This is a genomic window from Herminiimonas sp. KBW02 (assembly GCF_003852535.1).
GTDB lineage: Bacteria > Pseudomonadota > Gammaproteobacteria > Burkholderiales > Burkholderiaceae_D > Oxalicibacterium.
In genome coordinates, this window is record NZ_QAJP01000004.1 from 115343 (window position 1) to 230685 (window position 115343).

The following is a 115343-nucleotide window of genomic DNA, read 5'->3' on the forward strand; positions in this document are numbered from 1 at the left end:
ACGCTGGCGGCACAGATACGTCAGTTGCGCCTGGCCGGTGCACGCGGTGTCGGTTACTACCCTGATGATTTCCACGCTAACCAGCCGGAAGAAGCCATCATTAAGCCTGAAATCTCCGTAGAAACGCATCCGGCGCGGAGATAGTCATGACATTTGAAAACGTCCTCTTCGGTTTTACTTTTTACTATCCTTTGTTCATGGCCTATGTCTGGATCATCGGTGGTATTACGTATTACCTGCGGTATGAGCGGACCAGTCTGCATGACCTGAATCCACTGACGGAACTGAAGTCGACGCCGCCGGTTTCAGTGGTCGTGCCTTGCTTTAACGAGGGCGACAATATACGCAGCGTGGTGGATGCCTTGTCGCGCCTGAATTATCCGGACTATGAAATCATTTGCGTCAATGATGGCAGCAAGGACAACACCGGCGCCATTCTCGACGAATTGATCGCGACCTATCCCAAGCTGCGCGTCGTGCACCAGGCGCGCAATCAGGGCAAGGCAGTGGCCCTGAATACGGCGGCTCTGATTGCCAAGAGTGAATTCCTGATGTGTATCGATGGTGATGCCATCCTTGATCCGGATTCGATACCGTGGCTGCTCAAGCATTTTGAAACCGGCCCGCGCCTCGGCGCAGTGACCGGCAATCCGCGTATCCGTACGCGTTCGACTTTGCTGGGACGTTTGCAGGTCGGTGAGTTTTCTTCGATTGTCGGTCTCATCAAACGTACACAACGTATTTATGGTCGCTTGTTCACCGTCTCCGGCGTGGTCGTGATGTTCCGTCGCCGCGCCTTGCTGGACGTCGGCTTCTGGAGCCCGGAAATGCTGACCGAAGATATCGATATCAGCTGGAAGCTGCAGGCCAATCACTGGGATGTCCGTTTCGAGCCGCGTGCACTGTGCTGGATCCTGATGCCGGAAACCGTCAAGGGTTTGTGGAAGCAGCGCCTGCGCTGGGCGATGGGCGGGGTGCAGGCGATTTTCAAATACGCTTACATCTTCCGTCACTGGCATCTGCGTCGCTTGTGGCTGGTGTACATCGAGTACAACCTTTCGGTACTGTGGGCTTACACCATGGTCACAGTACTGGTGCTGTACGTCCTTAGTTTGTTTATCTACATACCGCCGCTGTGGCGTGTAGAGATTTTCCCGAGCTGGCACGGCGTGTTGATCGGCACCACCTGCCTGTTGCAGGTATTGGTCGGCATGATCCTGGATCGGCACTACGACAAAAAAGTTTATCGCCATTACTTCTGGATGATCTGGTATCCGGTTTTTTACTGGATGCTGAATATGTGCACCACCGTCTGGTCGGTACCCAAAGTGCTGTTTCGCAAGAGCGGACGCCGTGCCGTCTGGGTCAGCCCGGATCGCGGCGTCGGTTCGGCTGATGGCGTGCACGTAAAAGCATTACAGCCGGTCCCGAATGAAGCTGTATCACAGCCGCATCGAGGTAATCATGACTAGTGATCTGCAAGAGGAAACCAATCCACTCATCCTCAACAAACCGCATCTGGTCGCGCCGCTGACCAAGGTCGTCAGTGCATTGGTCACCATCGTGTTCTGGGGTTTTTTCGTGTATCTGTGGTGGCCTTTGCTTACTCTGGTGGCGGGGATGCTGGGTTATCACTCGATTAATGAACTGACCTACGCGGCAGATATGCTCAATGTGCGCCATCTGACGGTTTCCTACGCGCTGATCGTGATGGCCTTATCGGGTTCCTTGCTGCTGTGGGCTACAGTTGAGTATTTCCGTTTCCGTAACCTGAACCGTCGGCGCTGGCCCAATGCGGTCGAAGTGGCCGATCTCGCTTCCTATTCCAGCTTGCCGGAATCTGATTTGAAGCAATTGCAAACCGAGCGTCGCATGGTCGCCCATCATGATGATCATGGCGGCGTGATGGAGTTTGAAAGTACGCAGCACGAGGAGCCTGTGGCGGGCGATAAAACCGCGGACTTTGCACTTCACTCGCGGTTGTTGGGTTATCCGACCTGATCCTGACAGCCATCCTGGCAACCCAACTGAGAGAGCCTGCAACGCGGTTCTTCATCCGGTTTTTACGGTTTTCCCTCACATTTACCCGCATATCTGCACAGGTAATGTACGCAAAGTGCGTCTGGATAAGCTTTTAGTACTTATCAAAAATCAATAAAAATTCACATACATGCACTTAATTTCTGTTAATGATAATCATTATCGATTAAAATAGTCGCGTCTTGGTAGGTGCCCATAAGATGCCGTGATTGCGGATTCCAACAATACGGTCGCCTGCTACAAACAGATGAGCGTCAATGAAGTCGCGCCGTGTCGGCTGCGCATTCAATTCAAATGATTTCAAGCAGATGAAACTGAACCAGGAATTGCAATACCGCTTAGGCGTTGCCTCACGTGCCATAGCTGCCATCCTCGGCGGCTATGTCGTGACGGCGCTCGCGACCGCCTTGCTGGCGCTGATCCTGCCTATGGTAAGGATAGACGCCGTGCTGACGGCAACCTTGTTATCTTTTACCGTCTATACCTGCGCGGTGTTGTGGGTGTTTGCCGCACGTAGTGCCTTCCGTGCCTGGATAGGCATTGTATTACCTGCCGCTATCCTGGGATTGGGTTTGCTGGCACAACGGAGTTTCGCATGAAAGAAGGATTCCGCCAGTCGATGGCGTGGCTGCATACCTGGTCAGGTTTGCTGGTTTGCTGGATTTTGTTCCTGGTGTTTTTCGCCGGGACGGCTTCGTATTTCCGTGATGAGATCAGCCTGTGGATGAAGCCCGAGCTGCATGCTTCTGCAGCGGCACCGGTACCGGCGGCGCAAGCGATAGACAAGGCCGTGCACATGCTGGAAAAAGACGGTGCAGGTGCGTCACGCTGGTTTATTACCTTGCCGGATGAACGTAATCAGGCAGTAGGCGTAACGTGGATCGCGCAACCTGAACCTGGTAAAAAGGGCAGGGGCAAACTCGAGCGCGCGCAATTGAATCCTGCGACAGGTGAGCGTCTGGCGGAAGTACGCGAGACGCGCGGCGGCGATTTCATTTATCGCCTGCACTACGATTTGCATTACATGCCGGCGATCTGGGCGCGCTGGATTATCGGTTTCTGCGCCATGTTCATGCTGGTTGCCATCGTCAGCGGTGTGATCACGCACAAGCGTATCTTCAAGGACTTCTTTACCTTTCGCCCGAAAAAAGGCCAGCGTTCCTGGCTGGATGCACATAACGCGGTGGCAGTACTCGCCTTGCCGTATCACCTGATGATTACCTACACGGGTCTGGTGACGCTGATGTTTATGTACATGCCGTTCGGCATACAGGCCGCCTACAAGGGTGATGACAAAGCATTTACTGCCGAAGCCTTCCGTCAGGCGGAGAACAAAAAACCTGCCCACATTGCCGCACCGCTGGCGCCGCTTGCGCCTATGCTGGCGCAAGCCGAGAAGCATTGGAACGGCGGCGCTATCGGTCGGGTGACGATCAATAATCCGGGGGATGCAAACGCCACCATCCAGATCACACGCGAGCAGGAAAAGAAGCTGTCGAATTCACGTCAGTCCATGCAGTTTGACGGCGTTAGCGGTGCTTATATTTCATCTATCGGTGACGAAACCAGTACTGCAGTCGAAGCACGCGGTGTGCTGTACGGTTTGCATATAGCGAACTTCGCCAATCCTCTATTGCGCACCTTGTTTTTCCTGTGCGGCCTCGCGGGGTGTGCGATGGTCGCGACCGGTGCCTTGCTGTGGGCGGTCAAGAAACGACAGGGTTATGCCAAGGAGCTGGCCAAGGGTGGCCGCATCGGTTTTGGTTTGCGCCTGGTTGACGGCCTGAACATAGGCGCGATTGCAGGCTTGCCAATTGCACTGGCTGCATATTTCTGGGCGAATCGCTTGCTGGCGGTTGGTATCGAAAAACGGATAGAAACTGAAATCAGCTGGTTCTTCATTGCATGGGGTACGGCTGCCGTGCTGGCGCATATCCGCCCGAATCGCCGCATGTGGCAGTGGCAACTGGCGGCAGGCGGCTTGTTGTTTGCGTTGATACCGGTGCTGAATGTATTCACTACCAATTCGCATTTGGGTGTGACCCTGCTGCAGGGCAAAGGTCCGTGGGCAGTGGCTGGTTTTGATCTGGTCGCGCTCGCCTTTGGCTTAAGCCTGCTCTATGCAGCGAAGCGACTGGGACAAAAGAAAGCAGTGGCCAAGGCAAAAGCAGTCGACAAGCCGGCAGAGCAAAACAGGGGCGACATTGAGCGCCCTATGCAGGAGGCAGTATGAGCGCGTTCGGATTCATAGCAGCGCTGGCGTGGGCGTATGGTGGCTGGACCGCACTTAGCCTGGGCATGGATCGGCATTACGCCGACATCCACGGGCGCGGCAAGGAACCGCAGCAGAGCGAGCGCAATCTGTATCGCATGCTGGGAACGCTGGCCTTGCTGGCGACATATGCCATCAGCGTCAAGCTGCAAGGCTGGACCGTTGGTTCGGTGTTGTGCCTGGGCACCATGACGGCAGGTGCTTTGCTACTGGTTCTGTTGCTGACCTATGCGCCGCAACGTACCGTATTCGCAGGCAAGCTCGCTGTCGGCCTCGCTATTCTGCTGGGCGCGGTGTGGTTGTTTAACTAGTATTAGTTTGTTGCTTTATTTTGAATACGGCCGCATATGCGGCCGTATTCATTGCTGTTGGTGTGTCGTTAGGATGGGTTGTTTCAGACGGCGCCCTCTATCTTCCACCAGGCAGCACAGCCATCCACATAGGAATGCGACACCGGTCGCAATTCCGGCAAATCACCGTCATCAAAACTTCCCGTCACCAGGGCCACCGTCGGTTCATCATCGATAGCCCCCAGCGTACTGCCGCAATGTGGGCAAAAGGAACGGCTGGAATAATCCGATGAGCGATACACCGCAGGAGTACCACCAGTACCCGTCCACTCTACAGCGTCGCGTGGAAACTCGACCCAGCATAAGCTGGGCGCGCCTGAATGCTTCTGACAATTGGAGCAGGAGCAGCTATGAGGATTAGCTGCTACGCCATGTGCAGTAAAACGGATATGGCCGCAGAGGCAGCCGCCTGAGTACTGTTTGCCTTTCATACCAATTTCCTTGTTTGCTGTGAGCATCAGCAGATATCAAAGCCGTGAGAAGAATTCGCCTTGTATTGTAGTGTGTTCGATCCTGGCACCAGGAACGATGTACACATTCACCCGGCTAAAAGGTTGAGTAAGCTCTAGTTGGTCGGGACTTTCGCCTGGAAATGTCAGCAAGATCCACATGTCATGTTTGGGGAACATGGCCGTACGAAATTCGACGCTGTTGCCTGGAGCCATGCTGAACTTGCTCGTATCGTGATTATCATTAAAAAAACGCGGATACTATCGGTAGCGTCTTTTGAGTAATGAAGCGATACAACCGGGGAGAACGTACCCCATAGTGCGATGCCGGTCCACAGTACGGCAGGCACGAAAAATACGATGCCGCAGAATTTCAGCAGGCCACGCATTGCATCTCTCCGTTTAGTCACTGGTGCAGGAAAATTCGATGCATGTGATTATATTTGCCTGCAACACTTAATTTATGCATGTGGATCTGAGCTTGTTCCCAAATATCGTTGAATATGGCAAACGCCGGATCGTCAGTCCAGGGCATGTTATTGCTCAGGGTTGGGATGGCATAATGTGATCATCAGTCGCCAGTAATCAGGTGGCTGGACTACCTTTATTGATTTACCTTTATCCAATTAACCAGGTCGGAAGAAGCACTGCATGATCAATCTTGAACAGATGGACTTAATTCTGGAGGCTCTGCCGGACCCGGCCTTCATCCTGTCCCGCAGTGGTAAATACGTCGCGGTGTTTGGTGGGCGTGATACGCGCTATTACCACGACGGTACCGGCCTGATCGGCTTGTATATTGCCGACGTGATCAAGCCAGAAAAGGCCAACTGGTTTCTCGAACAGATAGCCAGGGCGCTGGAATCGCGCAAGCTGGTGGTCGAAGAATACGAACTGAGCAACCGGGACGTAAAAGGCCTGGACGATGACGGCCCCAAGGATCCGATCTGGTTTGAAGGGCGCATCCAGGCGCTGAGTTTCCTGGTGGACGAAGAAGAAGTGGTGCTTTGGGTCGCGAGTAATATTTCAGAGCGCCATATGCTGGAGGGCAAGCTGAGGGAGCTCAGCGATACCGATCAGCTCACTGGCCTGTTCAACCGCAGGAAACTCGAGCACGACCTGGCGCTGCACTACGAATCATGGCTGCGGTATGCGGTGCCGACTTCGATCTTTATCTTTGATCTGGATAACCTCAAGAAAATCAATGACACCAACGGACATCACGCTGGTGATGAAATCATCCAGGCGGTAGCCAACATCTGCCGTACAACGATACGGAAAGCGGATACTGCAAGCCGTTACGGTGGCGATGAATTTGTTGTTGCCTTACCCAATACCGGACATGAGCAAGCCATGCAGTTCGCCCGGCGTTTACATGAACGCATCCGGGAAGAACTAAGCCATTTTTCAGTGGAAGGTACTTTCGTCACGGCGAGCATAGGTGTGACCACCATGCTGGCGGAAGATCGATCGTATGAGGACACACTGAAGCGGGCGGATCGTGCGTTGTATGACGCTAAAAGCTTGGGTAAGGACAGGATAGTTTTGGTTTGATTGCCTAGACTATGAGAGTGTTTTTTCTACTTAAAGCGAACATTCAATGGATACATATATCCGGTTTTTTACAAGCAGTTTCTGCTATTGATATCAGAGACTTAGTGGCCCGTTGCTGCGTATATAAGTAACCGAATGGATGTAGATCAACCCCATATCGAAGTAGTACTGGCATCGAAGAAGTCAACATGTTTTCCTGCTGCACCTAAGAACGCCAATGCATTTGCTTTTAGTCGTCGATTTTCGTCGCTGTTCTCATCCCCGAAAACACTAACGAAGATTTGGCGCGTGTCCGATTTTCGAATAGCCTCAAAGATATGAGCATCGTTCTCATCCATTGAGTGCCCGAGGATGAAGACGGACGCTGTATTCGTTTCAAGTTTTCGTAGGCAAAAGGTCAGGTACGGGCTCCGACTGATTCGCTGTTTCTTCTGTTGATGAGTGGGTTCGGCAACAAACAATGGAAATCGCGGAGGAGTCATGTCTAGATTAGCGCGTACTTGATCAACGATTCCTCCACCGACTTCTCCCGTGTATGCATGTTTGAGTGCTCCAGACGATCCTTCGTAAAGATGGAGTCCACCGTGCAGAAAATGAACCATTTGTTCGGTTCCATATCCCTCCCACCGTCGTTGTGCTCGAAATCCGTCATCAGTGCGCCACACGGGCTCAAGATTCTGATTTCGAGCCCAATACATAAGAAGGTCGTAGTTAACGGTGAATATCTGACTAAAACGTCTTAAGAACGCACGTACGGATTGATACTGAGCAGTTGCGAGATCACTCGGAAGCCGAGGATGATTATCTGAAATGGCAGTTAAAAGGGCTTGCTTCAGAATCTCTTGGTCCCTCTTGATATTGTCAATGATCGGTTGTTCAACCGCGTGAACCTCTGCGACAGTTTGTGCCGCAAGGAGCGCCCGCATGACGGCCTCAAAGTCCCAGGTATTCAGCCGTTTAAATAGTTCTCGTATCTGATTTTCACGGTCCTCAAAGTTTGCGACTTCAAGTAGACTTGCGTAATCGAAGATGACCGGATTCCAGGCTTGGGAAAAACCATTTCCGAGCAAAATTACTGGTTCAATATCTGCAGCAAGGGCTGCGAAGGCTTCATCGAGGGTGAGCATGCAAGAACTGTTAGATTGATGAATTGAAACCGCTTTTATTAGCCCTGTAGCCGTATGGCGGGACTAGTTCTTAGGTATTTTCTACAATTTCATACTGACATAAGTTTACACCCGAGGATCGTAAATTTTTTCTTCTTTACCTGCCCCTGATTTCTTAGACTTAACAAGAAAAGCCAGATCAACTGAATGTCAGATTCTGGTCATTGGCAGACATACCCATAGGTTACATCAGCAGCTAAGCACACTCATCAAAACCGCACCATCTCCCCATGCTCCAGCGCGACAAAATCCGCCGCCGGTATATGCGCCTTTTTCAATTCCTCCGCCAAAGCCTTGGGCGGTTCATCCAGCGCTTCATCAGTCAGTTCAAACGTGCCCCAGTGGATACCGATAGAACGTTTGGCTTGCACGTTCTGATGAATTTTCACCGCTTCGCCCGGATCAACGTGCTGTGCTTTCATGAACCAGCGCGGTGCGTAGGCGCCTATTGGTAACAGCGCCAGGTCGAACGGTGCAAAGCGTTTTCCTATGTCTTCAAAATCTTTGGAGTAACCGGTATCTCCGGCAAAGAAGAATGATTGCGCCTGCTTTACATCAGCCGCTGTCGTGACTGCCCAGCCACCCCACAAGGTCTGGAAGCGGTCATTCAGTGTGCGTGCCGACCAATGCTGGACTGGCACGAAGTTGAAGGCGAGGCCGCCTACATCTGTTTTATCCCACCAGCCCAGTTCCTGCACATTGGTAATGCCGATGTCTGCCATCCATTGTTTGATGCCCAGCGGTACCAGGAATAATGGCGCGCCACCTGTTTGCTGGTTCAGCTTGAGTACAGTGTCTTTATCCAGGTGGTCGTAGTGATTGTGCGAGATCAGCACGACGTCTATGTGCGGCAGTTGTGCATAGTCGAGTGCGGGTGGCACTTTGCGTTGCGGGCCCATGAAGGTGAACGGCGACGCACGTTCCGACCAGATCGGGTCGGTGAGTATGTTGAGGCCGCGCATTTGTACCAGCACGGTGGCGTGGCCTATCCAGGTCGCGGTCGAGACTGTTTTATTCGCTTGCAACCAGGCTGCATCTGCCTTGACGATCGGGAAGTGATAGCCGTTGGCTGGTGGTTTGGGCAAGCCTTGTGTCAGACGTTCCCATTGCCATTTCAGGAAGGAGCCGCCGATGTCGCCTTGCAGGTAGTTGTTTTTGTAGAGCGGTGGCGCGGGACTGACGTAGGCGCGGTAGCAACCGTAGCTCGCCATGAGCAGAGTGGCCAGTAAAGCCCATCGAAGACGACGCCGCGTCTTCGATGGTGGTGTCTGGGCAGATGAAACTGTCGGGGATGGTTCCGTACTGCTCATGACTTTGCTTTATCTATTTTTTCGGGCTGAGCGTGGTCGCTTTGATTTTCGATTCCAGCGCCTTGCCTTTGCGTGCACGTTTGCCGATGTGGATGCCGAGGCCGGCTGCAGACAACTCTACTTCCTGTGCCTTGCCGCCGCGTCCGGCACCAGCGACGATGACGCCGCGCTGGCTGATCGGTTGTGCTGCCAGCAGTTTTTCGTTCTTTTCCAGATCCATCAGGATCACGCCGCGACCACCTGCGGTGAGTGTCTTGATTTCATCAATGCCGAATACCAGCAGGCGTCCTTTTTCCGACAGGCAGGCAATTGCACTGGCACCTTCGATCACAGGGCGTGGTGGCAATGGTTCATCGCCGTCGTCCAGTGTGATGAAGGCTTTGCCGCCACGTGTACGGCTGACCATGTCGCCGGATTTGGCGGTGAAGCCGTAACCAGCGGTTGACGCCAGCAGCAGCGTGACATCAGCCGGGCCTGCGTAGTAATGCAGGATGCGGGTGCCGCTCGCCAGTTCAACCAGCGTGGTGATAGGTACGCCATCGCCACGTGCGCCGGGCAGGGCAGAGACCGGCACCGAGTAGATGCGGCCGTTCGAACCGAATACCAGCAGCGAATCGACGGTGCGGCATTCGAAGGTGTTGTACAGCGTGTCGCCTGCCTTGAAGGTGAACTGTGCTGCATCGTGGCCGTGGCCGGTACGTGCACGGACCCAGCCTTTTTGCGAGATGACGACTGTCACAGGCTCATCGATGACTTTGGTTTCGACCGAGGCTTTTTCTGCCACTTCGATCAGGGTGCGACGTGCGTCACCAAACTGTTTCTCATCTGCTTCGATTTCCTTGATGACCAGGCGCTTCATCGACGATGGATTGTCGAGCAGGTCTTGCAGGGTGGTTTTTTCGTTGCGCAGTTCGGCCAGTTCTTGCTGGATCTTGATGGTTTCCAGTCGCGCCAATTGTCGCAAGCGGATTTCCAGGATGTCGTCAGCCTGACGTTCTGACAAGCGGAAGGCATCCATCAGTGCCGGTTTCGGTTCGTCCGATTCGCGGATGATTTTGATGACTTTATCGATATTCAGCAGGATGGCTTCGCGGCCTTCGAGGATATGGATGCGGTCGTCAACTTTTTGCAGGCGGAATTGGGTACGGCGGGTAATCGTGGTGAAGCGGAACTCGACCCATTCGCGCAGGATGTCGGCCAGCGACTTCTGGCGTGGACGTCCGTCACCACCTATCATCACCAGATTGATGGAGACGCTGGTTTCCAGTGAGGTGTGCGCCAGTAGCAGATTGGTGAATTCGGTCTGGTCCTGGTTTTTTGATTTCGGTTCGAATACCAGACGTACCGGTGCATCGCGGCCTGATTCGTCGCGTACCGTATCCAGCATGGAGAGTACCGTTTGCTTGAGCGCCAGTTGTTCCGGTGACAGCGATTTCTTGCCCAGCTTGATCTTCGGATTGGTCAGCTCTTCGATTTCTTCCAGTACTTTTTGCGACGAAGTACCATGCGGCAGTTCGGTCACGACCGCTTGCCACTGGCCGCGCGCCATGTCTTCTATTTTCCAGGTGGCGCGTACTTTGACGCTGCCGCGACCGCTGGCGTAGATGTCGCTGATTGCGGTTGGGGAGGTGATGATCTGACCGCCGCCCGGGAAATCAGGTCCCGGTACGATGGCCATCAATTCTTCATGCGTCAGCTTAGGATTGCGTATCAGTGCAACCGCTGCCTTCGCTACTTCATGCAGGTTGTGTGAAGGAATCTCGGTCGCCATACCAACGGCAATACCGGACGCACCATTCAGCAGGACGAAAGGCAGGCGTGCGGGCAACAGCTTGGGTTCGTCGGTAGAGCCGTCGTAGTTGGGCTGGAAGTCCACTGTGCCCATATCGATTTCATCGAGCAGCAGCTTGGAGATCGGCGTCAGACGTGCTTCGGTATAACGCATCGCGGCGGCACCGTCGCCATCGCGCGAGCCGAAGTTACCCTGGCCGTCGATCAGCGGATAACGCAAGGAGAAGTCCTGTGCCATACGCACCAGCGCGTCATACACGGATTGATCGCCGTGCGGATGCAATTTACCGAGTACGTCACCCACCACGGCGGCAGATTTACGCGGCTTGGCGGCGGAGTTCAGTCCCAGTTCATTCATCGCAAACAGGATGCGGCGTTGTACCGGCTTCTGGCCGTCGCAGACATCCGGCAAGGCGCGTCCCTTAACCACGGAGATGGCGTAATCCAGGTAAGCGCGTTCGGCGAAGGTGGCCAGTGTCAGCGCTTCACCGCCATCGGCAGGTGCTGGGTCGAAGAGATTGGCTTGATCAGTCATTGTTGTTCTGAAAAATTATTCGATGTAGGTGAGGGCGTATATGCGTCGATATCAGATGTCGGCTTCGGCTTCATTGCCGTGCTCTTCTATCCAGGTGCGGCGTGCAGCAGCTTCACCTTTGCCCATCAACATATTGAAACGCGATTCGGAGGTATCCAGATCGAACTCGCCGAGTGCAACCGGCAGCAGGCGACGGGTATCCGGATTCATCGTGGTTTCCCACAACTGTTCGGCATTCATTTCACCCAGACCCTTGAAGCGCGAGATGCTCCATGCGCCGTCCTTGACGCCATCCTTGCGCAGCTTGTCTTCGATTGCTTCCAGCTCGCCATTGTCTAGTGCATAGATTTTTTGCACGGGTTTCTTGCCACGCGCCGGTGCATCAACGCGATATAGCGGTGGACGCGCGATACAGATATGGCCGCGATCTATCAGTTGCGGGAAGTGTTTGAAGAACAGCGTCAGCAACAAGACCTGGATGTGCGAGCCATCGACGTCCGCATCGGACAGGATGCAGATGCGGCCATAGCGCAGGTTGCTGAGGTCGACTGTGTCGTTAGGACCGTGCGGATCAACGCCGATTGCCACCGCGATATCGTGGATTTCATTGTTGGCAAACAGGCGGTCACGTTCGGTTTCCCAGGAGTTGAGCACCTTGCCGCGCAGCGGCAGGATGGCCTGGAATTCCTTGTCGCGGCCCATCTTGGCGGAACCACCTGCCGAGTCACCTTCGACCAGGAAGAGTTCATTGCGCGAGGTATCGCTGGATTCGCAGTCGGTCAGCTTGCCCGGCAGGACAGCGACGCCCGATGATTTTTTCTTTTCGACTTTTTGTGCGGAACGCAGGCGCGATTGCGCTTGCTTGATGACCAGCTCGGCCAGCTTTTTGCCGTAGTCGACGTGCTGGTTGAGCCACAGTTCCAGCGCAGGGCGGGTGAACGATGCGACCAGTCGCACCGCATCGCGCGAGTTGAGGCGTTCCTTGATCTGGCCCTGGAATTGCGGGTCGAGTACCTTGGCCGACAGCACGAAGGAAACACGTGCAAACACGTCTTCCGGCAGCAGCTTCACGCCTTTCGGCAACAGCGAATGCATTTCGACGAAGCTTTTCACCGCGCCGAACAAACCTTCACGCAAACCGGATTCATGCGTACCACCGTTCGAGGTCGGGATCAGGTTGACATAGGATTCGCGGACTACTGCGCCATCCTCGGTCCACGCCACGACCCAGGCCGCGCCTTCGCCTTCAGCAAACCCTTCGGCGTCGGCACCGGCGTATTGCTCGCCTTCGAACAATGGGATCAGCGTGTCCGAGTTGGATGCCTGTGCCAGTGATTCAGTGAGGTAGCCGCGCAAGCCCTGATCGTATTGCCAGGTTTGCGTTTCGCCGTTCCTGGCATTGAGCAGCGTGACTTTGACGCCCGGCAGCAGCACCGCCTTGGAGCGCAACAGACGTTGCAGCTCGGCTTGCGGGATGACGGAGGAATCGAAGTACTTGGCGTCCGGCCAGGCGGTGACGCGGGTACCGCTGCGTTTTTCATCGCGGGCGATAGGGCGGGATTTCAGTGGCTCGATGACGTCGCCACCGGCAAATACCAGGTTGTGCACACCGTTTTCACGCCATACGGTAATTTCCAGACGGGTCGAGAGTGCGTTCGTGACGGAGACGCCGACACCATGCAAACCGCCGGAGAAGGCGTAAGCACCACCCGAACCCTTGTCGAATTTGCCGCCGGCATGCAGTCGTGTGAAGACGATTTCCACGGTCGGAATTTTTTCTTCCGGGTGCAGGCCGACCGGAATGCCGCGGCCGTCGTCTTCAACGCTGACGCTGCCGTCAGTGTTCAGCGTGACGAGGATGTTCTTGCAATGACCGCCCAGTGCTTCATCGGAGGCATTGTCTATGACTTCCTGAATGATGTGCAGCGGGTTCTCGGTACGCGTGTACATGCCGGGACGCTGCTTGACCGGTTCGAGGCCTTTGAGAACACGGATGGATGATTCGCTATAGTCTGCAGAGGATTTTTTAGTGGCCATTCAATCGAATACTGGGTAAGGGTGCAGGAATTAGGGTGCTTAATTGCAAAACAGCATGAAATAGCAAAGTGTCTGCATTCTAATGAAAAAAGGCAATCCCCATTACTTTCCCTGTCTGTGATGCCGGACACAATACGTCGAATTGTGCCAAATTGTTAAATATAGTTATTTCCGTACGGCAATTCTGGCGTTTTTTTGTTAAAAGCGGTCAAATATATCTGTTTTGACAAATTCCCGACAAAATTGTGTGCTGGTCGGTACTACGCATCCTGAGCCAGATGGGTGCGTCTCAGATTTTATCAATGCATGCGTGTTGCATGGTAGTGGATTACGTGGTGCTGCGTCTCTGCAGCGCCGCCTCAACAACAAGCAGATGTCAGCTAACAGTATTCCTTTCGCGGTCCGCCTGATCGGTTTTAAACCGCAGGAGGTCGAAATTTTCGATGCCACTTTTGCCCTGGACCAAGGCAAGGGATACGGCTATATCCGCCTGTCGGAAGACAATCTGCAAGATCCTGATTTATACATCGCCAATGCCGAGGAGTTAAAAGCATTGGTGGCTTTGTCCGACTTGCGCCCCAGCGATGTGCGGCCAGCCTTGCTGGTGGGGACGACCAGCATCCCTTTCCCTTATCCGAGCGTGGAGCGGCCGATACGCTGGCATCGTTTGTTCGATGCGCTCGATAAATTAGTCGAGAAGCGCGCCGACGCGCTGTCACGTCTGGAAGCTTCTGACGTGGTAGCCGTGCCGGAGCGCAGGCGGCGTGATCGTGTCGATATTGATCTCACCGATCCGGCCGAGTACCAGCGCATGCGTACCGAGCTGCCGAATGGCGGCGCAGTCCTCGTTATCGATAAAACGCCGGCCTTCCGTGATTACATTGCTGAACTGCTGTTGCGTAACAAGACGGAAGTCTTGTGGGCGAGTAGCGAGGCCGAGGCCGAAGGTGCTTGCGCGCGTCAGCGCGTGGCAGTGGTGGTGATCAATACTTCGATGCAGGAAATTAATTCTTATCGCCTGTGCCAGACGGTGAAGGCGATACGTCCGGCGGATCGCACCTCAGTGATTTTTCTCGTCAGTAAAAGCAGTGGCTACGATAGCGAGCAGGCGCGCCAGTCGGGTTCCGACGGCTACCTGACCAAGCCGGTGGCGGCACATCACTTCATCAGCGCCCTGAAGAAATTCATGCATTTGCCGCGCTGACGGCGACCTGAATCATTTGCTGAGCATGCGCATTCCGCGTTCCAGACCTTCGAGGGTCAGCGGGTACATGCGGTTATCCATTTGTCGACGGATGATGGCGATGGACTGGCGATATTCCCAGATGTGTTCCGGTTCAGGATTGAGCCAGATATAGTTGGGAAAGGTCTTGGTAAAGCGCTGCAGCCATTCGGCTCCGGCTTCTTCATTGTGATAATCGACGGCGCCGCCTGCGTGCAATATCTCATACGGACTCATGGTGGCATCGCCGACAAATATAACCTTGGTATCCGGTGTGTACTTGCGCAGTACATCCCAGGTGGAGAAGCGTTCAGTGCGCTTGCGCTGATTGTTGCGCCACAGCTGATCGTAGACGCAGTTATGGAAGTAGTAAAACTCCATATTCTTGAATTCGGTTCTGGCCGCGGAGAATAATTCTTCCGTGCGCTGGATGTGGTCATCCATGGAACCGCCGACATCCAGCAGCATCAATACCTTGATATTGTTTTTGCGTTCCGGCTGCATCTTGATATCGAGATAGCCGGCATTGTTGGCCGTGGCGCGGACGGTATCGTCCAGTGAAAACTCATCGTGTGCGCCGTGACGGGCAAATTTGCGCAGGCGGCGTAAGGCCACCTTCACATTGCGCGTGCCGATTTCCTTCGATGCATCGTAATCGCGGTAGGTACGCTGCTCCCATACCTTGACTGCAGTGCGGTTGCGGCTTTCACCGCCTATGCGTATGCCTTCCGGATTGGTGCCGCTGTTGCCGAATGGCGAAGTGCCGCCGGTACCTATCCATTTATTGCCGCCTTCGTGCCGTTCCTTCTGTTCCTGCAGCAATTGCTTCAGGCGCTCCTGCAGTTTGTCGTAACCGAATTTTTGCAGCGCTGCCAGGTCTTCCGGCGACAGTTTGCGCGCGGCATTCTTGAGCAGCCAGTCGAGCGGGATTACAGCATTTTCTTCAAAGGCAGTACTGATGCCCTTGAAGTAGAGGCCGAAGGCGCGATCAAATTTGTCGAAATTCGATTCATCCTTGACCAGCGTCAGGCGCGCCAGGTAGTAAAAATCATCGAAGGAGAGGCTGATGACTTCTTTTTCCAATGCTTCGAGCAGCACCAGGAATTCCTTGATGGACACAGGAATTTTGGCGTCTTTCAGCGTGAAGAAAAAATCGATCAGCACGAACCTGTCCCTCAGCGATTGGTACGCGACATGAAGACCAGGCGCTCGAACAGATTGATGTCCTGTTCATTCTTCAGCAATGCGCCATGCAGCGGCGGCACGATGGTTTTATCGTCCTGGCTGCGCAGTGCTTCCGGCGGGATGTCTTCGGCCAGCAAGAGTTTGAGCCAGTCCAGCAATTCCGAGGTAGAAGGTTTCTTCTTCAGGCCGCTGACTTCGCGTATCTGGTAAAACACTTCGAGCGCCTTGGCCAGCAGTTCGCGCTTCAGATTCGGGAAGTGCACGGCGACAATTTGTTCCATCGTGTCGCGGTCCGGGAACTTGATGTAATGGAAGAAGCAGCGGCGCAAAAAGGCGTCCGGCAGTTCTTTTTCGTTATTCGATGTAATAATGACGAGTGGTCTGTGCTTGGCTTTGACCATTTCGCGTGTTTCGTACACATAGAATTCCATGCGATCGAGTTCGCGCAGCAAGTCGTTCGGAAATTCGATATCCGCCTTGTCGATCTCATCAATCAGCAAAACAACTTGTTGGTCGGCGGCAAATGCCTGCCACAATACGCCCTTGACGATGTAATTGCCGATGACCTTGACCCGCTCATCACCGAGCTGCGAGTCACGCAGGCGCGATACGGCATCGTACTCATACAGGCCTTGCTGGGCTTTTGTGGTGGATTTGATATGCCATTGCAGCAAGGGCATGCCCAGCGCTGCAGCGACTTCTTCAGCCAGCATGGTTTTGCCGGTACCTGGTTCACCCTTGATCAGCAACGGACGTTGCAAGGTCAGCGCTGCATTGACGGCCAGCTTCAGATCGCCGGTGGTGACATAGCTTTGGGAACCTTCGAAGCGTGTTTCTTGTCGCATGGCGGTGTCATTAAAATGAAAAGAAATCGGAGTATAAGCGAGAAAGGCTTAGTGAATGTAGCGCGGCGATAGTGGCCGCTACGCTTCAGAATAGCCTCTCCTTACAATAAATATAATGAAAATCTCTTTCCTTAGAATCTTCGCAGTGTGGCGCAGATTCCGTCGCGGTGCATTGCGCCATCATGCCGATAATGCGCGCTACCTGCAGCAGATCGAACCCCTGGCGCGGCGCGCCGATCCGAATGCCAGCTGGCATGCGCGCGCCAACTGGATGATCGATCTGGCTGACTGGATACGCCGCGAACCTAAAGTGTCGCTGCTCGACAAAGACGAGTGGAGCCGCATCAAGACCTTGCGCATCCGCTACATGCTGGACTGGCTGGATGAGCATCGCGATGTGCGACAAATCGTGCAGGCAACCCTGCGCAAGACATTGCGTGAAGCGACCGGTCCTGAATTGTTTTCAGCGACCGGCTTGCCGCGTGAGTCGGCGTTCTTTTCCGAGCTGTCGGAACGGGCGGTCAAACGCCTACTGCCGCCGCCGCTGGGTCAGCATGATTTATCCACCTTGTTCACCGCGATGTTCCCGGATGAATCGGATGCCGACTGGTTGCTGGAGCTGGATCCCAAGACCCTGTCGCGCCTGTGGAAGCTGGGTGCCGATGACGGTATCGCGCACGGTTATCGCAAGCAGATCGATGAAGCCATGCTGTATCTGGTGACGATGGTGATCTCCATCGGCATCAGTCCTGCTTTCCGTCAACGGCTGGAACCACGCATGCCTTTGCTGGCAACCCCGTTCATGGCTTTGCGTCGTGAACTGGAAAACTATCTGGTCACCAGTGAGCGCGATGAAGGTGCGTTGCGTAGTGTACGCATGTTGATTGCGGTCTGCCAGGCGCAGACGGACAAGATCTATGCGCATCTCGATGAGTACGGTGTGTCGGTTGGTCTTGTTTATAACGTCGAGCGCATGCGTGCGCAGTTGACGCGTGTGGCGCGCTTGCTGGATTTGCGCAATACCTCGCATGTGGAAGAAGGATCGGGGCAGGTACAGGCTGTGCTGGTGGATCTGATTATTGCGCATCACCGTCGTTCTTCGATACGTGAACTGGTCAACCGCAGCTTCTCTCTGCTGGCGCGCAAGATGGTTGAGCGTAATGCCAGCCACGGTGAACACTACATCGCCAGTGACCGTCAGGAATATCGCGCAATGCTGAAAGCCGCCTTGCTGGGTGGTTTCATCACTGCGTTCACGGCCCTGGCCAAGGTCGGCATTACCGGGCTGGGTCTGGCGCACTTCTTTGAAGGTGCATTCCTCTCCATTAACTACGCAGTGAGCTTCTTGCTGATCACGGCAATCGGCGGCGTGCTGGCAACCAAGCAACCGGCGGTCACGGCACCTGCCCTGGCGGCGCAGATGGGGGAGCTGGAAACGGTCGAGGGTTTGCGTGAACTGCTGGCAAAAATTGCCGCCTTGCTGCGCTCGCAGGCGGCGGCGGTGTTCGGTAACTTGCTGGCGGTCGCGCCAGTCATCATCGGGCTTTCGTTTGCCTTCCTGTACATGACCGGCAAACCGGTGATGAGTGCCGAGAAGGCGCATGCCAGCATCGCTTCACTCTCCTTCGTCGGCGTTACACCGTTGTTTGCAGCTTTCACCGGCATCCTGCTGTGGATCGCCAGCCTGATTTCCGGCTTTGCCGATAACTGGTTTGCCTTGCGTCGGCTGAAGGAATCGATAGCGCATCATCGTCGTCTGGTGCATGCACTGGGTGCGGGCAGGGCGCAACGCTGGGCCGACTGGCTGGAGCACAATATCTCCAGCATCGTCGCCAACGTATCGTTGGCTATTCTGCTCGGGATGGTGCCAGTGATCGCCCATTTCTTTGGTTTGCCGCTGGATGTGCGGCATGTGACCTTATCGACTGCAACGCTGGCGGCCGCGGTAACGACGCTGGGCTGGCAAGTGATGACGACGCCGGAGTTCTGGCTGGCTTGCGTTGGCATTATCGCGATAGGCTTGCTCAATGTCGGTGTGGCATTTGGCTGCGCACTGACGCTGGCCTTGCGTGCGCGTGATGTGCCGAAACGGGTGCGACGCCTGGTTTTCCGTGCCATGTTGCGGCGTTTTACCCTGACGCCGTATATCTTCTTCTGGCCAACCCAGCCGGAGGCGGCGACCCCCGCCGCACAGCTTGAAAACGATGCCGAAAAAGGCCAAGAACAAGCACCGGCGCGGCCTCGCGACGAGTAGGGGGTAGCTTTGTCGGATACTGTCCACGCTGCCGGAATTGAGCGTGGACGCTCCGATAGTCTTGGGGTAGAATCGAGCGGTTTTGGTGTGGCGAAGTCATAATTTCACTATATAAAAAGCTGTCCGCAGCCACGCCACCCGCAGGTTTCGTCTCACTTACCCATAGCTATCATGAAAAAACTATTTGCGCTTCTCGCGCTCGCGGGTGTGGCTAACATCACTACCGCAGCGGAAATCGTTGGTGACGCTAAGGCGGGTGCCAACAAGGTGTCGATGTGTATCGGATGCCATGGCATCCCGGGATACAAGGCGACGTTTCCTGAGGTATACCAAGTTCCGATGATAGGTGGGCAGTCGGATAAATATATAGCGGCAGCTCTGCACGCATACAAAAAGGGTGATCGCAATCATCCTTCGATGCGCGGTATAGCCGAGAGCCTGTCGGACCAGGACATCGCTGACGTTGCTGCGTACTACGCGCAGCAGAAATAAGGAGAGCCTCAAATGAAAAAAATCATCTCATTGGCGGTGCTCTCCCTGTCGACACTTGTTTCGTTGAATGCTGCGGCAGAGAGCAAAATCGACGCAGGCAAGGCAGCCGTAACCAAATTCAATTGCGCATCCTGCCACGGTGCCGATTTCAAAACCCCTATCGATCCTGCTTACCCTATTCTGGCTGGCCAGCATAAGGATTACCTGAAGCATGCGCTGGTTTCGTACAAGCGCGGCAACAAGGCATCGAACGGCCGCAGCAATCCGATCATGGAGCCGCTGGCCAAGCAGTTGTCGAACCAGGATATCGAAAATATCGCCGCGTATTTGCACAGCCTGCCGACCAATCTGGTACTGCGTAAATAAGTACTGTTGTAAGCACCGGCACGCAATAAAAAAGCCACGCTCAGCGTGGCTTTTTTATTCTCAGCGCCAACAAATCAGCGGCGCTTGATGCATTCAATATAAGCGGCGCCATCCGGTGGCAAACCACTGCGCTGCGACGTCCAGATCATTTCTCCCAGGCACTCCATGATGTGATGGTGGGCTTCATGCTCGGAATCCAGGCGGCGTGCCAGTCCGGTATAGGCGGCGCGTATGCCGGGCGGCTGGTCGATCGAGATTTGTTCGGCGATCGATAAGTGCATGGACAGGTGCAGGAACGGGTTGGCCTGACCGGATTCCACCGTGTAATCCTGTGCCAGCGCTGCTTCGACGTCTGTCAACGCATCTGCGTATTCCGGGTGCTGGATGATCCAGTCACGGGCGATAGCCTCCAGCGGTGTGAGGATTTCATTCGCGCGCTGTTTGCGGAAGGTTTCGCAGAAAAAGCGGCGTACGTCGTGTTGTGAAGGTGTAAACATGGTGTTCAGAAGCTGCATAAAGCAGCATAAAAGAGCCGGACATTAGGCACAGATCGTCATTGTACGTGGCTTGGCGCTGAACTGCTGGCCTGGTTTCGGATACCATAGCGGCTATTGTTACCGATATAACCCTGATACAGACCCATCGGGGTATGCCTTTGAAACTCTGAAAATGAAAGTCGCCATGTTGAACCAGGAAGCGCTCGATACCCTCTTTACCAAAGCCCATACCAATACCGTCTGGACCGACAAGCCAGTGACCAACGGTCAGTTGCGTGAAATCTACGAATTAATGAAGTGGGCGCCGACCTCGATGAATTCACAACCGGCCCGTATCGCCTTCATTAAATCGCCAGAAGCAAAAGCAAAGCTGGCTGCCTGCGTCTCTGGCGGTAATGTGCAGAAAGTATTGACTGCACCCATCACTGCCATTATCGGCATGGATATGGCCTTCCCGCGCAAGATGCCGCAATTGTTCCCGCACATGGATGCGCAATCGCTGTTCAATGCTGATGAAAAACTGACAGCAGACACCGCTTTCCGTAACTCTTCATTGCAAGGCGCTTACTTCATCATGGCAGCACGTGCCATCGGTCTGGATTGCGGCCCGATGTCGGGCTTCGATGCCGCGAAAGTGAATGAAGCTTTCTTCGTCGGTACCAAGGTACAAGCCAACTTCATTTGCAGCATCGGCTATGGCGACCACGAAAAAATCAAACCACGTTTGCCGCGTCTGACGTTTGAAGCGGCTTGCGCAATCGTGCTGTAATAAGAGTGTAAAGCCGGGGGCTTATACGCCCTTGGCAGGTAGCGGTGTCTTGGACTTGTATTCACACAAGTCCGCAATCACACAATTCCAGCACTTCGGCGTGCGTGCGATACAGGTGTAACGTCCGTGCAGGATGAGCCAGTGATGCGCATCCTGCTGGAATTCCGGTGCGACGAATTTCATCAGCTTCTGTTCGACGATATCGACGTTTTTGCCCGGCGCCAGGCCGGTGCGATTCGAGACGCGGAAGATGTGGGTGTCAACCGCTATCGTCGGTTCGCCGAAAGCAGTATTCATCACCACGTTCGCAGTCTTGCGACCGACTCCCGGTAACGCTTCCAGTGCTTCGCGCGTGCGTGGCACTTCGCCGCCATGCTCGGCGATCAGGATGCGGCAGGTCTCAATGACGTTCTTCGCCTTGGTGCGATACAAGCCGATGGTCTGGATGTAAGGCATCAGGCCTTCGACGCCGAGCGCGTAGATTTTCTTCGGTGTGCCTGCATGCGGATACAGTTTGCGGGTCGCCTTGTTGACCGAGACATCGGTGGCTTGTGCCGACAGCAGCACAGCGATCAGTAACTGGAACGGGGTCTGGTATTCAAGTTCGGTAGTCGGGTGCGGATTGGCAGCGCGTAGTCGGGTAAAGATCTCGCGTCGTTTTTCTGCATTCATTTACTTGGCGTCCTTTTCCGCTTGTTCTTTTTTCAGGCGGGCGCGTTCTATCGCGGCCTGGATGATGGCTTTCTTGCGTGCCTGTTCAGCTTTTTCTTCTTCCGAAACCGGCGTTTCTGCCTGCACGGCTTGCAGTTTGGATGCGGCCTTGGCGGCCAGGCGGGCATCGTTTTCTTCTTTTTCGCGTTGCAGGCGCTGCGTGCGGAAATCATGGCGCGCGCGCGCGTCGTCCGCTTGCGCCTGTGACCACGCATCCCAACCGCTCTTGCCGGGGGTGACATCGACCATCGCGATGCAATCGACCGGGCACGGTGCAACACACAGATCGCAACCGGTACACAGGTCGTTGACGATGGTGTGCATTTGCTTGGCGGCGCCGACGATGGCATCGACCGGACACGCCTGTATGCACAGCGTGCAACCTATGCACAGGCTTTCGTCGATGACGGCAACCGGACGCGGCCGTTCATGACCGTTGACCGGATTAATAGGGATGACAGGTTTGCCCAGCAATTGCGCCATACGCGCCACGCCTTCGATACCGCCGGGCGGGCATTGGTTGTAGTTGGCGCTACCGTCGGCTATCGCTTCCGCATACGGACGGCATGCGGGATAGCCGCACTTCGTACATTGCGTTTGGGGCAGCAGATCTTCAAGCTGATCGGCGAGCGATTTTTGGCTAGGTGGTGACACAGCAGGCGTGTAAGGGATAAAACAAGATTATCGTCTTATCCGGGCGACTGCGCCAAATAGAAAAGGGCGGGAAGGGTGCTGCAGCCCGATTTTTTTGCTTCGGGCTGCGCTAATTAAGAATGCTTCGCAATAAAGTCGGTAATTTTCGGACAAATGATCTCGCGCCATTTGCGACCGGAGAAGATACCGTAATGCCCACACTGCGGTGCGGTGAATTGCTGCTTGTTGGATTTGGCGATGGACGAACACAATTCCTGCGCTGCATGGGTCTGGCCCAGGCCGGAAATATCATCGCGTTCACCTTCGATGGTGAACAGCGCAACGGTCTTGATGTCTTGCGGCTTGACCAGCTTGCCTTCGACTTCCCAGGTACCCAGCGGCAGGCGGTGTTCCTGGAATACGGTCTTGATCGTTTCCAGATAATACTCCGCAGGCATGTCCAGCACTGCGTTGTACTCATCGTAAAACTTGCGATGCTCTTCCGCCGATTCGTTGTCGCCTTCACGCAAGTGCATGTAGAAGTCCCAATGGCTTTGTGCATGACGGCCCGGATTCATCGCGATGAAACCGGCATGCTGCAGGAACCCCGGATAAACCTTGCGGCCAAAGCCGGGGTAGCTGGCGGGCACACTGTGTATGACCTGGTTTTCAAACCATGAATACGGCTTTTCGGTAGCCAGATTGTTGACCTGGGTCGGCGACTTGCGTGGGTCGATGGGGCCGCCCATCATGGTCATTGATTTAGGCAGGTGTGGATCGCGCTCAGAGGCCATCAGCGAAATCGCAGCCAGTACCGGTACGGTCGGCTGGCACACCGAAATCACGTGCAGGTTAGGGCCGAGCTGACGGATGAAGTCCTGGATGTAGTAAATGTAATCGTGCAGGTGGAACGGGCCTTCAGTCAGCGGCACCATGCGCGCATCGCGCCAGTCGGTGATGTAGACGTCATGCTCGACCAGCAGGCTGCGCACGGTATCGCGTAGCAGGGTGGCGTGATGGCCGGACAATGGCGCAACCAGCAAAATGGTCGGTTGCTTGAGCGCAGCAAAGGCCTTCGCACTCAAATCCTTCTTAAAATGCAGCAGCGTGCAGAAAGATTTTTCTTCTGCCACTTCTTCAAGAATCTTGACGTCCTTGCCCTTGATCGCGACCGAGCTGATGCCGAAATGCGGCTTTTCGTAATCCTTGCCGAGGCGATACATCAATTCGTAACCGGCCGCGATAGGCTGCGCAAAAGGCGCATAGGCCAATGGAGAAACAGGATCGCTGAACAACTTGGACGATGCTTCCGCCCATTGGATCAAGGGGCTGAGGAGACTGCGGTTGAGCTCATGCAATTGGTAAAGCATAGAGGCTTCTTTCGTTGGCGTTGGTCAATTGATTGTCGGGACAAAGCCATTATATTGCAATGCACCATTGATAACTATTCTACGTTTAACAACGCATATCGGATGCAAAGCGTAAATTAATTGCTTCAAAGACAATAATATTTGTTGCCGCGCCACACAATAAAAAACGCCCTGTGGCGAACCAGAGGGCGTTTTGTCCGGGGTGCGGCAGCTTAGCGTGCCAGATACTGCAGCTTGTCGGTTTTGTCTTTCCACTCTTCGGCTTCGGCCATAGGAGGTTTGGTTTTGGTGATCGATGGCCATTCGCGCGACAGTTCGACGTTCAGCTTGATGAAGTGCTGCTGGTCAGCCGGCACATCTTCTTCTGCATAGATGGCGTTGACAGGGCATTCAGCTACGCATACTGCGCAGTCGATACATTCATCCGGATCGATAGACAGGAAATTCGGGCCTTCGCGGAAGCAATCAACCGGACACACATCTACGCAGTCTGTGTAACGGCAAAGAATGCAGGAATCGGTTACTACGTGGGTCATACCAGTCCTAACTGTAAATATTGGAAGTAAGCATCGGCTGCCAGGTCGCGGCGGGGTGCATTTAAGACCCGCCTGATTGCAGCCGCAAAGCGTTGTATTTTAAGGCAAATCGCTGTTTCCCACAAACCGCTCTTATACCGATTCCAAATAAGTAAATGCGCCGGGCGTCTTAGGCGCGGGCGCAGCGTGCATTTTTTCGCCAGGAATAGGTCTGCAGATTCGCCCGGGATTGCTGAGTGGACATAATTTTTCTGGGCTAAAATGGCATCCCCTCAATACGGAGTCCCCATGCGCGCAAATTTCCTCGTCGGTATGCTTGCCCTGAGCCCGGCCCTGTGTGGCGCGGCAGAATTAAATGGTAACGGCCTGTCAGTTTTGTGGGGGATTCCCTTCGCCGGTTTATTGCTCTCCATCGCACTTTGCCCATTGTTGACGCCGGGATTCTGGCATCATCATTTCGGCAAGCTGACTGCTGCGTGGTCGCTGGCTTTTTTGCTGCCTTGCGCCTATTTTTTCGGTGCGTCGACTGCCATACATGGTGCAGTACATGCGTTTGTCGCCGAATTCTTTCCTTTCCTGATCCTGATTACCTCGCTGTTTGTGGTGGCGGGCGGGATTTGTGTACGTGGCAATTTGCACGGTACGCCAGCCCTGAATACCGGCTTGCTGGCGATAGGTACTTTCCTTGCCAGCTTTATGGGGACCACCGGCGCGGCGATGCTCTTGATCCGTCCGCTGATACGGGCTAACGATAATCGTAAGCACGCGGCGCATATCGTGATTTTCTTTATTTTCCTGGTCGCGAATGCCGGTGGTGCGCTGACACCACTGGGTGATCCGCCGCTGTTCCTCGGCTTCCTGAAAGGGGTCGATTTCTTCTGGACGGTCAAACATCTGTTCGCGCCGACCATATTCCTGTGCGTAGCGCTGCTGATTATTTTTTACCTGCTGGATAGCCACTACTATCACAAGCGCGAAGAAGTGAAGCCGCCTGAACTGGACCCGACACCGGATTCAGCAATCCGCTTCGAGGGTAAAATCAATTTCGTTTTATTGGGCGTGATCGTAGCCATGGTATTGCTGAGCGGTTTCTGGAAGCCCGGCATTTCCTACGTACTGTTCGGTAATACGCTGGAGCTGCAAAACCTGTTGCGCGATGCTTCCTTGATCGTGGTGATTTTCCTGTCGCTGGCAGTGACACCCAAGAGCGCACGCAGTGGTAATGAATTTTCCTGGGGACCGATACAGGAAGTCGGCAAGCTGTTTGCCGGTATTTTCATCACCATCATTCCGGTGATTGCGATGCTGCGTGCCGGTGAAGCGGGTGCTTTTTCCGGTATCGTGCGCACCGTCACCGATGGCAGCGGCCAGCCTATCAATGCCATGTATTTCTGGGCGACCGGCATCCTGTCCTCTTTCCTCGATAATGCACCGACCTATCTGGTTTTCTTCAATACTGCCGGTGGTGATGCGCAGACCCTGATGACTACACTGGCAGCTACGCTGGCAGCGATTTCCTGCGGTGCGGTTTTCATGGGTGCCAATAGTTATATCGGGAATGCACCGAACATGATGGTCAAGGCGATAGCCGAGGAACGCGGTATCAAGATGCCATCCTTCTTCGGTTATATGGTCTGGTCGTGTGTGATTTTGATTCCCCTGTTTGTTTTAATGACGTTCATTTTTTTCACCTGAGGAGAGATATATGAAGGCGAAAGTACTCGTCGCGCGCGCGACGTTTCCCGACGTGATTGAACGCTTGCAGCAGCAGTTTGATGTCGAGTCGAATCAGGAAGACAAGATTTTTTCCCCTGCTGAATTACTGCAAAAAATGCAGGGCAAGGATGCGGTGGTGGTTACCGCCAGTGAAAAAATAACGGCAGAAGTGATCGCCGCCAATCCGCAATTGAAAGCCATCTGCAACGTCGCTGTCGGTTACAACAATATCGATGTGGCAGCAGCAACCGCTGCCGGTGTGATGGTCACGAATACGCCGGATGTACTGAATGAAACCACCGCTGATTACGCGTGGACCCTGTTAATGTCGAACGCGCGCCGCGTGTGCGAATCCGAGCACTGGCTGCGTGCCGGTCACTGGAAGCACTGGCGTTTCGATAGCTTCCTCGGTGCCGATATCCACGGTGCGACGCTCGGTATCCTCGGCATGGGCCGCATCGGGCAGGCGATAGCACGTCGTTCAACGGGCTTTGACATGAATGTGATTTATCACAATCGCTCGCGTGCGACACCGGAGCAGGAAGCGTATGCCAACAATGCACGCTATGTAAGCAAGGAAGAATTGCTGCGCAGTGCCGATCACCTGATTCTGGTTTTGCCGTATTCGCCGCAAACGCATCACATCATCGGCGCGGCTGAACTGGCGCTGATGAAGCCGACTGCAACGCTGGTCAATATTGCGCGTGGCGGTATCGTCGATGATGTGGCGCTGATCGCTGCCTTGCGTGAGAAGCGCATCGCATCGGCTGGCCTGGATGTGTTCGAAAACGAGCCGGCCTTGCATCCCGACTTCCTGACCTTGTCGAATGTGGTACTGACACCGCACATCGGTAGCGGCTCGGAAAAAACCCGCCGGGCGATGTCAGATTGTGCGTCGGCCAATCTGGCAGCGGCGATGAGCGGCCAGCGACCACCGAATTTACTCAACCCGGAAGTGAAAGCGAAGAAGTAAGCACATGGCAGATATCAGTATCACGCAGGAGCACCAGCTCCCGCTGCAACAGGCAAAAGACGCAGCACAAAAAGTCGCGGACAAAATGGCGGCAGAATTTGATATGAGCACGCAATGGGATGGCGATACCCTGTCGTTCAAGCGTAGCGGTGTGGCCGGTACGCTGGCTTTGCGCGAGAAGGAAGCGCAAATCGATATCACACTGGACTTCCTGTTCAAGGCCTTCGCTGGCCCGCTGCAGGAGAAAGTAGCGCGCAATATGAAGAAGTATTTTGCTGAAGCGGCTTGAGTGTTTGCCCTGAGTCAAATAAAAAAGCCCCGTCATGACGGGGCTTTTTGTTGGGTGATGAATCAGCCTTTCAGATCATTCACCAGGTCTATGTACTGCTGCTTGGCATCGTCTTGCGACGTGCCTTTCAGATTGTTCCACGCATCCCATTTGGCACGGGCCACGAAGTCTGTCATCGCAGGTTGTTCACCGGTCGCATCGCCACCGCTGGCCTGTTTGAACAAACCATAGATTTTCAGCAGCGTCAGGTTGTCCGGACGCTCAGGTAAAGTCTTGGAGTCGGCCAGTGCTAGTTCGAATTGCTCTTGCAGGTTCATATCTGTTCCTTTAAGAAAGTTGACAGGTGTATCCGTGAAGTCGGAAGCGTAGCGGAACGAGTCTTAAACGCCCAGCAATTCCACTTCAAAAATCAGGGTAGCGTGCGGAGGAATGACGCCGCCTGCGCCGCGTGCGCCGTAGCCGAGCGACGATGGGATGATCAGGGTGCGGGTACCGCCGATTTTCATGCCTTGTACGCCTTCGTCCCAGCCCTTGATCACATGGCCAGCGCCGAGTGGGAATTGGAACGGATCGCCGCGATCCTTGCTCGAATCAAATTTGGCGCCTGCGCTGCCGTCGTCGTTTTGCAGCCAGCCTGTGTAATGCACGGTTACGTGTGCGCCTGCTGTTGCTTCAGCGCCGTCGCCTACTACTTTGTCTTCGTATTGCAGGCCGGAGGAGGTCGAGGTGGTAGCCATGTGGTTCCTTTAAAAATGTAATCAGAAAGTGGTGCAGATTGTAGCAGGTGGAATTGGTTTTAACAGCCCGCGGCGCTGGCATGAGGCCGGGACAGGCGCGCTGCAGGCCGACACGGTAAAATGGCTGACCCGTACAGGGTGAGGTTTTCTTGCCCAGGCAGGTCGGTACGGAATAGATTTTTCTAAGGATATTTTCATCATGCGCCCGGTATTCACTTCTTTCGGACGAGCACTTTTATCGCAATTGCATTTCAGGATGCTGATGCTGAGCGTGATCCCGTTTGTGTTGTCGATTATCGTCTGGGGTATAGGTTTGTGGCTGTACCTGCAAACCATGATTGACTGGCTGCAAAATTACTTTGTAGAAAATGACGGCTTTCGCGTCACCAACGAGTTGCTGATGTGGCTAGGCATGGGGGCACTCAAGACCGTAGTGGTGCCGCTGATTGCGATGTGGATTTTGTTGCCGCTGATGATACTGACGGCGCTGATCTTTGTCGGCGTGATGGCGATGCCGGCCATCGTCAAACATGTAGGCAGCCGTCGTTACAAGGATCTGGAAGCACGCAAGGGCGGCACTTTCTTCGGCAGTCTGTGGATGTCGACTTCATCCTTCACGATCTTCCTCGTGCTGTGGCTGATTACCTTGCCGCTCTCGCTGATACCACCGCTGACCTTTATCATCCAGCCGCTGCTGTGGGGCTGGCTGACGTATCGCGTGATGGCGTATGACGCGCTGGCCGATCATGCCGATCCGGCGGAGCGCAAAATTATTTTGCGGATACACCGCTGGCAATTGCTGGTGATCGGTGCGATTACTGGCGCGATGGGCGCTGCGCCGACCTTGCTGTGGCTGGGTGGCGCTTTGTCGGTAATCTTTTTCCCGGTGCTGGCAGCGGGTGCGATCTGGTTATACGTGCTGGTTTTCATCTTCAGTGGCTTGTGGTTCCAGCATTACTGCATGGATGCACTGACGCAGTATCGCGCCGAACAGGCCGCAGCGGAAAGAGCGAAAGCGGCGACAGAGAGCATGATTGCCTTGCCTGCATCGGAAAACGATCAGACCGACCCTACACACACACCTCATCCCTGACGCAAGAAGGAAGAACATGGCATTCGGACTTATCATCATCGGCGACGAAATCCTCTCCGGCAAACGCAGTGACAAACATTTCCCCAAAGTGGTGGAGCTGCTGGCGGCACGCGGCTTGTCCCTGTCCTGGGTGGAAGTGGTGGGTGATGATAGGGCCCGAATTACCGCGACCCTGAAGCGCGGTTTTGCCAGCGACGACATCGTTTTCAGTTGCGGCGGCATAGGTGCGACGCCGGACGACCATACCCGGCAATGTGCGGCGGCAGCGCTCGGCGTGCCGGTCGAGCTGCATCCGGAAGCAAAACAAAAAATCCAGGAACGCATGCTGGAGATGGCGCAGGAAGCGAATGTACCGTTTGATCTGAACAAGCCGGAAAACCTGCATCGCCTGAAGATGGGTGAGTTCCCGCAAGGTGCGGAGATTGTACCGAATCCATACAACAAGATTCCCGGGTTTGCGATCCGTCACGGCAACGGTGGTGCGCATTACTTCATGCCGGGCTTCCCGGTAATGGCGTGGCCGATGATTGAATGGATACTCGATACCCACTATCCACATCTGTTCCACCAGTTCGCGCACTTCGAGAAATCAGTATTGGTCTACCAGGCCATGGAATCGGCACTGACGCCGCTGATGGAAGAGATAGAGAACGAATTCCCGCAAGTCAAAGTATTCAGCCTGCCGAGTGTCGGTGATGCGAATACGCGCCGTCATATCGAACTGGGCGTCAAGGGCGATGCAGAGCAGGGCGCGCTGGCCTTTGACAAATTGCTGGCAGAGTTGAAGCGGCGCAAGCTGGAGCTGCAGCACCTGTGATGAACAGGCGGCGGTCTTAGCCTTGCCGTGGGAAGGTCACGACGTGGTCGGCTTCAAGGCGTATGCCGATACGTTCACCTAATGCATGGTCATGATGTGAGGGCACCAGTGCCAGCAATTGCTGGCCGCTAGGCAGCTTCAGGGTGTAGAGGAATTCTGCGCCGCGGAAAGCCTTGCGTATCACTTCCGCCCTCAGCGGACTGTTATCGTCATGTATCACGTCGTCAGCACGCAGCAAGACATCCACTTGTCCTTGCGTATCCACCGCACAAACCGGCAAGCCCTGACATAGCGGCAAGGTCCCCAGTTCTATCGCGACATCCTGCTGATCCACGGTGCCGGATACGAATACGCCCTGGCCGATGAAGTCAGCGACGAAGCGGCTGGCCGGACGATGGTAGAGGTTGTACGCCTGATCCCATTGCACGATGACGCCGTTCTGCATCACACCGATCTGGTCGGCTATCGCAAATGCTTCATGCTGGTCATGTGTCACCAGTACCGCGGTGGTGCCGACTTCTTTCAGGATGTCGCGTACTTCACTGGCGAGTCGTTCACGCAAATCCACATCAAGATTGGAGAAAGGTTCGTCCAGCAGCAAGAGATCAGGTTGCGGCGCGAGTGCGCGTGCCAGTGCGACGCGTTGTTGCTGACCGCCGGAGAGTTCATGCGGGAATTTTTTTTCCTGTGCCTGCAAGCCGACCAGTTCCAGTAATTTCTTAATCCGTACATTGCGTTCACTGGTGGCTAACTTGCGCAAGCCGAAGCCGATATTGTCGCCTACGGTTAAATGCGGGAACAGGGCGTAGTCCTGGAATACCACGCCGACGTGGCGGGCTTCCGGCACGGTCGTGTGCTGTGCGTTGCTGAGCTCTTTGCCACCCAGTGCGATACGTCCTGCAATCAGCGATTCAAAGCCGGCAATCGCGCGCAGCACGGTCGTCTTGCCGCAACCCGATTGCCCGAGCAGGCAGCCGATCTCGCCGCGCTGCAAGGCGAAGGACAGGCTGTGCACGATCTCATGCATCTGCGTGCCGAGCTGGTAGCCGACGCGGATAGATTCAACCTGTAAATGCGCGGGCGGGAGAGGAATGGCTGACATGAGGCACAGTGTTCCGGAAATAATTGGCGGGATGAAACGGGCTATTGATTATAATTCTCGTTTCGCCCGTCGCGGGCGTATTCGTGCTTTTTTATATACAGGGTTATGGGCGTGCATAAAGGACAACGCGGATCACTGCATCCCTTGCTGCTGGTTTCGCTTGCGATCGCCGTGCTGGTCGGCATGCCGGTCGCCGGTGTGCTGTCCAACCTGCTGTCAGGCGGTGAAAGTGCAGAGCTCAGTACCTTTGCGCATTTGTGGGCCACGGTGCTGCCGGAATATATAGGCAATAGTCTGTTGCTGGCGCTGATCGTCACCGTACTGACCGCCGTGCTGGGGATAGGCTGTGCGTGGCTGGTCGCCGTCTTCAATTTCCCCGGTAAAAAATTCTTTGAATGGGCGCTGATCCTGCCGCTGGCGATGCCGGCTTATGTGGTCGCGTATGCTTACACTGATTTCCTGCAATTTACCGGTCCGGTGCAAAGCGGCTTGCGCGCCTTGTTTGGCTGGCAGGGACCGACCTACTGGTTCCCGCAGATACGTTCGGTCGGCGGTGCTGGTTTGCTGTTCGCCTTTGTCCTGTATCCATATGTCTATCTGCTGGCGCGCAATGCTTTCATCGAACGCAGTCCGCGCATGTGGGATGCGGCGCGCACCTTGGGTGCGAGTCCGTGGCAAGCCTTCTTCCAGGTGAGTCTGCCGTTGGCGCGGCCTGCTGCCGTCGCCGGGATTGCACTGGCGCTGATGGAAACGCTGGCTGACTATGGTGCCGTCGCCTACTTCGGGGTGCCGACACTGACGACAGGCATTTACAAATCCTGGTACATCTTTTCTGATCGTAACGCTGCTGCGCAGATCGCTGGTGTGTTGCTGCTGGCCGTGATGGCGCTGATGCTGATGGAGCAAAAGAGTCGTGGTCGCGCACGTTACTACGCAGTGGGGGCGCGTAGCGCGGCGCAAAGATTGACGACGCTGCAAGGTCGACAGGGCTGGACGGCGACGGCTTTCTGCGCGTTGCCGGTCGTGCTGGGTTTCGTCGCGCCGCTGGCCATTCTGTTGCACTTGTTGTGGCAGGAAGAAGCAATCAGCTTCAGCGCACGCTATATAGGCTGGTTAAAAAACACGATCATCCTCGGCGGCGTCACCGCCCTGATCGCGGTCGCGATTTGCGTCTTGCTTGCATATGCAGCGCGCGTGTCCAACAGCAAGGTGCAAGCACTCTGCAATCGCATCGTCAGCATGGGCTATGCGATACCGGGTGCGGTGATTGCAGTCGGTATCCTGATTCCTTTGTCCTATCTCGATAACTGGAATGCGCAGCACGGCGTGGCACTGGTATTGAGCGGTAGCGTGATCGCCTTGGTATATGCCTACCTGGTGCGCTTCCTCGCGGTTTCTTTCCAGACTGTACAAGCGGGTTTGCTGAAGATTACTCCGGCGATGGATGCCAGCGCACGTAGTCTCGGTGACGGACTCGGCGCAATGCTGATGCGCATACATGTGCCTTTGCTTTGGCGCAGTGTGTTGACGGCTGGTTTGCTGGTCTTTGTCGATGTGGTGAAAGAGTTGCCTGCGACGCTGACGATACGCCCGTTCAACTTCGATACGCTGGCGGTGATTACGCATCAGCTGGCATCCGATGAACGCTTGGGTGAAGCGGCGCTACCTGCATTGACCATCGTCCTGATCGCTATCGTGCCGGTCGTCATCCTCGCCCGTGCAATCGCCGTCGGCAGGCGCTGAATTAAAAAACAGGATAAAAAAATGCCCCGCAGTAGGGGGCATAAAAATGGCGCTGCAGTGTGAGTCTGCGGCCAGTGAGGAGACTCGGTGACGTATTACGATTTGCGTGTGCGTGTGGTGGTTTTTTCTGCTGCGCTGACAAACTGATTTGCCGCAGCGTTCAAATTACCTTCCAGTGCTTCTACCGCTTGCTTGGTGGTTTTCGACAGTTGTTCGTAACCGGCGTTGGCATTGCCGATTGCCGACTTCAGGATAGAGATCGCGTTTTCCGAACCAGCTGGTGCGTTCTTGCTCAGCTCGTCGATCAGCGACAAGACCTTGCGATTGGTTTCAGCGATTTGTGTTTCTGCGGCCTTGGTAAATTCAGCCTGGGTGCTGGTCGCGATGCTGGCCAGGTGACGGCCATACGCCAATGCTTTTTCAGCATTCGGTTGTGCGTGTGAAGCGCTCAGCGAAAAGAATTCTTGCGGGTCTTTGGCGGTAGCCAGCTTCTGTGCAGTTGCGCTGGATTCCTGCAAAGATGTTTTTGCGGCATTCAGGTTCAGATCGACGATTTTCTGTACGCTGTCGAACGTGGTGCTGGCCAGCGAATTCAGAATTGCCAGTTGTGCTTCAAACTGATGTTTGGTGGCAGCGGAAAATTGTTCTGGGATAGTAAACATGGGCTACTCCTTTATATGAAGGGCATATCTAACTACATGGGTTAAAATTCTGTTGTGCGTCGCAACATGAACTCATTTTTAGCCATTGCAAACGGCATGTCAAGTACTTTTTTGTTGCGTTGCACAAAATCAATATCCAGCCCGGAAAACAGAGCTTTCCCGCTGTAGTAAGGCCGTTTTCCCGGTATGGGGCGGCGACAAAGATAATGCGGGCGCACATAGACGCCGCACAGAAAGCAGAAATGTCCACAGAAGCACGCAGTACCACTAGTCCCTGGCTGGCAGCCATGCCGTTTTTCTTCGTACTGATCTGGAGCACGGGCTTCATCGTCGCGAAATTCGGCCTGCCTTATGCGCCGCCGCTGACCTTCCTCGCCTTGCGCTTTATCGGCGTACTCATCATCCTGCTGCCGCTGGTTTTGCTGCTGCGTGCGCCGTGGCCGGTCGGCACCATGCGGCACATCGCCGTGGCCGGCATTCTGGTGCAGGCGGGTTATCTGGCTGGCGTCTGGTGCGCGATCAAGCTCGGCATGCCGGCCGGTTTGTCGGCGCTGATCGTCGGCATGCAGCCGGTGCTGACAGCCTTTGCCGCACCGCTAATCGGTGAGCGGGTACGGCCGCGGCAATGGATAGGTCTGATCTTTGGCCTGTGCGGTGTCGCGCTGGTGGTGGCCAACAAAATCACGGTGATCGGCCTGACCTGGGGCAGCATTGCGCTGTGCGTGATGGCCTTGCTGTCGATTACGATAGGAACCATGTACCAGAAGCGTTATTGCCCGCACTTTGATCTGCGTACCGGCACTATCATCCAGTTCGCGGCATCTTCTGTCGTGGTGGTACCGCTGGCGATGATCTTCGAAGATTTCTCCCCCGCTTTGCAGACTGTGGAGTGGACCCCCAGCTTCATAGGCGCATTGCTATGGTCTGTGGTTGCACTTTCGATAGGCGCGATCTTCCTGTTGTTTGCCCTGATACGAAAAAGCGCAGCGACACAAGTCACCAGCCTCCTGTATCTGACACCGCCAACCACTGCCTTGATGGCATGGGCAGCGTTCGGCGAGGTCTTTAGCCTGATCGGGATCGCAGGCATGTTGCTTGCTGTAATAGGGGTGGCTTTTGTGGTGAAAAAGTAGTTCGTTTCAGACTACTCTCCTATGAAAACCATTGTTTTGCGGAAATTAATTTCCGCCAAAATCCTCATTATTTTTCATAAAAATTGCACCAATAGTGTGAAAAAAAAGATATCGATAGTTAGAAAATAGATTAATGAAAACAGCTAACTACCTAATTATCTTGCACATTTTCCGATATTTGCTAAACTGCAAGCCATATTTCATCGTACGTTTTGGGGAGTCGCAGATGCTTAAGTCCGCGCTGGGGATATTTTTTTCGTTATTTGTCATTTTCAACGCCCCCACGGCGCTGGCTAAAGAGCCGAGCTCTTCTACGGCTAAAAAGTCGACTGCCAAAAAGGCTGCGTCGGCTGCTCCAGCCAAATCAGCTTCCAAAGCAACGGCCAAAACCGCATCCAAAAAGACCAGCAGCACTAAATCCACCGGCAGCAAGAAAGCCGCAGCCCCGGCCAAGAGCACAGGTAGAGCAGGCAGCAAGCAGGCAGCGGCATCCGGCAAAAACACCAAACAGGCACGTACCACTACTTCGCTGAACAGCAATGAAAAGCTGGTAAAGAAAGAAGTCGTCGTCCGCGGCAAAAAGAAAGTCATCTACCAACGCGTAGCGAAACCAGTCATGACAGTCGTGCCTCCGGTGCTGACTGCAGGCGACATCGCCGGTCTCAACATGACACGCGATTCTTTGGCACTCGCATCGAACGTCGCGCTGGTACTGGACCAATCGACATCGGCCGTATTGTTTGAAAAAAATGCGAACGTGACTTTGCCGATTGCATCGATCACCAAACTGATGACCGGCCTGGTCGTGGTTGAAGCACAGCAGGATATGAATGAAATCCTGGAAGTGACTGAAGAAGATATCGATCGCGAAAAAAATAGTTCGTCACGTCTGCGCGTCGGTTCGCAATTGTCCCGTGCAAACATGCTGCACATTGCATTGATGAGTTCAGAAAACCGCGCTGCATCGGCACTGGGTCGTCACTACCCGGGCGGCCTCCGCGCTTTCGTCGCAGCGATGAATGCGAAAGCACGTACACTCGGCATGAACGGGACGCATTATGTAGACTCGACCGGCCTGTCCAGCAATAACGTGGCAAGCGCTGCCGACCTGGCCAAGCTGGTGATCGCAGCTTCCAATCACTCGATACTGCGCCAGTATTCGACCGATACCAAATATGTAGTTGAACCAGGTGGTCGTGCCCTGCAATACGCAAATTCGAATCGTCTGGTCAATAATCCTGATTGGGAAATCGGTATCCAGAAGACCGGCTACATCTCTGAAGCAGGTCGCTGCCTCGTGATGCAAGCCAATATTAATGGTCGTCCTATCGTCATGATCTTCCTGGATTCCAAAGGCAAGTTCTCCCGTCTCGGTGACGCAGCACGCATACGCAAGTGGCTGGAAACCCAGCACCCGCAAAACGTTGCGGGCAAGCGCAGACCGGTTGAGAGTTAAGCGCAATACATAATAAAAAAGGCGAACTACGGTTCGCCTTTTTTTATTGCCACTCGAATAGCTGCTGTGTTTAGTGTGTTTCGCTATAGCCCAGCGCTGCTGAAATCTGTTTGGCCGTATCCATCAGATCAGCCAGCCATTCTTCCTGCAGGCGATCTGCCGGAGCCGAGATGGAGAGACCTGCGATCAACCTGCCGGTGTCGTCATGGATGCCGGCCGCCATGCAACGCACGCCCAGTTCGAGTTCTTCATTGTCGCGTGCATAACCGTGCAGGCGCACTTGCTTGAGTTCGCCTTCCAGCTTCTTCAGGTCGGTAATCGAATTCTTGTTGTGACCGGCGAGACCGGTACGGGTGGCATATGCCTGCACCATGCGCGGTTCATCGATGGACAGAAAGAGCTTGCCGGTCGAGGTCAGGTGCAAAGGCGCACGACCGCCGACGGCGCGTACCACCTGCATGCCGGAGCGTTCCGAGAAGGCGCGGTCGATGTAGATGATTTCATCGTTTTGCCGTACCGACAGATTTACGGTTTGATTGGTTTTGCGGTGCAAGTGACGCATCAGATCCAGCGCCGCTTCACGCACATCGAGGCGACTTTTGACGATATTGCCCAGTTCAAGCAGACGCATGCCGAGCCGGTAAGTGCCGGGTTCGGAACGGTCGACAAAGCGTTTGATAACCAGGTCGTTGAGGATGCGATGCGCAGTGGAAGGATGCAGACCGGTAACGCTGGAGAGCTCTTTCAGGCTGACCGGATCCGGGTATAGTGCCAGGGCATCCAGCAGCGCCACCATGCGTTCTATGACTTGTATCGAGGTTTTGTCCGTCTCTGCATTTATTGCTGTTTTCATGTTCTGGTTTGTGCATTGCAGTCCAGACTTTATATCACATTGTGAAAGATGACAAAAGTCTACTTTCATTTAATTGCAGAAGGACAAGCTTGCTTAACGTCATGTTCACGTTTATCCGGTGATAATCGCTGTTTTCCTGCTTCCTCTCCGGCGCTTGTGCCCGGTGAGGCTTGCGCCGATAATCGCAGCAGTTTGCTGCACTGCATGTTGATGCAGTCTTATCGTTTTCCACCTACACCGTGTATTGCATGACTAATCAAGAACAACCTGTTAGCGAATTTAAAAGCAAAAGCGGCTTGAAGCGCATCGTTTCCGCACTTGGATATTCGATCGCGGGCTTCAAGACGGCATGGAAAGGTGAGCATGCATTCCGGCAGGAATTGTTTGTCGTTGTGATCGCGACGATAGCCGCATTGCTGTTGCCAGTGTCCGCATTGCAGAAGCTTTTGTTGATCGGTGTGTTTGTGCTGGTATTGATAGTCGAACTATTGAACTCGGCGATTGAAGCAGTCGTTGATCGCGTTTCGCTGGAGCGCAATCCATTGTCGAAGAATGCCAAGGATTTTGGCAGTGCTGCGGTAATGCTTGCCTTGTTTCTGGCAGGGGCCACCTGGCTGGTGATTTTGTGGCCTTTGTTTATCGATGGATGAGCATGAAGGTTGGATCGTGCTGTCACCTTAATGACCAACTGCCGACTACTGCTTGTTATAATCTGTCCAATTCAACCAGCCGGAACGAATATGCTGAATCAAGAACAAAAAACTGAATTTCATAAAAATGGATATTTACTAGTAGAGTCTGTTTTTACAACTGAAGAATCTGCCAAGCTTCGCCTTGATTTGATGAATATTTTCGATTCTGATAGTACGTTCGAAGGCGACGAAAACGGTGGTAACGGTAGTCGGAGTACAAGAAACAACCTCTGGACACGTTACCCACAACTTCGTTGGCTTATGGAGCATAAAAAATTCATTGCATGTATAAAATCGATTGCAGGCGATGATGCTGCTTTGATACCAGAGATGGGCGCTCATAAATCAGGCTACGGAGGCTGGCATAAAGACACTGGCTCTCAAGAATCTAGAGGCCATATGTTCCAATGGGAGCGCGATTTTTTGATGTTTAATGCAGCAATTTATCTTCAGGAAAACGGTTCATCTGGCGGAGGGCTTGACGTTGTTCCAGGCTCTCACAACGAGCCAGACAAAATTGCAGGGAGGCCGAATTTTTGGAAAAAGCTACAACAAAAGGCTTTGCAGCTCGGACTTATCAAGAGCATCAAACCGTACAATCCAAGCGGTTATTCAATACCTAACAAGGTGGGTGACCTTGTGCTCTTCAATTTTCGAATCGTTCATCGGTCGACCCCTCACGCGGGTGCTCTTCCAGAAACCACGAAGTACGCGCTGTTTTTCGCATGTAGCGCAAACAATGAACATGCAATTAGCTATACCAATTACATTCGCACACGAAGTGGCTATAAATACTTCAATGACAATCCACTTTACACTGATGAAGTAAAAGCTATTGCATCCAGCTGCAATTTGCGACTTGTTGAGTAGGATAATATTTTTGTGCCCTTCGCGATAGTAACTTGGTATATCCATCCTAAGGCTCCGCGATGAATGCCGGATCGATGAGACTGTTGATGATTTGTAGACTCGATTTTGGAGGAAAAGCAAGAGGAAAACCAAGCTCCGAGAGATCGTAAAGCAATGTATCGTGCTGGGTCTCCTAAAAAAGTGTCCGCAGGAGACAAACGTGTCAACGGTAAGCATTCAACCGACAGTCGCTCTAATGCTGTAATAAGGAAGATATAATAAAAAACGGCGTAACAAGGACACTCACCTTGTTACGCCGTTTTCAGTTTACAGCTCAGATATTGCGTTCTATCCAGAGATCGAAAGCGATCAGGAATTTCTTCAGAAACTCAGCGGTCGAGGGCTCGGTAATATCGCCTTTCGCATCGAATAGCTTGCCGCCGTTACCGATGTAGGCTTCCGGTTGCGGCATGGTCGGTACATTGACCGACGCCAGCACCTGACGCAAATGATGATTGGCGCCAAAGCCACCGACCGCACCCGGCGAGACGCTGACGACGGCGCCGGGTTTGCCGCTCCATGCACTTTGGCCGTATGGTCGTGAGCCGGTATCGATCGCATTTTTCAGCACGCCAGGCACTGAGCGATTGTATTCAGGTGTAACGAACAGTACTGCATTTGCCGTTTTGATCTTGTGCTTGAAATCACTGATAGCAGGCGTAGGCGTGTCTTCCTGGTCCTGATTGAAAAGCGGCAGATCGCCGATTTCCACTATGTGCAGGCTTAATGAATCAGGTGCCAGCTTGATGAGCGCATGTGCCATCTTGCGATTCATGGAGTCCTTGCGCAGACTGCCGACGACAACAGCGACGTTATAAGTTTTACTCATGACCTTCCTTTCATGGGAGAAGTGCTGCGTTTACTTATTGGCTAATGCGTATTGCCTGACTATCAGTGAGCAGGGTGTTTAACCCTGCTTACACGTTCATGCTGGCATCATGATGCCGGATTCGGATGGCGGTTGTGGATTTCTTCGATACCGTTCAATACTGCTTCATCCAGTTCCAGATTGATGCTGTCCAGATTGCTTTGTAATTGTGGCAGCGTGGTTGCACCGATAATCGTACTCGTTAAAAACGGTCGTGTGTTGACATATGCCAATGCCATCTGCGCAGGATCGAGACCATGCTTGTGCGCCAGTGCGACATAGGCCGCCACTGCTGTTTCCACTTGCGGCGCCTTGTAACGCACAAAACGTTCAAACAGGGTGATGCGACCGTCGGCCGGGCGTGCACCGTTCAGGTATTTGCCGGATAGCACACCGAACGCGAGTGGCGAGTAGGCGAGCAAACCTATCTGCTCCTGATGCGAGAACTCCGACAAGGCGATTTCAAAATAACGATTCACCAGGCTGTAAGGATTTTGGATGCTGACGATGCGCGGCAAGTTCAATTGTTCCGATGCGCGCAGGAATTGCGCGAGTCCCCACGGCGTTTCATTCGATACGCCGATGTACCGTATCTTGCCCTGTTTGACGAAATCAGCCAGCACCGACAAGGTCTCGGCGATAGGCACGGTTTCTTCATCCGGGAAGTGCGTGTAATTCTGGCGGCCGAAAATATTCACACTGCGATCCGGCCAGTGCAACTGATACACATCGATGTAATCCGTTTGCAGGCGTTCCAGGTTGCCATTTAAAGCTTCGGTCAGGCTGGTGCGGTCAAAACTGGTCTGGCCATTGCGTACATGTTGTGGCTGGTGTGGCAGGCGGGCCGGACCGGCGGCTTTGGTGGCGATGATCAATTGATCGCGTTTACCGGATTTTTTGAGCCAGGTGCCGAGATAGCGTTCGGTCAGGCCCTGGGTTTCGGGTTTGGGTGGTACCGGGTACATCTCGGCGGCGTCGATCAGGTTGACGCCGGCGGCGATCGCCATATCCAGTTGCGCGTGGGCTTCTGCTTCGGTGTTCTGTTCGCCCCAGGTCATGGTGCCAAGTGCGATATTGCTTACTTTGATATCTGTTTTTCCAAGTTGCTGATACTTCATTGCATGCATTCCTTTCAGGGTTGGCTTTTTTAGTCTAGCAACAAATGAAGAATGGGGTGCAAGCTGGAAAAGATGGGATTCTTCAGCAGAAGACGAGATATTCCTTATGCATAAAACGCATAAGGAACGAAGAAACAATTCGTTTTGTTTTTGTCGGCAGCAATTTAATCTTCAATCTCCAGAAACGAAATCGCTCAAGGGGAAGAAAATGTTGCTGAAGAAATTGCTAGGAACGGCATTCGCAATTGCGCTGGTTGCGCCTAGCGTACACGCTGCCGAAGTGTCGTTGTTGAACGTTTCGTACGATCCGACACGTGAACTGTATCAGGAATTTAACAAAGCTTTCGCTAAAGAGTGGAAAGCTAAAGCCGGTGATGACCTCAAACTGAAAACATCGCATGGCGGCTCCGGCAAACAAGGCCGTGCCGTGATCGACGGTCTGGAAGCAGACGTGGTCACCCTGGCGCTGGCATATGACATCGACGCGATTGCAGAGCATGGCCTGCTGGCTAAAGACTGGCAAAAACGCTTGCCGCACAATAGCTCGCCTTACACCTCGACCATCGTGTTCCTGGTCCGTAAAGGCAATCCTAAAGGCATCAAGGACTGGAACGATCTGGTAAAACCAGGCGTATCGGTCATCACACCAAATCCTAAAACATCGGGCGGCGCGCGCTGGAACCACCTGGCAGCATGGTTGTATGCATTGAAACAACCAGGCGGTACTGAAGCAACAGCAACCGACTTCATCTCGAAACTGTATAAAAACGTACCAGTACTGGATTCCGGTGCACGCGGTTCGACCACTACTTTCGTTGAGCGCGGTATCGGCGACGTGCTGCTGGCATGGGAAAACGAAGCCATCCTGGCAATCAAGGAACTCGGCCCGGACAAGGTTGAAATCGTTGCTCCGTCCGCCAGTATCCTGGCTGAGCCACCAGTTGCAGTTGTCGACAAAGTCGTTGATCGTCGCGGCACACGCAAAGTTGCTGAAGCTTACCTGAAGTACTTGTACTCGACCGAAGGTCAGGAAATCGCAGCGCAAAACTACTATCGTCCTATTGATGAAAAAGTAGCGAAGAAATACGCATCGCAATTCCCGAAACTGAAGTTGTACACGATTGCGGATGTAGGCGGCTGGACAGCAGCACAGAAGAAGCACTTCTCTGATGGCGGCGTGTTCGACCAGATCTATCAACCAGGTAAAAAATAATCTGCATCATTCTTTGGAACAGAAATGAATATTTTGTTGCTCGCGGGTAGTCCTTCAACACCGTCACGTTCTACCCGCTTGCTGCATCACGTAGGCGAAAGACTGGCACTGCTCGGACATCGTTATGTGAAGCTGCATGTACGTGATTTGCCTGCCCAGGCACTGGTGCATGCAGATTTCAATGATGAGTTGTTGCGGGTGGCACGGGAACAGGTCGCACAGGCGGATGCAGTTGTGATTGCTACGCCGGTCTACAAGGCGGCGTACAGCGGGATACTGAAGGCCTTCCTCGACCTGCTGCCACAGGATGGCTTGCGTGGGAAACTGGTCTTGCCCCTGGCAACAGGTGGCAGCCAGTCTCATATGCTGGCTCTCGATTATGGTTTGCGGCCTGTGTTGTCGGCGCTGGATGCCAAGCATGTATTGCCGAGCATTTATGCGACGGACTTGCAGATCAACTGGTCTGCAGAGCAGGGTTTGACACTGGATCCTGCGATTGCCAAACGCGTAAGCGATGGCATAGAGAACCTTTCCGCCAGCTTGTCTGCGCTGAATGAAGTAGCACTCAACGAGTTCGACTCGATTCCTTTCTCCAGTGTGCGTTGCAGTGTTTGATTGAGCGTTAGTTTGAACGCTGCTACGTCCATAGCTTAGCCGCACAAATATCTATCCGGTAGTTGGAAAAAATCGGTGCTGCGGCACCGGTGGGGAAACTTTTTCTCAAAATTTTGCATAACAAGGAAAACGACATGAGCAATGCGAACGATAAGCGTCAGGCCAAGCGCCGCACATTGGGATATTTGTCAGCGGCAGCAGTAGGTGCACTTAGTATCGGTTTACCGAATTTCGTCGGGGCACAAAACAAAACGGTGTTACGTATTGGTTACCAGAAGTACGGCACGCTGGTGATCCTGAAAGGCCGCGGCTCGCTCGAGAAGCGCCTGGCAGCAGAAAACATAGAAGTGAAATGGACAGAATTCCCGGCTGGTCCGGTACTGCTGGAAGGCTTGAATGTAGGCAGCATCGACTTCGGCACGGTAGGTGAAGCGCCACCTATCTTTGCGCAGGCGGCAGGTGCGGACCTGGTGTATGTCGGCAATGAGCCACCTTCGCCGACCAGCGAAGCGATTATCGTACCCAAGGGTTCGACCCTGAAAACCGTGGCCGACCTCAAAGGCAAAAAAGTCGCACTGAACAAAGGTTCGAATGTGCATTACCTGCTGGTCAAGGCGCTGGAAAAAGCAGGCCTCGACTACAAAGATATCGAAACCATCTTCCTCGCCCCAGCAGATGCACGTGCAGCGTTTGAACGCGGCAGTGTTGATGCGTGGGCGATCTGGGATCCATTCCTGGCCGCAGCGGAAAAGCAAATCGGTGCACGGGTACTGGCTGACGGTACCGGCATCGTTGCTAATCACCAGTTCTTCCTGGCATCGCGCACCTACGCCGAAAAGAATCCAAAAATTATCTCCATCTTGCTGGACGAACTGGATCAGGTTGACCAGTGGAGCAGCAAGAACCTGAAAGAAGTCACGAATATATTGGCGGCGCAGACCGGTCTCGATCAACCGAGTGTAGAGCTGGCAGCCAAGCGTTACTCATACGGCGTTAAGCCGGTAACCGCAGAAGTCATCGCAGAACAGCAAAAGATTGCAGACGTATTCAGCAATCTGAAACTGATCCCGAAAAAAATCACAGTCAAGGATGCGCTGGTCTCGGCCAAGCGTTAAGTAATGCAGCAAGGCGCTAGCGCCAGTTTGTTTGAAGGAATGAGATCATGAGTTTGAATGTATTTTGGTTTTTGCCGACACATGGCGACAGCCGTTATCTGGGTACTTCCAAAGGTGCGCGTCAGGTTGATTTCGATTATCTGAAACAGGTCGCTGTATCGGCAGATACGCTGGGTTACGACGGCGTATTGCTGCCGACCGGCCGTTCGTGCGAAGACGCATGGGTGGCCGCATCAAGTCTGATCGGCGAAACCAAGAAACTGAAATTCCTGGTCGCGGTACGCCCGGGTTTGAGTACACCAGGTCTTGCCGTGCGCATGGCAGCTACTTTCGATCGTTTGTCGAAAGGCCGTTTGTTGATCAATGTCGTGACCGGTGGCGATCAGGCCGAACTGGAAGCGGATGGCTTGCATGCGAGTCATTCCGAGCGTTACGAAATCACCGATGAGTTTCTGAAAGTATGGCGCGCCTCCCTGTCGGGTGAGGGCGGTGATGCCGGCTACGATTTCGCAGGCAAACATATCCAGGTCAAGGGCGCAAAGACCTTGTACCCGCCAGTACAAAAACCATATCCGCCGCTGTACTTCGGCGGCTCGTCACCAGCAGCGCATGAATTGGCTGCAGAACAAGTCGATGTCTACCTGACCTGGGGTGAGCCACCAGCAGCAGTGGCAGAAAAAATTGCCGACATGCGTGCACGTGCCGCTAAACACGGCCGTACCCTGAAGTTCGGCATACGCCTGCACGTGATCGTGCGCGAAACCAATGAAGAGGCATGGAAAGCAGCTGATGAATTGATCAAGTACGTCGACGACGATCTGATCGCACGGGCGCAGGCTTCCTTCAACAAGATGGATTCGGAAGGCCAACGCCGCATGGCTGCATTGCATGGCGGTAAAAGGGACAAGCTCGAAGTGTCGCCTAACCTGTGGGCCGGGGTAGGGCTGGTACGTGGTGGTGCAGGTACTGCACTGGTGGGTGATCCGGAAACGGTGGCCGCACGTATGCAGGAATATGCAGACCTCGGTATCGAAACCTTCATCCTGTCCGGCTACCCGCATTTAGAGGAGTCCTATCGCTTTGCCGAATTGGTATTCCCATTGCTGGGAAAAGGCCGGGAACGTTCGGGTGAAGCGGTCTTGACCGGCCCATTCGGTGAGGTCATTTCCAATGACATCCTGCCTAAAGTTTCACAGAGCTAAGGAATTCTGATGAGTGCCGTTCTTCCCAACCTCGCAACCGGCAGCACTGCCGCAGCCAAGACACCGTCAACCTGGCGCGCCAGCGGTTTGAAAAAACTGGTGCCGTGGATAGTGCCTGTCCTGTTAATCAGTGTGTGGCAACTCGCTTCGCAAATTGGCTGGCTCTCCAGCCGCATCTTGCCGGAGCCGTTTGCCGTAGCGAAAGCAGCATGGGAGCTGGCACTGTCCGGAGAATTGTGGACCCACGTCAAGGTCAGCCTGTGGCGTGCGACTACCAGCTTCGCGGTAGGCGGCGGGCTGGGCTTGTTGCTGGGTCTGTTGACTGGCACCTTCAAGACCGCAGAGACCTTGCTGGATACCACTTTGCAGATGATTCGCAATATTCCGGCGCTGGCACTGATTCCACTGGTGATCCTGTGGTTCGGTATCGAAGAAACTTCGAAGATTTTCCTGGTCGCGGTGGGGGTGTTCTTCCCGGTATATCTGAACACCTTCCACGGCATACGATCGGTCGATAAAGGCCTGATCGAGATGGCGAAGAGCTATGGCTTGTCGGGCTGGTCGCTGTATCGCGATGTGATTTTGCCTGGTGCCTTGCCTTCGATATTGGTGGGTGTGCGTTTCTCGCTGGGTCTCGTATGGGTTCTATTGATTGTGGCGGAGACGATCTCGGCGCAATCCGGTATCGGTTACATGACGATGAATGCACGTGAGTTCCTGCAAACCGACATCGTACTGGTGGGCATCCTGCTGTATGCATTGCTCGGCAAGCTGGCTGACGTGGTATCACGCACGCTGGAGGGTTACTGGTTGCGCTGGCATCCCGGTTACCGTCATTAAGAATGAGACAGGTTATGCACATTAATCAAACAGAACAGCAAGTATTGTCTGCTACGCCCGATGCGCGACGTGGCATACGCGTCGCGGTTGAGAGCCTGTACAAATCCTATAGCGGTCGTGAAGTACTGAAAGCGATCGAACTGACATTGGAACCCGGTGAATTTGTCGCCGTGGTTGGCCGCAGTGGCTGCGGTAAAAGCACCTTGCTGCGCCTGGTGGCGGAACTGGAAACCGCAGACAGCGGCACGCTGACCTTTGGCGACGGCAAGACGCCGCCGGAAACACGCATCATGTTCCAGGACTCGCGCCTGTTGCCATGGAAGCGTGTGCTCGATAACGTCGCGCTCGGTTTGCCGAAGAAGGATGATGCACTGCAAGCCTTGCGCCAGGTCGGTCTGGAAGAACGTGCCGGCGAATGGCCAGCTGTCCTGTCCGGCGGTCAGCGTCAGCGCGTGGCGCTGGCACGTGCGCTGGTGCATGACCCTGAATTGTTATTGCTGGATGAGCCGCTCGGTGCACTCGATGCACTGACGCGTATCGAGATGCAGCAGTTGATCGAAACCTTATGGCAAAAGCGCGGCTTTACCGCCTTGCTGGTCACGCACGATGTACAGGAAGCGATTGCATTGGCGGATCGTGTTGTCCTGATCGAGGATGGCCGTATCACGCTGGATGAACGCATACCACTGGCACGGCCACGTGCGCGCGGCAATGCCACTTTTGCGCAACTGGAAGAAAGAATCCTGGCGCATGTATTGCAGATTCCACCTTCCGCTGACGCTGATGATTCTTCCCTGGGCGATGTGTCACTGCTGAAAACAGTGAACCAGTTTGCCTGGGCTGTTTAAGCAGTACGTTTACCCAGTTTTATCGAAATAGATTTTTAACCCACACGAAGGAAATAGCATGAGCATCGAAAAAATCAACGCACGTAATCAATTCAAAGGAAAAATCAGCACCATCATCGAAGGTCCGGTCGTATCGGAAGTCGATGTGGAAACACCTGCCGGTATCGTGACTTCGGTCATCACCACACGTTCGGTCAAGGATCTGGAATTGAAAATCGGTACCGAAGTGGTGGCATTGGTGAAAGCGACTGAAGTGTCGCTCGCCAAACTGTTATGAACCTAAGGCGCTTCTGAAAGCGTGCCTGCGATGGGCGCAGGCGCTTTCAGATGTCTCCTTGATGATCAAGGAAGAGCAGTATGACTTTCCCCGCCTTGCAACAATACTTATCGCGCCTGCACGATAAGCCCCAGGCCGACAGTAGCTTGTGGCTGGACCCGCAGGGACGTGCCCACGGACGCTACTTCAATTCGACGCTGACCAGTGCCTTCCAGCCGATACGCACGCCGGAATCCGGCGGCATCGTCGGTGTGCAGGGTTTCATGCGCAGCTATTCGAGGAACGACACCGGCCTGAGCATCTGGAAACTGCTGGATACCGGCGCCACCGATGAGCAATCGATAGAGCTGGATAGGCTGTGCCGTCTGCTGCATGCTGTGAACTTCTATCGCCAGCCAGAGATGGTTGATTACGATCTCTACCTCAGCGTGCATGCGCGTTTGCTGGCGGCAGTCGATAGTAATCACGGCATGTCCTTCCGCCGCATACTCGATGTACTCGGTTTGCCGCACAAAAAAATCGTTTTGCAATTGCCGCTGATCCAGCCGGATCAGGCCTGGCTGCTGAACTACGTCGCCGATAATTACCGACGCAATGGTTTTCGCCTCGCGGTGAATGCAGCGAATGCACGCCAGGGACTGGATTTGCTGGCGCAGGTACAGCCGGATGTGATCAAGGTCGATGTACGCGAAATCACCGATGAAGCAGCTACCCTGGATTTGCTCAGCGTGGCAGGTGAGAAGAATGTGAAGCTGGTTTTCAAACGTGTAGAATCAACGTTGATTTACGAAAAGCTGCGCACGCTGGGTGCCCAGGCACATCAAACCATACTGGCGCAGGGTTACTTGTGGGATCAACCGAAGGCGAGCTTTGCACAAGATGCAAGCGAACCGGAAGCCATAGCGACGGCAGGCCTGGAATCATGACTCTCCCTTATTTATCTGATTATCGTGTGCTGGTAGTACCGGGCCTGCATGGCAGCGGTCCCGAGCATTGGCAATCGCGCTGGGAACATTTGTATCCGAGCTTCCAGCGCGTGGTGCAGGACGACTGGTCGCAACCCGACCTGACACGCTGGGCGCGGCGCATGAGTGAGGTCTTGAGCGAGTCGGATCAGCCTACGTTGATCGTCGCACATAGTTTCGGCTGTCTGACCACCATGCAGGCAGCCAGCCATGGCCGCTTTGATCTGGCTGGTGCATTGCTGGTAGCGCCGGCAGATCCGGAGAAATTCGGCGTCGACGATATCTTGCGCGATGCGCGTCTGCCATGCCCTTCCATCGTCATCGGCAGCAGCAATGATCCATGGATGGCAAGCAATCGGGCCGCTTACTGGGCGGATGTCTGGGGTTGTGGCTTCCTCAGTGCGGGTGCACTCGGACATATCAATGCGGAATCGAATCTGGGCGATTGGGAGCAGGGCTTACGCCAGTTGCAGACCTTGCTGGACATGGTGCATCCCAGCTGCAACTAGTGTGCTGACGGCTGTTATTTGAAGGTTTGCAGATAAGCCAGCAAGTCCGTCAGTTGCTTCTCATCACTGATGCCGAAAAAGCGCATCTTGTTACCCGGCACCACATCATCGGTCGATTTAATGAAGGCGCGCAGGTTTGCCTCCGTCCACACGACGCGAGAGGAACGCATCGCCGTCGAGTACTTATAATCTTTGGTCGTTCCTGCAGTACGTCCCACGATGCCATTCAAATGCGGGCCAAAAGTGCCACGTGCAGATGGTCCTACCTGATGGCAGTTTGAGCATTTTGCAAACACCCGTTTGCCTGCCGCGACATCGCCTGCTGCGTGGCTGGCGGAGGCCAGTACGCCGAGTGCGAGCGACAGTAATAATTCTCTATGCATTTTCTTGGTACGCGTACTGGTCTGATAACAGACCAGCGTACGTTTCATCGATAGGGGTAGCAGAAACGCACAGAGTGTAACAAAGTCGGGGGCTGGGTGCAGCGGAGCGAGGTAGTAGTACCAGACATCGGCAGTGTGATTGCTGCTGGTGAATCCTATGTGCTGTATTCCTGTGGAAATCAGAGCTACATCCCGATCGTGGTTTTCTTAATCTTGAATGTGTTGCGGCAACGCGGATAGTTCAGGCATTTCCAGAAGTGATTATTCTGGTGTTCCTTCACGATCATCTTGATTCCGCAAGAAGGACAGCTAGGCGTTCTGTAGTCACCACTGAAAGCAAACTTTGCGAGTGCATCCTGGTGCGTGCTGTCGAGTTGCAGTATGCGTTGCAGGAAAGCTTCGCCATCCAGTAGCTGAATAGGATTGCTGCTACCGAATTCCAGTGCCTCGCTGGTATAGCTACCGCTGGTGATGAAGATGCCTCGTTCCACTTTCTCGTGCACCATGACACCGAGCAGTTCGCGCAATTCCCTGACGCCGTTTGCTTTGCTGTTCCATGCCTTGCATTGAACGATGGCGATAGGATGTGTGAGGTCGGAACGGTAGAGGCGCACATCGATACCGCCATCAGGACCGCTGGCTTGCGTGACTGCCTTGAAGTTCAGCGTTTCATAATATTTTGCGCATAGCAGCTCGAAGCGCTTCCATTCCAGCGACCGTAAAGAACTCAGGCTCCATGCGGGGATGACGGCTGTGTCACCGGTTTGATGTAACGATGATGCCTGTGCGTGATTACCCCATGCCTGGTCAAGCGCAGAGACAGGTATCGGTTTCTGTCTGGAAGCCGTGGGTTCTTTGCGTGGGCGCTGTTCCGTTCTGACGGCGGTCTTTTTTTTGCCGATAAAAGCAATAAATGCGATCAGTCCGAATATCGGAAACGCCAGCCACGCCAGTGATTGCGATAAGCGGGATAAGCTGACAAGAATAGGGTTACCTGCGAATAGCGCAGGAATAATCCAGCGCAGGAAAAAATATACGCCTACGCCCATCACGGCACTGACCCACCATGGCGATGCAAGCAAATTCTCCAGACCGGATTTTCTTTTGTGCCTGCGCATTGCTGGGTATTGCCCGCATCTCAGATTATGGAAGTGCGTCATTACACGCCAGAATCCTGTTTTTGGGCATCCCATAGGTATGGGATAGTGTGTACAGCTGTAAAAAAGCCGACTTAACGTCAGACGCTAAGTCGGCTTTTGTTTATGCATGCACAGGGCATGCATGTCACCTGTATCAGGCCATGCTATCCAGAGCTTTGGACAGATTGGCTACCGTGCGCTCGATGTTGTGCAGCTTGTCGAGGCCGAACAGGCCGACGCGGAAGGATTTGAAGTCTGGACGTTCATCGCACTGCAATGGCACGCCAGCTGCGGTTTGCAAACCGGCTGCAACAAATTTCTTGGCCGACTGGATGCCGTCGTCATTGGTGTAGCTGACGACTACACCTGGCGCCTGGAAGCCTTCGGCTGCCACGCTCTTGTAGCCTTTGGAGACCAGCAGGGCGCGCACTTTGTCGCCCAGTTCCTGTTGCTCGGCACGGACTTTGTCGAAGCCATAAGCTGCGGTTTCTTCCATCACGCCACGCAGGATGGTGAGTGCGTCGGTCGGCATGGTGGTGTGGTAAGCCACTGCACCTTGCTCGTACGATTCCATGATTTGCAGCCATTTGCGCAGGTCGCAAGCAAAGCTGGTGCTTTGTGTGGATTCGATTTTTTCGCGGGCCAGGGCGCTCAGCATCACGAAGGCACAACCGGCGGAAGCGCTCCAGCCTTTTTGCGGCGCGCTGATGAGGATATCGACGCCGGTCGCTTGCATGTCGACCCAGATAGTGCCGGAAGCGATGCAGTCGAGGACGAACAAGCCGCCTACCGAATGCACTGCATCCGAAACCTGACGCAGGTAGTCGTCCGGCAGCATGATGCCGGAAGCGGTTTCTACGTGTGGTGCAAACACGACCGCAGGTTTGATTTCTTTAATGGTCGCGACGACTTCAGCGATAGGCGCAGGTGCGAATGGTGCTTGTGCCGAGTCTTCCAGCTGACGTGCTTTCAATACCGTGGTCGCGGCAGGAATGCTGCCGGTGTCCAGGATTTGGGTCCAGCGATAGCTGAACCAGCCGTTGCGCAGGATCAGGCATTGCTGCTTGGTTGCGAACTGACGGGCAACCGCTTCCATGCCGAAGGTACCGCTACCTGGCATGACGATGGCGGATTGCGCCTTGTAGACATGTTTTAAAGTCTTGGAAATGTCACGCATGACGCCCTGGAAGCGTTCGGACATGTGATTGATCGCACGATCTGTGTAGACGACGGAGTATTCAAGAAGACCGTCGGGATCGACGTTGGGTAAGAGACCTGGCACGTTTGCTCCAGCAATAATAAAGAAATTCGGCCCGAACAGGGATTACCTGACCAGGCCACAAAAGGCACGAAATGCCGAAAAGGAGAGATTTTACCAAAGTAGTGCGCTGAACTCTGGTTAATGCTCAGAATGTCCGCCGAATTACCACCTAATTAGCTATTTGGCATGTCGGAATGATAATCCGGCGGATATTTGGTTTTAGGCTGCCGGCTTCTCACCGAGGGCGATATCGACCGTCATCTCATGGGCCAGTGCGCCCAGTTCCTGACGCAGCTCATCGATGGACAGCTTGCCCGGAACCAGCAGGTGCGCGCCGATTTTGAAGGTTTGCTTGCCGGAGACGCCGCTACGGGTGATTTCGGTGTGTATGCTTTCGATGCTGATATTGCGCTCGGCCAGCATCCTGGTCAGGCTGCTGACGATGCCGACGCGGTCATCGCCGACCAGTTCGAGTTCGACGCTCTTGATCGAATCGGACAGATTTGCGCCATCGCTCTTCGCCACGACCACTTGCAGGCCACTGGAATCCAGGCTGCGCAATGCATTGGTCAATGCATCAGCGTTTTCACGTGGTACATCGAAGTGCACCATGCCGGCGAATTCACCTGCCAGGCGTGTCATGCGGCTGGCGGCCCAGTTGGCGCCGTACCGTTCTGCACGTTCGGCCAGTGAGCGCACGATGCCGTGGCGGTCGGTGCCGACGATGGAAACGATGAGGGCGACGGTGTTGGACTCGACTTCTTCTGCCAGCACTACCGAGCGACGGATCATCGGTGCCTTGGTGGCGAAGCGCTGGTCTTGCTCAAACGCTGGCAGAGCGCCGTGTTCCGCTGCGTAGTGAATGACCTGGCTCAGCAGTTTCAGGCCCATAGGTGCGAGTGCACGCTCCCACAGTTCCCGTGCGCTTTCGCCTTTTTCAACGAAGCACCAGTCTTGCGCGGCAATCGCACCGGCATCCCAACCGTCGGCCAGATGATAGATGGAGCCGCCGGCGATAGGGTCGCCTTCAAGGATGGTCCATTCAACTGCAGCAATGCCACGGTGTCTAGGCAACAGGGATGGGTGATAACCGATACCGCCGAGGCGTGCGCGCGCCAATGCTTCATCGCTGACGCGGGCATGGGTGTGAGCGGCGAGGATGACGTCGGTGCCTTCGGCGATGGCTTCACCTGGCACGAAGCGCGGGTTTTCCATCACATGTAGCGGTACACCGGCTGCACGGGCAGCTTGTGCCAGGCGATCATCTTCCGACGGCGCGACCACGCTGGTGAATTCGATACCTTCTTCCTTGCGCAGCGTCTCAAATACCAAGGCGCCGAAATAGCGCGAACCTACCAAAGCACATTTCATTTTTATCTATCCCTCAATTTATCTAAAAGCGTTAAATACAAATTTGCAACTCGGGCGTGCAAGGTGTCATGCACTGCCTTGAAAACTAGCGCTATACGGGTAGCCGTATGACGATATGAACTGGTGCCTGAGGCTGCTGAATGCGCAGCGGATTTTCAATATACAGCGCGCAAGGATACCAGAAAGGGATCGCCGGTAAGCCACGTCAGAGTTGACCATACGGCAAGCAGCCTTACGATTTTTTCCCTTTATTAAACGACGCCACAGGCTCACGTGCCTGCGCAATAAAGGCTTGCAGATAATCGGTATCGAGGTCAGCTTCGCGGGCGCCGAGGAAAATCTGTTTGGCGATACCGTCCGCTCCCAGGCGCACTGGGACCACGTCCATTTTGCTGGCATATTCCTGCACCAGCCAGCGTGGCAATGCCGCTACACCGCGCCCGCTGGCCACCATTTGCAACATGATGTCGGTGGTCTCTATGGTTTTGTGACGTTTTGGTGTGATTCCCGCAGGCAGCAGGAACTGGTTGTAGATGTCGAGACGGTCGGTGGCCACCGGATACGTGATCAGGACTTCATTCATCAACTGTTCCGGTTCGACATATTTCACTTTGGCCAGCACATGGTTACGCGGCACGACCAGCACTTGCTCATAGTCGAACACGGGTTCGAAGCGCAGGCCGGGTTTGTACAGCGGGTCTGGTGTGACCAGCAAATCGATTTCATATGCAAACAAGGCGCCGATGCCGCCGAACTGGAATTTCTGTTTCACGTCGACATCGACATCAGGCCAGGCTGTCAGGTAAGGCGACACTACTTTCAGCAGCCATTGATAGCAGGGATGGCATTCCATGCCTATGCGCAAGGCACCGCGTTCGCCTTGAGAAAACTGGCGCAGCCGTTCTTCGGCCAGCGTCAGTTGCGGCAGTACGCGATTGGCGACCGCCAGCAAATATTGCCCCGCTTGCGTCAGGCGCAGCGCACGTCCTTCGCGCACCCAGATGTCAGTGCCGAGTTGCTGCTCCAGTTTCTTCATGCTGTGACTCAGCGCAGATTGCGTGACGTGCAGCACGTTGGCGGCCCCGGTCAGGGAGCCTTGCTTTTCTACTTCGAGGACGACGGCGAGGTGGATGCGCTCTAACATGGGCTTAATTCAATGCATGAGTAAAATTCATGTATGTCTGAGATAATACCATTTTACTTCATGGATTGCGCGTCCTATTATTCTCGTTCTTGTTTTCTGGAGCGAACCATGACCACCATACACAACCTCGGCTTTCCCCGTATCGGCGCAAAGCGTGAATTGAAATTTGCACTCGAATCCTACTGGAAGGGCGAGTCCTCGCGCGACGCCCTGAAAGACCTGGGTGCACAACTGCGCAAACGCCACTGGGATAACCAGGTCGGTCTGGATCTGGTGCCGGTCGGCGACTTTGCGTTCTACGATCAAATGCTCGACATGAGCTTCACCCTGGGCAACCTGCCTGAACGCGTGCGCGGTTTCCACGGCGACGCGCTGGACAATTACTTCCGTGTTGCGCGTGGCCGTTCGGCGCAGGGTGCAGAAGACCATAGCGCATGCTGTGGCGGTGTCGCGGCTGGCGAAATGACCAAGTGGTTCGATACCAACTACCACTACATCGTGCCTGAGTTCACAGCTGCAACCGAATTCAAACTCGACACTACTCGTCTGCTGGAACAACTGGCAGAAGCCAAAGCGCAAGGCGTAAAAGCCAAGCCGGTCATCATCGGCCCTATTACTTACCTGGCGCAAGGCAAGGCCAAGGATGATTTGTACAAACTGGCTTTGTTGCCGCGTTTGTTGCCCGTGTACGCACAATTGCTGGATGCGCTCGCGGCACAAGGTGTGGAATGGGTACAGATAGACGAACCTATCCTCGTCACTGAACTGGATACCGATTGGCAAAATGCTTTCAAAGCCGCCTACGAGCAACTGAAAAATAGTCGCGTCAAATTGTTGCTGGCAACTTACTTTGGTCAATTGCTGGAAAACCGCACACTGGCCGCCAGCCTGCCGGTAGCAGGTTTGCACGTCGATGCGATCAATGGTCGTGATGATGTATTGCCGCTGATCGATTTGCTGGCTGCTGACAAGGTGTTGTCGCTGGGCGTGATTAACGGTCGCAACATCTGGAAAACCGATCTGACTGCGGTACTGGATTGGGTTGAGCCATTGGCGCAGCGTCTGGGCGACCGCCTGTGGGTCGCACCGTCGTGCTCCCTGTTGCACGTGCCGGTCGATCTGAACAGCGAACAAAAACTGGATACAGAGATCAAGTCCTGGCTCGCCTACGCGATTCAGAAGCTGGATGAATTGCGCGTGCTGGGTAAAGCATTGCGCACTGGTCGTGATTCGGTGAAAGCCGAGCTGGCTGAGAACAAGGCAGCGCTGGCAGCACGCCGTGCGTCGCCACGTGTCAACAATCCGACAGTGCAGGCAGCGATTGCGAAGATTGATGCAGGCCTGGGCAAACGTGACAGCACTTATGCGCTGCGTGCGAAGAAACAGGCAGCCTTGCTGAAATTGCCTGCTTACCCGACCACGACTATCGGTTCCTTCCCGCAAACCGCTGAAATCCGTCACGCCCGCAGCGAATTCAAGGCTGGCCGTCTGGATGATGCGAGCTACAAGACTGCGATGCAGGCTGAGATCGAACGCAGTGTGCGCGAACAGGAAGCACTGGGCCTGGACGTGCTGGTGCACGGTGAAGCAGAGCGTAACGACATGGTCGAATACTTTGGCGAACAACTGCAAGGCTACGCCTTCAGCCAGTTCGGCTGGGTCCAGTCCTATGGTTCGCGTTGCGTGAAACCGCCTATCCTGTTCGGCGACATCAGCCGTCCGCAAGCGATGACCGTCGAGTGGAGCACCTATGCACAATCGCTGACCGAGAAGCCGATGAAAGGCATGCTCACCGGTCCGGTCACCATGTTGAACTGGTCCTTCGTGCGTGACGATCAGCCGCGTTCGGTATCGTGCAAACAACTGGCGCTGGCGATCCGTGACGAAGTGCTGGATCTGGAAAAAGCTGGTGTGCATGTGATCCAGATTGATGAAGCTGCATTGCGCGAAGGTTTGCCACTGCGCAAGTCGCAATGGCAGGATTACCTGGACTGGGCGGTGGAGTCGTTCCGCATTACTGCAAATGGCGTGGAAGATGAAACCCAGATCCATACCCATATGTGCTATTCGGAGTTCAACGACATCATCGCGTCTATCGCCGATATGGATGCCGACGTGATCACCATCGAAACATCGCGTTCAGATATGGAGTTGCTCGATGCATTCGACAACTTCAACTACCCGAACGAGATTGGACCTGGTGTTTATGACATCCACTCGCCGAATATTCCGACCCAGGAGCACATGGTGCAACTGATGAAGAAAGCGGCAGAGCGCGTCCCGGCAGAGCGCCTGTGGGTGAATCCCGACTGTGGCCTGAAAACCCGTCAATGGGCCGAAGTGTTGCCGGCACTGAATAACATGGTGGCAGCAGCGAAGACGTTGCGCGCAGCAGCATGACTCAGGTTGCATCATAGTTCATACAAAAAGCCCGCTGTTAGCGGGCTTTTTTCTTTATCGGTATATTTAACGGAGATTTAATTCCTCGGCAGCGCCGGACAATATAAGATCTAGGCATTGCCTGCTTTGCGAACTCTGGTGCACACTGTGTAGTCAGAGAGCTTATCCCGGTTCGATGAAATCAGAAGGAGTCTCCATCATGAAATTCCCAGTTAGTGTGCGTCTGGCTTGCCTTGCTGCAATAAGTGGTCTTGCTTTAACAGCGCATGCCGAGAGTCTGCCGTCATCGGCGTCGAGCGCTGGTTCCGCATCCAGCGGCAGCGTCTCCGCATCGCTGCATGAATCCAGCGACAGTTCGAGCAAGAATGAAAAACGTGCGGATGGTGACTACCGCATCATCGATGTGGCCGAAGCACCAGAACGCGCCGATTTCCGCCGCGTCACCATGCAGGCAGATGCCTCACAGCAACGCATCGTACTCGACCTGCCGGCCAATATCCTCGATAAACAAGGTCTGGGTCGCGGTGACCTGGTCTACGCACAGAACCGCGTATATGGGCTGGAATTTGCGCGCAGCGATACGCGTGAAGCCTTCTACCTGGTGCTGGCCGATAAATGGCATGAAGAACTCACACCGCGCATAGTGGGTCTGTGAGGTTCGGGCAAGTCTTGGTATCCGCGCTGACACTGGTCGGCGCGCTGATTGTCACCAGTGCGGTCACCAGCACCGCATACGCCGCTTCCGGCTCATCAGCCGCATCCAATTTCTGTGATCGCGCACATCAACTAACGGCAGCACAGCAAGACCGCATCTTGCGCTTTGCCGGTGTTGTGCGTGAAGAGCTGGCTGCTATTCATTCCGATACTGTCCTGATCAGCCGTTCCGGCCTCGATCTGTCACGTTTCCAGATACGTTATTCGCATGCCGCCATTGCATGGCGTGATGAAGACAAGGTATGGACCGCGCGTCAGCTCTACTATGCCTGCGAAGAAGAACGGCCGCGTATTTTTGATCAGGGCATGGCGGGTTTTGCGATGGGTATCGACAATCCTTCGCTTGGTTATATCTCTATCGTCAAGCTGCCTGAGCAAGCAGCGCAGAGCTTGCGCCAGGCGGCACTGGATAAACCACGCGCGCTACGTTTGCTGGCGGCGACCTACAGCGCCAATGCTTATGTCTATGCGCTTAACTACCAAAACTGCAATCAGTGGGTAATGGAGACCATGGCTGCAGGTTGGGGTGATTTGCCCGACGGCGAGGACTTGCGTGCACGTGCACAGCGCTGGTTGCAGCAGGCGCATTATGCGCCGGAGCCGACGGCTGTTAATTCACATTGGTTGATGTTTGCCTCCAGCTTCGTCCCCTTGCTGCATCTGGATGATCATCCGGCCGAGGATAGGTACGCACTCAAGCTGAAAATCAGTTTGCCCGCTACGGTTGAAACCTTTGTCCATGAACAGTATCCGGACAGTGAACGCGTAGAGATCTGCCATGACGGCAAGCAAGTCGTCGTGCATAGAGGCTGGACGCCGATAGCCGATGGTTGTGTACCCGCAGCGGGTGACCGGGTTGTGCCATTGGATAGCTGAGTGTCTGCTTGCCGACTGATCTGCGATCCTGACTCGCTGAGATGGAATTATTTTGCGACATGGTCATGGCTGTGTGTAAACTACCGCCTTACTCATTTTTAGCTGAACCATGACCACCATTACCGTCAACGAAGACCTGAAAGCCTATATCGATCCATTGACCAGCGACGAATATGCGGCGCTGGAACGCAGCCTGCTGGCGGAAGGTTGCCGTGATGCGCTGGTGTTGTGGGGCGACTTGCTGATCGACGGTCATAATCGTTACGGTATCTGCCAGAAACACGGCATTCCCTTCAACACGAGACAGAACGAAACCTTCAAGTCGATGGCCGATGTTCATCTGTGGATGATAGACAATCATCTGGGACGCCGCAGCGTGTCTGACTTCCAGCGCGGCATACTGGCGTTGCGCAAGAAGGAGATACTGTCGACGCGTGTGGCACAAGTAAAAGAAAGCACTCCTGCCGAAGCAGATGCTGAAGCCAGCACCGCAAGCATAGCCGAGCCGACCTTGAAACGTGATGTCATCGCCAAGGAAGCACGTATCAGCAGCGTGACGCTGGGCCAGATCGAAAAAATCCAAAAGACCGCAACACCGGAACTGGTGCATGCGGTAAAGACAGGCGTGGTGTCGATTAATGCCGCCGCCGCGATTTCTTCGCTGCCGGAAGAGAAGCAGAAAGAAGCAGTCGCCGGTGGCAAGAAGGAGTTACGTCAGGCTGCGCGCCAGGTACGTGAAGCAAAACTGCCGCCTAAGCCTGAGCCGGTACCACCGCCAGACGATGCGACACCGGATCAAATCACCATCCATAAACTGAACCTGAAAATCGCTGAGTTGAACGAAGAGCGCGATCAGTTGAAAAAGAAAGTGCAACACTTGACGATCGCCCTTGCGGAAGCACGTGACGCGTCGCGATAATTATGGTTTGGGCAACGTACTGGGCATACATGTGCGCATGTTTTAACAATATTTTCTGACATAGCAGTTGCTTGTTGGGAATGACAATTGTTACTCCCTATCCTGAATGTTTTCTTATCCAGTTTTTCTTGCCGTCAACTTTGCTCCAGCGTAGACTTTTCTGCAATCAGGTTCTGAATTAAATATGGGAACCGGACAGGGAGAAGCTCGCTATGGATATGTCGGTAAATTTCAGCCGAAAGCAATCGTTGCGTATGCGGCGTGCCTTGCTGCTGAGCGCTATCGTACTGACTATCATTTCCTTGTTATGGGGCGGGTATTTTATCGCCCGGGAGAATTGGGATGTCTGGCCTCTTAACGTGGTGTCCCTGGCGGTTGCCGCTACGACCGTGGTTCTGACATCGCGTGGTCACATCCGTGCTGCTTCCATCACAATGTTTTGCGCGGTGTATCTCATCCTTTGCGTATTCTGTACTTTCCTTGATGTGCCGACGGCGGATGCGCCGCGCTCCAATCAGAATTATTTCCTCGTAGTCGCGCTGTTTGCGTGGCTGGTCTTCAAGGGTGATAAACCCTGGCTCAGGCACGGCATGGTATTCATGGCGCTGTTGGGCTTTATCTTCTTTGCCAGTAGTTCATGGGTGCCGACCACCGCTTATGCCCTGGGGCCGGATGTCCGGGTGAGCGGCACCTGGATACACAACATCGTGGTAACTGGTTTGCTCTGGACCCTGTTATGGGTGATGCAGGCAGACCTTTCTGAACGTAATGTAATGGAAGCAGATTTGCGCAAGGCAGTGGCAGCGAATCAGTTGGTGCTGTATTACCAGCCGCAGACCGGCAATGACGGGCGTATCGTGGGAGCAGAGGCGCTGCTGCGCTGGAAACATCCGGTGAAAGGCATGGTGTCGCCGGCAGATTTCATTCCGCTGGCCGAGCAAACCGGCTTGATCCTGCCGATAGGGCATTGGGTGCTGGGTATGGCGTGTGCCCAGTTGCGCACCTGGGCCGCCAATCCGGCGACTGCACATCTGAGTCTGGCGATCAATGTCAGTGCGCTGCAGTTCAAGCAGCCGGATTTCGTCAGCCAGCTGGTGTCGGTGCTGGATCGTTCCGGAATAGATCCGACCAAACTCGAACTGGAATTGACAGAAAGCATGCTGGTCAACGATGTGAACGACATCATCGCCAAGATGCATGCACTCAAGGAAAAGGGCGTACGCCTGTCGCTGGATGATTTCGGTACCGGTTATTCATCCCTCAGCTATCTGAAGAAACTGCCGCTGGACCAGCTCAAGATCGATCAGTCGTTTGTGCGCGACATGCTGTTCGATTCGAATGATGTGGCAATTGTGCGTACGGTAGTGGAACTGGCGCGTGGCATGGGTTTGCACGTGATAGCAGAAGGTGTGGAAACGCAGGAGCAAAAGCAATTCCTGGCCGAGCTGGGTTGCCTTTCCTTTCAGGGTTACCTCTTGAGTCGCCCCGTGCCGACTGCCGAGTTTGAAGTAGTGGTGCTGGCGCATAATAATGCGGCCAGGCTGGCGGACCAGGGCGCAGTGACAGCGGCGCTGATAGAGAGTTAATTTAAAGAATGCCGTTGCGTCCTTTGGGCGTGTACCAGATGATATTTTTCAAATGCACTTCAGTTGATCTGCTGTGGCAGCAACTCTTGTTCTGCCGGCGTCCATAGCGGTATTTCGATTTCATCTTTCGCCGCAGCCACGCTCATCTTGTCCGGCAGGGCGACGCCATTCCGTATCGCAGTCAGTTCCGCCAGGATGGAGATTGCGATTTCTGCCGGTGTCTTGCTGCCGATATACAAACCGATGGGGCCGTGCAGGCGTTGCAATTGCGCGTCGCTGAGATCAAACTCCTTCAGTCGCTCGCGACGGCGTGTATTGTTGACGCGTGAACCAATTGCGCCGACATAAAATGCTTCCGACTTCAATGCTTCCATGAGTGCGAGGTCATCCAGCTTGGGATCATGCGTGAGCGCGACTACAGCCGTGCGGCTATCCATCTTCATTTCAAGTACCAAGTCATCCGGCATGGCATGGATGACTTCTACCCCCGGCACTTGCCACGCCAGGCGATACTCTTCACGCGGATCACACACCACCACCTGGTAATCGAGACCGGTCGCAATTTGCGCAAGGAATTGCGATAGTTGTCCGGCGCCGATGATCAGCAAACGCCAGCGCGGGCCGTGGATGGTGGTCAGCACACCCAGTGTGAGTTCCAGTGTCGCACCGGTTTCAGCAGGGGCGATGCGTACCGCGCCACTCAGCAAGTCAAGCTGACGCATGACCAGTTCGTGGCGCGTGACGTGTGCCAGCAATTGTCTGATCCTGCTTTTTGCAGAAAGCGGTTCTATCACCAGCTTGATGGTGCCGCCGCAAGGCAGGCCAAAACGGTAGGCTTCTTCCGCGCTGATCCCATAGGTGAGCAGTTCAGGTGCGTTGCGCTTGCCGTCTGCATTGCTTTCCGCATCACGTACGCGTGCTATCAGGTCGTCTTCTATGCAACCGCCGGAGACGGAGCCTATGATGCGTCCGTCATGGCGTATTACCATCATGGCGCCGACCGGACGCGGACTGGAACCCCAGGTCTGAATGACGGTCACCAGTTCGCAGGCATGACCCTCATCCAGCCACGCATCGGCGGCCTTGAGTACTTCGAGATCGATGCTATCCATGGCTATTCCTTATTTGCTCAGGATGTTTTTGCCTGCAGCTGATTACGTAAAGGCAGGTCGCGTATGCGCTTGCCGGTAGCAGCAAAAATGGCATTGCACAGAGCAGGAGCTATCGGTGGTGTGGCTGGTTCGCCGACGCCGCCCAAAGGCACATCAAAATCATGTTTGACAAAGTGCACACGGATTTCACGTGGTGCATCCATCGAGCGCATGACTTCATACTCATGGAAGTTGCCTTGTTCAGCCCGACCATCCTTGAAGGTGATTTCACCCGTCAACGCCAGGCTGAGTCCCATGATGCAAGCGCCTTCCAGCTGCGAGCGGATACGATCCGGATTGATCTGCGGCCCGCAGTCGACGGCGATGTCGACGCGCGGTACGGACAGTTCACCCTTGGCGTTGACGACCGCTTCAATGACGACAGCGACATAGGTGACGAAGCTGTAACTGACTGCAAGGCCGAGTCCATGTCCTTTCGCCAACTTGCGTCCCCAGCCTGCTTTTTCGGTAGCGAGCGTAATGGTCTTACGCATGCGGCCGGTATCCAGCGGATAGCGCTCAGGCGATTCACCGTAGTTCCATTCATCCGCCATATCCCTGGGATTGATTTTGCGCGACGGGCCGATCAGATCCAGCAGGTAGTCGCGATGATCGCGTTTGGCGGCTGCCGCCAGTTCGGCGACAAAGGATTGAATCGCAAAGACGTGCGGGATGTTAGAGACTGAACGGAACCAGCCTATGCGGGTATGCGCTTCGACTTCCGGTGCTTCGACACGGAAGTTGGGGATGGTGAACGGGATGTTGACTGCGGACATACCGAGTTCGAACGGCTGTTCGCCTTTGGCGCCTTCAGCGAAGATCGAAGCAATAGTCGGCGCAGCAGTGCGATGCAGCCAGGCAGTCGGCCTGCCGGCCGTATCGAGTGATACTTCGAGTCGCTCGACGGATACGGTATGGAAGTAGTCATTGTGAATATCATCTTCCCGCGTCCACGTCACTTTGACCGGCACACCCTTCATCGCTTGCGACAGCAAGGCCGCTTCTGCTGCGAAGTCAGGTTTGGACTTGCGACCGAAGCCGCCGCCCAGCAATGTGACGTGCACGGTGACATCTTCCGGTTTGAGTTTGAGGTGGGTGGCGATGATTTCGCGTGTCGCTTGTGGCGCCTGTACGCAGGCCCACACCTCGCACTTGCCGTTGCTGACTTGCGCGGTTGCAGCTGGTGGCTCCATCGTCGCGTGTGCGATATGCGGCAGATAGTATTCCGCTTCCATGCGACGCGATGATTTGGACAGCGTACTCATGGTGTCGCCATTATTACGTACCACTTTCGCTGGTTTGCGCGCTGCTTCCTGCAAAGTCTTTTTATATTCAACCGAGTTGTAGCTGGCGTGCTTACCGTCATCCCAGGTGATTTTCAGTGCTTCACGACCTTTCATGGCCGCCCAGGTGTTGCTCGCGACCACGGCAATGCCGCCCAGCGGATGGAAGCCGGCGGGCGCCGGGCTGCTTTTCAGTTCGACTACCTGGATGACGCCGGGTACTTTCAGTGCCGCTGATGCATCGAAGCTGGTCACTTTGCCGCCCATCACCAACGGGCGTGCAATGACGGCGTACAGCATGCCGGGCAGGCGCGTATCTATACCGTAATGCGTGTTGCCAGTGACGATGTTTTTGAAATCGATGCCGCGTGTGCTTTCCTTGCCGATGTAACGGAATTCGGCAGGTTTTTTCAGACGTAAATCCTTGGCCGCTGGCGGTGTGATTTTTGCGGCGGCATCTGCCAGTGCGCCATAGCCGAGACGACGGCCGGACCTGGTGTGTACCACTTCATGCTTGCTCGCACGGACTTCATCCGGTTTGACATTCCATTGCTGCGCTGCTGCGATTTCCAGCATCTGGCGTGCGGCGGCACCGACCCGGCGCATAGGCTCAAAGGAATGGCGCATGCTGCGTGAACCATCGGTATTCTGGTTGCCGTACTTTTCTTCCAGACCCAGCGCCTGAACTACCTTGACCTTGCTCCAGTCGGCTTCGAGTTCATCGGCCACGACCATAGGCAAGCTGGTACGCACGCCTTGTCCCATCTCGGAACGATGCGCGACGATGGTGACGATGCCGTCGCTACCTATCGAAACAAAGGCCAGCGTGTCATCCACCAGGCCGCCGGGCATGGCGTCACCACCATATTTTTTGATTTCATCGCTGGTCGCGGCGCGTACTACGCCGGAGGCGCCGACCGTCAGTGCCAGGCCGGTGAGGGCGCCTACGCCTTTGAGCCAGGTGCGGCGGCTCATCGATGGTAGGGTGGGCAGGTTCAATTCGGTATGGTCCGCGTTATTATCGTTTTCAAATATGGTGCTCATCTTATGGACCCTTCTTCGCGGAGGCTTGTTTGATCGCAGCGCGTATGCGTGTGTAGGTACCGCAGCGGCAGATATTTCCACTCATCGCCGATTCAATTTCGGCATCGGTAGGGTGCGGCGTGGTTTTCAGCAAGGCGGTGGCGGACATGATTTGTCCGGACTGGCAGTAGCCGCATTGCGGCACGCCGAGATCTGTCCACGCCTGTTGTACGCGCTTGCCTACCTTGTCTTCCGCCATCGCCTCAATGGTGGTGATTTTTTGCCCGACTGCGGCGGAAACCGGTGTAATGCACGAGCGTATCGCCTGGCCGTTGAGATGTACTGTGCAGGCGCCGCACAGCGCCATGCCGCAACCGAACTTCGTGCCCGTCATCCCCAGGTGGTCGCGTAATGCCCACAGCAAGGGAGTATCGTCAGACAGGTCCATTTGATGTTGTTTGCCGTTGATAGTGAGAGTCGCCATGATTTTTTGGAGTGAGGAGGGATGAGTTGCGGGTGGGCTATCAGTATCTGCAGTCCTGAACGCACAATAAATGAAAATGTTAAGATTTGAGAATTCCAAAATATGGAATTCGCATCAGCGCTATCTGAAAAGCGCATAACGAACAAAAAAGGTGCAAAACGTGCTCAATCGCCTGGAAATGCTTAGACTTTTCTGTGCCGCTGCAGATTCAAACAGTTTCAAGGAAGCTGCCGCCCGGCTGGGGACTTCACCACAGGCGATTACGCGTGCCGTCAAAGAGCTGGAAGAGGCGGTAGGCGAGGTGCTGTTCCATCGTAATACACGCGGTATGCAGATTACGGAGTTCGGCACCCAGCTGGCTGAACATGCGCGTGAGATGGTGACGGGTGTGGACAGTTTGTTTCGTCCCAGCGATAGCCATTCCGACAAGGATCTGGCTGGTGTGGTGCGTATCACTGCACCGAGTACGATTGGACGGCGCTACCTGTTGCGCTCCCTGCTGCCTTTATTAAGTCGCTACCCAGGCATCAAACTGGAGTTGAGCGTTACCAACCTGGTCACCCATGTCGTCGATAAAAAAATCGATATAGGTGTGCGCATCGGCTTGCCCAGGGACAACCGCTTTGTGGTGCGCCCGGTTGCCAAGGTCGATTTCTTTGTCGTCGCTACGCCGGAATTTATTGCCAAGTGGGGCAAGCCGCGCTACCCGCAGGATTTATCAGCAGTGCCGACGATAGAACTGACAGACGGCAATACCGGGCGTATATGGCCATGGTACTTCTCCGGCGGCCAGCAATTCACGCCCAGCATGCCGGTGCTGGTGACCGACGATCCGGAAGTGGAGTGCGATGCCGTGCTGGCGGGTATGGGCTACGGGCAAATTTCGAATCACCTGGCTGAGCAGCACATACGAGCCGGCCGTTTGCTGACGGTGCTGGACGAGTATCAGCCCGAGCCGTGGGAACTCTATGTCTATCGTCCGCAGCGCGGGCCGGTGCCGGCACGTATCCGGCTGGTCTTTGATCGCATCGTTGAGATACTGTCAGACCCGGATACTTTTAATGATGGCGTTTAAATCGTGGTGTTGAGGTCGGCCGAGGTATCGATGTCGTGATGTATGCCGGGGTCGTCAACTTCCACTTTGGTGAGCGGGTGCGTTTTTAATAGCGTGCGCGCACCCTGATCACCCCCCAGTTGCAGCAACTCATCTATGTGTTTACTGCTGAAAGCAACCGGATTACCGCGCTGCCCCTGATAAAACGGCGCGACCATATCGGCCCCTTTGCGGAGTGCGTCTGCCAGTACTGCAATCGTGCTCTGCTGCACATTCGGCATATCTGCCAACGCAATGACCCATCCTGCTGCATGTCTGCGTTGCGTCAACGCACATACCAATGACACGCCCATACCCTGGTCAGCTTCCGGGCAGATGGCAAGCTGGCATCCCAATGCCGACAATTCGCGCGCGACTGCGTCATCCACATTACGCACAACGGCTGTGACTTGCGGCAATGCAGAGATTAATTTTTTGGCGGCCGCGACGACGACCTTGTCGCCTTGCCGGGTGATTTGCAGTAATTTGTTTTGCGCGCCGGACGGATCAAAGCGGGTGCCTCGACCTGCCGCCAGCAAGATGCCGACGATTTGCTCGTGATCGGGTGACTGCATGCCTGGCTTCATATCTTGAGTTTTTCCGAGATCTTGACGAGATCTGCGAGGGATGCCGCTTCCATCTTGCGCATGGCTGCGCCGCGGCGTACTTTGACCGTGACCTCACTCAGGTTCAGGGTAGCAGCAATTTGTTTATTGAGCAGGCCTTGCACGACCAGCTGCACGACTTGCTGCTCACCTGTGGTGAGTGAATCCCAGCGTTTCTGCAGTTGTGCTGCAACCGCATGTTCCGCGCGTGCCTGACGATTTATTTCTATGCCGTGCTGGATCGCATCCAGTAAGTCCTGATCACGAAAAGGTTTGGTCAGGAATTCGATCGCACCATTCTTCATCGCTTGCACGCCCATCGCGATGTCGCCATGTCCGGTAATGAAGATGGTCGGCAGTTGTATGCCGAGTTCTGTCATTTGACGATGGAAGTCCATGCCGCTTTGTCCCGGCATGCGGATATCCAGCACCAGGCAGCCTGGTGCATCTGCCATCTTGTGTCCGAGGAATGCCATGGTCGAGCCGAAGGATACAGAATGTAATCCTACCGATGCCAGCAAGTCCTCCAGTGCGGCGCGCACCGAACTGTCGTCATCGATGATGTAGACGATGGCTTGTTCATGGCTGCTTGCTGATGCGCCTGCATTCATAGTGTGTTCTCCTTTGCACTCAGCAGGCTGAACTGAAAAATTGCACCGCCGTCGGGATTTTGCTCGGCCCATATGCGGCCGCCGTTGGCTTCGATGATAGTGCGGCTGATCGCCAGGCCGAGTCCGATACCGCTGCCTTTGGTGGTCCAGAACGGATCGAACATTTGCGCCATGGTGCCAGTGGCAAAGCCGCTGCCGCTATCGACCAGTGTGAACTGTACCGTTTGTGCGTCGCGCCGTGCGGACAGGATTTTCATTTCTTTCTTTTTATCCGGGTTGGCTGCCATCGCTTCGCTTGCATTCAGCATCATGTTAACGATGACTTGCTGGATTTGCACCCGGTCTGCCACTACCAACGGCAGGTTTTCATCCAGGCTGACGGCGATGACTATGCCATGTGCTTCCACATCACTGCGTGAAATAGCGAGTACTTCAAGTACGGCCTGGTTCAGGTCGAAGTGGCTCTTGTGTGGCAGTTCGCCCCTGGTCAGGCCGCGCACGCGCGCGATGATGTCGCTGGCCCGGTGCGCGTCGCCGAGTATGCGCTCTACTGCCTGCCGTGCCTTGTCCAGATTGGGCGGTTGCTGGTCCAGCCAGCGCTGGCAGGCATTGCCGCTGGTTGCGATGGCGGCGAGCGGCTGATTGACTTCATGCGCGATGGAGGTAGTCAGTTCACCCAGGCTAGTCACGCGCGCAATGCGCAGGAGTTGCGCCTGCGCCTGCTGCGCGGCAGCTTGCGCCGCATTCATTTTCAGTGCCAGGTATGTGGTAATGGCGATGGCGATGATGCTGATGCAGGAGTTGATCAGGCCGACCTGGTAGGAACCGAATTTAGTCAGTCCGAAGCTGAGTATGGTCAGGAAGATACAAAGACCGGCGAGGATGATCAGTGCCCGTGCCGAGATCAGACGCACCGCGACCAGGATCACGGCAGTGTAGAAGCCGGCGGCGGCGACCGCATAGTCGGTCACGGTGTCTGCCACGAAGATGACCGCCATGACGGCGAGCAGGCCCGCCATGCTCAGGACGCGATGGGATCGCAAAGGTCTGCCGATGTCGTGTTTCATATTAAATGGTTCGAGAGGGTGATCCGCCGGTTATACCTGCTCCGACAGTAATATAACCGTATCTGTTCCCAGGCAGATACTTAGTTGTTGCCAGGCCCGCAAGGACGTTCGGACGGTATGGCTTACTCTTCCGAACTGGCGTTCCAGAACGCTTGTTGTACGCCATGTTCCTGCAGCAGGACGGTCATGACGTTGTCCAGCTCTTCGGCCTCAATCGCGGTGGCATAGAGGGTGGCCTCGATTTCCACATCATTGTTGCCGAACGGATGCTGATCGACTGCGCGTACCGGATAGTTGGACTCTTCCAGTAATGCCACCATTTTTTCATGCACCTCGGCTTGCCATTCGCGCTCGCAGATGACGTAGACGGTATAGGTTGCTTCACTGAATTCTTCCTGCAACGGACGGCGGTTGATACGGTTGACGACCGGGCGCAGCAAAGTATTGGAAGCCAGTACGAACATCGCTGCCAGTACGGCTTCCGGAAACATTTTGGCGCCGGCGCAGCAACCGACGGCAGCGGAGCCCCACAGCGTGGCGGCAGTATTCAGGCCGAACACATTTGAGCCTTCTTTCATGATTGCACCGGCGCCGAGGAAGCCGATGCCGGAAACAACATACGCGACGACTTGCAGCGGACCGGGCGAGCCGCCATGTACATCATGGAAACGTACTGCGAGATCGACGAAGACGGCGGCGCCGACCGCCACCAGTGTGTTGGTGCGCAAGCCAGCGGTACGTTGCCGTATCTGGCGTTCCAGGCCGATAACGGCGCCGAGTATAAAGGCAACGCTCAGGCTGGCGAGCGAACCCAGCCAGACCGAGAATTGAAAAGTAGGCCAAATCATGAGCTTGCTCCGGTTTTTCTTTGTGAGGATGAATGTTAAGTTTTTGCCGTGGCGGAGGAGCACGGCTGCGATTTGTGCATCACGTATGTTCACGTAAAGCATGTCGCCTGCCTGCACGGCAGCATGTGCCGGTATTTTCACAATACGTTTGCGCTTGCCTTTCAGGACGCGATAAGTGACCAGCGCAAAATTGTTATCGACGGCGGATGAGATAGTGTCAGGATGATCGTCCTGGATTAAGCTTGCCAGGACGTCACGTTTGCTCGATACCTGCTCTACTATTGCTACGCGCCATCCTTCTGAATAATCGTATTTACCTTCATATAAGGTGGTGCAGGCTGTTGCTATCGGTAGCAGAATGGCTAGTACGATCATGCTCAGCTTTGAGCCGTTCATGGATATATCAGGTTCAGAGTGATGGTTGCTCGCCGATAGCAAGCTGCAGCTGGACGGTAGCGATCGCCATATCAGCTTCAGACTGCAGATACGCGAGATAGGCCTCATCAGCGGAGCGTTGTGCCGCCAGTAACTCAAGCAATGAAGCTTCACCATTGCGGTAGGACAGGCGTATTCCTTCCAGCATGCGGTTCGCATTGCCTAGCACGTCTTTGCGGTAATGATCTACATTTTCGTGCGCTGCCATAAAGCGCTGATGGGCTGTACGCACATCCGATTCTGCTTTGAGTTGGGCATGATTCAGTTCCAGCATGGCTTGCGTGACGGCGGATTCAGCTTGCACGATATCGCCACGATTGAGTCGCGATAGTGGAATAGGAATAGTGATCGACAGCGCCAGCACATTGGAACGTGAAGTTGCGTCTATCGCATTACCCCCATTGTCGAAGCCACCGGGATAGCCGCGGGTGGCTTCAACGCCGAGCGATACCGTCGGATCGACCGAGCGATTGGCACGCGTGAGCGATGCATTATCGCGTGCGTGCTCCAGGGCAGCGCGTGCGATCAGGACGTCCTGGCGTGATTGCAATGCTTCCGGTATCAAGGTTGCGACGTCGCTGCCGCGCTCGAACGGTGTAAAGCTGCACTCCAGCGCCCCTTGGCCAAAAATGTCTTCGACCCGACGCCCCAGGAGGAGCGAGAGTTCCAGTCGTGCTGATGTTGCCTCTGCGCGTGACTGTGTTACATCGGCCCGGAACTGATCGCGTTCCACCCTTGATTGCAATAATTCGATGCCGCCGACATCGCCAGCCTTGCGTCGTACTTCATTGATACGCACAATTTCGGACAAGGCTTTGAGCGTATATTCCTTGCGCTCCAGTACATCGCGGGTGCGGCACGCTTCAGCAAAGGCAAGTGCTGAATCGCTGTAAAGCTGCTGTCTGAAGCCGGCGACCGTCGCTTCGGTCAAGGTTACATTGCTGCGGGCCGACTTGATGCGTGCATCGCGTTTGCCACCGGTCTCTATTGTCATGCTGAGTGACGGGCCTCGGCTGACAGGTCTGGGATGAATCGCTTTGACGGTTTCACGCGATGCGCTGTAGGTGAACTCGGGGTCTGGTCGGATACCTGCGATGCCAACGCCTGCTTCTGCAGATACGATGGTTTCACGTTGTGCTGCCAGTTCCAGACTGTTTGCTTCGACTGCGTTCAGATAGTTTTTGAAATTCAGTTTAGTCGTTTGCACGTTCTGGGCGTGAATGCCGTTCGCTCCCAGTCCGCCCAGCCCGAGTATCAGCATGTTCAGCAACTGGTTGATAGCGATTTTCTTCAATGTCATGTTCAGCTCCGTTCTGGTTCAGCTGTTATGTCGACGAGCCGACTTCATCAGAAGCGTGGTCTGCTGGATGCGCGTTTTTTTGCGTCGCTTTCTGCAGTGCTGCGGCTTCGACGCGGGCTTCTATCAATTGGTAGAGGGCGGGTAGCATGAGCAGAGTCAGGGCGGTAGCGCTGATCAATCCAAATACCACCACCGTAGCGAGCGGACGCTGTACGTCGCTACCGAGGCCGGTGGCCAGCATCGCCGGCGCTAGGCCGAAGGCCGCAACTGTCGCTGTCATAAGCACCGGCCGCATGCGACTGGTCGCGCCTTCCAGCACCGCCTCCCGCAGGGATTTACCTTCATCCCGCCGCAAGCGATTGATTTGCGCCACCATCAGCACACCGCCGAGTACCGCAACGCCGAATAAGGCAATGAAGCCGACTGCGCTCGAGACATTCAGTGTCATACCGCGCAGATGTAGTCCGGCGAAGCCGCCGACCATGGCCAGTGGCACCACCCCCAGTACCAGCAAAGGCTGGCGCAGATTACCGAATTCGGCGAATAACAACAGCAACATGATGCCCAGCGTCAACGGCAGGATGACGAACAAACGTGCTTCTGCGCGCTGCAAGTTCTCAAACTGGCCGCCCCATTCAATGTGCAGGCGTTGCTTGTCGTACTCGACTTCTTGTTCTATCGCCGGCTGTGCTTCGGCCAGGAAACTGGCCAGATCGCGCCCGCGTACATTCAGCTTGACCAGGATGTGACGTTCGCCGCGTTCACGAACGATGACGCTCTGGCCGGTGGTCGTAGTGATATGCGCAACATCGGCCAGCGGAATCTTTGCACCATTGACGGCGGTGAGACGCAGATCGGCAATCGCTTGCGGGTTGGCGCGCGTTTCCGGTGAGAATCGTACGGTCATGTCGTAGTTCTTTTCGCCTACATACAATTGCCCGATGGAGGCGCCGCCTATCCCGGTCGAAATTAACTGTGCAACGTCGGCTGCATTGATGCCATAACGTGCGGCCGCAGCCCGGTCCAGGTCGATGCGCAGGTTGGGCAGCGGAGGTTCTACATCCACTACCACATCGGCTGCGCCTGGCACCTTGCGCAATGTGACGGCCACTTCCTCTGCGATACGGCGGTCTTCTTCCAGATCGGGGCCAAATATTTTCACCGTCAAGTCGCTATGCGCGCCGGACAGTTTGTCTTGCACACCATCTATCATCGGTTGCATGAAACCGATGGCATAGCCCGGCATCTGCGCATAACGTTCACCCAGGCGACGTATCAGTTCCTGTTTGCTGATGCCGGATTTCCACTCACCGTAGGGATGCAAGCCTATGCTTGCTTCGATATGCGAAGGCGTCCAGTAATCGGTGCCGTCATCGTTGCGGCCGGTTTGCGTAATCACGGTGGAGACTTCCGCAAATTCCAGTGTTGCCTTGCGTAGCTCGGTGGCCATTTCGCTGGCTTTGTCCAGCGTGATGCCGGACGGCATCTGCACTTGTAACCAGATCGAACCTTCATCCAGGTAGGGCAAGAAATCCCGGCCGATGGTGCCAGCCAGCAGCATTAGCGTGACCAACATGGCAGCGATACTGGCTGCAAGCCAGCGCCAGTGTCCCACCGTACGATGGAGGAAAGCGGCGTAGCGTGTGTTCAGCCGTTCCAGCACCAGGTTGTGGAAGATTTTGCGTGGTCGACGGAATGCCAGCCATGCCAGGCCGGGTGTCAGCATCAGAGCGACCGCGAGTGCGCCGACCAGTGCCGCGCCGACCGCATACGCCATCGGTGAAAACAGCTTGTACTCTATGCGTTCAAAAGCGAATAGCGGCAGATAGGCAGCGGCGATAACGCTCATGCCAAAGAAGATGGGACGCGCTACCTGCAGCGTGGCGGTGATGGCGTCACGCGGCGTCAATACTTTCCCTTCCTGTTTTTCGCGTCGTCGCAGGATGTTTTCCACGACTACCACCGCACCATCGACCAGAATGCCAAAGTCGATCGCGCCCAGCGACAGCAGATTGGCCGGTACCTTGGCATGGTGCATGAAGATGAAAGCGAACAGAAGTGCCAGCGGCACCGTAAGTGCGACGATCAATGCGGCACGCGGGCTGCCGAGGAAGAGCAGCAGTACCAGCGTGACGACGATCATGCCTTCCAGCAGGGTCTTGCCGACTGTTTGCGTCGTACTCTCGATCAGGCTGCTGCGATCCAGGTACGGCACCAGCTTGACGCCGCGCGGCAGCAGTTTGTCATTGATCTCACGTACGGCGTCGTGAATACCGTTCAAGGCAATCGACGGATTACTATCCTTGAGCAGCAGGATGACGCCGGAAATCGAATCCGCCTTGTCGTCCTTGCCGAGGATGCCGCGCCGTTCGACATTGCCGTAAGTGAGTTTGCCCAGATCCTTGGTGAGGACCGGCACGCCGCCTACACTTTTGATGACGACATTTCCCATATCATCCAGTGAGCGCAGCAGGCCGACGCCACGTACGACATAAGACTGTTCGCCACGATCGATGACGCTGCCGCCGCCGCTTTGATTGTTGGCATTAATGGCGTCTATCACTTCACTCAGCGTAAGGCCGTATTGGGTAAGGCGTGCCGGATCGAGTTCCAGCATGAACTGGGTGGTGAGACCACCGTAGTTGGTGATATCGACTACGCCTTGTACTTTCTTCAGGCGCGGCATCACGGTCCAGAATTGCAATTCGGATAGTTCACGCAGGCTATGTGTATTGCTTTCCAGCGTATAGCGATAGATTTCACCGGTCGGCGACGTGTACGGATCCAGCGCAGCTTTGGCGTCGTATGGCAGATCGACTTCATTCAGACGTTCCTGCAGGCGTTGGCGCGCCCAATAGCCGTCGACGCCGTCCTGAAAAACCACGGTGATCAGTGACAGGCCGAACAGACTGCGCGAGCGTAACACGTGCATGCCCGGTGTCGTCAGCAATGCGCGTTCCAGTGGTACGGTGATTTGTTGTTCAATTTCTTCCGCTGCGAGGCCGGGGACCTGCGTCACAATTTGCGACGTAACGTCGGCGATGTCGGGGTAGGCTTCCAGCGGTAATTGCTTCCAGCTGAAGACGCCATACAGCGCGGCGAAAGCAAATACCAGCCAGACGATGCCGCGGCGCTGAAAGCAGGTATGGACGATGCGTTCAATCATTGAGGAGCACTCCATCCTTGATGACGATGCGGTCGCCGGCCTTCAGGCCCGAAGTCACTTCAACCCGGTCATTGAGCTGCGCGCCGACAGTGACGGTGCGCGGTGTGTATTTGTATGGCTCCTGTTCGATGAAGACACGTACTTCCAGTCCGTTTTGCTGGATAGCGGACAGCGGTATGGTCAGCGCTTCCTGTTTCTTTCCGTCAAACGCTACATGGGCAAACATGCCCGGACGAAAACGTCCGTCGGTGTTGCTCACTGCTACACGTACTTTGACGCTGCGGGTTTCCGGATCAAGTATTTCACCGACATAGCGCACGATGCCTTCGACTTGCTGGTCGGGGTAGGCATTGAGTGTGATGTGCGCTTTTTGTCCTATAAATACTTGTCCGAGATTGCGTTCTGCCACATTCGCAGTGAGCCAGACGGTGGACAGATCAGCGACCGTCATGATCGGCGCATTGATGTCGTTCCAGTAGCCGCCTTGCGAGCCATCCATCTCAATCACACGTCCGCTGATTGGTGAGCGCAATACATATTCGCTGCGGGTATGGGCTTGCGTAGCGACGCCCAATTGCGCGAGGCGGTCGGCTGCCGCATGGGCATCGCTGTCGGCGCTATCCATGGTCAGTTGCGCGGCTTCGTAATCCTTTTTTGCCGTGATGTCTGCGTCAAACAGCAACTTCTGCCGTGCAAAATCACGCTGTGCCTGTGCTTGTGCGTTACGGGCTTTCGTATATTCGGAGCGGGCGCTGGAGATTTCCGCCGAGTCGAGTGTGAAGAGCGGATCGCCGGCCTTGACCGGATCGCCCAGCGTGCGTTGCAAACGGATGATGCGGCCCGGGACCGGCGGCGCAACCTTGACCAGTTTTTCCGCGACCGCTTCTATGACGCCGGGTGCAATCAGCGGGCGTTCGATCTCGCTGACCTCTACCGCGCCGATCATCAGACGCGCGCGCAGCGGCGAGGCTTCCGGCACTTCGATGACCTTGCCTTTATGTATGACTGCTGCGCCGCTGTCTTTATGAGTTTCCGCCTTCGCAGCCTGTTCATCGCAGCCAGCTATGGCGACGCATAGCAATACCAGTGCTGCTACAGCTATTAATTTACGTCTGTTTTTTTGGGGCGACACATGCGGTGTCGTGTCCCTGATTGCGTTATCCGTGACCTGGGACAGTTCGGTGTACACACCGGTAACGAGTAGGGACATCATGCGAATTGCCTCCGGAGTTGATGAGCCGGGATGCGGCAAGGATTAGCGATGTTTTGCTCCAGCTGAAAACCCATAGGGCGCAGTTTTTCGCGTGCGCTATGTGGCAGGTGGCGCAATACGGAAGTGCGTTCCGAGGCGGCGAGCAGTGATAGCGCATCTGCGGCGACGCGTGGTGAGCAGTTCAGCAGTGCTTCGGTAAAGGCGAGTACGCCGTGCTCTGAGAAGAGTTGCTGCAGGTTGGCGATGCGACGGCTGGCAACGGCTGCGCGGAGTGCAAGGTAGATGTGGTGTTTCATGAGCAGCTTCCTTAAGTAAGGATCCGACAGGAAGCAGGCTCAGTGATCAGGTGATGAGCGGCCTCCGGCCAGGAGCCAGATGAATGGAAAGTGATAAAGAAATAAGGAGAGTGTTGTGACTACAACTAGAGTCGGGGTCCATGCTCAGCTCCTGGGTTAGTGAAAAAGCGGTCAACTAACGAGCCCGCTGCGATATTGCGATGCCGCATAAACACTTACGTTCCGGTATTTATGCAACGGCATGAATTTTGCCATTCACGTCAGTTGAGAACCAGTGTGTCTTAGGCTCTATTTACTGACCATGTGCATACCTAACATATACGAAGGTATATCTGCGAAGTTGCAGGGGACGATACGGTCGGGATGAGGATGTTGCAGGTGCACAGGGAATTCTCTTTTTCCACTGCAGCTCCCCGTCCGGCACGCTTCGGCGCTGGATTTGACAACAAATCGTACGCTTGCAGACAAGATTCCGGAATCAGGCGCTCCTATGATCTGAACCAGACCACGACACAGTGGCATATCAGAATAAATAATTAGGAGACGAGCATTATGTCAGACCATATTTGTAGTGCTGGATGTAATCACTTTTCACATCTGAACGACCCTGACTTGATGGGGGAATTCGCCGAAGCGCGCAAGAACCTGCGCACCGCCATCGGCGGTACACCAAGCGCTGGTGCCCTGGGCCTGGCCGGTGTCACCCAGCGTGCACTGCCATCCAAGAAAGCTGGCGAACAAGTCAATCACTATTACGTTCCTGCCAACGATAAAACCGTACATTGGGGTTTCTTCAGCAAGAAGATGAATCCGCTGCTGAAGGTGGAGTCCGGCGACTACGTCACGATAGAAACCGTGACCCATCACTCGAATGACGATATCGAACGCATGGTCAAGGGCGACCAGGGCGTGGAAGCCATTTTCCATTGGGATGCCAAGAGCAAGGCAGTTGATCGCCGCGGCATGGGCCCTATGGATCATCCGCTCGGTGCGGGTGGCGGTATCGGTGTCCACGTATGTACCGGCCCCGTCTATATCAATGGGGCGGAACCGGGCGACGTGCTCGAAGTACGGATCGTCGACACCATGCAACGCCCATCGGGCAACCCTGACTACCGTGGCAAAACCTTCGGTTCCAATGCCGCGAGTAACTGGGGCTTCCACTACAACAACCTGATCACCGAGCCTAAAGGCCGTGAAGTCATCACGATTTATGAAGTCGATGCCAAAGGTGAGCAATCGTGGGCCAAGGCTGTATATAACTATCGCTGGACGCCGCAAACCGATCCGTTCGGCAAAGTCCACCCGATCATCGATTACCCGGGCGTGCCAGTCGATAAGAACTCGATCAAACCAAACTACGACGTGCTCAAGGGCTATGAAATCCCTGTGCGTCCGCACTTCGGCATGATCGGTGTCGCACCGGTTGAGGCAGACATCGTGTCATCGATTCCACCTGGCTACACCGGCGGCAACTTCGATAACTGGCGCATGGGCAAAGGCGCAACCGCATTCTTCCCGGTCGCAGTGGCTGGCGGCATGTTTTCGGTTGGTGATCCGCACGCATCGCAAGGTGACGCGGAACTGTGCGGTACCGCGATCGAATGTTCGCTGACCGGCTTGTTCCAATTCATCCTGCACAAGAAAGCAGATCTGCCAGGTACCAAGCTGTACGGCCTCGACTATCCATTGCTGGAAACAGCAAGCGACTGGTCCTGCACGGCTTCAGCGTGCCGAACTACCTGAAAGAACTCGGCGACAACGCAGAGACCAAGATCCTGGAGAAATCATCGCTGGATACCGCGATGACTGACGCGTTCAACAAAACCCGTCGTTTCTTCATGGATACCCGCAACCTGACTGAGGACGAAGCGATCTCGCTGATCTCGGTCTCGGTCGACTTTGGTATCACGCAGGTGGTAGACGGCAACTGGGGTGTACACGCCATCATCAAGAAAGCCATTTTCCCGAAGTAAAAGAGACTGCCTGGCACTGACGAAAGTCGGGTGCCAGCCAGATGCAACAATTTTAAGCGGCAAATATTGCCGACCAACCAGGAGGAGAAGTAAACATGCAAGTAGAACACGTCTATGTCGGCAGAAATGAAATCGTGGCGCTGGTCGTCGGTCTCATCACAGGCACCCTGTACTCATGGCTGAGTTTGCCGATTCCGGCACCACCGGTGCTCGGCGGGATCTTCGCGATCATCTTTACCTATGTCGGTTACCTGATCGTCCAGCGCGTACGCAAAGCGGTAGTCTTCGGCGCGCCGAAAAAATAAGGCACTTACGCCATCACTCATTTAAAAAATACAGGAGACTATCATGGTTGAAATTGGCTTCGGTCAAACCGAAATTCTGGCGTCCGTTGTCGGACTTGTTACCGGCCTCATCTACACATCGGTGCGCGCACCGATCCCGGCGCCGAACGTACTGGGCGGCATCTTCGCTATTCTTGGCACCTTCATCGGTTACGTATTCGTTGCCGCGTTGCGTGGTCAACTGGTGTTTGTGTAAGGTGTGATTTGCCTGCGCTGGATGCGCAGGTGTAAGTCAAACAAAAAGGGCAGTCCTGTTTGCAGGATTGCCCTTTTGTTTTCTGATGGTAGCTGGCTAGCCAGTGATAGCAGGGTAGCTGCCATAGCCATCCGGCCATGGCGTCAGGACTTCAAATCCGGTTTCTGTCACCGCCACCATATGCTCCCACTGTGCAGAGAGCGAGTGATCCTTGGTCACCACGGTCCAGCCGTCCGCTAATTCTTTTGTGTGGCGTTTGCCTGCATTCACCATCGGCTCTATGGTGAAGACCATGCCGGGACGAAGCAGGACACCTTCTCCTGGCCGTCCATAGTGCAGCACCTGCAAGTCTTCGTGATAAATCCGGCCTATGCCATGACCGCAATATTCGCGGACGATGCTGAACCCTTCATGATGCGCGACCGATTGGATTGCATAGCCGACGTCGCCCAAAGTCGCACCTGGCCTGACGGCGAGTATGCCGGCACGCATGGCTTCATAAGTCGTTTCGACCAGACGTTTGGCCAGTATGCCTGGTTGTCCGACGTAATACATGCGGCTGGTATCGCCGTGCCAGCCGTCCTTGGTCAGGGCCACGTCGATATTGATGATGTCGCCGTCCTTCAATACTTTGTCGGATGGGATGCCATGGCAGATGACATGATTGACCGACGTGCATATCGTTTTGGGAAAGCCGTGATAACCGATGTTGATCGGTACTGCATGCAGCACATCAACAATGTAATCGTGGCACAGCTTGTCCAGCTGATTGGTGGTGACACCGGGTTTGACGTGTTCAGCGATCATGCGCAGGACGTCTGCCGCCAGACCACCGGAAATACGCAGCATCGCCATATCGGCGGCGCTTTTGATTTCGACTTTAGGCATCAGGTTTTTTCCAGTGAGAGGTTGATATCACGACTGGATGCTCCCGCCTGCTGCTCGGCCTCTATCAATTTCTGACAGATCTCGTTGTAGCACAGCCCCGGGTTCAATTCCGCAATCATGCCTACGCGCAGCCAGTGTTCGGCTTGCGAGTTGATGGAGCGACTCATCGCGCCGCTGGTCAGGCGCAGATTGGTGTGCATTTCTTCGGTGATTTTGACGATGCCCATGATATTGGTGTTTATATAAAGTATGTATAAATCGTATACGAAACGTATATTATCATGGCTGCGACAAAGTGACAGCTGTCACCGCATTAAGTCTTCTGTATGTGCGGCAAGCTAATCTCAAACTTAATCCGTGCCTGCTCTGAAGTAGCTTGCACCGTCCCGCCATGTGCTTCGGCTATGGACTTCACGATAGCCAGACCCAGCCCGGCACCCGATGCTTTCCGCTTGCGTGAGGGATCGGTGCGGAAGAAACGATCAAACAATTTCGGCAAGTCTTCCTGGATGATCTGTTCGCTCGGATTCTCTACGCTTACCGTCGTCCCCTGTTTGTCCTGCGCCAGGCGCGCGATGACGATAGAGCCGGGGGCGGAGTATTGGATGGCGTTGGAGATGAGATTGCTAAGTGCGCGCAGCATCATTTCGCGGTCACCCTGCACAGGTGCTGCATGTCCTTCCAGCTTCAGGGTGATGTTGGCTTCTTCGGCGAGCGCTTCAAAGTAGTCAAACAAGTCCTGGATCATGGCTGTGATCGAGATTTCCGACAGATGCAGATTGTGCGGATCGTTCTCAGTCTGGGCCAGGAATAGCATGTCGCTGATCATACGGCTCATACGCTCGAATTCTTCCAGGTTGGAATAGAGGATTTCGCGATACTCGGCGGATGAGCGGCTTTGACTGAGTGCGACTTCGGTTTGCATGACGAGGTTGGTGACGGGTGTACGCAGTTCGTGGGCGATATCGGCAGAGAAGTTGGCCAGCTTCGCGAAGCCGTCTTCTATGCGTCCCAGCATATCGTTAAACGATGCAGCCAGTTCTTCCAGCTCAATCGGGACTTCGGTCGGGTCGAGGCGCACATCCAGACGCGACGAGCGGATGGCGCGGATATCGCGCGAGACTTTGCGTATCGGGCGATGGCCCCATTGCACTGCACACCAGGCGACGATGAGTGCGATGACGGAAACGATCAGCGTGGCCCACCATAAGATGGTTTTGAACATCGTCAGGAATTCGAGATGGAAGTCGATGTCCATTGCAATCGCGACGATAAACGGCGTGCCGCCAGGTGTGGCTTCAGGTCCCACTTCGAGTGCCGCGCCACGATAGGAGCGGCCCTGGTCTTTCCAGATGATGACGTCATCGTCGTTGATGGCAGAGCCGAACTTGTCACGTTGGATTAAGCGGCTAAGGTCTGCGCCATGACCGATGTAAACCGGGCTGCCTGATTTTGTGTACACGCTGTAGGTGACGCCGTGACGGCCGATGGCGATGGCGGCAAGCTGTTGCGATATCGCGGAATCCTTGCCTTCCTGATGCGGTACTTCATTCAAGGTTTTGACGACGGCGCTGGCGACCGCTTGCAGTTCGGTGGTGTCCTGCTCGGCGAAGTGCATTTCCAGCGAACGTACGATGACCCAGTTAAAGGCCATGAATACCAGCGTGGTAGTGATGCCGACGAGTATGGTGACTCGCAGCGCGAGCGAAGCGGGGCGGCGTTTATCGGTGACAGTGCCAGCCATATCAGCTTTCATCCGGAATATCTAATGTGTAACCCATGCCACGCACGGTATGGATGAGTTTGGGCTCGTAGGGTTCGTCCATCTTGGCGCGCAGGCGGCGTATTGCAACGTCGATGACATTGGTGTTGCTGTCGAAATTCATGTCCCAGATTTGCGATGCGATGAGTGAGCGTGGCAGCACTTCACCGCGACGTCGGGCCAGCAGTTCAAGCAAGGCGAACTCTTTATTGGTCAGCACGATGCGCTGGCCCATGCGCGTGGCCTTGCGGCGTGTGAGATCAAGTACCAGGTCGGCGATCTGCAACTGGTCGGACTGGGCGGGGACATTCCTGCGGCGTAACAGGGTTCTGACGTGCGCCAGCAATTCGGCAAAAGCAAACGGTTTGATCAGGTAGCTGTCCGCGCCCAGCTCCAGTCCTTTGACGCGGTCATCGACGCTGCCACGTGCTGTCAGGAATAGTACCGGCACCTGATGCCCGGCATCGCGCAGGGATTTGACGATGTGCCAGCCATCCACATCGGGCAGCATCACGTCCAGCAGCACCAGGTCGTAAGACTCGTTCATGGCCATGTGATGACCGTCGAGGCCATTGCGCGCCACATCAACCACGAACCCGGCTTCCCGCAGGCCTTGCCGGATATAGTCCGCAGTCTTGTTCTCGTCTTCTACAACCAATATTTTCATTACTTCCTCTGTAGGTAGTCCGGCCACTGCTGGGTAAGCCCGTGCGCAGGCGTATTTTTACACGCCAGACCGGCTACTTGACGCAATCCGGCGTGAAGATGACATCAACATTACACGAATGTAATGAAGTGGTAATTCACCTGACAGTCGTAGCCGCATAGGATAGCTACCGTCGCGTCGCATCTGATTCTGCAAGACGCCGTCTGAACCGCTGTCAGATCTACAAGGAAAGTTAAACATGTCACGTCGATTACCGATCATCCTTCCTTCTGCCGGATTGAGCCGCAGGCGGTTTGTGCAGGGCCTGGCTGCGGGCGGGGTGTTGACCAGCCTGTCGGTGCCGGTCCTGAGCGCCGTCGCGCGTGGGGAGCAGGTAACTCGCGGTGCGGCGCCGGTGCTGCGTGGTAATGAGTTCGATCTGGTGGTGGAAGAGCTGCCCGTTAACTTCACCGGCAAGCCTGGTCTGGCTGCAACGATTAATGGTTCGCTGCCAGCACCTACATTGCGTTGGCGCGAAGGCGAGACCGTCACCATCCGCGTGCACAATAAACTGAAAGAGAGCACCTCGATACACTGGCACGGCATCATCCTGCCGTATCAAATGGACGGCGTGCCGGGCATCAGCTTTGCAGGCATACCTGCAGGCACGACCTTCACTTATCGCTTCAAGGTCCAGCAAAGCGGGACTTACTGGTATCACTCGCACTCCGGCATGCAGGAACTGACTGGCATGTACGGCGCCATCATCATCGATCCCGCAGGCCCGGAAACTATACGCGCTGATCGCGATCACGTCGTGCTGCTGTCCGACTGGACCGATGAAGATCCGATGCGCGTGTTCGCCAAACTGAAGTCGCAGGGCGATTACTACAACTACAACCAGCCTACCGTTATCGATTTCTTCCGCGATGCTGCGCGCGATGGATTTGGCGCGGCCTTTGACAAGCGCAAGATGTGGAACGAGATGCGCATGAGTCCGACTGACCTGGCGGATCTGTCGTCCAAAACCCTGACTTACCTCACCAATGGCATCACACCTGCCGGCAACTGGACTGGATTATTCCGCCCGGGTGAGCGGATACGCCTGCGCATGATCAATGGCACTGGCAATACTTTTTACGATGTGCGCATACCCGGCCTGAAACTGAAGGTAGTGCATGTCGATGGCCTGGACGTCGAGCCGGTGACGGTAGACGAATTCCGCTTCGGCCCCGGCGAAACCATAGACGTCATGGTGGAACCCAGGGATGAGGCTTACACCTTGTTTGCACAGTCGATGGACAGAACCGGCTTTGCGCGCGGCACGCTGGCGGTACGTGAGGGTTTGCAGCCCCCCGTTCCTGCATTGGACAAGGCCGAATGGCTGACCATGCGCGACATGATGGGCGACATGCAGCATGGCTCTGGCGGTCACGGCGGCATGAGCCATGGTGGCATGGCCGGTATGGACCATAGCGGTATGGCTGGCATGGATCACAGTGCTATGTCCGGCATGGACGATGACAGCATGATGAGCATGGATGGCATGAGCATGATGGATGGCGACTCCAAGCCAGCCAAATCAGGACTGGCGGTGCCGTCCACGATCGCACGACATGCACGCACCGAGTATGGCCCGAGTACCGATATGCGCGTCGATATGGCGCGTACCAATCTGGATGACCCGGGCATAGGCTTGCGTAACAACGGTCGTCGCGTGCTGACGCTGGCTGACTTGCGTTCACCAACAGGCCCGATAGACAAACGTGAACCCGGGCGGGAAGTGGAGCTGCATCTTACCGGCAATATGGAACGTTACAGCTGGTCCATAGACGGGCTGGAATTCGGCAATTCCACACCCATCCATTTTCGTTATGGCGAACGTCTGCGCGTCATTCTGCATAACGACACCATGATGACGCATCCGATGCATTTGCATGGCATGTGGAGTGATCTGGAAAGTCCGGAAGGCGAGTTCCTTGTGCGCCGTCACACATTGCCAGTGCAGCCGGCGCAACGTATCAGTTTCCTGGTAACGGCCGATGCGCTGGGTCGCTGGGCCTGGCACTGCCACCTGATGTTCCACATGGACGCGGGCATGTTCCGCGAGGTCGTGGTGTCTGAAAGATGATGGGGAAACACATGATATTGAAAGCAAGAAATCTTCAGGCCGTGGCGCTAGTCTGCGCGACCTTTGTGAGTATCGCCGTGCATGCTCAAAGCGCAGACCCGCATGCAGGTCATGGCGCAATGCAAATGAATGCTGCCGATCCGCATGCAGGTCACGATATGAGCGTCAAACCAGACGCAACTGATCCGCACGCAGGCCACAACATGTCAGGCAGTGCCGGGCCTGAGGCGTCTATGGATCATGGCGCTATGCAAATGCAGGGTGGTCCGGCACCTGCAGATGCGCGCGATCCGCATGCTTATTCCGACGGCATCAAGCTGGGTGAGGGCGACTACATGGTGCCTGGCGTTCATCGCCTGATGCTGGCAGATGAACATACCTTTGTATCGATACGTGGTGAACAACTGGAGCGCAGGTTTAACGACGGTGGCAATGATTCGACCGCATACAGCTTGCAAGGCTGGTATGGCACTACCTACAACCGCTTTGTCATCAAGGCTGAAGGTGATGTAGACAAACGCCGGGTGCAGGAATCACGCACCGAGTTGTTGTGGAGTCGCGCCATCGCTTCGTACTGGGATGTGCAGGCAGGTGTGCGTCTGGATTCCAGTCGCGAAGGCCCGGATCGCCAGTGGGCGGCGTTTGGTATTCAGGGTCTGGCGCCGTACTGGTTTGAAGTCGATGCGACAGCCTATGTTGGTAGTGGCGGACGCACCGCATTGCGACTTGAAGCCAGCTACGAACTCCTGATTACGCAAAAACTGATACTCGAACCCAAGATAGAGCTGCAGGCATTTGGTAAACGCGATCCGGCGCTCAGGTTAGGCAGTGGCCTGGCCGAAGCATCAGCAGGTTTGCGCCTGCGCTATGAATTCACACGTCAGTTTGCGCCTTACATTGGTGTCGAACGTGCCGGCAGCTTTGGCGAAACGGCGGATTTCGTGCGCGCTGAGGGCGGCAAACCAGTCAAGACGCGCATCGTTGCCGGTTTGCGTTTCTGGTTTTAAACCTGGTTTCATCAACTACTGAAAGAAAGGAATACTTATGTCTCTCTCTCGTTTATCCAGCAAAATTACTGTCGCTGCAGCAGCCATGTTTTTTGCAGCATCGGCCTACGCGCATCCTGAGCTGGTGTCGTCTACTCCGGCGGACAAGTCCGAAGGTGCCGCGCCCGCGACTATCGAATTGAAATTCTCGGAAGCGCTGAACAAAAAGTTCTCCGGTGCCACACTGACCATGACCGAAATGCCGGGCATGGCGGATCACGGCGCGATGAAAATGAGTGCCGGTGTAGCAGGTGGCAGCGATGACAAGACCATGGTGATTACGCCAGCCAAACCGTTGGTCGCAGGCACCTATCGTGTGGACTGGCGCGCGGTTTCTGCAGATACGCACCCGATCAAAGGCAGCATCTCCTTCCAGGTGAAGTAAGTCATGGCTGACGACGGACTCAATATCGCACTGCGATTTGGTCTCTACGTCAGCATGGCTGCACTGTTTGGCGTGGCCGTATTCGGACTTTATGCGTTGCGGCTAACGGAGAAGTTCGCTTACTTTGAGCGGCAGTACGTCATCTTCACAGCGACGGTATCTGTTCTTAGCCTGATTCTGTCAGTCGCATCCATGCTGGTGCTGGCCAAGGCGATGTCAGGTGCCGAGAGTTACAGTGAGTTGACTATCCATCTCCTGGGTATGGTCATCACCGGCACCGACATGGGTCTGGCATGGGTGCTACGTATGGTGGCCTTGCTTGCATGTGTCATCGTCGTGGCCAGCTCAGGTGCGCGCTTCCATTACGGCTTGCTCGCTGCATTTTCTGCCGTTGCGTTAGCGACACTGGCCTGGTCCGGTCATGCAGCAATGAATGACGGCGTGCAAGGTACGCTGCATCTGGTTTCAGATATTGCGCATTTGTTTGCTGCCGGTGCCTGGGTCGGCGCGCTGTTTTCGTTTGTGATGCTGGCGCTGATGAAGCCCAGTCTCTATCCCGATGCACCGACAGTGCTGAGCAAGACAGCTAACGGGTTTGCACAATTCGGAACCGTGATCGTAGTGACCTTGATGAGCACCGGCATAGCGAACTATTTATTGATCATAGGGCCGTCGATCAAAGGCCTGGTCGCAACGCAGTACGGCATGTTGCTATCCGTGAAGCTGGCGCTATTCACGGGCATGCTGGCACTGGCGACGGCAAACCGATTTTTCCTGGGGCCACGTGTGGAACAGGCGATGCAGGCAGGTAAGCACGAAGAAGCGGTCAGCTTGTTGCGCCGAAGCTTGCTGACGGAAACCGCGCTGGTGGTGCTCGTCATCGCCTGTGTAGCGTGGCTGGGTGTGCTCGCACCTACACAACGGAGTCTTGCCTGAATCGTTAGAAAGCGTGCGCGTACGAAAAAATCATAGGGTGAATGCGGTGTGATATCACCGTGAGGCTTGCTAATAGGAAGGGCGATCATTGATCGCCCTTTTTTATTGGGCATGTCGCGGCCATCCACTCCCAGTTATGAACGTTGCTCCATATGCAACATTTCCTTAAGTGCATGATTACAAGCGTTTATTTTTCAAACAGAAGGGGGCCGTCCGTTGCTTATTAATAGTGATCGCTGATTTCTATATACGTTTTTCTTCTAACAAAATGCAAAAAGATTCGTTTTCTTTATAACGCCTAAGTGTAATTATTGCAGCCTGTTAGCCATATTTGTAATAAGAGACCCTATGTCAGCCGTCCTTGCCCTTCCTGTCAGGAAACAAACCGCATCCAGGGTTTTGCCCGGATTCAATTTGTCGCTTGGCTTTACGATCTTGTATCTCAGCCTGATCGTCCTGATCCCGTTGTCCGCCGTGTTCCTGAAAACATTCACGATGACGTGGGATGCTTTCATCGCTGCGGTGACTTCGGATCGCGTGGTGGCTTCTTATAAGCTGACCTTTGGTGCATCCCTGATCGGTGCTGTTTTGAATGCCTTGTTCGGCGGCATCGTGGCGTGGGTATTGGTGCGTTACAAATTCCCGGGCAAGAAGATTATTGATGCGATGGTCGATTTGCCGTTTGCATTGCCGACTGCGGTTGCCGGTATCGCCCTGACTGCCTTGTATTCGCCGAATGGCTGGATCGGTCGCTACCTGGAAGCCATCGGTATCAAGGTGGCGTTCACCCCGCTGGGCGTGATTATCGCGCTGACGTTTATCGGCTTGCCTTTCGTTGTACGTACCGTACAACCGATCCTGGAAGATGCCGAGCGCGAGCTGGAAGAAGCTGCAGCCAGCCTGGGTGCGAGCCATTGGCAGACCTTTGCCAAGGTGATTTTCCCGACCGTGCTGCCGGCTTTGCTGACTGGTTTTGCACTCGCGTTTGCTCGTGCCACAGGTGAATACGGTTCCGTTATTTTCATTGCCGGCAATATGCCGATGGTGTCGGAAATTACACCGCTGTTTATTGTGACCAAGCTGGAGCAGTACGACTATGCAGGTGCAACTGCGATTGCGGTGGTGATGCTGACGGCTTCGTTCCTGATGTTGTTGACGATTAATTTATTGCAAGCCTGGACCCGCAAGCGTGGTCAGGCGGAGAAGGTTTGATATGTCCGCTATAGCTCCTCCAGCCAGTGCTGGGTTCCCGGCTGCGGCCGCACGTGCACCGCGCGTACCAGCCGCGACGCTGGAACCGGTCTGGGTACGTACGTTACTGATTATTGTTGCGCTGGCTTTCCTGACGCTGTTCCTGTTTGTGCCGCTGGCATCGGTGTTTGCCGAAGCATTGAAAAAAGGGTGGGACGCCTATGTCGCGGCGATCCTTGAAGAAGATGCGGTGTCGGCCATCAAGCTGACCTTGCTGACTGCGGCGATTGCAGTGCCGCTGAATCTGGTGTTTGGTGTAGCTGCTTCGTGGTGTATCGCCAAGTTTGATTTCCGCGGCAAAAGCATTTTGCTGACCCTGATCGATTTGCCGTTTTCGGTTTCACCTGTTATCTCCGGCCTGATTTATGTCTTGCTGTTTGGTGCGCAGGGCTGGTTCGGTGGCTGGTTGCAGGAACACAATATCAAGATCCTGTTTGCAGTACCTGGCATTGTATTGGCAACGATTTTCGTGACTTTCCCGTTTGTGGCACGTGAATTGATTCCGCTGATGCAGTCGCAGGGGAGTGAAGAGGAAGAGGCGGCGCTGGTACTCGGCGCTTCCGGCTGGAAAACCTTCTGGCATGTGACCCTGCCAAATATTAAATGGGGTCTGCTATACGGCGTGATTCTGTGTAATGCACGTGCGATGGGTGAGTTTGGTGCGGTATCGGTGGTGTCCGGTCATATCCGCGGCCAGACGAATACGATTCCTTTGCAGGTCGAGATTCTGTATAACGAATACCAATTTTCGGCGGCATTCGCGGTAGCATCGTTGCTGGCAATGTTGGCACTGGTTACACTGGCGCTCAAATCATTCATTGAATGGCGTTTAAGAGATACACACGAACAGTTTCAGGAGCAGGGATCATGAGCATCGAAGTCAAGAATATTCAAAAGCAATTTGGCAATTTTGTCGCACTTAATAATGTGTCGCTGGACTTTCCGGCCGGCGAACTGACTGCGCTGCTGGGACCTTCCGGCTGCGGCAAAACCACCTTGTTGCGCATCATTGCGGGTCTGGAACAACCGGATCACGGCCAGGTGTTGCTGGATGGTGAAGATGCTTCGGCGCGTCACGTGCGTGAACGCCAGGTCGGCTTCGTGTTCCAGCATTACGCATTGTTCAAGCATATGACCGTGTTTGAAAACATCGCGTTTGGTTTGCGTGTACGCCCATCGGCGACCCGTCCGTCGGAATCGCAGATCAAGGAAAAAGTCACCAAGCTGCTGGAACTGGTGCAACTGGATTGGCTGGCTGATCGTTATCCGCCGCAATTGTCCGGTGGTCAGCGTCAGCGTATTGCGCTGGCACGTGCACTGGCAGTTGAGCCGCGCGTACTGTTGCTGGACGAACCATTCGGTGCACTGGATGCGAAAGTCCGTAAGGAATTGCGTCGCTGGTTGCGTCGCCTGCATGACGAGCTGCATGTCACCAGTATTTTCGTGACCCATGATCAGGAAGAAGCACTTGAAGTTGCGGATCAGATCGTGTTGATGAACAAGGGTAATGTCGAACAGATCGGTGCGCCTAAAGATGTGTATAACAACCCGGCTTCGCCTTTCGTCTACGGCTTCCTTGGCAACGTCAACCTGTTCCATGGCCGTGTGCATGAAGGCATTCTGCAATCGTCGGGTATCGCATTCGATGCGCCTGAGCATGCAGAAACACAGGATACCAAGGGTATCGGCTATGTCCGTCCGCATGACCTGGAAGTGGATCGTTACACGACAGGTGCAGAAGGCATCGTGGTGCAATTGCGCCGTGCCCATGCGATCGGCCCGCTGGCCCAGCTGGAACTGGAGCGCGACGATAACGGCGAGTTGATTGAAGCGGTGATTTCGAATGAGCGCTTCGGTAATTTGAAATTGAAAGAGGGCGAAACACTGATTGTTCGTCCTAAACGTTTGCAAGTGTTCGTTGACGAATCGGTGTAAGCGTTAAACGCTGACCGTTCGTCACCACACTATTGCGCAAGTACAGATAGAGGTGCCTGGATATGAATTTTCAACAACTACGATCGATCCGCGAGACCGCGCGTTGCGGTTACAACCTGACCGAGGTGGCGAATGTGCTGTTCACATCGCAGCCTGGCGTCAGCCGCCAGATTCGCGAGTTGGAGGAAGAGCTGGGCGTCGATATCTTTGAACGCAATGGCAAACGCCTGACCGGCCTGACCGATCCTGGTCGCGGCATCCTGCAAATCATAGACCGGCTGTTGCTGGAAGCAGAAAACCTGCAACGCGCGAGCCAGGAATATGCCGGGCAGGAAATCGGCACCCTGGCGGTGGCGACGACCCACACGCAGGCACGCTACATGTTACCGAAAGTGGTGCAGGTATTCCGTAAGGAGTTTCCGAAGGTGCGGATCGCCCTGCAGCAAAGTACACCTGAACATATTGCGGAATGGGTACTGTCCGGCAAGGCAGATATCGGTATCGCAACCGAGGGTTTGAGCCAGTTTGAAGATCTGGTGTCGTTCCCTTGCTATCGCTGGCATCACTCGGTAGTAGTACCGGATGGCCATCCTTTGCTGGATAAGAAATTGATCACGCTGGCTGACCTGGCGCAGTATTCATTGATTACCTATGACCTTGGCTTTACCGGTCGTGGCCATATTGATGAGGCATTTAAGCAGGCCGATATCACCACCGATATCGTCCTGACGGCGATGGATTCAGACGTTATTCAGCAATACGTGTTGCTGAATCTGGGTGTTGGTATTGTCGCTTCGATGGCGCTGCAGCAGAACGGCAGCAATGGTCTGAAGGTGATCGATGCATCGCATCTGTTTGCGCAAAACGTGACGCGTCTGGCGGTACGTCGTGGTGCTTACCTGCGTCAATACACGTATGACTTCATCCAGCAATTTGCGCCGGAACTGACACGTGCCGATATCGATGAAGCGATGAAGATACATTCCTGATTGAATTGGTCGGGATCAAATAAAAAGGAGCGCATTGCGCTCCTTTTTCATTTCAGGTCTGATCTGTTGATCACGGCACCAGGTTTTGTTTCGCTGCCTGTTTGGCTTTGATTTCGCTGACTGTCTTGTCGATTACGGTGATGCGATACGCAGTGGCTGGATGAATCGCAGTGTAGCTATTGCTTACGCTGGCTGGATATTGGGTTGCCAGGCGTTGCCAGAAGCTGCTGACGCCATCAATGTTGTAGCCGCCACGTACCAGCATATAGAGCGCCAGGCGATCCGCTGCGGCATCGGTTTCTTGCGGTACTGCCTTGATACCACCGCTGCCACCGAGTGGGCCTGCGTCCGGTGTGATGCGGATCATGTTATCGATGACGCCGCCTACAGTCGCGCTCATTCTTTGCTGTGCCGGATGACCCAGCGCGTTATGTGCGAGTTCTTTCGCCAGTACGTACGCGACTTCATTGTCGTTGCGTGCAAAGTTCAGCATGCCGCGTGTAACCAGTACACGGCGACCGTCGGCGTAGGCACTGACGTTGTCGGTGTTGCCCAGCTCGATGCCAAAGCCGCAGGCGCGGGTCAGCGGTACGGTGACGGCAACGTTGCTGCCGTTACGGATCAGGCCGAGTTTGACGTTGGAGACCGAGTTGACCAATGGGCCGAGCACCGCAGCCGCCTGACGTTCTGCGTTCGGTCCTTGCGGCATCGGTTTGTCCTGCACTGTCGTCAGGATGTCGCCGCGTTTGACGCCGGCACGTGCGGCGCCGCTATTGTTCAGGACGCCAGTGACTTGCAGGCGTTCATCGAAGCCCAGCGATTGCGCTGCCTCGACATAATCTTCCGAGAATGAATACTTGGTCTTGGCGCTAAAGCCGATCAGATTGCGCGCATTGCCTTTGCACAACGGCGCATTGTTGACCAGCAGCGGAGCTGCCAGGCGATACAGGCGATCCTGTTGGGCGGTGACGCTGCGCAGCGCTTGCTTTTGCGCTGATTCGGTCACCGGAGCCGGTGCTACCGGGCCGGGACGGGGAGTAGGAGTGTCGAGCGATACAGTGCTGCAACCGGCCAGCAATAAAGCGAGAGGGAATAAGGCAGTGGTGGCCTTCGTTTTACTTAGTACGGGTTGCAGCAGGGCATGCATAAAATTCTCCTAGATTCAGTGTTTCCCGGTGCTGCCGAAGCCGCCAATACCGCGTTCGCTTGTATCAAATTCGTCAACTACATTGAAGCCGACTTGCAGGACCGGAACGATGACCAATTGCGCCAGGCGTTCCATAGGATTGAGCGTAAATTCTGTCTGACCGCGATTCCATGTCGACACCATCAATTGGCCCTGGTAATCGGAGTCGATCAGGCCCACCAAGTTCCCCAGTACGATGCCATGTTTATGACCCATGCCGCTGCGTGGCAGGATCATCGCTGCATAACCCGGATCCGCCAGATGGATCGCCAGGCCGGTCGGTACCAGATGGGTTTCGCCCGGTTTGATGACGATAGGTGCATCGAGGCAAGCACGTAAATCCAGACCAGCACTGCCGGGTGTGGCGTAGGCAGGCAGTTGTTCTTGCATGCGCGGATCAAGGATTTTTACTTCGATAGTCTTCATGGGCTGGAGGAAAGTTAAATAGTAATTCGGATTACGGCAGGCGCTGCGCGATTTCATGCACCAGCTGGCGTGCCAGCTTCTGCTTGTCGGCCAGTGGCAAGGCAGTATGACCTTTATCGTCGAACAGCACGAGTTCGTTCTGGTCCTGGCCGAAAGTCTGGTGGCCAATGTTGCCTACCAGCAGCGGGATATTCTTTTTCTTGCGCTTGGCTTCGCCGTATTCGAGCAGGTTTTCCGACTCGGCGGCAAAGCCGACGCAGTACGGTGCCTTGGGCAGTGCAGCAACTGCCGCCAGGATGTCGGTGTTTTGTTCAAACGCGAGCGACGGTGCATCACCGGCTGCATTCTTTTTCAGTTTCTGGGCACTGACATTCGCCACGCGCCAGTCAGCCACGGCGGCGACGGCGATGAAGACATGTTGGGAGCTGATGCGCGACATGACGACATCATGCATTTGCTGTGCAGTCTGTACGTTGATGCGGTGCACGCCATACGGTGTTGTCAGTGCAGTCGGGCCGGACACCAGCGTAACGTCGGCACCGGCTTCACGTGCAGCGCGTGCGATGGCATAGCCCATTTTGCCGGACGAGAGGTTGGTGATGCCGCGTACCGGATCTATCGGTTCAAAGGTCGGACCAGCGGTGATCAGCACGCTTTTGCCTACCAGCAGGTTGGGCTGGAAGGTGGCAATGATTTCTTCCAGCAATTGTTCCGGTTCCAGCATGCGTCCCATACCGGTTTCGCCGCAAGCCTGTGCGCCGGCATCAGGGCCGAGTACTGCGATGCGGTCTGCCTTTAATTGCGCGACATTGCGGCGGGTTGCCGGGTTTTGCCACATCTCTACATTCATCGCCGGTGCGACCAGCAGCGGCACGGTGTCAGGACGGGCGACGCATAGTGTGGAGAGCAGGTCATCGCAGGCGCCATGCGCGAGCTTGAAGATGAAGTCAGCAGAGCAGGGCGCGATCACGATGGCGTCGGCATCGCGCGTCAGGTCGATGTGCGGCATGTTGTTGGCAACGCGCGCATCCCACTGATCGGTGACGACCGGATGGCCGGACAGTGCTTGCATCGTGACTGGCGTGATGAAATGGGTGGCGGCATCGGTCATGACGACTTGTACCTGTGCGCCAGCCTTGCCGAGCGCCCGTGTCAGTTCCGCTGCTTTATAGCAGGCAACGCCACCAGTTAATCCCAGTACGATTTTTTTACCGGCAAGATCCATAAAGGACTCCTGAAAGATGTGCGGGCTAGTGTATCAGCTTACGGTTGTGAATCTGTAGATCCGCTGGAGATGCTGACTACTTTCCGACACGCCTTAATTCATCGTAGATAAACAATACTGCGCCTATGCAAATCGCGCTGTCGGCGATGTTGAAAGCAGGCCAGTGCCAGCCGCCGACATGGACGTCGAGGAAGTCGATGACGTGGCCGTACAGTACGCGGTCTATGACATTGCCTACTGCACCGCCGAGTATGAGTGCCAGCGCCCAGCAAAACAGGCGTTGACCAGCGTGTTTTTTCAGCAGGTAGACGATGAAGATGGCGGCGCCTATCCCCATGATCGTAAAGAAGTAACGCTGCCAGCCGGTCTCCGACGCGAGGAAGCTGAACGCTGCGCCCTTGTTATAGACCAGTACCAGGTTGAAGAAGGAAGTTACCGCGTGCGATTCGCCGTAGACGAAGAGGCGGGTGATAGTGATTTTGGTGATTTGATCGAGCAGGATGAGGATGGCGGCGATGCCTAGCCATGGAACCATGCTGCTGGAAGATGAAAAATATCGTTTGTTAGAAGAAGCCATCGCTATCTTTGCCCGTAAATGTCATGGAAATCACTCCGGCCGGAGCCGGAGCGAAGTGTGGCGCAATGATGCCGTGTTACGCAAGTCTTATGCAAAACGACGTGCTTCGCCTTTGCCGAACAGATTGGCAACGCAGCGGCCGCACAGACCTTCATGTTCTGCATGGCTGCCGACGTCGGCGCGATAGTGCCAGCAACGTTCGCACTTCTGCGCTGCCGATGGTGTGACTGCCACGCTTTCTTCTTCTGCCGTGGCGACTTTGCTGACGCTGGCTTGTGAAGTGATGAGTACGAATTTCAGATCATCCTCAAGGCTGGCCAGTGCATCGAACTTGTCGCCGCTGGCTTGCAATGCTACTTCCGCTTGCAGCGAAGAACCGATGCTGCCTGCCACGCGTACTTCTTCCAGTTGCTTGGTGACGTTGTTGCGCACTTCGCGCAGCAGCGCGTACTTGCTCAGCAGGGCAGCACCGTCCGCCACTTCCGGCAATTGATAGTAGGTGTGCGTGAAGATGGTGCCGTCTGCATTCATTTCCGGGCTGGCAAATACTGCCCACGCTTCTTCTGCAGTGAACGACAACATCGGTGCCATCAGGCGCAGCAGGGAGTGCGTCAGGTGCCAGATCGCGCTTTGTGCAGAACGACGTGCATGTGAGGTCACGCCACTGGTATAGAGACGATCTTTCAGGATGTCGAGGTAGAAGCCGCCCAGGTCTTCCGAGCAGTACATCTGCAGTTTCGACACGACCGGATGGAATTCATAAACCTGGTAATGCGCCTGGATTTCCGCTTGCAGCGCGTTCATTTGCGCTATCGCATAGCGATCGATTTCGAGCATGTCGGCGACCGGTACCAGGTCTTTGGCTGCGTCGAAGTCCGAAGTATTCGACAGCAGGAAGCGCACGGTATTGCGGATACGGCGATAACTTTCGGTCACGCGCTTGAGGATCTCATCCGAAATCGACAGTTCGCCGGAGTAATCGGTGGAGGCGATCCACAAACGCAGGATGTCGGCGCCCAGGGTGTCCGAAATCTTTTGTGGTGCCAGCGTATTGCCGAGCGACTTCGACATTTTCTTGCCTTCGCCATCGACCGTGAAGCCGTGTGTCAGCAATGCCTTGTAGGGTGCGCGACCATTCATCATCGACGAAGTCAGCAGCGACGAGTGGAACCAGCCGCGATGCTGATCCGAACCTTCGAGGTAGAGATCAGCCGGGAAGGCCAGTTCTTCCTTGTGCGAACCGCGCAAGACGGTCTGATGGGTACAACCCGAATCAAACCAGACGTCCAGCGTGTCTTTGTTCTTCAGGTACATATCGGCATCGGCACCGAGCAATTCTTTCGGGTCCAGTGTCAGCCATGCTTCTATGCCGTCTTTTTCCACGCGTTGTGCGATCTGTTCCAGCAACTCAGGAGTACGTGGATGCAGGTCGCCGCTTTCCTTGTGGACAAAGAACGCCATCGGTACACCCCACTGGCGCTGGCGCGACAGCGTCCAGTCCGGACGATTCGCGATCATGCCGTGCAGGCGTGCCTTGCCCCAGCTCGGGAAGAATTCGGTTTCTTCGATTGCCTGCAATGCAGTTTCACGCAGGGTCGCGCCCTGATTCTTCGGCATCACATCCATACCGGCAAACCACTGCGAAGTGGCGCGGTAGATGATAGGTGTCTTATGGCGCCAGCAATGCATATAGCTGTGGTCGAACATCACCAGCTTGAACAGCGAGCCGACTTCATCCAGCTTCGCGCAGATCGGTTTCGATGCTTCCCAGATGGTCAGGCCGCCGAACAAAGGCAACCACGATGCGTATTTGCCGTCGCCCATGACCGGCGCGATGATTTCATCGTCGCGCATGCCATGTGATTTGCAGGAAATAAAATCTTCGATACCGTAGGCAGGTGCCGAGTGCACGATGCCGGTGCCGCTGTCAGCGGTGACATAGGTACCGGTGTAGATAGGCGACAAACGGTTGTAACCAGGATCAACATCTGCAAACGGATGCTTGAATTTGATCATGGCCAGCGCTTCGCCGACGCAGGTTGCGATGACGGTACCGGTCAGGCCGTAACGTTGCAGTGTGGCCTCCACCAGATCGGCGGCGAGGATCACGAGGATGGTTTCGCCATTGCGTTCGGTTTGCACCAGCGCGTAGGTGAATTCAGGATGAACGTTCAACGCCTGGTTGGCCGGGATGGTCCACGGGGTGGTGGTCCAGATGATGGCGTAACCTTTGTTGGTTGGCAGCTTGGCCAGTCCAAATGCTTTCGCTACTTTTTCCGGTTCGGCAAACGGGAAGCCGACGTCGATGGCCGGGTCGCGCTTGTCCTGATATTCGACTTCTGCTTCAGCCAGCGCCGAGCCGCAATCGAAACACCAGTTGACTGGTTTCAGGCCGCGATAGACGTAACCTTTTTCCAGCAGGCTGCCGAGTGCGCGCAGTTCATCAGCTTCATTGCCGAAGTCCATGGTCTTGTATGGCTTGTCCCATTGACCGAGGACGCCAAGACGGATGAAGTCTTTCTTTTGGCGCTCGACTTGTTCATTCGCATAAGTACGGGCCTTGGACAAGACTTCAGCAGTCGGCAGGTTTTTGCCGAATTGTTTTTCGATCTGGATTTCGATCGGCATGCCGTGGCAATCCCAGCCTGGTACATACGGTGCGTCAAAGCCGGCGAACTGGCGCGTCTTGACGATCATGTCTTTCAGGATTTTGTTGACGGCGTGTCCGAGGTGAATATCGCCATTCGCATACGGTGGGCCGTCGTGCAGAATGAATTTCGGGCGGCCTTTGGAAGCCTTGCGAATTTTTTCGTAAACCTTTTGCTCTTGCCATTGCTTGACCCATTGCGGTTCGCGTTTGGCGAGGTCACCGCGCATAGGGAATGGGGTGTCGGTCATATTGACCGGGTATTTACTTTGCGGTTTTGCTGCCGGCTTGCCAGGTTTGTTTTGATTGTCGGACATAATATTTTTTCGAGGGTGATCGGTGTAACAACGGTCGTGATACTTCAGCGAGTCATCGTCAAATTCGGTCGGTCGCGGAAGTGGCCGCGTCGGTCAGTTGCTTGAAATAGGCGCGTGCTTCCACAGCGTCGCGGTTGATCGCGGCGGTCAGCGTGGGCAGGTCTATGTATTTCTCTTCATCGCGCAGTTTCTTGAGGAATTCCACACGGATCAAACGGCCATAGCATTGCTGCTCGTAGTCGAACAAATGCGTCTCCAGCAGCACGCGGCCGCTGTCGTCTACCGTTGGACGTACGCCTATGCTGGCCACGCCGGGCAAGGGATGGTCGTCGAGGCCATGCACTTGCACTATATATATGCCGGACACGGCAGGGTGTTTGTGCGCGACGCGTACATTCAGCGTCGGGAAGCCGATGGTGCGACCCAGCTTCTTGCCATGGATGACATGGCCGGACATCGCATACGGATGGCCGAGCAATTCTTCGGCATGGGCAAAGTCGCCTTGCAGCAAGGCTTCCCGTACTGCCGACGACGAGATGCGGGTGCCAGTGCTGCTGGTCACAGTCGGTTGCGATTCGACATGGAAGCCGTATTGCTTGCCTGCTTCGATCAGGGTCGCGACATTGCCTGCGCGTTTGGCACCGTAGCAAAAGTCATCGCCGACGATCAGCCATTTGACGTGCAAGCCTTGCACCAGGATTTTTTCCACGAATTCCTGTGGCGACAAGGAGGCGAAGTGGGCATTGAAGTGTTCGACAATGACGCGATCGACGCCTGCTTTGGCCAGCGATTGCAATTTGTCGCGCAGGCTGGCGATGCGGGTAGGAGCCTTGGAAGGATCACCGGCACGCGCGGCAAAGAATTCACGCGGATGCGGCTCGAACGTCATGACCGCCGATTCCAGCCCCATTTTTGACGCGACTTCGCGCAGGCGCCCCAGCAGGGCCTGATGCCCGCGATGCACACCGTCGAAATTGCCTATCGCCAGCGCGCAGGGCGCACGGGATGCAGCATTGGGAAGTCCGCGAAATACCTTCATGTAATGAGTGAGTGAAACTGTCGCAAAACCTTGAATTATAAATGCTTTCGTCAGGTTTCCCTGCGACTAAGATGGCAGAAGGGGACAAACCGGCCTGTGATTAGCTGATTTTCCGCATAAGGCGGCGTGCGGAAACGCCTGTTACATCTCGCCCCAGACCGCATTCAGCGCGGCCAGCGCCGACAATCCGGCGGTTTCGGTACGCAGTACGCGTGGCCCCATTGCCAGCATTAATACGCCTTGTGCCAGCGCCAGGTCTTCTTCCTTGTCAGTAAAGCCACCTTCCGGGCCTATCATGATCGCTACCGATTGCGGCGGGTGATGACGCGCCCAGTCGGACAATGACTGCTCGGCACGCGGGCTGAGCATGATGCGTTTATGTAAATCCTGTTGCTGCACCCACTGATTGAAATCGACTGGCTCGGCCAGCGCCGCCAGGCGATTGCGTCCGCTTTGTTCGGAGGCGGCGACGATGACGCCTTGCCAATGCTGCATTTTTTTGGCGGCGCGTTCGGCGGACAGCCGCACCACGCAGCGTTGTGCGGCCAGCGGCTGGATCGCATGGGCGCCGAGTTCGACCGCTTTTTCGATGATCCAGTCCATTTTGGAGGCTTCGGGCAGTGCCTGCGCCACGGTCACCGCGTACGGCAGCTCGACCTCACGCGGTTCAAACAGTTTGATTTCAGCTGTCACCCGTTTCTTTTCTATGGTGGTGATGGTGGCGGTGTATTCGCCGCCTTCGCCATTAAAGAGGGTGATATGGTCGCCGCTACTGAGGCGCACCACCTGGATATGGTGGGCGACATGCTCGGGCAAGGTGATTACCGCGCCGATGGCGAGCGGCTGCGGGCAATAAAAACGAGGCATCTGTGATCCGTTGCTTGTCTTTTCGACATGGTTTTGCGAGGCTGGCGGGCGTCGCAATAATTAAATTAGGTGAAACTTTGGCATCAGGCCGGAATTCGATTTTAGTCTGAGCGCGCCACTCTGGTAAAATATGCGGCTTCGCAGCAATGCATTTTAAATTTGCTTGCAGCAGTACTTGTTCCGGATTTGATTCTATTCCATTCGACTCGCCATCTACACAAATCACATGACTTCCACGCTCCCGACTACCAAAATGGCCAACGCAATCCGTGCGCTGGCAATGGATGCAGTACAAAAGGCCAATTCCGGTCACCCCGGTATGCCTATGGGGATGGCAGATATTGCCGTCGCTTTGTGGGCTAATCATTATTCGCACAATCCGGCCAATCCTAAATGGGTTAACCGTGATCGCTTTGTGTTGTCGAACGGTCATGGCTCGATGTTGCACTACGCTTTGTTGCACCTGACCGGTTACGACCTGTCTATGGATGAAATCCGCAACTTCCGTCAATTGCACTCGAAAACCCCGGGACACCCTGAGGTAGATATCACCCCAGGTATCGAAACCACCACCGGCCCACTGGGTCAGGGCATCACCAACGCCGTTGGTATGGCATTGGCAGAAAAACTGCTCGCGGCTGAATTCAATCGCCCGGGTTTTGATGTCGTTAACCACCACACCTATGTTTTCCTCGGCGACGGTTGCCTGATGGAAGGCATTTCGCACGAAGCATGCTCGCTGGCCGGCACCTTGCGCCTGTCCAAGCTGATCGCTTTGTATGACGACAACGGCATCTCGATCGACGGCCATGTCGAAGGCTGGTTCACCGACGATACCCCTAAACGTTTTGAGTCCTACGGCTGGAACGTCATCCGCGCAGTAGACGGCCACGACGTCAATGCAGTCGATGCCGCGATCAAGCAAGCCAAAGTATCCGACAAACCAACCCTGATCTGCTGCCGTACCGTGATTGGTAAAGGTTCGCCGAACATGGAAGGCACCCACAATGTGCACGGCGCAGCGCTGGGCGACAAGGAAATCGCAGCAACCCGCGAAGCGATGGGCTGGACCTATGCACCGTTCGACGTGCCTGCAGATGTCTATGCAGCATGGGATGCAAAAGAAAAAGGCCAGGCACTGGAATCCAACTGGGATACCTTGCTGAAATCGTATAGCGAAAAATTCCCGCAAGAAGCAGCTGAGCTGGCACGTCGCATGGCCGGTGAATTGCCGGGCGACCTGAACAAGGCCGTTGATGCATACATCGCAGCATGCGTAGAGAAAAAAGAAACCATCGCGACTCGTAAAGCGAGCCAGAACGCGATCCAGGCACTGGCACCGGTATTGCCGGAATTCCTCGGCGGTTCGGCTGATCTGACCGGTTCCAACCTGACCAACTGGAAAGAATGCGTAGCAGTTCGCGCTGACCAGGCTGGTAACCACATCAACTACGGTGTGCGCGAATTCGGTATGAGCGCGATCATGAACGGTATCGCCCTGCACGGCGGTTACATTCCGTTCGGCGCAACCTTCCTGACCTTCTCTGATTACAGCCGTAACGCATTGCGCATGGCTGCCTTGATGAAGCTGCGCTCCATCTTCGTCTTCACACACGATTCTATCGGCCTGGGCGAAGATGGCCCGACCCATCAATCGATAGAACACGTTTCCAGCCTGCGCCTGATCCCTAACCTGGACAACTGGCGTCCATGCGACACCGTCGAATCCGCGGTGGCATGGGAGCAAGCGGTTAAACGCAAAGACGGCCCAAGCACGCTGATCTTCTCGCGCCAAAACCTGCCATTCCAGGAGCGCACCGCAGAACAAATCGCCGACATCAAACGCGGTGGTTATGTCTTGCGTGACGCACCGAATGCGAAAGCTATCCTGATCGCAACCGGTTCCGAAATCGAATTGGCGACCAAGTCGGCAGATGAGTTGGCCAAGCACGGCGTGGCAGTGCGCATCGTTTCGATGCCATCGACCGACGTCTTCGACCGCCAGGAAGCAGCATACAAAGCCAGCGTCCTGACCAAAGGCGTGCCACGCGTTGCAATCGAAGCTGGCGTGACCAGCTTCTGGTACAAATATGTAGGCCTCGAAGGTGGCGTCATCGGTATTGATACCTTTGGCGAATCGGCTCCGGCTGGCGTGCTGTTCAAGCACTTCGGCTTCACCGTCGAGAACGTCATCGCTGCAGTCAAAAAGACACTGGCGTGACCGAGATCACTTTCCGCCGCGCGACGGCTAACGATGCCGGGGCCATAGCGGCCTTGCGTGTAGAAAGCTGGCGCACGACTTATCGTGGCGTGATGCCGGATGCCTATCTGGACAGCATGCGCGCGGAAGAAAGTACGGCCATGTGGTCGCAGGTATTGCAGGCCGATTTGCCGACGATTTCGATCTTCGTGGCGGAAGCAGGAACCGAGCTGGTGGGTTTTGCTGCCGGTATGTTCCTGATGCCGGAAAAGTTTGATATGAATGCCGAACTGACGGCAATTTATCTCAAGCCTATCGCTCAGCGTGGCGGCGTCGGCCGTCGTTTGCTGTCGCTGATCGCTGAAGCCTTGCAAAAGCAGGGCGCGCATAGCCTGCTGGTATGGGTGATTGCCGGGAATCAGGGCGCGCGTCAGTTCTACCAGCAACTGGGCGCTGAACTATTGGTCGAACAACCGTTCACATGGGACGGGCTGGATTTGATGGAAGCCGGTTACGGCTGGCGCGACTTGCCTGCATTGCAGCAGGCGTGCGCCATATAAATACTGAATATTTTTGTTTGCTGTTGATTTTTTCTGGAGAAAAAGATGACCATCCGCGTTGCAATTAATGGCTACGGCCGTATCGGCCGCAACATCCTTCGCGCACATTACGAAGGCGGCAAAAAGAATGACATTCAAATCGTTGCGATCAATGATCTCGGCGATGCAAAATCGAATGCACATCTGACCCGTTACGACACCGCGCATGGCAAATTCCCAGGCACCGTTGAAGTAGACGGCGATTACATGGTCGTCAATGGCGATAAAATCCGCGTCTTTGCGCAACGCAATCCGGCTGAAATCGGCTGGGGTGAACTGAACGTAGACGTCGTGCTGGAATGCACCGGCTTCTTCACCACCAAGGAAAAAGCATCGGCTCACCTGAAAGGCGGCGCCAAGAAAGTCATCATCTCGGCTCCAGGCGGCAAAGACGTGGACGCAACCGTGGTCTTCGGCGTCAACAACAATGTGTTGAAATCCACCGATACCGTGATTTCGAACGCATCGTGCACCACCAACTGCCTGGCACCACTGGTCAAGCCTTTGAACGACAAAATCGGCCTGGTCAACGGCTTGATGACTACCGTACACGCGTACACCAACGATCAGGTACTGACCGACGTGATGCATGAAGATCTGCGTCGCGCACGTTCGGCTACCCAGTCTATGATCCCGACCAAAACCGGTGCAGCTGCAGCGGTAGGCCTGGTCTTGCCTGAACTGAACGGCAAACTGGACGGTTACGCGATCCGCGTTCCGACCATCAACGTCTCCATCGTGGACTTGTCCTTCATCGCTGCACGCGACACGACCGTTGAAGAAATCAACGCGATCATGAAGGAAGCGTCGGAAGGTGCATTGAAAGGTATCCTGACTTACCAGACCGAGCCGCTGGTTTCGGTTGACTTTAACCACAATCCGGCGTCGAGCAACTTTGATTCGACTTTGACCAAAGTGTCGGGTCGTCTGGTGAAGGTGTCGTCGTGGTATGACAATGAGTGGGGCTTCTCTAACCGTATGTTGGATACTACGGTTGCATTGATGACTGCCAAGTAATTCAGGTTTTGATTTAATAAAAACGCCCCGGAGTTCGGGGCGTTTTTTATTGGCTTAGCGCTGTAATGCGCCTGGGAAAATCTGCCTCTGGAACTAAGTTAGCCAGACTACTCGTTACTTGCGCTCAGACTACGCCTATCTTTTTTCATTTCTTCAGGTCCGTACGCGATGGAATAAAGCGATGTGTATAAGTCCTGAAGTTATCCCCGTTTTTTGTGCACAGGCTTGTGGATAAGCTCAGGGTAAGTCACTTATCTCATTGATAGATAAGCGATTTCATTTCATGCTCAAATGTGGGCATGCGCTGACATGAGTGGGGAGTATTAGCTGAATACCGCGCTCCACAAAGCTTCTACGTCTGCAATTTCCTCGGCCACCCGCTCAGTCTCAACCCGAGCCCGCTCCGCTCCTTGCAACCGTATCTGATGCTGCATTTTGCGGAAGGTACGGTAAGCATCTGCTACCTTGCCGGACAGCGTCTGATCTATCAGTCCCAGTTCCCCGCACAGCTTGAGCAGGGCGATGTTCCCGATGTCGCCGGTCAGTCGTGCATGCTGTGCCGAGTCGCGCAGGACCAGGAATTGCACGATGAATTCAATGTCTATCATGCCGCCGTTGTCATGCTTGAGATCGAACAGGTCGGTGCGGTTTGGATGGGCGTCGTGCAGTTTCTTGCGCATGTCCAGCACGTCGGTTTTGAGTTTCACCGGATCACGTTGCTGACGCAGGACTTCGACGCGTATTGCTTCAAAGCGCGCGCCGATGTCGGCATCACCGGCGCAGTAACGGGCGCGCGTGAGGGCCTGATGTTCCCACGGCCAGGCTGAGGTGGTCTGGTATTTCTCGAACGACGAAACGGTAGAGACCAGCAAGCCACTGGCACCGTCAGGACGCAGCGCGATATCGACATCGAACAGGATGCCGGCTGGTGTATGTGCCGTCATCCAGGTGATGAAGCGTTGCGCCAGTTTGGCATACAGACCGGGGGCTTCCTGATCGTCGTCATCGTAGAGGAAGATGACGTCGAGGTCGGACGCGTAGCCCAGTTCCTTGCCACCCAGCTTGCCATAGGCGATGACAGAGAATTTGGGTTCTTCGCGATGGCGCGTGGGCAGGGTTTTCCAGATTGCGTGTATGGTTTCTGCGACCAGCTTGTCGGCCAGTTCGGACAAGTGATCGGCCAGGCGTTCTACGCTGAGGTCGCCGACCAGATCCTGTGCCAGCAGGCGGATGAGTTGTGCGTGATGCATTTCGCGCAGCGCGTCCATCTGCCTTTCGGTATCGCCCGGCGTTTCGTCCAGGCGGCGACGGCAGTCGCGCGCGAAGGCGTTCCAGTCCGGTGTTGCCTTCAGCGTGCGGTCATCCAGCAATTCGTCGAGCAGGATGGGGTGGCGCGTCAGGTAACGGGCGGCCCATTCGCTGGCGGCGATCATGCGTATCACGCGTTCCAGCGCATGCGGGTATTCGGTCAACAGCGCCAGGTAAGCCGCACGCCGCGCAATTGCCTCAAAGAAATTCAGCAGGCGATTGAGTGCCAGCGAACGTGTTTCCGTGACTTTGGCGACGATGGGCAGTGATGCGTTGACCAGCGCCACCAGCTTGTTGCGACTGGCTTCCGGCAGCGATTGCAGGCGCGGTGAGTGCCAGGTTGCGAGCAGGCGCTGTGCGGCATCGGCTGCATGGTCGAAGGAGAGGGTGTTGAGATAGGCTTCTATCGCACCTGCATTGTCGGTGTCGCTCAGGACCGCACTCAGTTCTGCATCGACGTTTTCCTCGTTGCTGTCGCTGGCCTTGTCGCTGAAGATTTCATCGAATTGGGTGGCGACCAGTTTGCGTTGTTCTTCCAGCGCAGCCAGCAGGGACGGCACGTCCTGATACCCCATCATGTGCGCGACGATCAGGCGATCCGCTTCATTCGCGGGCAGCGTATGGGTTTGCGCGTCATCCAGGTATTGCAGCCGGTGTTCCAGGTTGCGCAGGAAGGTGTAGGCATGCAGTAACTGATCGACCACTTCGGGTTTGAATAATTGCTTTTCTGCCAGGATGCGCAGGGTGCGGCGGGTCGAACGGTCGCGCAGTGCGGCATCGCGGCCACCTCGTATCAGCTGGAATACTTGCGCCAGGAATTCGATTTCGCGGATGCCGCCGCGGCCCAGCTTGACGTTGTTGCTGCGGTCCGGGTGGCGCGCTTCCTGCCGGGTGACCTCGGCGCGGATTTGCGCATGCATGTTGCGTATTGCGTCGATGGAGCCGTAGTCCAGGTAACGGCGATAGACGAAGGGGCGGATGATTTTTTCCAGCGCTTCGATATCTGCCGGTTTGCCGGTCAGCGCGCGCGCCTTGACCCACGCATAGCGTTCCCATTCGCGGCCTTGCACGATCAGGTATTCCTCCACCATGCCGAAGCTGGCGGCCAGCGGGCCGGATGCGCCGTTCGGGCGTAAGGCCATGTCGACGCGGAAGGTAAAGCCGTCTTCGGTGATCTCCGACAGCGCGGCGATCAGCTTCTTGCCCAGCCGGGTAAAGAATTCATGGTTGGACAGCTGGCGCTGCTCCGGCGTGGTGGTGACGGTTTCGCCGTCTTCCGGGTAGACGAAGATCAGGTCGATATCTGAGGAAACGTTGAGTTCGCCGCCACCCAGCTTGCCCATGCCGAGTACGATCATTTCCTGGGTTTCGCCCGATTCCGCACCTACCGGCGTGCCGTGGATGGCCACCATATCGGCCATGACCGCCGCCAGGTGGCGCTGAACCGCGAAGTCGCCAAAAGCGGTCATGGTATCGACCACTTCCGCCAGATCGGCCTGGCCGCTGAGGTCGCGCCGGATCAGGGTGGCGATGACCAGGTTGCGCAAGCGGCGCATGGCGGCCGGCAGCGCGGCACCGGCATCTGTTTCGTTTTGTAAAATCCGAGCGAAAACCTCGGGGTTCAGGGATAATTTGCCGACTTCGGCTACCTTTTGTGCGCGGGTGTCATCCGCGTTAATCCATCGGGTATAAAACCGGGATGCAGCAACTTGGGTCAAAGGTATGTTCGTCACGGGCTGGGAGAGAGTATCCTAGGGGTTCTTGATGATTGCGGTGTAAGTCCGCGCTGTTGTCGGCGAATGTCAGTTTTTTGCTGGCCGACTGTTTTATTCTACGCGAAGTCGACTCACCGACCTTTTTGATTGATGCCTACAGACCAACGTCCACCAGAACAGCCCCAAACTGCCAATAAGCTGCAGGTGTGCTGGCGCTCGCTGCAGGCCTCATTGCGCTATGCCAACCGGGCCAGCTTCAATGCCTTGTGCTGGCTGGGCAAACTGTTGCTGGTGGCTTACTTCGTTTTTTGCGCGCTGTTCCTCAGCTTGCGCTATGTGGTTTTGCCACAGATTTCCAATTATCGAGTTGATGTAGAAAACGTCGCGACCAAGGCGATCGGCCGTCCGGTCACTATCGGAGCGATTGATGCATCCTGGCATGGCTTGCGTCCTTTCCTGTCGCTCGACAATGTCGCGATTTATGATCAGGGCGGGGATGTTGCCTTGCGTTTGCCTAAAGTGTCGGCCACCGTATCGTGGTGGTCGGTGATGGTGGCGGAGCTGCGCCTGCATAACCTCGAGATCGATAAGCCGAATATGGACATCGAGCGCGATGTCGACGGCAAGTTTTATGTCGCCGGAATGCTGGTCGATTTGCAGCAGGACGGCGACGGCAAGGCTGCCAACTGGATCTTGTCGCAACGCGAGATCAGGATCAGGGATGGGCAGTTACGCTGGCAGGATAAGGTGCGGCAAGCACCGGACCTATTGCTGAGCAAAGTCGATGTGGTCTTGCACAATGAAGGCCGTCGCCATCAGTTCGCATTCAAGGCTACACCGCCGACCGAAATTGCCGCGCCACTGGATGTGCGTGCGACTTTTGATCATCCTTATTTCTCCAAGAAAATTTCCGATGCGACGCGCTGGACCGGCACCATTTATTCCGCGGTGCGCGATACCGAACTGGCGAGCTGGAAACCTTATATCGACTTCCCGTTCGACTTGCAGCATGCCAAGGGGTCGTTGCGCGCATGGCTGGCGTTTGACCATGCACGGATTGCAGATCTGACTGCCGACCTGGCCTTGTCCGATGTGTCGGCACAACTGCGCAAGGACCTGGTGCCGCTGGAATTGACGTCTGCAAATGGCCGCGTCGCGATCAGCGAACCACTGGATGCGAGCTCACGCGACGGTACGCCGACCTTCGGTGCAAAGGGTTACACGATTTCGCTGATGGATTTTTCCTTGCAGACCCGTGATGGCCTGACTTTGCCAAGTACGACCTTCAGCAAGCGTTATGTGGCGGCGAAGAAAGACGCGCCTGAGCATGCAGAAGTCATGGTGAAACAGCTGGATTTGCAGGCCTGGGCCAACTTTGCCGGACGCCTGCCGTTGCCGGAAGAGCAGTTGCGCCTGATCAGCGATTTCGCACCGCGTGGCGTATTGAAGGATTTCACCGCGCAGTGGCAGGGTGCTTATCCGGAGATTGCTTCGTACAAGCTCAAAGGTGATTTTTCGCATCTGTCGATGAATGCCCAGCCTGCGCGTTCTGCACGTGCCGCTACCAAGACTACACCAGCGCAAGCAGCGGTACCCGCGATTCCCGGTTTTGAAAATTTGTCCGGACGCATCGATGCAAACAGCCAGGGCGGCAATATCGTGCTGGCATCGGATCAGCTGAAGCTGGCTTTGCCGACTTATTTCTCCGAGCCGGAAGTGGCGTTTGATACTTTCAATATGGATGCGCAGTGGGCATTCCAGAAGAATGATCAATTCCTGCTGACTGTGAAGGGTCTGAATTTTATGCAGCAGGGATTGACGGTCGGCCTGTCCGGCAGCCACCTGATGCCCTTGCATAAGCAGGCCGGAGACAAGCTGGGCACGATAGATGTGACAGGCACTATCTCCGGACTGGAGTTGAACAAGATAGGCAATTATCTGCCGACGGCGATGAATCCTGACTTCCGTAATTGGTTGTCGCATGCGCTGATTGCCGGCACCTTGCGCGACGGTCGCATCAAGCTGAAGGGTGATCTGGCGCACTTCCCGTTTCATACCAGCAAGCCGAATGAAAAACCGAAAGGTGAATTCACCTTTGGCGGCAGGATAGAAGACGGCGGCTTGAACTATGCGCCGGATTTGTTCGCGAAAGATGGCAAGGCACCGATGTGGCCGTTGCTGGAAAAAGTCCAGGGCACCATCCTGTTCGATCGCACCCGCATGGAAATCAAGGGTGAAAGCGGCAAGACCAACGGTGCCGATGTATCGAATGTGAAAGCGGTGATTCCGGATCTGCTGGCCGATGCGCCGGTACTGGATATTGATGGTAACGCCGCCGGTACCTTGCAAAACCTGGTGCAGTACACGCTGGATAGCCCGGTTGCGACCTGGATTGATCACTTTACAGATGAAACCAAAGCGACTGGCAATGCAACGCTGGCTCTGAAGTTGCATTTGCCACTGCACAAAATGATCGACGCCAGGGTCAAGGGCATACTGAAATTCAATAACAATAATGTGACCTTGCAAAACGTGATCCCGATGATGTCGGGAACGACCGGCCAGTTGGAATTTGATGAAAAAGGGTTGACGCTGAACGGCGTTAAATCGACGTTCCTCGGTGGTCCGCTGACGGTTTCTGGTGGCACGCAAAAGGACGGCAACATTCTGATCAAGGCAGACGGTACGCTCACAGCACTGGGTTTGCGCAAAAACTATCCGTCGCCTGCCATGCAAAAACTGACCGACAAGATTAACGGCAGCACGCGTTTTGGCGTCAGTATCGGGGTGCGTAGCAAGCGCGTGGATATCGTGGTCGATTCCAATCTGCGCGGCCTGGGACTGGATTTCCCAGCGCCACTGAACAAGGCAGCCAAAGATGCCTTGCCGCTTAAGTTTGAACAAATCAGCTCGCCGTCCGATAGTGCCACCATGATGCGTGACAACATCAAAGTAGCGCTTGGACCTTCGATCAGCGGCAGCTATGCACGCGAGAAAAATACCGCGGTGGCTAATCCCGAATGGCGCGTGGTCTATGGCGGCATAGGAGTGAATACACCGGCGCCGACGCCTATCAGCGGACTGGCACTCAACCTCAGCATGCGTAGCCTGAATGTCGATGACTGGCTCAAAGTAATGTCGACCGATGCACCTGATCCGAAGAAGAAAGTGGCGGCAGATCCTTTAAGTGTCGTCAATTTGTCGCAGTATGTTGATCCGACCAGCATTGCAGTGCGTGCGACGGAGTTGAATCTCCTCGACAAGAAATTCGACAACGTCGTGCTGGGCGCCACGCATGACAAAGGTGCGTGGCAAGCCAACGTCGATGCGGCGCAAATGTCCGGCTATATCACCTGGATAGAATCGTCATCCGGACGTGGCCTGGGTAAAGTGACTGCCAGGTTGTCGTCGCTGACGGTGCCGAAGACAGCCAATACCGAAGTCAAAAACCTGCTTGACGGCGTCGATACCGCAACTGAAATGCCGGCGCTGGACATCATTGCTGATAACTTTGAATTGATGGGCAAGAAGCTCGGTCGCCTGGAGCTGATTGCACACTATGTACGTGCCACCGAAGGTCGCGAATGGCGTATCCGCAATCTGGCACTGAGCAATCCGGATGCGAGCCTGAAGGCGAGTGGTAGCTGGCTGGCGAAGAAGGGCGGGAATAGTTCCAGCCTTGATTACAGTATGAATATCAATAACGCCGGCAACTTGCTCGGTCGTTTTGGCTTTGCCGATGTCGTACGTAACGGCAAAGGAAAAATGGATGGCACCATCAGCTGGAAGGGCTTGCCGTTCTCCATCGATTACCCTAGCTTGTCCGGCAACATTAACCTGGACATGGCAACCGGGCAGTTCCTGAAGGTTGAGCCGGGTGCCGCCAAATTGCTGGGCGTGCTGAGTTTGCAATCGATACCGCGCCGCCTGACGCTGGATTTCCGCGATATATTCGCCGATGGTTTTGCCTTCGACGGCATCACCGGCAGCGCGAATATCAATAACGGCGTAGCTTCCACCACCAACCTGAAAATGCGCGGTGTCAGCGCGACGGTATTGATAGAAGGTTCGGCCGACATCGACAAGGAATCGCAAAACCTGCGCGCAGTGGTGATCCCGGAAATCAATGCCGGTGCTGCTTCGGTTGCTTACGCGCTGGCGGTTAATCCGGTCATCGGCGCCGGCACCTTCCTGGCACAATTGTTCCTGCGTGAACCCCTGGCGCGCGCGTTCACATTTGAATACATGATTACCGGGCCCTGGAAAGACCCGAACGTGACCAAGGTAGAGCGCAAGAATGAACAATCTTCAAGCCCTGCGCCATTACCAACGCCGGGTTAATGTGTGGAAAACAAGCGTACAGAAAGCTGAATCATGACGAACCCACTCTCGCGTGTTGCCGCGATCCAGATGATTTCTACTCCGTCGATAGAGGAGAATATCGCGACGGCCGGGCGCCTGATAGCGCAAGCTGCACAGCAAGGTGCGCAACTGGTGTTACTGCCAGAGTACTGGGCGGCGATGGGCATGCACGAAACTGACAAGCTGGGCTATGCCGAGCAGGTGGATGTCGGGCCTATCCAGGAATTCATGGCAGCGACTGCACGCGAACATCAGATCTGGCTGATAGGCGGTACCCTGCCGCTGGCGGCGCAAGTCGCTGATAAAGTCCTGAACACCATGATGGTGTACAACCCGGCTGGCGAGCGCGTACAGCGTTACGACAAAATCCATCTGTTCAGCTTCACCAGGGGTGAAGAATCCTATGACGAAGCGCGCACCATCGTGGATGGTCATGATGTGACGACCTTCGATGCGCCGTTTGGCAAAGTCGGTTTGTCGGTTTGCTACGACTTGCGTTTCCCGGAGCTGTACCGTGCGATGGGGGATTGCACACTGATCGTGGTACCGGCTGCATTTACTTATACAACCGGTAAGGCGCACTGGGAAATCCTGCTGCGTGCCCGCGCCATAGAAAATCAATGTTATGTGCTGGCGGCAGCGCAGGGCGGACGTCATAAAAACGGCCGTACCACCTGGGGCCACAGCATGCTGATCGATCCGTGGGGCGAGGTAAAAACCGTGCTGCCAGAGGGCGAAGGCCTTGTAATTGGCGACATTGAACCCCATTATTTATCAGGTGTTCGGGAAAATCTTCCTGCATTGAAACATCGCAAGCTGTAGTAGTTGGGGGCGAAGGAGCCATTTGCTCTACAATTCGCCTATCCGAATCAATTTTTGCGCTTGACGCGTAAATAGCAAAGACACAATGACTCCATTCGAACCAAATCTCAAAACGCTAGCCGTCGCCCGCGATGTATTGTTGACGCCTTTTGGCCTGGATGAATCCATCCTGATCAAAACGCTGGGGTCGATGTTTACGCATCGCGTTGACTATGCAGATTTGTACTTCCAGTTCACCAAGAGTGAAGGCTGGAGTCTGGAAGAAGGCATCGTTAAGACCGGTAGCTTCTCCATCGACCAGGGTGTCGGCGTGCGCGCCGTATCCGGCGACAAGACCGCATTCTCGTATTCGGATGAAATCTCCGAACGCGCCTTGCTCGAAGCCGCACAGGCGACGCGTACCATCGCGCGCCAGGGCGCAGGCAAGATCAAGGTAGCGTCGGCGATCCAGCACGCTGGCGGCCGCTCGCTGTACCTGCCGCATGATCCGCTGACGTCGCTGGATGCAACGGAAAAAGTAAAGCTGCTGGAAAAAATAGAACGTATCGCACGCGCCAAAGATCCGCGTGTGGTGCAAGTCATGGCTGGCCTCGCTGGCGAGTATGACGTCGTACTGGTGGTACGTAGTGATGGCGTGCTGGCTGCCGATATCCGTCCTCTGGTACGCGTGTCGATTACCGTGATTGCAGAACAAAATGGTCGTCGTGAAATGGGTTCCAGCGGTGGCGGTGGTCGCTATAGCTATGCCTACTTCGACGATGAATTGCTGGAAAAATATGCGAGCGAAGCAGTTGCTTCTGCGCTCGTGAATCTGGATTCGCGTCCGGCGCCTGCCGGTCCGATGACCGTGGTGCTTGGCCCTGGCTGGCCGGGTGTCTTGTTGCACGAAGCCATCGGTCACGGTCTGGAAGGTGACTTCAATCGTAAAGGTTCGAGTGCATTCTCCGGTCGCATCGGCGAGCGTGTCGCAGCGAAAGGCGTAACGGTAGTGGATGACGGTACGATCGCTGATCGTCGTGGTTCGCTGAATATTGATGACGAAGGCAATCCGACGCAGTGCACTACGCTGATCGAAGACGGCATTCTGAAAGGCTATATCCAGGACACCATGAATGCGCGCCTGATGAAAATGCCGGTGACTGGTAATGCACGTCGCGAATCGTTTGCGCACCTGCCTATGCCACGCATGACGAACACTTATATGCTGGGCGGGGATAAAGATCCTGCTGAAATCCTGGCGTCGGTAAAGAACGGTTTGTATGCGGTGAACTTCGGCGGCGGTCAGGTTGATATCACCAACGGTAAATTCGTATTCTCGGCCAGTGAAGCCTACATGATCGAAAACGGCAAGGTGACTTACCCGGTCAAAGGCGCCACCCTGATCGGCAATGGCCCTGACGTGTTGAATCGTGTATCGATGATAGGCAATGACATGCGTCTCGACAGTGGCGTGGGCGTGTGCGGCAAGGAAGGCCAGAGCGTGCCGGTAGGCGTCGGTCAGCCGACCTTGCGTATCGATGGGGTGACAGTGGGCGGTACGGCCTGATAGTGTTGGTATTCAGGCCATAATTGTTATATCTGTCACGCCTTTTAACCGTTTTGCTTGCGAAACCCACGGATTTATTGCACTATTACCGACAGATAACCGCATTACACCTGAAAACATGACTTCTTCGCGCTTCCAATTTTACTTTTACTTTAGCTATTCCAGCCCAACGGCGGTGGAGAAGCGGTAAGCGCGCAGGTAAAAAAAGCTTAGACCGAAATTCTTTAAAAAACCGCCCGCGATGGCGGTTTTTTATTTTTGCAGAACAGATTTTGACTGGAGAAAAACATGCCACGCACAGATGATTTACGGATTCGAGAAATGAAAGAACTGACGCCACCATCGCATTTGATACGTGAGCTGGGCATTACCGAAAAAGCAGCAACGACCGCAGCGAATGCGCGCGTCGCCCTGCATCGCATTTTGCATGGACAGGATGACCGCCTGATGGTGGTGATCGGACCTTGCTCCATCCACGATCCTAAAGCCGCGATGGAATACGCGAACCGCCTGATCAAGGAGCGTGAGCGTTTCGCTGGTGAATTGGAAATCGTGATGCGCGTGTATTTCGAGAAGCCACGTACCACGGTCGGCTGGAAAGGCCTGATCAACGATCCGTACATGGACAATAGCTTCCGCATCAATGACGGTTTGCGTATTGCGCGTGAGTTGCTGTTGAACATCAACGAACTGGGCCTGCCTGCAGGTACAGAGTTCCTCGACGTGATCAGCCCGCAATACATCGCCGACCTGATCAGCTGGGGCGCGATTGGTGCGCGTACCACCGAGTCGCAGGTACACCGTGAACTGGCATCCGGCCTGTCGTGCCCGGTCGGTTTCAAGAACGGAACCGATGGCAACGTGAAAATCGCAGTTGATGCGATCAAGGCCGCATCGCAGCCGCATCACTTCCTGTCGGTGACCAAGGGCGGTCATTCAGCGATTGTCTCGACGCTCGGTAATGAAGATTGCCACGTCATTCTGCGCGGCGGTAAAACGCCTAACTACGATGCTGTCAGCGTTGAGCAGGCATGCAAGGATATCGCTGCAAACGGCCTGGCTTCACGTTTGATGATCGATACCTCGCACGCGAACAGCTCGAAGAAACCGGAAAACCAAATCCCGGTATGCGCCGATATCGCCAAGCAGGTTGCCGGTGGCGACACCCGCATCGTCGGTGTGATGGTTGAATCGCATCTGGTGGCTGGTCGTCAGGATCTGATCCCGGGCAAGGAATTGGTCTATGGCCAGTCCGTCACCGACGGTTGCATTAACTGGGAAGACAGCCTGGGCGTGCTGGAAGGTCTGGCGGAAGCGGTCAAACAACGCCGTCACGTCAAGGATCCGGACGCTTAAGAGCGCCAAGTCGAAATCAAAACGGGCACTGCTTGCAGTGCCCGTTTTTTATTCTGCGACCGAAAACCATGGTTTCCGGCGATTTTTAAGACGTTTAAAGATTGATAATGTCGGGAAACTAATTACACTATGGATTCCCTTATCTTTCCTTCATCACTATGAAAATCCTCATTACGCTCGCTTGTGCTGTGTGCTTCTCGGGTATCGCTACTGCGGCGACGCAGGAAGATGATGTCAATCGTTATGTGCAGATATTCTCCAGCAGCCAGACTTTTGATCAGCACGCGGTAGAAGCATTGGCCTGGATGGGCGTTTCGGATCCACGTGTATTCGACGTCGTTGAGCGTCGTGTGCTGGCCGGTGTGGCACAGGGCCAGCCTGATAAACACACGAAGAATGAGATCGGACTTTCGATACGCGCGCTGGGCTTCTCCGGGCAGCCTAAGTACAGAGATACCTTGTTGCAGATTTCGGCAGATCGCGTCTACGGACGCTACGCCAAAACAGCATTGGAAGATTTACCCGATTACCAGAAATGGAATCCGATCATTTCCAATCGTGCGAACTTTGATCCTAAATATAGCGATGATGTAAATCGCGTCCTGATCATGCTGCGCTCCGATGATTTTGAATTGAAAAAGATAGGTGCCAAACGTATCTATTTCCAGAATAAGGATGAGGTATTGCTGGATGCGTTGGTAGAGCAGATCCGTGCAAGCTATCAGTACAGCAATGCACAACGCAGCGATACGATAGCGTGGATGGTCAAGGCACTGGGCAGCGCCAAACAAGCCAAGTACCGTCCTGTATTGGAAGAGGTCGTTACTTTTACAACCGATCGCAAGATTGCGAGACACGCCAAAGAAGCTTTGGAAAAGTAATACATTCCTGATCGCGGCAGTCTGAAAACTGTCGGGGCACTATGTAAAACGGGCACTGTATGCAGTGCCCGTTTTTTATTGTCGGCCGTGTCTGACTATTAAAAACGCTTGGTCAGCAGCATTTGCTCGCCTTCACGGCGCATTTCGGTGCGCTTCAGGAAAGACATGCCGAGCAAGGCAAAGCCCAGATCGTTTTCCTGTACCAGTGCATCGACCTGATTGAGCACGATGTCACCGACTTTCACTGTATTCAGGACGACGTGGTAGGCGGGGATGGTACCGTTGGCCGTGCTGACGTAGGTCTGGCGTCCTTTTTTGTAGTCTATGCCCAGTCGTCGAGCATCGGAGGCAGACAGCGCGATCATCGATGCGCCGGTATCCACCAGCATGCGCATGCTGCCACCGTTGATCTGCCCCTGTACCAGGAAGTGACCGTGCGTATCAGCTTGCAGGGTGACGCTGCTGGCGCCGGAAGGCGCGATGCGATTGACATGGCCGCCTATTTCTATCCGTTGCTTTTTGCCATTGCTGGCTACGGTCGCGGTGGTCTGGTCTACGTCGGTCAGTGTAATACCCGGGGTGATGGTGTTGCCGACCGCGTAGGTTCGGGGCGCGCCGCCGTTTATGACCAAGACTGCTTTGCCGGGAAACAGACCAACCACACTGATGTTGGTGGCGGAATCCGCTGCATGTGCCTGCCAGCTGAGCAGGCACAGGAGAGTTGCAAGCAGTGTAGTTTTCATGGCGGTGGCCTGAGGTTGTTGGGACTGCTTGCAGCGATTGAATGATTAATCGCGATAGTTATCGAAAGTCAGCGGCAAATCTTTTACTTCTTTCAATAAGAGGGCCTGAGCTTCTTGCAAGTCATCCCGCTTTGCGCCGGTAATGCGGACGGCATCGCCTTGTATGCTTGCTTGTACCTTCAATTTGCTATCTTTGACGAGGCGGACGATCTTTTTAGCAGCGTCCGATTCAATGCCGTTTTTGATTTTAATAACCTGCTTTAACTTGTCTCCACCGATTTTTTCGATGTTGCCATGGTCCAAAAAGGCCAGATTGAATTTACGTTTGCTGAACGTATCTGTCACCACGTCTCGTACCTGGTCCAATTGGAAGTCGGAATCAGCATAAATGCTGATGTCACGTTCTTTCAATTCAACGCGCGCGCTGGTTCCCTTGAAATCAAAGCGTGTATTAATGATTTTCTCTGCTTGGATAATAGAGTTTTTGACGGCTTCTAAGTCGGCTTTTGACACGGTATCAAACGATGGCATGGTGATTTCCTTCTTGCGGGGCTCGCGGCAGGGAGCCGGCGTAAGCCTGTTGTTCATTCGGTTTGGCTGCCATTCTAACGGACAAAAAACCGGGCAGCTAGTGCTGCGATTATAATCGCCCACTATGACTCATTCTTTGCCCGTACAGCACCATTTTTCCTTGCGCCACCTGAATACCTTCGGGGTAGCGGCGAGTGCGCAAGCCTATCTTCCTGTCAGCAAGGTCGAGCAGCTGGAACAGGTGCGGCAGGATCCTGCGCTGGCTGCTTTGCCACGCCTGGTGCTGGGTGGCGGCAGCAATATCCTTTTGACACGTGATTTCCCCGGGCTGGTGCTGCATATGGGCATCAAGGGCATGGAAATCGTCGGTGAAGATGAGGTCGCCACCTATGTTCGTGCTGCCGCCGGGGAAAACTGGCATCAGTTCGTGCTATGGACGCTGGAACAAGGACTGGGCGGGCTGGAAAACCTGTCCCTGATACCGGGCAGTGCAGGGGCGGCGCCTATCCAGAACATCGGCGCCTATGGCATAGAGATCAAGGACAGGTTTCACGCGTTAACAATGTTTGATTTCGCCACGGGTGAACAGCGCGTGCTGGACAAGGCCGCCTGCCGCTTTGCTTACCGCGACAGTGTCTTCAAGCACGAGTTGCGTGATCGCGCAGTGGTACTCGATGTGACCTTTGCCTTGCCCAAGCAATGGCAGCCCAATGTGCGCTATGCCGATGTGGCGCAGGAACTGGCAGCACGTTCGATTACCGAACCGACACCGCAGGACATCAGTGCTGCCGTGATCGCCATACGCACGCGTAAATTGCCCGATCCTGCCGTCATCGGGAATGCAGGCAGTTTCTTCAAGAACCCGGTAGTGACGCCGGCACAACGCGATAACTTGCTGCAGCGCTATCCGCAGATGGTCAACTATGCGCAGCCGGATGGCAGCGTCAAGCTGGCGGCGGGCTGGCTGATAGACCAGTGCGGCTGGAAGGGCAGGACG

General features: G+C 55.0%; 105 protein-coding genes and 1 pseudogene (2 of these 106 running past the window's edge). 57 read left to right on the top strand and 49 right to left on the bottom strand.

The annotated features are described in order from the left end of the window. The 6 genes from pgaB to DBR37_RS04985 all read left to right on the top strand — a co-directional run. Positions 1-144 carry the final stretch of a poly-beta-1,6-N-acetyl-D-glucosamine N-deacetylase PgaB gene (gene pgaB, locus DBR37_RS04960; RefSeq protein WP_233588278.1) on the top strand. 1935 nt of this gene lie to the left of the window's left edge, so only the last 144 of its 2079 coding nucleotides appear in the window; its start codon lies beyond the left edge, outside the window; the stop codon is at positions 142-144. 2 nt (positions 145-146) lie between these two features. Beyond that, entirely contained in the window at positions 147-1472 is a 1326-nt protein-coding gene (gene pgaC / locus DBR37_RS04965; RefSeq protein WP_124573384.1) for a poly-beta-1,6-N-acetyl-D-glucosamine synthase, read from the top strand. After that, positions 1465-2001, top strand: coding sequence for a poly-beta-1,6-N-acetyl-D-glucosamine biosynthesis protein PgaD (gene pgaD / locus DBR37_RS04970; protein ID WP_158610227.1), 537 nt, complete (start codon positions 1465-1467; stop codon positions 1999-2001). The genes pgaC and pgaD overlap by 8 nt, the downstream gene beginning before the upstream one ends. Positions 2002-2348: 347 nt before the next feature. After that, positions 2349-2639 carry a DUF3649 domain-containing protein gene (locus DBR37_RS04975; RefSeq protein WP_124574154.1) on the top strand — a complete coding sequence of 97 codons (291 nt, stop codon included), beginning with the start codon at positions 2349-2351 and terminating at the stop codon, positions 2637-2639. After that, entirely contained in the window at positions 2636-4273 is a 1638-nt protein-coding gene (locus tag DBR37_RS04980; RefSeq protein ID WP_124573386.1) for a PepSY domain-containing protein, read from the top strand. Before DBR37_RS04975 ends, DBR37_RS04980 begins: the two co-directional genes overlap by 4 nt. Then, positions 4270-4623 (top strand): DUF3325 domain-containing protein, encoded by a 354-nt coding sequence (locus DBR37_RS04985; RefSeq protein WP_124573387.1) that lies wholly within the window; start codon positions 4270-4272, stop codon positions 4621-4623. The genes DBR37_RS04980 and DBR37_RS04985 overlap by 4 nt, the downstream gene beginning before the upstream one ends. Before the next feature lie 83 nt (positions 4624-4706). On the opposite strand, the gene DBR37_RS04990 is transcribed toward DBR37_RS04985, so the two are convergent. Continuing rightward, complete coding sequence (locus DBR37_RS04990) at positions 4707-5093, bottom strand: GFA family protein (RefSeq protein WP_124573388.1); 387 nt, start codon at positions 5091-5093, stop codon at positions 4707-4709. 669 nt (positions 5094-5762) lie between these two features. Here DBR37_RS04990 and DBR37_RS04995 point away from each other — a divergent pair. Then, entirely contained in the window at positions 5763-6665 is a 903-nt protein-coding gene (locus DBR37_RS04995; protein WP_124573389.1) for a sensor domain-containing diguanylate cyclase, read from the top strand. A gap of 146 nt (positions 6666-6811) precedes the next feature. On the opposite strand, the gene DBR37_RS05000 is transcribed toward DBR37_RS04995, so the two are convergent. The 4 genes from DBR37_RS05000 to DBR37_RS05015 form a co-directional block, all read right to left on the bottom strand. Further along, positions 6812-7792 (bottom strand): DUF4917 family protein, encoded by a 981-nt coding sequence (locus DBR37_RS05000; RefSeq protein WP_124573390.1) that lies wholly within the window; start codon positions 7790-7792, stop codon positions 6812-6814. A gap of 248 nt (positions 7793-8040) precedes the next feature. Then, on the bottom strand, positions 8041-9141 hold the full coding sequence (locus DBR37_RS05005; protein ID WP_124573391.1) for an MBL fold metallo-hydrolase: 1101 nt from the start codon (positions 9139-9141) through the stop codon (positions 8041-8043). 13 nt (positions 9142-9154) lie between these two features. Further along, complete coding sequence (gene parC, locus DBR37_RS05010; RefSeq protein WP_124573392.1) at positions 9155-11467, bottom strand: DNA topoisomerase IV subunit A; 2313 nt, start codon at positions 11465-11467, stop codon at positions 9155-9157. A gap of 51 nt (positions 11468-11518) precedes the next feature. Next, positions 11519-13504: a DNA topoisomerase IV subunit B gene (locus tag DBR37_RS05015; protein ID WP_124573393.1), complete on the bottom strand. Its 1986-nt coding sequence runs from the start codon at positions 13502-13504 to the stop codon at positions 11519-11521. Between the two features lie 373 nt (positions 13505-13877). Between DBR37_RS05015 and DBR37_RS05020 the strand changes: the two genes are divergently transcribed. Then, positions 13878-14708 carry a PleD family two-component system response regulator gene (locus DBR37_RS05020; protein ID WP_124573394.1) on the top strand — a complete coding sequence of 277 codons (831 nt, stop codon included), beginning with the start codon at positions 13878-13880 and terminating at the stop codon, positions 14706-14708. Positions 14709-14720: 12 nt separating this feature from the next. Here DBR37_RS05020 and DBR37_RS05025 read toward each other — a convergent pair whose 3' ends face one another. Together DBR37_RS05025 and DBR37_RS05030 are read right to left on the bottom strand one after the other, a co-directional pair. After that, positions 14721-15890, bottom strand: a complete 1170-nt coding sequence (locus DBR37_RS05025) for a VWA domain-containing protein (RefSeq protein ID WP_124573395.1) — start codon at positions 15888-15890, stop codon at positions 14721-14723. Positions 15891-15901: 11 nt separating this feature from the next. Then, positions 15902-16756 carry a MoxR family ATPase gene (locus DBR37_RS05030; protein WP_124573396.1) on the bottom strand — a complete coding sequence of 285 codons (855 nt, stop codon included), beginning with the start codon at positions 16754-16756 and terminating at the stop codon, positions 15902-15904. Positions 16757-16871: 115 nt separating this feature from the next. On the opposite strand from DBR37_RS05030, the gene DBR37_RS05035 reads away from it, so the two are divergent. The 3 genes from DBR37_RS05035 (at position 16872) to DBR37_RS05045 (ending at position 19868) form a co-directional block, all read left to right on the top strand. After that, a complete protein-coding gene (locus DBR37_RS05035) occupies positions 16872-19010 on the top strand; it encodes a site-specific recombinase (RefSeq protein ID WP_124573397.1) in 2139 nt (712 codons plus the stop codon). A 171-nt stretch (positions 19011-19181) separates the two neighbouring features. Beyond that, positions 19182-19502 (top strand): cytochrome c, encoded by a 321-nt coding sequence (locus DBR37_RS05040; protein ID WP_124573398.1) that lies wholly within the window; start codon positions 19182-19184, stop codon positions 19500-19502. Positions 19503-19514: 12 nt separating this feature from the next. Continuing rightward, entirely contained in the window at positions 19515-19868 is a 354-nt protein-coding gene (locus DBR37_RS05045; protein ID WP_124573399.1) for a cytochrome c, read from the top strand. 74 nt (positions 19869-19942) lie between these two features. On the opposite strand, the gene DBR37_RS05050 is transcribed toward DBR37_RS05045, so the two are convergent. Next, positions 19943-20365 carry a DUF1841 family protein gene (locus tag DBR37_RS05050; RefSeq protein WP_124573400.1) on the bottom strand — a complete coding sequence of 141 codons (423 nt, stop codon included), beginning with the start codon at positions 20363-20365 and terminating at the stop codon, positions 19943-19945. A 172-nt stretch (positions 20366-20537) separates the two neighbouring features. Here DBR37_RS05050 and DBR37_RS05055 point away from each other — a divergent pair, with 172 nt between their 5' ends. Further along, entirely contained in the window at positions 20538-21134 is a 597-nt protein-coding gene (locus tag DBR37_RS05055) for a malonic semialdehyde reductase (RefSeq protein WP_124573401.1), read from the top strand. A gap of 21 nt (positions 21135-21155) precedes the next feature. Here DBR37_RS05055 and nth read toward each other — a convergent pair whose 3' ends face one another. The 4 genes from nth to fdxA form a co-directional block, all read right to left on the bottom strand. Further along, on the bottom strand, positions 21156-21806 hold the full coding sequence (nth, locus tag DBR37_RS05060) for an endonuclease III (protein WP_124573402.1): 651 nt from the start codon (positions 21804-21806) through the stop codon (positions 21156-21158). After that, positions 21807-22499 (bottom strand): electron transport complex subunit RsxB, encoded by a 693-nt coding sequence (gene rsxB / locus DBR37_RS05065; protein WP_124573403.1) that lies wholly within the window; start codon positions 22497-22499, stop codon positions 21807-21809. It lies immediately after the preceding gene. 113 nt (positions 22500-22612) lie between these two features. Then, on the bottom strand, positions 22613-23848 hold the full coding sequence (locus DBR37_RS05070; RefSeq protein ID WP_124573404.1) for a polyhydroxyalkanoate depolymerase: 1236 nt from the start codon (positions 23846-23848) through the stop codon (positions 22613-22615). Between the two features lie 212 nt (positions 23849-24060). Beyond that, positions 24061-24384, bottom strand: coding sequence for a ferredoxin FdxA (fdxA, locus tag DBR37_RS05075; protein WP_124573405.1), 324 nt, complete (start codon positions 24382-24384; stop codon positions 24061-24063). Positions 24385-24672: 288 nt separating this feature from the next. Between fdxA and DBR37_RS05080 the strand changes: the two genes are divergently transcribed. Genes DBR37_RS05080 through DBR37_RS05090 form a run of 3 tightly spaced genes read left to right on the top strand, consistent with a single transcriptional unit; the run spans position 24673 to position 27362 of the window. Further along, on the top strand, positions 24673-26079 hold the full coding sequence (locus tag DBR37_RS05080) for a sodium:proton antiporter (RefSeq protein WP_124573406.1): 1407 nt from the start codon (positions 24673-24675) through the stop codon (positions 26077-26079). A 10-nt stretch (positions 26080-26089) separates the two neighbouring features. Beyond that, complete coding sequence (locus DBR37_RS05085) at positions 26090-27073, top strand: D-glycerate dehydrogenase (protein ID WP_124573407.1); 984 nt, start codon at positions 26090-26092, stop codon at positions 27071-27073. Positions 27074-27077: 4 nt separating this feature from the next. Continuing rightward, complete coding sequence (locus DBR37_RS05090) at positions 27078-27362, top strand: polyhydroxyalkanoic acid system family protein (RefSeq protein ID WP_124573408.1); 285 nt, start codon at positions 27078-27080, stop codon at positions 27360-27362. Positions 27363-27424: 62 nt separating this feature from the next. Here DBR37_RS05090 and DBR37_RS05095 read toward each other — a convergent pair whose 3' ends face one another. Then, positions 27425-27679 carry an acyl-CoA-binding protein gene (locus DBR37_RS05095; protein WP_124573409.1) on the bottom strand — a complete coding sequence of 85 codons (255 nt, stop codon included), beginning with the start codon at positions 27677-27679 and terminating at the stop codon, positions 27425-27427. 63 nt (positions 27680-27742) lie between these two features. Continuing rightward, on the bottom strand, positions 27743-28099 hold the full coding sequence (locus tag DBR37_RS05100; RefSeq protein ID WP_012078588.1) for an FKBP-type peptidyl-prolyl cis-trans isomerase: 357 nt from the start codon (positions 28097-28099) through the stop codon (positions 27743-27745). Positions 28100-28298: 199 nt separating this feature from the next. Here DBR37_RS05100 and DBR37_RS05105 point away from each other — a divergent pair, with 199 nt between their 5' ends. Further along, a complete protein-coding gene (locus DBR37_RS05105; protein WP_233588279.1) occupies positions 28299-29192 on the top strand; it encodes an EI24 domain-containing protein in 894 nt (297 codons plus the stop codon). A gap of 16 nt (positions 29193-29208) precedes the next feature. Beyond that, complete coding sequence (locus DBR37_RS05110) at positions 29209-30009, top strand: molybdopterin-binding protein (RefSeq protein ID WP_124573410.1); 801 nt, start codon at positions 29209-29211, stop codon at positions 30007-30009. 16 nt (positions 30010-30025) lie between these two features. On the opposite strand, the gene DBR37_RS05115 is transcribed toward DBR37_RS05110, so the two are convergent. Further along, positions 30026-31111: an ABC transporter ATP-binding protein gene (locus DBR37_RS05115; protein WP_199739044.1), complete on the bottom strand. Its 1086-nt coding sequence runs from the start codon at positions 31109-31111 to the stop codon at positions 30026-30028. 111 nt (positions 31112-31222) lie between these two features. On the opposite strand from DBR37_RS05115, the gene DBR37_RS05120 reads away from it, so the two are divergent. Continuing rightward, positions 31223-32854 carry an iron ABC transporter permease gene (locus DBR37_RS05120; RefSeq protein WP_233588280.1) on the top strand — a complete coding sequence of 544 codons (1632 nt, stop codon included), beginning with the start codon at positions 31223-31225 and terminating at the stop codon, positions 32852-32854. A 95-nt stretch (positions 32855-32949) separates the two neighbouring features. On the opposite strand, the gene DBR37_RS05125 is transcribed toward DBR37_RS05120, so the two are convergent. After that, positions 32950-33516 (bottom strand): phasin family protein, encoded by a 567-nt coding sequence (locus tag DBR37_RS05125; protein ID WP_124573412.1) that lies wholly within the window; start codon positions 33514-33516, stop codon positions 32950-32952. Between the two features lie 242 nt (positions 33517-33758). On the opposite strand from DBR37_RS05125, the gene DBR37_RS05130 reads away from it, so the two are divergent. Next, positions 33759-34649, top strand: a complete 891-nt coding sequence (locus DBR37_RS05130) for a DMT family transporter (protein WP_124573413.1) — start codon at positions 33759-33761, stop codon at positions 34647-34649. A gap of 226 nt (positions 34650-34875) precedes the next feature. Then, a complete protein-coding gene (gene pbpG, locus DBR37_RS05135) occupies positions 34876-36105 on the top strand; it encodes a D-alanyl-D-alanine endopeptidase (RefSeq protein WP_370454229.1) in 1230 nt (409 codons plus the stop codon). 70 nt (positions 36106-36175) lie between these two features. Here pbpG and DBR37_RS05140 read toward each other — a convergent pair whose 3' ends face one another. Next, entirely contained in the window at positions 36176-36958 is a 783-nt protein-coding gene (locus DBR37_RS05140; RefSeq protein ID WP_124573415.1) for an IclR family transcriptional regulator, read from the bottom strand. A gap of 248 nt (positions 36959-37206) precedes the next feature. Between DBR37_RS05140 and DBR37_RS05145 the strand changes: the two genes are divergently transcribed. Further along, positions 37207-37608 carry a diacylglycerol kinase gene (locus tag DBR37_RS05145; RefSeq protein WP_124573416.1) on the top strand — a complete coding sequence of 134 codons (402 nt, stop codon included), beginning with the start codon at positions 37207-37209 and terminating at the stop codon, positions 37606-37608. Positions 37609-37698: 90 nt separating this feature from the next. After that, positions 37699-38520 carry a phytanoyl-CoA dioxygenase family protein gene (locus DBR37_RS05150; RefSeq protein ID WP_158610228.1) on the top strand — a complete coding sequence of 274 codons (822 nt, stop codon included), beginning with the start codon at positions 37699-37701 and terminating at the stop codon, positions 38518-38520. A 313-nt stretch (positions 38521-38833) separates the two neighbouring features. Here DBR37_RS05150 and DBR37_RS05155 read toward each other — a convergent pair whose 3' ends face one another. Together DBR37_RS05155 and DBR37_RS05160 are read right to left on the bottom strand one after the other, a co-directional pair. Continuing rightward, positions 38834-39388 carry an NADPH-dependent FMN reductase gene (locus DBR37_RS05155; protein ID WP_124573418.1) on the bottom strand — a complete coding sequence of 185 codons (555 nt, stop codon included), beginning with the start codon at positions 39386-39388 and terminating at the stop codon, positions 38834-38836. Between the two features lie 107 nt (positions 39389-39495). Next, positions 39496-40545 carry an NADP(H)-dependent aldo-keto reductase gene (locus DBR37_RS05160; protein WP_124573419.1) on the bottom strand — a complete coding sequence of 350 codons (1050 nt, stop codon included), beginning with the start codon at positions 40543-40545 and terminating at the stop codon, positions 39496-39498. Positions 40546-40753: 208 nt separating this feature from the next. Here DBR37_RS05160 and DBR37_RS05165 point away from each other — a divergent pair, with 208 nt between their 5' ends. From DBR37_RS05165 to DBR37_RS05205, 9 genes are all read left to right on the top strand, one after another. Further along, positions 40754-41758: a sulfate ABC transporter substrate-binding protein gene (locus tag DBR37_RS05165; RefSeq protein ID WP_124573420.1), complete on the top strand. Its 1005-nt coding sequence runs from the start codon at positions 40754-40756 to the stop codon at positions 41756-41758. Positions 41759-41782: 24 nt separating this feature from the next. Further along, on the top strand, positions 41783-42373 hold the full coding sequence (gene ssuE, locus DBR37_RS05170) for an NADPH-dependent FMN reductase (protein WP_124573421.1): 591 nt from the start codon (positions 41783-41785) through the stop codon (positions 42371-42373). Positions 42374-42507: 134 nt separating this feature from the next. Continuing rightward, positions 42508-43488 (top strand): sulfonate ABC transporter substrate-binding protein, encoded by a 981-nt coding sequence (locus DBR37_RS05175; protein WP_124573422.1) that lies wholly within the window; start codon positions 42508-42510, stop codon positions 43486-43488. A gap of 53 nt (positions 43489-43541) precedes the next feature. Next, on the top strand, positions 43542-44690 hold the full coding sequence (ssuD, locus tag DBR37_RS05180; RefSeq protein WP_199739078.1) for an FMNH2-dependent alkanesulfonate monooxygenase: 1149 nt from the start codon (positions 43542-43544) through the stop codon (positions 44688-44690). Positions 44691-44699: 9 nt separating this feature from the next. After that, complete coding sequence (ssuC, locus tag DBR37_RS05185; protein WP_233588281.1) at positions 44700-45530, top strand: aliphatic sulfonate ABC transporter permease SsuC; 831 nt, start codon at positions 44700-44702, stop codon at positions 45528-45530. Between the two features lie 14 nt (positions 45531-45544). Continuing rightward, positions 45545-46378, top strand: a complete 834-nt coding sequence (locus DBR37_RS05190) for an ATP-binding cassette domain-containing protein (RefSeq protein WP_124573424.1) — start codon at positions 45545-45547, stop codon at positions 46376-46378. Between the two features lie 58 nt (positions 46379-46436). Beyond that, entirely contained in the window at positions 46437-46655 is a 219-nt protein-coding gene (locus DBR37_RS05195; RefSeq protein ID WP_124573425.1) for a molybdopterin-binding protein, read from the top strand. An 80-nt stretch (positions 46656-46735) separates the two neighbouring features. After that, the gene (locus DBR37_RS05200) at positions 46736-47581 is read left to right on the top strand and encodes an EAL domain-containing protein (RefSeq protein ID WP_124573426.1); all 846 of its coding nucleotides are present in this window, start codon (positions 46736-46738) and stop codon (positions 47579-47581) included. Beyond that, on the top strand, positions 47578-48129 hold the full coding sequence (locus DBR37_RS05205) for an alpha/beta hydrolase (RefSeq protein ID WP_124573427.1): 552 nt from the start codon (positions 47578-47580) through the stop codon (positions 48127-48129). The genes DBR37_RS05200 and DBR37_RS05205 overlap by 4 nt, the downstream gene beginning before the upstream one ends. A gap of 14 nt (positions 48130-48143) precedes the next feature. Here DBR37_RS05205 and DBR37_RS05210 read toward each other — a convergent pair whose 3' ends face one another. The 5 genes from DBR37_RS05210 to DBR37_RS05230 form a co-directional block, all read right to left on the bottom strand. Next, positions 48144-48512, bottom strand: a complete 369-nt coding sequence (locus tag DBR37_RS05210) for a cytochrome c family protein (protein ID WP_124574157.1) — start codon at positions 48510-48512, stop codon at positions 48144-48146. A gap of 185 nt (positions 48513-48697) precedes the next feature. Continuing rightward, the gene (locus DBR37_RS05215; protein ID WP_158610229.1) at positions 48698-49594 is read right to left on the bottom strand and encodes a restriction endonuclease; all 897 of its coding nucleotides are present in this window, start codon (positions 49592-49594) and stop codon (positions 48698-48700) included. 211 nt (positions 49595-49805) lie between these two features. Beyond that, positions 49806-50933, bottom strand: a complete 1128-nt coding sequence (locus DBR37_RS05220) for an aminotransferase class V-fold PLP-dependent enzyme (RefSeq protein WP_124573429.1) — start codon at positions 50931-50933, stop codon at positions 49806-49808. A gap of 198 nt (positions 50934-51131) precedes the next feature. Beyond that, on the bottom strand, positions 51132-52283 hold the full coding sequence (locus tag DBR37_RS05225; RefSeq protein ID WP_124573430.1) for a formyltransferase family protein: 1152 nt from the start codon (positions 52281-52283) through the stop codon (positions 51132-51134). A 232-nt stretch (positions 52284-52515) separates the two neighbouring features. Beyond that, entirely contained in the window at positions 52516-53427 is a 912-nt protein-coding gene (locus DBR37_RS05230) for a LysR family transcriptional regulator (RefSeq protein WP_124573431.1), read from the bottom strand. A gap of 108 nt (positions 53428-53535) precedes the next feature. On the opposite strand from DBR37_RS05230, the gene metE reads away from it, so the two are divergent. From metE to DBR37_RS17390, 5 genes are all read left to right on the top strand, one after another. After that, positions 53536-55827 (top strand): 5-methyltetrahydropteroyltriglutamate--homocysteine S-methyltransferase, encoded by a 2292-nt coding sequence (gene metE, locus DBR37_RS05235; protein ID WP_124573432.1) that lies wholly within the window; start codon positions 53536-53538, stop codon positions 55825-55827. Positions 55828-56026: 199 nt separating this feature from the next. Beyond that, positions 56027-56482 carry a hypothetical protein gene (locus tag DBR37_RS05240; RefSeq protein WP_124573433.1) on the top strand — a complete coding sequence of 152 codons (456 nt, stop codon included), beginning with the start codon at positions 56027-56029 and terminating at the stop codon, positions 56480-56482. Beyond that, positions 56479-57417, top strand: a complete 939-nt coding sequence (locus DBR37_RS05245) for a DUF2145 domain-containing protein (RefSeq protein WP_124573434.1) — start codon at positions 56479-56481, stop codon at positions 57415-57417. The genes DBR37_RS05240 and DBR37_RS05245 overlap by 4 nt, the downstream gene beginning before the upstream one ends. 109 nt (positions 57418-57526) lie before the next feature. Next, positions 57527-58336: a hypothetical protein gene (locus DBR37_RS05250; protein ID WP_124573435.1), complete on the top strand. Its 810-nt coding sequence runs from the start codon at positions 57527-57529 to the stop codon at positions 58334-58336. 212 nt (positions 58337-58548) lie between these two features. Beyond that, the gene (locus tag DBR37_RS17390) at positions 58549-59922 is read left to right on the top strand and encodes an EAL domain-containing protein (protein WP_199739045.1); all 1374 of its coding nucleotides are present in this window, start codon (positions 58549-58551) and stop codon (positions 59920-59922) included. Between the two features lie 59 nt (positions 59923-59981). Here the strand turns inward: DBR37_RS17390 and DBR37_RS05260 are convergent, their stop codons facing one another. From DBR37_RS05260 to DBR37_RS05270, 3 genes are all read right to left on the bottom strand, one after another. Further along, positions 59982-61034, bottom strand: a complete 1053-nt coding sequence (locus DBR37_RS05260; RefSeq protein ID WP_124573436.1) for an XdhC family protein — start codon at positions 61032-61034, stop codon at positions 59982-59984. 17 nt (positions 61035-61051) lie between these two features. Beyond that, positions 61052-63331 (bottom strand): molybdopterin cofactor-binding domain-containing protein, encoded by a 2280-nt coding sequence (locus tag DBR37_RS05265; protein ID WP_370454240.1) that lies wholly within the window; start codon positions 63329-63331, stop codon positions 61052-61054. Between the two features lie 70 nt (positions 63332-63401). Beyond that, the gene (locus tag DBR37_RS05270) at positions 63402-63863 is read right to left on the bottom strand and encodes a (2Fe-2S)-binding protein (RefSeq protein ID WP_124573438.1); all 462 of its coding nucleotides are present in this window, start codon (positions 63861-63863) and stop codon (positions 63402-63404) included. A gap of 160 nt (positions 63864-64023) precedes the next feature. Here DBR37_RS05270 and DBR37_RS05275 point away from each other — a divergent pair, with 160 nt between their 5' ends. Then, entirely contained in the window at positions 64024-64938 is a 915-nt protein-coding gene (locus DBR37_RS05275; protein WP_124573439.1) for a LysR family transcriptional regulator, read from the top strand. On the opposite strand, the gene DBR37_RS05280 is transcribed toward DBR37_RS05275, so the two are convergent. From DBR37_RS05280 to DBR37_RS05315, 8 genes are all read right to left on the bottom strand, one after another. Then, positions 64935-65531 (bottom strand): NTP transferase domain-containing protein, encoded by a 597-nt coding sequence (locus DBR37_RS05280; RefSeq protein WP_124573440.1) that lies wholly within the window; start codon positions 65529-65531, stop codon positions 64935-64937. The genes DBR37_RS05275 and DBR37_RS05280 overlap by 4 nt on opposite strands. Before the next feature lie 8 nt (positions 65532-65539). Then, positions 65540-66172, bottom strand: a complete 633-nt coding sequence (locus DBR37_RS05285; protein WP_124573441.1) for a response regulator transcription factor — start codon at positions 66170-66172, stop codon at positions 65540-65542. After that, a complete protein-coding gene (locus DBR37_RS05290) occupies positions 66169-67239 on the bottom strand; it encodes a sensor histidine kinase (protein ID WP_124573442.1) in 1071 nt (356 codons plus the stop codon). The genes DBR37_RS05285 and DBR37_RS05290 overlap by 4 nt, the downstream gene beginning before the upstream one ends. Before the next feature lie 122 nt (positions 67240-67361). After that, on the bottom strand, positions 67362-68087 hold the full coding sequence (locus DBR37_RS05295; protein WP_124574159.1) for an MgtC/SapB family protein: 726 nt from the start codon (positions 68085-68087) through the stop codon (positions 67362-67364). Between the two features lie 409 nt (positions 68088-68496). Further along, a complete protein-coding gene (locus DBR37_RS05300; protein WP_124573443.1) occupies positions 68497-69822 on the bottom strand; it encodes a TolC family protein in 1326 nt (441 codons plus the stop codon). A gap of 25 nt (positions 69823-69847) precedes the next feature. Next, positions 69848-72988: an efflux RND transporter permease subunit gene (locus DBR37_RS05305; RefSeq protein ID WP_124573444.1), complete on the bottom strand. Its 3141-nt coding sequence runs from the start codon at positions 72986-72988 to the stop codon at positions 69848-69850. Further along, complete coding sequence (locus DBR37_RS05310; protein ID WP_233588283.1) at positions 72981-74201, bottom strand: efflux RND transporter periplasmic adaptor subunit; 1221 nt, start codon at positions 74199-74201, stop codon at positions 72981-72983. The genes DBR37_RS05305 and DBR37_RS05310 overlap by 8 nt, the downstream gene beginning before the upstream one ends. Beyond that, on the bottom strand, positions 74198-74497 hold the full coding sequence (locus tag DBR37_RS05315) for a hypothetical protein (RefSeq protein WP_124573445.1): 300 nt from the start codon (positions 74495-74497) through the stop codon (positions 74198-74200). The genes DBR37_RS05310 and DBR37_RS05315 overlap by 4 nt, the downstream gene beginning before the upstream one ends. Positions 74498-75208: 711 nt before the next feature. Here DBR37_RS05315 and DBR37_RS05320 point away from each other — a divergent pair. The 3 genes and pseudogenes from DBR37_RS05320 to DBR37_RS05330 form a co-directional block, all read left to right on the top strand. After that, positions 75209-76473 (top strand): annotated as a pseudogene (locus DBR37_RS05320) (acetamidase/formamidase family protein); the annotation flags it as partial. A gap of 95 nt (positions 76474-76568) precedes the next feature. Next, positions 76569-76778, top strand: a complete 210-nt coding sequence (locus DBR37_RS05325; RefSeq protein WP_124573446.1) for a XapX domain-containing protein — start codon at positions 76569-76571, stop codon at positions 76776-76778. Positions 76779-76821: 43 nt separating this feature from the next. Beyond that, positions 76822-77013, top strand: a complete 192-nt coding sequence (locus DBR37_RS05330; RefSeq protein WP_124573447.1) for a DUF1427 family protein — start codon at positions 76822-76824, stop codon at positions 77011-77013. Between the two features lie 96 nt (positions 77014-77109). Here the strand turns inward: DBR37_RS05330 and map are convergent, their stop codons facing one another. From map to DBR37_RS05350, 4 genes are all read right to left on the bottom strand, one after another. Further along, complete coding sequence (gene map / locus DBR37_RS05335; RefSeq protein WP_199739046.1) at positions 77110-77901, bottom strand: type I methionyl aminopeptidase; 792 nt, start codon at positions 77899-77901, stop codon at positions 77110-77112. Continuing rightward, positions 77901-78128 (bottom strand): ParD-like family protein, encoded by a 228-nt coding sequence (locus tag DBR37_RS05340; protein WP_012078656.1) that lies wholly within the window; start codon positions 78126-78128, stop codon positions 77901-77903. The genes map and DBR37_RS05340 overlap by 1 nt, the downstream gene beginning before the upstream one ends. An 86-nt stretch (positions 78129-78214) precedes the next feature. After that, positions 78215-79645 carry a Cu(+)/Ag(+) sensor histidine kinase gene (locus DBR37_RS05345; RefSeq protein ID WP_233588284.1) on the bottom strand — a complete coding sequence of 477 codons (1431 nt, stop codon included), beginning with the start codon at positions 79643-79645 and terminating at the stop codon, positions 78215-78217. Position 79646: 1 nt separating this feature from the next. Next, positions 79647-80330 carry a heavy metal response regulator transcription factor gene (locus tag DBR37_RS05350; RefSeq protein ID WP_124573450.1) on the bottom strand — a complete coding sequence of 228 codons (684 nt, stop codon included), beginning with the start codon at positions 80328-80330 and terminating at the stop codon, positions 79647-79649. Between the two features lie 238 nt (positions 80331-80568). Between DBR37_RS05350 and DBR37_RS05355 the strand changes: the two genes are divergently transcribed. From DBR37_RS05355 to DBR37_RS05390, 8 genes are all read left to right on the top strand, one after another. Continuing rightward, positions 80569-82440 (top strand): copper resistance system multicopper oxidase, encoded by a 1872-nt coding sequence (locus tag DBR37_RS05355; protein ID WP_124573451.1) that lies wholly within the window; start codon positions 80569-80571, stop codon positions 82438-82440. Between the two features lie 14 nt (positions 82441-82454). Beyond that, complete coding sequence (locus tag DBR37_RS05360; protein ID WP_370454241.1) at positions 82455-83447, top strand: copper resistance protein B; 993 nt, start codon at positions 82455-82457, stop codon at positions 83445-83447. 37 nt (positions 83448-83484) lie between these two features. Further along, on the top strand, positions 83485-83871 hold the full coding sequence (gene copC, locus DBR37_RS05365; protein WP_124573452.1) for a copper homeostasis periplasmic binding protein CopC: 387 nt from the start codon (positions 83485-83487) through the stop codon (positions 83869-83871). 3 nt (positions 83872-83874) lie between these two features. After that, positions 83875-84807, top strand: a complete 933-nt coding sequence (copD, locus tag DBR37_RS05370; RefSeq protein WP_124573453.1) for a copper homeostasis membrane protein CopD — start codon at positions 83875-83877, stop codon at positions 84805-84807. 348 nt (positions 84808-85155) lie between these two features. Beyond that, positions 85156-86019, top strand: a complete 864-nt coding sequence (gene cysT, locus DBR37_RS05375) for a sulfate ABC transporter permease subunit CysT (protein ID WP_124573454.1) — start codon at positions 85156-85158, stop codon at positions 86017-86019. Between the two features lies 1 nt (position 86020). After that, positions 86021-86929: a sulfate ABC transporter permease subunit CysW gene (gene cysW / locus DBR37_RS05380; RefSeq protein ID WP_124573455.1), complete on the top strand. Its 909-nt coding sequence runs from the start codon at positions 86021-86023 to the stop codon at positions 86927-86929. After that, positions 86926-87993 carry a sulfate/molybdate ABC transporter ATP-binding protein gene (locus DBR37_RS05385; protein WP_124573456.1) on the top strand — a complete coding sequence of 356 codons (1068 nt, stop codon included), beginning with the start codon at positions 86926-86928 and terminating at the stop codon, positions 87991-87993. Before cysW ends, DBR37_RS05385 begins: the two co-directional genes overlap by 4 nt. 62 nt (positions 87994-88055) lie before the next feature. Continuing rightward, entirely contained in the window at positions 88056-88982 is a 927-nt protein-coding gene (locus tag DBR37_RS05390; RefSeq protein WP_124573457.1) for a CysB family HTH-type transcriptional regulator, read from the top strand. Positions 88983-89052: 70 nt separating this feature from the next. On the opposite strand, the gene DBR37_RS05395 is transcribed toward DBR37_RS05390, so the two are convergent. The 7 genes from DBR37_RS05395 to DBR37_RS05425 all read right to left on the bottom strand — a co-directional run bounded on the left by DBR37_RS05395 (position 89053) and on the right by DBR37_RS05425 (position 97266). Continuing rightward, complete coding sequence (locus DBR37_RS05395) at positions 89053-90129, bottom strand: M48 family metallopeptidase (RefSeq protein ID WP_124573458.1); 1077 nt, start codon at positions 90127-90129, stop codon at positions 89053-89055. 15 nt (positions 90130-90144) lie between these two features. Continuing rightward, positions 90145-90594 carry a dUTP diphosphatase gene (dut, locus tag DBR37_RS05400; protein ID WP_124573459.1) on the bottom strand — a complete coding sequence of 150 codons (450 nt, stop codon included), beginning with the start codon at positions 90592-90594 and terminating at the stop codon, positions 90145-90147. A 31-nt stretch (positions 90595-90625) separates the two neighbouring features. After that, a complete protein-coding gene (coaBC, locus tag DBR37_RS05405) occupies positions 90626-91819 on the bottom strand; it encodes a bifunctional phosphopantothenoylcysteine decarboxylase/phosphopantothenate--cysteine ligase CoaBC (protein WP_124573460.1) in 1194 nt (397 codons plus the stop codon). 76 nt (positions 91820-91895) lie between these two features. After that, positions 91896-92396 (bottom strand): signal peptidase II, encoded by a 501-nt coding sequence (gene lspA / locus DBR37_RS05410; RefSeq protein ID WP_124573461.1) that lies wholly within the window; start codon positions 92394-92396, stop codon positions 91896-91898. A gap of 87 nt (positions 92397-92483) precedes the next feature. Continuing rightward, positions 92484-95360, bottom strand: coding sequence for an isoleucine--tRNA ligase (gene ileS / locus DBR37_RS05415; RefSeq protein WP_124573462.1), 2877 nt, complete (start codon positions 95358-95360; stop codon positions 92484-92486). Between the two features lie 58 nt (positions 95361-95418). Beyond that, positions 95419-96399, bottom strand: a complete 981-nt coding sequence (locus DBR37_RS05420; RefSeq protein ID WP_124573463.1) for a bifunctional riboflavin kinase/FAD synthetase — start codon at positions 96397-96399, stop codon at positions 95419-95421. Between the two features lie 141 nt (positions 96400-96540). Continuing rightward, a complete protein-coding gene (locus DBR37_RS05425) occupies positions 96541-97266 on the bottom strand; it encodes a 16S rRNA (uracil(1498)-N(3))-methyltransferase (RefSeq protein WP_124573464.1) in 726 nt (241 codons plus the stop codon). Positions 97267-97492: 226 nt separating this feature from the next. Between DBR37_RS05425 and tkt the strand changes: the two genes are divergently transcribed. From tkt to gap, 3 genes are read left to right on the top strand one after another with little or no spacing between them, the layout of a single operon-like run. Then, a complete protein-coding gene (gene tkt / locus DBR37_RS05430; protein WP_124573465.1) occupies positions 97493-99487 on the top strand; it encodes a transketolase in 1995 nt (664 codons plus the stop codon). Further along, a complete protein-coding gene (locus DBR37_RS05435; RefSeq protein WP_124573466.1) occupies positions 99484-100026 on the top strand; it encodes a GNAT family N-acetyltransferase in 543 nt (180 codons plus the stop codon). The genes tkt and DBR37_RS05435 overlap by 4 nt, the downstream gene beginning before the upstream one ends. Positions 100027-100071: 45 nt before the next feature. Beyond that, positions 100072-101082, top strand: a complete 1011-nt coding sequence (gap, locus tag DBR37_RS05440) for a type I glyceraldehyde-3-phosphate dehydrogenase (RefSeq protein WP_124573467.1) — start codon at positions 100072-100074, stop codon at positions 101080-101082. 323 nt (positions 101083-101405) lie between these two features. Here gap and glnE read toward each other — a convergent pair whose 3' ends face one another. Continuing rightward, the gene (glnE, locus tag DBR37_RS05445) at positions 101406-104123 is read right to left on the bottom strand and encodes a bifunctional [glutamate--ammonia ligase]-adenylyl-L-tyrosine phosphorylase/[glutamate--ammonia-ligase] adenylyltransferase (protein ID WP_199739047.1); all 2718 of its coding nucleotides are present in this window, start codon (positions 104121-104123) and stop codon (positions 101406-101408) included. 132 nt (positions 104124-104255) lie between these two features. On the opposite strand from glnE, the gene DBR37_RS05450 reads away from it, so the two are divergent. The 5 genes from DBR37_RS05450 to DBR37_RS05470 all read left to right on the top strand — a co-directional run bounded on the left by DBR37_RS05450 (position 104256) and on the right by DBR37_RS05470 (position 113072). After that, the gene (locus tag DBR37_RS05450) at positions 104256-108446 is read left to right on the top strand and encodes a YhdP family protein (RefSeq protein WP_233588286.1); all 4191 of its coding nucleotides are present in this window, start codon (positions 104256-104258) and stop codon (positions 108444-108446) included. Positions 108447-108479: 33 nt separating this feature from the next. Further along, positions 108480-109289: a carbon-nitrogen hydrolase family protein gene (locus DBR37_RS05455; protein WP_124573469.1), complete on the top strand. Its 810-nt coding sequence runs from the start codon at positions 108480-108482 to the stop codon at positions 109287-109289. An 85-nt stretch (positions 109290-109374) separates the two neighbouring features. Continuing rightward, positions 109375-110835 carry a metalloprotease TldD gene (gene tldD / locus DBR37_RS05460; protein WP_124573470.1) on the top strand — a complete coding sequence of 487 codons (1461 nt, stop codon included), beginning with the start codon at positions 109375-109377 and terminating at the stop codon, positions 110833-110835. Positions 110836-111123: 288 nt separating this feature from the next. Next, the gene (aroG, locus tag DBR37_RS05465) at positions 111124-112191 is read left to right on the top strand and encodes a 3-deoxy-7-phosphoheptulonate synthase AroG (protein ID WP_124573471.1); all 1068 of its coding nucleotides are present in this window, start codon (positions 111124-111126) and stop codon (positions 112189-112191) included. A gap of 158 nt (positions 112192-112349) precedes the next feature. Next, positions 112350-113072 carry a hypothetical protein gene (locus DBR37_RS05470; RefSeq protein ID WP_124573472.1) on the top strand — a complete coding sequence of 241 codons (723 nt, stop codon included), beginning with the start codon at positions 112350-112352 and terminating at the stop codon, positions 113070-113072. 98 nt (positions 113073-113170) lie between these two features. On the opposite strand, the gene DBR37_RS05475 is transcribed toward DBR37_RS05470, so the two are convergent. After that, entirely contained in the window at positions 113171-113815 is a 645-nt protein-coding gene (locus DBR37_RS05475) for a TIGR02281 family clan AA aspartic protease (protein WP_124573473.1), read from the bottom strand. A 45-nt stretch (positions 113816-113860) separates the two neighbouring features. Continuing rightward, positions 113861-114346 carry a YajQ family cyclic di-GMP-binding protein gene (locus tag DBR37_RS05480; RefSeq protein WP_124573474.1) on the bottom strand — a complete coding sequence of 162 codons (486 nt, stop codon included), beginning with the start codon at positions 114344-114346 and terminating at the stop codon, positions 113861-113863. A 124-nt stretch (positions 114347-114470) separates the two neighbouring features. On the opposite strand from DBR37_RS05480, the gene murB reads away from it, so the two are divergent. Continuing rightward, positions 114471-115343, top strand: partial view of a UDP-N-acetylmuramate dehydrogenase gene (gene murB / locus DBR37_RS05485; RefSeq protein ID WP_124573475.1) — the 5' portion only. 156 nt of this gene lie beyond the right edge of the window; only the first 873 of its 1029 coding nucleotides appear in the window; the start codon lies at positions 114471-114473; its stop codon lies beyond the right edge, outside the window.

Excerpts from the sequence above, each read along its gene's own strand:
- pgaC (WP_124573384.1), top strand. The coding sequence starts at position 147 with ATGACATTTGAAAACGTCCTCTTCGGTTTTACTTTTTACTATCCTTTG.
- pgaD (WP_158610227.1), top strand. The coding sequence starts at position 1,465 with ATGACTAGTGATCTGCAAGAGGAAACCAATCCACTCATCCTCAACAAA.
- DBR37_RS04975 (WP_124574154.1), top strand. The coding sequence starts at position 2,349 with ATGAAACTGAACCAGGAATTGCAATACCGCTTAGGCGTTGCCTCACGT.
- DBR37_RS04980 (WP_124573386.1), top strand. The coding sequence starts at position 2,636 with ATGAAAGAAGGATTCCGCCAGTCGATGGCGTGGCTGCATACCTGGTCA.
- DBR37_RS04985 (WP_124573387.1), top strand. The coding sequence starts at position 4,270 with ATGAGCGCGTTCGGATTCATAGCAGCGCTGGCGTGGGCGTATGGTGGC.
- DBR37_RS04990 (WP_124573388.1), bottom strand. The coding sequence starts at position 5,093 with ATGAAAGGCAAACAGTACTCAGGCGGCTGCCTCTGCGGCCATATCCGT.
- DBR37_RS04995 (WP_124573389.1), top strand. The coding sequence starts at position 5,763 with ATGATCAATCTTGAACAGATGGACTTAATTCTGGAGGCTCTGCCGGAC.
- DBR37_RS05000 (WP_124573390.1), bottom strand. The coding sequence starts at position 7,792 with ATGCTCACCCTCGATGAAGCCTTCGCAGCCCTTGCTGCAGATATTGAA.
- DBR37_RS05005 (WP_124573391.1), bottom strand. The coding sequence starts at position 9,141 with ATGAGCAGTACGGAACCATCCCCGACAGTTTCATCTGCCCAGACACCA.
- parC (WP_124573392.1), bottom strand. The coding sequence starts at position 11,467 with ATGACTGATCAAGCCAATCTCTTCGACCCAGCACCTGCCGATGGCGGT.
- DBR37_RS05015 (WP_124573393.1), bottom strand. The coding sequence starts at position 13,504 with ATGGCCACTAAAAAATCCTCTGCAGACTATAGCGAATCATCCATCCGT.
- DBR37_RS05020 (WP_124573394.1), top strand. The coding sequence starts at position 13,878 with ATGTCAGCTAACAGTATTCCTTTCGCGGTCCGCCTGATCGGTTTTAAA.
- DBR37_RS05030 (WP_124573396.1), bottom strand. The coding sequence starts at position 16,756 with ATGCGACAAGAAACACGCTTCGAAGGTTCCCAAAGCTATGTCACCACC.
- DBR37_RS05035 (WP_124573397.1), top strand. The coding sequence starts at position 16,872 with ATGAAAATCTCTTTCCTTAGAATCTTCGCAGTGTGGCGCAGATTCCGT.
- DBR37_RS05040 (WP_124573398.1), top strand. The coding sequence starts at position 19,182 with ATGAAAAAACTATTTGCGCTTCTCGCGCTCGCGGGTGTGGCTAACATC.
- DBR37_RS05045 (WP_124573399.1), top strand. The coding sequence starts at position 19,515 with ATGAAAAAAATCATCTCATTGGCGGTGCTCTCCCTGTCGACACTTGTT.
- DBR37_RS05050 (WP_124573400.1), bottom strand. The coding sequence starts at position 20,365 with ATGTTTACACCTTCACAACACGACGTACGCCGCTTTTTCTGCGAAACC.
- DBR37_RS05055 (WP_124573401.1), top strand. The coding sequence starts at position 20,538 with ATGAAAGTCGCCATGTTGAACCAGGAAGCGCTCGATACCCTCTTTACC.
- nth (WP_124573402.1), bottom strand. The coding sequence starts at position 21,806 with ATGAATGCAGAAAAACGACGCGAGATCTTTACCCGACTACGCGCTGCC.
- DBR37_RS05070 (WP_124573404.1), bottom strand. The coding sequence starts at position 23,848 with ATGCTTTACCAATTGCATGAGCTCAACCGCAGTCTCCTCAGCCCCTTG.
- fdxA (WP_124573405.1), bottom strand. The coding sequence starts at position 24,384 with ATGACCCACGTAGTAACCGATTCCTGCATTCTTTGCCGTTACACAGAC.
- DBR37_RS05080 (WP_124573406.1), top strand. The coding sequence starts at position 24,673 with ATGCGCGCAAATTTCCTCGTCGGTATGCTTGCCCTGAGCCCGGCCCTG.
- DBR37_RS05085 (WP_124573407.1), top strand. The coding sequence starts at position 26,090 with ATGAAGGCGAAAGTACTCGTCGCGCGCGCGACGTTTCCCGACGTGATT.
- DBR37_RS05090 (WP_124573408.1), top strand. The coding sequence starts at position 27,078 with ATGGCAGATATCAGTATCACGCAGGAGCACCAGCTCCCGCTGCAACAG.
- DBR37_RS05095 (WP_124573409.1), bottom strand. The coding sequence starts at position 27,679 with ATGAACCTGCAAGAGCAATTCGAACTAGCACTGGCCGACTCCAAGACT.
- DBR37_RS05100 (WP_012078588.1), bottom strand. The coding sequence starts at position 28,099 with ATGGCTACCACCTCGACCTCCTCCGGCCTGCAATACGAAGACAAAGTA.
- DBR37_RS05105 (WP_233588279.1), top strand. The coding sequence starts at position 28,299 with ATGCGCCCGGTATTCACTTCTTTCGGACGAGCACTTTTATCGCAATTG.
- DBR37_RS05110 (WP_124573410.1), top strand. The coding sequence starts at position 29,209 with ATGGCATTCGGACTTATCATCATCGGCGACGAAATCCTCTCCGGCAAA.
- DBR37_RS05115 (WP_199739044.1), bottom strand. The coding sequence starts at position 31,111 with ATGTCAGCCATTCCTCTCCCGCCCGCGCATTTACAGGTTGAATCTATC.
- DBR37_RS05125 (WP_124573412.1), bottom strand. The coding sequence starts at position 33,516 with ATGTTTACTATCCCAGAACAATTTTCCGCTGCCACCAAACATCAGTTT.
- DBR37_RS05130 (WP_124573413.1), top strand. The coding sequence starts at position 33,759 with ATGTCCACAGAAGCACGCAGTACCACTAGTCCCTGGCTGGCAGCCATG.
- pbpG (WP_370454229.1), top strand. The coding sequence starts at position 34,876 with ATGCTTAAGTCCGCGCTGGGGATATTTTTTTCGTTATTTGTCATTTTC.
- DBR37_RS05140 (WP_124573415.1), bottom strand. The coding sequence starts at position 36,958 with ATGAAAACAGCAATAAATGCAGAGACGGACAAAACCTCGATACAAGTC.
- DBR37_RS05145 (WP_124573416.1), top strand. The coding sequence starts at position 37,207 with ATGACTAATCAAGAACAACCTGTTAGCGAATTTAAAAGCAAAAGCGGC.
- DBR37_RS05150 (WP_158610228.1), top strand. The coding sequence starts at position 37,699 with ATGCTGAATCAAGAACAAAAAACTGAATTTCATAAAAATGGATATTTA.
- DBR37_RS05155 (WP_124573418.1), bottom strand. The coding sequence starts at position 39,388 with ATGAGTAAAACTTATAACGTCGCTGTTGTCGTCGGCAGTCTGCGCAAG.
- DBR37_RS05160 (WP_124573419.1), bottom strand. The coding sequence starts at position 40,545 with ATGAAGTATCAGCAACTTGGAAAAACAGATATCAAAGTAAGCAATATC.
- DBR37_RS05165 (WP_124573420.1), top strand. The coding sequence starts at position 40,754 with ATGTTGCTGAAGAAATTGCTAGGAACGGCATTCGCAATTGCGCTGGTT.
- ssuE (WP_124573421.1), top strand. The coding sequence starts at position 41,783 with ATGAATATTTTGTTGCTCGCGGGTAGTCCTTCAACACCGTCACGTTCT.
- DBR37_RS05175 (WP_124573422.1), top strand. The coding sequence starts at position 42,508 with ATGAGCAATGCGAACGATAAGCGTCAGGCCAAGCGCCGCACATTGGGA.
- ssuC (WP_233588281.1), top strand. The coding sequence starts at position 44,700 with ATGAGTGCCGTTCTTCCCAACCTCGCAACCGGCAGCACTGCCGCAGCC.
- DBR37_RS05190 (WP_124573424.1), top strand. The coding sequence starts at position 45,545 with ATGCACATTAATCAAACAGAACAGCAAGTATTGTCTGCTACGCCCGAT.
- DBR37_RS05195 (WP_124573425.1), top strand. The coding sequence starts at position 46,437 with ATGAGCATCGAAAAAATCAACGCACGTAATCAATTCAAAGGAAAAATC.
- DBR37_RS05200 (WP_124573426.1), top strand. The coding sequence starts at position 46,736 with ATGACTTTCCCCGCCTTGCAACAATACTTATCGCGCCTGCACGATAAG.
- DBR37_RS05205 (WP_124573427.1), top strand. The coding sequence starts at position 47,578 with ATGACTCTCCCTTATTTATCTGATTATCGTGTGCTGGTAGTACCGGGC.
- DBR37_RS05210 (WP_124574157.1), bottom strand. The coding sequence starts at position 48,512 with ATGCATAGAGAATTATTACTGTCGCTCGCACTCGGCGTACTGGCCTCC.
- DBR37_RS05225 (WP_124573430.1), bottom strand. The coding sequence starts at position 52,283 with ATGAAATGTGCTTTGGTAGGTTCGCGCTATTTCGGCGCCTTGGTATTT.
- DBR37_RS05230 (WP_124573431.1), bottom strand. The coding sequence starts at position 53,427 with ATGTTAGAGCGCATCCACCTCGCCGTCGTCCTCGAAGTAGAAAAGCAA.
- metE (WP_124573432.1), top strand. The coding sequence starts at position 53,536 with ATGACCACCATACACAACCTCGGCTTTCCCCGTATCGGCGCAAAGCGT.
- DBR37_RS05240 (WP_124573433.1), top strand. The coding sequence starts at position 56,027 with ATGAAATTCCCAGTTAGTGTGCGTCTGGCTTGCCTTGCTGCAATAAGT.
- DBR37_RS05250 (WP_124573435.1), top strand. The coding sequence starts at position 57,527 with ATGACCACCATTACCGTCAACGAAGACCTGAAAGCCTATATCGATCCA.
- DBR37_RS17390 (WP_199739045.1), top strand. The coding sequence starts at position 58,549 with ATGGATATGTCGGTAAATTTCAGCCGAAAGCAATCGTTGCGTATGCGG.
- DBR37_RS05260 (WP_124573436.1), bottom strand. The coding sequence starts at position 61,034 with ATGGATAGCATCGATCTCGAAGTACTCAAGGCCGCCGATGCGTGGCTG.
- DBR37_RS05265 (WP_370454240.1), bottom strand. The coding sequence starts at position 63,331 with ATGAGCCGCCGCACCTGGCTCAAAGGCGTAGGCGCCCTCACCGGCCTG.
- DBR37_RS05270 (WP_124573438.1), bottom strand. The coding sequence starts at position 63,863 with ATGGCGACTCTCACTATCAACGGCAAACAACATCAAATGGACCTGTCT.
- DBR37_RS05280 (WP_124573440.1), bottom strand. The coding sequence starts at position 65,531 with ATGCAGTCACCCGATCACGAGCAAATCGTCGGCATCTTGCTGGCGGCA.
- DBR37_RS05285 (WP_124573441.1), bottom strand. The coding sequence starts at position 66,172 with ATGAATGCAGGCGCATCAGCAAGCAGCCATGAACAAGCCATCGTCTAC.
- DBR37_RS05290 (WP_124573442.1), bottom strand. The coding sequence starts at position 67,239 with ATGAAACACGACATCGGCAGACCTTTGCGATCCCATCGCGTCCTGAGC.
- DBR37_RS05295 (WP_124574159.1), bottom strand. The coding sequence starts at position 68,087 with ATGATTTGGCCTACTTTTCAATTCTCGGTCTGGCTGGGTTCGCTCGCC.
- DBR37_RS05300 (WP_124573443.1), bottom strand. The coding sequence starts at position 69,822 with ATGACATTGAAGAAAATCGCTATCAACCAGTTGCTGAACATGCTGATA.
- DBR37_RS05305 (WP_124573444.1), bottom strand. The coding sequence starts at position 72,988 with ATGATTGAACGCATCGTCCATACCTGCTTTCAGCGCCGCGGCATCGTC.
- DBR37_RS05310 (WP_233588283.1), bottom strand. The coding sequence starts at position 74,201 with ATGATGTCCCTACTCGTTACCGGTGTGTACACCGAACTGTCCCAGGTC.
- DBR37_RS05315 (WP_124573445.1), bottom strand. The coding sequence starts at position 74,497 with ATGAAACACCACATCTACCTTGCACTCCGCGCAGCCGTTGCCAGCCGT.
- DBR37_RS05325 (WP_124573446.1), top strand. The coding sequence starts at position 76,569 with ATGCAAGTAGAACACGTCTATGTCGGCAGAAATGAAATCGTGGCGCTG.
- DBR37_RS05330 (WP_124573447.1), top strand. The coding sequence starts at position 76,822 with ATGGTTGAAATTGGCTTCGGTCAAACCGAAATTCTGGCGTCCGTTGTC.
- map (WP_199739046.1), bottom strand. The coding sequence starts at position 77,901 with ATGCCTAAAGTCGAAATCAAAAGCGCCGCCGATATGGCGATGCTGCGT.
- DBR37_RS05340 (WP_012078656.1), bottom strand. The coding sequence starts at position 78,128 with ATGGGCATCGTCAAAATCACCGAAGAAATGCACACCAATCTGCGCCTG.
- DBR37_RS05345 (WP_233588284.1), bottom strand. The coding sequence starts at position 79,645 with ATGGCTGGCACTGTCACCGATAAACGCCGCCCCGCTTCGCTCGCGCTG.
- DBR37_RS05350 (WP_124573450.1), bottom strand. The coding sequence starts at position 80,330 with ATGAAAATATTGGTTGTAGAAGACGAGAACAAGACTGCGGACTATATC.
- DBR37_RS05355 (WP_124573451.1), top strand. The coding sequence starts at position 80,569 with ATGTCACGTCGATTACCGATCATCCTTCCTTCTGCCGGATTGAGCCGC.
- copC (WP_124573452.1), top strand. The coding sequence starts at position 83,485 with ATGTCTCTCTCTCGTTTATCCAGCAAAATTACTGTCGCTGCAGCAGCC.
- copD (WP_124573453.1), top strand. The coding sequence starts at position 83,875 with ATGGCTGACGACGGACTCAATATCGCACTGCGATTTGGTCTCTACGTC.
- cysT (WP_124573454.1), top strand. The coding sequence starts at position 85,156 with ATGTCAGCCGTCCTTGCCCTTCCTGTCAGGAAACAAACCGCATCCAGG.
- cysW (WP_124573455.1), top strand. The coding sequence starts at position 86,021 with ATGTCCGCTATAGCTCCTCCAGCCAGTGCTGGGTTCCCGGCTGCGGCC.
- DBR37_RS05385 (WP_124573456.1), top strand. The coding sequence starts at position 86,926 with ATGAGCATCGAAGTCAAGAATATTCAAAAGCAATTTGGCAATTTTGTC.
- DBR37_RS05390 (WP_124573457.1), top strand. The coding sequence starts at position 88,056 with ATGAATTTTCAACAACTACGATCGATCCGCGAGACCGCGCGTTGCGGT.
- DBR37_RS05395 (WP_124573458.1), bottom strand. The coding sequence starts at position 90,129 with ATGCATGCCCTGCTGCAACCCGTACTAAGTAAAACGAAGGCCACCACT.
- dut (WP_124573459.1), bottom strand. The coding sequence starts at position 90,594 with ATGAAGACTATCGAAGTAAAAATCCTTGATCCGCGCATGCAAGAACAA.
- coaBC (WP_124573460.1), bottom strand. The coding sequence starts at position 91,819 with ATGGATCTTGCCGGTAAAAAAATCGTACTGGGATTAACTGGTGGCGTT.
- lspA (WP_124573461.1), bottom strand. The coding sequence starts at position 92,396 with ATGGCTTCTTCTAACAAACGATATTTTTCATCTTCCAGCAGCATGGTT.
- ileS (WP_124573462.1), bottom strand. The coding sequence starts at position 95,360 with ATGTCCGACAATCAAAACAAACCTGGCAAGCCGGCAGCAAAACCGCAA.
- DBR37_RS05420 (WP_124573463.1), bottom strand. The coding sequence starts at position 96,399 with ATGAAGGTATTTCGCGGACTTCCCAATGCTGCATCCCGTGCGCCCTGC.
- DBR37_RS05425 (WP_124573464.1), bottom strand. The coding sequence starts at position 97,266 with ATGCCTCGTTTTTATTGCCCGCAGCCGCTCGCCATCGGCGCGGTAATC.
- tkt (WP_124573465.1), top strand. The coding sequence starts at position 97,493 with ATGACTTCCACGCTCCCGACTACCAAAATGGCCAACGCAATCCGTGCG.
- gap (WP_124573467.1), top strand. The coding sequence starts at position 100,072 with ATGACCATCCGCGTTGCAATTAATGGCTACGGCCGTATCGGCCGCAAC.
- DBR37_RS05450 (WP_233588286.1), top strand. The coding sequence starts at position 104,256 with ATGCCTACAGACCAACGTCCACCAGAACAGCCCCAAACTGCCAATAAG.
- DBR37_RS05455 (WP_124573469.1), top strand. The coding sequence starts at position 108,480 with ATGACGAACCCACTCTCGCGTGTTGCCGCGATCCAGATGATTTCTACT.
- tldD (WP_124573470.1), top strand. The coding sequence starts at position 109,375 with ATGACTCCATTCGAACCAAATCTCAAAACGCTAGCCGTCGCCCGCGAT.
- aroG (WP_124573471.1), top strand. The coding sequence starts at position 111,124 with ATGCCACGCACAGATGATTTACGGATTCGAGAAATGAAAGAACTGACG.
- DBR37_RS05470 (WP_124573472.1), top strand. The coding sequence starts at position 112,350 with ATGAAAATCCTCATTACGCTCGCTTGTGCTGTGTGCTTCTCGGGTATC.
- DBR37_RS05475 (WP_124573473.1), bottom strand. The coding sequence starts at position 113,815 with ATGAAAACTACACTGCTTGCAACTCTCCTGTGCCTGCTCAGCTGGCAG.
- DBR37_RS05480 (WP_124573474.1), bottom strand. The coding sequence starts at position 114,346 with ATGCCATCGTTTGATACCGTGTCAAAAGCCGACTTAGAAGCCGTCAAA.